We start from the raw sequence: 113,872 nt of genomic DNA on the forward strand, positions 1-113,872 counted from the left end.
CGCTGTTGAGTTCTCAAGAATCGGACACACCCCACCTCCACACCACAAAGATGCTTCACAACGAGAGTGATCGAATAGTATTGCCGCTTGCGTCATACGCATTATCCCGGTTAGACTAGGAGAAGATTTTCTCCCTGTCGCCGTGGCAACTTGTATAAGCTAGCACATCCGCAGGCCGTGTCAAATTCGGCAACTTCGCGATGTCATCGCGCTCGTAGGCGCTCCGACGTTGCTCGATTCATGACGTGAGTCCTGAGTCGAGCGGCGAAGTGGCTGAATCCGAAGGATCCTGCGAAGGTTTTACATCCGTGTGGCCGACCCGCCTCGAGAGGCTGTCTTGCCGAGTGGATGGTCCCGATTGAGGCCGGGACGTAGGAGCTGCTGCTCTTTCCGTTTCCCTGCGGCCTTTGTGGCGACTCGGGATAATTTACGCAGCGACAACCGGACTGTCAAACCGCGGCCCGAAAGCCTGAATCCCGGGCGTGTCGCGCCTGGCCCCGGCTGCGCAGGGCTGCGCGCACGCTCCTCGAGCGCTATTAGTCAGTAAGCTGACTAATCTCTCGTCCCCGCGCTCGGAAGTGACCCATGACTCCTCTCGCCCGCCTCGTCCGCTCACGCCGGAGCGCGTGGCTCACGGTGATCGCCGCCGCCCTCGCGATCGGCGCGCTCTTCGCCTTCCTCCCCCAGGGCTCGGACTCCGGCTTCCCCGCCTCCGGTCTTCCCGACTCCGCGGAGTCGGCGCGGGTGGCAGCGCTCCTCGACCAGTTTCCCTCCGCCGATACGACGGCGGGCATCGTCCTGTGGGAACGTCCGGACGGGCTCACCGGGGAGGACCGAGAGGCCATCGCGCAGCGGGCGACAGCGCTCGCCGCGCGCTCGACGACTCCGCAGGCCGTGCACCCGCAGTTCAGCGACGACGGCCGAGCGGCGCTCGTCGCAGTGCCGCTCTCGCGCTCGGAGGTGGAGGCAGACGTCCAGACCGCGGCGAGTGAGCTGCGCAGCACCGCCTCCGCCGACCTACCGGCCGGACTCTCGAGCTACCTGACCGGTGCCGTCGGCTTCCAGGCCGACATCTCGAACGCCTTCGCGGGCGCCGACCTCCGCCTCCTCCTGGTCACGGTGCTCGTCGTCGCCGTCCTGCTCATCGCGACCTACCGCAGTCCGGTGCTCTGGATCGTCCCCCTGGTCGTGGTCGGGGCAGCCGACGGACTCGCGCGCGTCGTGGCCACCGCGCTCGCCGATGCGGCCGGTATCACCGTGGACGCCTCCGTCAGCGGGATCCTCTCTGTCCTGGTCTTCGGCGCGGGGACGAACTATGCGCTGCTGCTGGTCGCGCGATACCGCGAGGAGCTGCTCCACGAGCCGGACCGACACCGCGCCATGACCACCGCAGTGCGCAGCGCGGGACCCGCGATCGCGGCGAGCGGAGGCACGGTCGCACTGAGTCTGCTCACCCTCCTTCTCGCCGAACTCGCCGGCAACCGCGCCCTCGGCTTCGCCTGCGCGATCGGAGTCGCCATCGCGATCGCCTTCGCCCTGGCCGTACTCCCCTCCGCCCTCGTGCTCTGCGGTCGAGGGCTGTTCTGGCCGTTCATTCCACGGCCGGACGCCGATGGACACCTGCATCGGGAGGGGCGCCCCGGCCCGTGGACTCGGCTCGGCCGGGGAGTCGCCCGTCACCCCGCGCGCATCGCCGTCATCGCCACGCTCGGAGTCGGGTTGCTCTCGCTCGGCCTGGTCGGCGCACGCGTCGGCCTCTCGCAGACGGATCAGCTGCTCGGAGACCCGGAGTCGGTGCGGGCGCAGCTCGTGATCGACGACTCCTTCGGGGCGGGCCTCACCGCCCAGACCACGGTGCTCGCTCCCGACGACGCCGTCGGCGAGGCGACCACTCTCGCGGAGGCGACGCCCGGTGTCGCCGCCGTGCGTCCGGGCGAGAGCGCGAACGGGAGGACCGCGCTCGACGTGACCCTCGCCTCCGAGCCGGAGAGCACCGCGAGCTTCGCGACGATCACCGCGCTCCGCAAGGCCTACTCGGACGCCGAGGGTCCAGCACAGGCGAGCCTGGTGGGCGGCAGCGATGCGACCGCGCTCGACACCCGTACCGCCTCCGAGCACGATCAGGCACTGATCATCCCGATCATCCTCGGGATCGTGTTCCTCATCCTGACGCTGCTCCTGCGCTCACTCGTCGCACCGGTGCTGCTGATCGCGAGCGTGCTCGCGACCTTCTTCGCCAGCCTGGGCGCCGCCACCGTGCTGTTCCGCACCGTGCTCGGCTTTCCTGCCTTCGACGCCAACGTCGTGCTGTTCGCGTTCCTGTTCCTGGTGGCGCTCGGGGTGGACTACAACATCTTCCTCGTCACCCGGGCGAAGGAGGAACGGGCGCGGCACGGCACCCGCGAGGGGATGGTGCGAGCACTCGCCTCGACGGGCGGAGTCATCACGAGCGCCGGGATCCTGCTCGCCGCGGTCTTCGCCGTGCTCGGAGTGCTGCCCGTGGTCGCGCTCACGCAGATCGGTGTGATCGTCTGCGTCGGCGTGCTCCTCGACACCCTCGTGGTGCGCACGGTGCTCGTGCCCGCCCTGGTGTTCCTGACGGGAGACGCGTTCTGGCGGCCGGGGGTGCGCCGCCCGATCGGCTGAGCGGGCGCGCCGGCCTCTGACGAGCGCGCGGCACCGAGAAGATCCGGGCCGCGCGCTCTCGTCGAGGGCTACGCCCCGATGCCGACCTCCTCGGGGGAGACGTCGGCTCCGGGAGCGGACGGCTCGAGCGCCTCCGCGACCCGCTGCGCGAGCGAGGAGTCGACGTTCGCCCAGTACTGGAGAACCCGCGCCCGCAACTCGGGCCGGGTCACCTTGGAGACATGGCCGGCGATGTTCCCGACGAGGCGCGCCTGGGCGGCGGCGTCGAGGACGTCACGATAGAGAGTCCCGGCCTGGCCGAAGTCGTCGTCCTCCGGGTGGAGGGTCGCCGCGGCGCGCGTCAACTCGCCGTCGGTCTCCCAACCGCCCGACTCCGCGGCCCGCGCGGGATCGGCGTGCGCGCCTCCCTGGCTATTGGGCGCGTAGACCGGGACCTCGGACTTCTGGAAGTCGAAGCGCATCGGCCCGTCCTTCGAGTACGAATGCACGGGCGACTTCGGAGCGTTGACCGGCAGCTGCGCGTGATTGGTGCCGACACGGTAGCGGTGGGCATCGGCGTAGCTGAAGATGCGCGCGAGGAGCATCTTGTCGGGGCTTGCCGCGATGCCCGGCACGAAGTTCGAGGGGGCGAAGGCCGCCTGCTCGATCTGCGCGAAATAGTTCTCGGGGTTGCGGTCGAGGGTCATCGTGCCGACCTCGATCAGTGGGTAGTCCGAGTGCGGCCAGACCTTGGTGAGGTCGAACGGGTTGAAGCGGTAGCTCTTCGCGTCCTCGTACGGCATCACCTGCACCGACAGGGTCCAGGAGGGGAAGTCGCCGCGATCGATCGCCGACGACAGGTCGCGGAGGTGGAAGTCGGCGTCCTCTCCGGCGATCTGGTCGGCCTGCTCCTGGCTGAGGATCTCGATGCCCTGATCGGTCTTGAAGTGGTACTTGACCCAGAAGCGCTCGCCGGCCGCGTTGATCCACTGATAGGTGTGCGAGCCGAAGCCGTCCATGTGCCGCCACGAGGCGGGCAGGCCGCGATCGCCCATCAGCCACGTGACCTGGTGCGCCGATTCGGGCGAGAGGGTCCAGAAGTCCCACTGCATGTCGTGGTCGCGCAGGTGGCTGCCCGGCAGGCGCTTCTGCGAGCGGATGAAGTCGGGGAACTTCATGCCGTCGCGAAGGAAGAACACCGGGGTGTTGTTGCCCACGAGGTCGTAGTTGCCCTCGCTGGTGTAGAACTTCAGCGCGAAGCCACGCGGGTCGCGCCAGGTGTCGGGCGAGCCCTGCTCGCCGGCGACGGTCGAGAAGCGTGCCAGCATCTCCGTCTCGACGCCGGGCTGGAAGAGCGCGGCGCGGGTGTAGGCGCTGACATCGGCGGTCGTCACGAAGCGGCCGAAGGCGCCTCCGCCCTTGGCGTGGACCACCCGCTCGGGGATGCGCTCGCGGTTGAACTGTGCGAGCTTCTCGACGAGGTAGTGGTCGTGCAGCGCGAGGGGCCCGTCGGCTCCGACGCTCAGCGAGTGCTCGTCGCTGGCGACCGGCGCCCCGGAAGTGGTCGTGGTGAATCGTTCCTCGGTCATGGTCCTCCTGTCGTGCGAGCGGATGCTCGCGTTCGGCGGTCTCGGTCGGGTACCGGTCAGCGCTCTGCTGCCGCGAGGCAGTCGGGGCAGGTGCCCCAGAACGTGACGTCGGCGGTGTCGACGGCGAAGCCGCTCGACATGGACGGATGCAGGCAGGGCGCCTCGCCGACGAGACAGTCGACGTCGGCGACGATGCCGCACCGGCGGCAGACGACGTGGTGGTGGTTGTCTCCCACACGCAGCTCGAACCGGCGAGGATGCCCCTCCGGCTCGATGCGGCGGACGAGGCCCGACTCGGTGAACGCCGAGAGGACCCCGTAGACCGCCTGCGAGGACGCCTCCGGGAGAGCGGTGCGCACGCGGGCGAGGATCGCGTCGACCCCCGCGTGCGGCTGCTCCTCGAGGGCGCCGAGGACGGCTCGCCGGGTGGCGGTGACCTTGAGCCCGGAGGCTCGCAGTCGTTCGTCCGGTGTCGTCATGGTGGCGAGACTACTGCAGTTGTCTTGACTGAGTCAGAACAAAGGGTGACGACTGCGTGCGAGTGCGCCGGAGCCTACGACTGCCGCGCCGCCTCGAGGGTCGGCACCTCGCCCGGGCGGGCGTCAGGAGACGGGCCCGTCAGCGAGGGTGACGGTGGCCGAGTGGGAGGCACCCTCCGCGTCGGTCCAGGTCAGAGAGACGGACTCGCCCGGCTCGCGCTTCGCGAGGGCGGCCGAGAGCTGATCGCTCGAGCTGACGGCGGCGCCGTCGAGGGAGGTGACCGTGTCTCCGGCGACGAGCCCCGCCTCCGCCGCGGGTGTGCCCTCGATCACGCCGCCGATCGCGGCGCCGCCGGAGGCCGACGGGGTTCCCCTGCCGGGCAACGCATCGGCGTGTGCCGACAGGGCGACCCCGAGGAAGGCGGGGTAGCCGATCTCGACGGTCGCGGTGTCGGCCCCAGCTTCGATCGTCGCGACGATGTCCAGGGCGGTCGAGATCGGGATGGCGAACCCGGCGACATCGGCCGAACCGCTCGAGGCGGCCGTGTCGATCCCGACGACCCGACCGTCGGAGTCGAGAAGCGGTCCGCCGGAGTCCCCCGGGACGATGTCGGCGTCGACCTGGATCAGGCCGACGAGGGATTCGGACGAGATGCCCGACTCCGGCTGTGTCGTGATCTGCTGCCGGAGCGCGGTGATGGTCCCCGGCGCGGACACGAGGTCGCCGGTCCCCTCCGCGTTGCCGACGGCGGTGACCGCGTCACCGACCGAGGTGCCGTCGGTGTCGAGGGAGGCGGGCGTGAGGCCGGAGGCGTTCTCGAGCTGGAGGACGGCGATGTCCTGCGTCTTGTCGGTGCCGACGACGCGCGCGGTGAAGCTGCGGCCGGTCGACTCGACGGTGACCGAGATGCTCGTGGCTCCCTCGACGACGTGGTTGTTGGTGAGGATCATGCCGTCGGACGTGAGGACGATGCCCGTGCCTGCAGAGCGGGCGTCCTGATAGGTGAGGTCGGAGGTGATCGTGACCACTCCCGAGATCTGGGCGGTGGTGGCGGGCGTCGCCGTAGTCGCCTGAGAGGCGGATCCGGAGCCGCGGGGCGCAGGCATGCCTCCGCCCGCGAACGGAGAGACGGCGGTGCCGCCTCCGAACCCTCCGCGGGATCCGCCGGGGAACACGGTCGTGGTGGCGCTCGTCGAGGCGGGCTCGATGCTCCCGGCGTAGGCGACGCCTCCGGCCGTGACGCCGATGAGAACGGCGAGACCGACGCCTCCGGCGAGGAGGGCGCGACGACGACGGTGGCGGTCGTCGATGCGCAACGCGACGCGCTCGTCGGCGCCGTGTTCTGCGGAGGGAGAGGCGGGGGCGCTCTCGCGCTTGGCGCCCTCGGAGTCGTATCGCTCGTTCATGGTGTCGTCCTCGTGGCTGCGGGCCGCCCGTGCGGCGACCGGACTCCATTCGACGACCGCGCGCCCCGTGCCGACTGGACGCGGACTATGGACTTCCTATGAGCGCACCCGGGAATTAGTTGTGGCTACAACGGAGTTGACAGAAGTGTGACCGCGACGAACCCCTCCTCCGCCGACCTGCTCTCCCCCCACACTGCGATGGGAGCGGTGACCCTCCGCGTCGCCGACCTCGACGGGATGATCGCCTACTACCGTGATGCCGTCACGCTCGACCTCCTCTCGCACGACGGCCCCGTCGCCGTGCTGGGTCGGCGAGACGTCCCCGCCGTGATCCTCCAGCACGCGCCGGAGCTGCGGCACGCGTCGCCGCGAAGCGCCGGACTGTTCCACACGGCGATCCTCTTCGAGACGGAGGCGGCGCTCGCGGCCGCCGTCTACAACGTCGCCACCCAGCACCCCGGCTCCTTCACCGGGAGCAGCGATCACCTGGTCAGCAAGGCCTTCTACTTCGACGACCCCGAGCACAACGGCGTCGAGCTCTACTGGGACCGCGACCGCACGCAGTGGTCGTGGACGCACGGGCACATCGAGATGTCGACGCTGTACCTCGACCCGAACGCGTTCCTCCGGGAGCACCTGACCGCGGAGGCGATCGCGCAGCCGCGACTGGGCGGCGCCTCCGTGGGGCACGTGCACCTGAGCGTGGGCGATGTGGCCACCGCAAAGGAGTTCTACGTCGACCGACTCGGCTTCGAGACGACGATCGCCTACGGCGGGCAGGCACTGTTCGTGTCGGCGGGCGGCTACCACCACCACATGGCGATGAACACCTGGAACTCGGCCGGCTCGGGGCGGAGGCAGCTGGCGCTGGGACTCGGCCAGGTCGAGATCTCGGTGCCGGAACGCGACGACCTCGGGGCGCTCGAGGAGCGCCTTCGGCACGGCGGCGTCTCGGTCGTCAACGACGGTCACGCGCTCTCCTTCGAGGACCCCTGGTCGAACGCGATCCGCGTGACGGCGGGCTGAGGGTCGCCCGTCACTCGGCGGCCTCCAGGGCCTCGGGGGGGGAGGCGGCGCCGAGAAGGAGTCTCCTCCGCTCGAGGCCCCTTCCCCCGAGGGGGAGGGGAGCGGGGTCGGCGGGTACGATGAGCGCGCGGAAGACCGCACTCCCCCGAGACTCCGGAGAACACGGTGCCCACGATCGTCGTTGAAGTCATGCCCAAGGCCGAGCTGCTCGACCCGCAGGGGAAGGCCGTCGCCGGCGCCCTCGCCCGACTGGGCCACTCAGAGCTGCACGGCGTGCGAGTGGGCAAGCGCTTCGAGATCACGGTCGACGAGGTGACCGACGAGGTCCGCGCTTCGGTGCAGCGCATCGCCGACGAGATGCTCTCGAACTCGGTCATCGAGGACGTCGTCGGCATCCACTACCCTGCCGCGGAGACGAGCCGATGAGGATCGGCGTCATCACCTTCCCGGGCTCTCTCGACGACCGCGACGCCCAGCGCGCCGTCCGCTTCGCGGGTGCTGAGCCGGTCGCGCTCTGGCACGGCGACCACGACCTCGACGGCGTCGACGCGATCGTGCTGCCCGGCGGCTTCTCGTATGGCGACTACCTGCGCTGCGGCGCCATCGCCTCCCACTCGCCCATCATGCGCGAGGTGATCGACGCGGCGAACGCAGGGACTCCGGTCCTGGGCATCTGCAACGGCTTCCAGATGCTGACCGAGGCGCACCTGCTGCCCGGCGGCCTCATCGCGAACGACATCGGCTCCTTCGTGTGCCGCGACCAGCGCCTGCTCGTCGCGAGCACCACCACCGCCTGGACGAACGGCTTCGAGCCCGGCCAGGAGATCACCATCCCGCTGAAGAACGGCGAGGGCGGCTACATCGCCTCGGCCGAGACGCTGCTCGAGCTGGAGGCGGAGGGACGGGTCGTCGTCCGTTACCTCGGCCACAACCCGAACGGCTCAATGAACGACATCGCCGGCATCAGCAACAGGCGCGGCAACGTGGTGGGGCTCATGCCGCACCCGGAGCACGCGGTCGAAGAGGGCTTCGGGCCGGACACCGCCGCAGCGATGCGGTCGGGAGTGGACGGGCTGACATTCTTCACCTCCGCGCTGCGCTCGCTGCTCGCCTCCGCCTAAAGGGCCTCTCGCGACGGGTCGCGAGAGCAAGGGCGCGCGAGGAGCTCGCGCGCCTGAGCGTGCAGGGCCAGGACGGACGCGGCGTGGGCCGCGGGGGCGAAGGGCGCGAAGGCGACGAGAGCGGCGGCGGCCGCGTCTCGGACGGGGGCGCGGTCGCCGCACAGCCGTTCGAGGAAGGCGGAGAAACCGGCGGGGTCTACCGGTGCGAGCAGGCCCGGACCATCGAGCCCCTCCTCGAGGTTCGGATCGACGTAGAGGATCCCGCGCCCCTCCCGCAGGGCCTCGACGATGACCATCGGCTGGTTGTCGAACCCGAAGGAGGTGAGGACGACGAGATCCGACTCCCGGATCGCGTCGCCGATGCGAGCGTTCTCGATGACGCCGCGGAAGGCGATGGCCGCCGACCCCGCCGCGAGACGGACGGCCTGCGCGAGCGAGGGACCCGTACCGATGACCTCGACTCGGATCGCCTCGGGGTTCCGCTGGAGGACGAGGAGACACGACTCGATGAAGGGGAGGAGGCGTTTCTCGCGAGCGCACCGCCCGATCCACAGGAGGCGCAAAGGGCCTCCGCTCTCGGCGTCCGTCCCTGCACTGCCCCCACTCCGCTCGCCGCCGACGGCGGGCGAGACGCGAGGCAGAACGGAGCTCGTCAGAACCGGGCTCGGCAGCACCGTATTGGGTAGCACTTCGACCCGGGGTACGCCTGCCCGCCGCAATGCCTCTGCTTGATGACGGGACGGCGAGACCACGAGATCGGCGCGAGCGGCGGTGCTCCGGGTGACATCCCGCAGAAGGTTGCCGAGACTGTCTCGGCTACCCCCGCCCCGCCGCGGCCGGCGACCCGTCACGACCCCGAAGTAGTGCGCTGCGAGCGGCGTCAGCAGGTCGCCGACGAGGCCGGGCACACCGCGCCAGAAGAAGGTGTGCACGGTGGCGATCGAGGGGATCGACAGGCGTGCGGCGACCTCGATCGCCGCCACGGCGAGGCCGAAGTCGGAGTGCACATGGACCGCGCTGACGCCCTCCTCGCGGAAGATCGCCTCCAGCCGGGCGCGCGTGCGCGTGCTGTTGCGGATCACTGGCAGGGCGACGACAGGGATCCTCGGCGCCGGCAGCCGACGCACGTCGATGCCGTCGAGCGGCAGCGTTGTCGGGGAGTCCGGGACGACGAGCACGACCGGGACCCCCGCTTGCACGAGGCTCCGACACTCGGAGACCATCGCCGTCTGCGCGCCTCCGGTGTAGTCGAGCGCATAGTCGCTGACAACCGCCACGACGCCCCGCGAGCCAGACCTCTGGTCAGCCACGGATGGCCTGACGGGAGTCCCCCGGGTCGAGCTGCGGATTGCTCACGAACATTGCGCCGACGCTAGCAGCGGGCTCGATCGCCGATCTCGGGGAGGCGCGTCATCCGCACGAGAGGCACGGAATCGCCGCACCGTCGGCGGGCGGCCGCGCCCCTCGCGCTCAGACGGGCCTTACGGACCGGTCAGCACCTCGGGCTCCGGGCTCATCGAGATGGTGGGCATCGAGGCCGTGATGACGGTGCCGTCGGAGCGACGGGTGCCCTCGATGTCCGACGTGGTGGGCGCGCCGTGCAGGCGACGGCCCTGGTGCGTGAGGGTGACCCGCACCGGGTTGCCCGCCTCGACGTGCACACGCTCGTCGCGCACGGTGATCGCCGCGGAGCCGCCGCTCTCGACCGTGAGCAGCACCGCCTCCTGCGTGACCTCGACGCGCACCCGGGTACCATGCAGGGTGATGCGGAAGGTCAGGCGCTGCCAGTCGTCGGGGAGGCGCGGGTCGAGCGTGATGCGCCCGCCGTGGTCGCGCATGCCGCCGAAGCCATAGACGAGGGCACTCCAGACGCCTCCCGTGGAGGCGACGTGGATGCCGTCGGCCGTGTTGCGGTGCAGATCGGCGAGGTCGACGAAGAGCGCCGAGAGGAAGTAGTGGCGAGCGAGCTCGCTGTACCCCACCTCGGCGGCGATGATCGACTGCACGACCGCCGACAGGGTGGAGTCTCCCGTGGTCAGCGCGTCGTAGTACTCGAAGTCGGCGCGCTTCTGCTCGGCCGTGAACTCGTTGCCCTGCAGCAGGAGCGCGAGCACGACGTCCGCCTGCTTGAGCACCTGGAAGCGGTAGATCACCAGCGGGTGGAAGTGCAGCAGCAACGGACGCTTGCTCGCCGGCGTGTTCTCGAGGTCCCACAGCTCCTTCTCGAGGAAGGCGGCGTCCTGGGGGTGGATGCCCGCGCGGGCATCGAAGGGGATGTGCATCTTCTCGGCCGCGCGGGCCCATTCGAGCACCTCGCCCTCCTCGAGCGCGAGACGATCGGCCATCCGCTCGAAGGCGGCGGGCTCCACGGCTTTCAAGAGCTCGACTGCGCGCGCCGCGGAGCGCAGGTTCGCCCGGGCCATCACGTTCGTGTACAGGTTGTCGTTGACGACGGTCGTGTACTCGTCCGGGCCTGTCACCCCGTGGATGTGGAAGTGATCGTCGCCGTTGCTGCGCCAGAAGCCCAGGTCGGCCCACATGCGAGCGGTCTCGACGAGGATGTCGATCGCTCCCCTCGCGAGGAAGTCGTCGTCTCCGGTCGCGCCCACGTACTGCATGAGCGCATACGAGATGTCGGCGTCGATGTGGTACTGCGCGGTGCCGGCGGCGTAGTAGGCCGACGACTCCTCGCCGTTGATGGTGCGCCAGGGGAAGAGAGCGCCCCGCTGGTTGAGCTCTGCCGCGCGCGAGCGGGCCGCCTCGAGCATGTTCTGACGGAAGCGCAGCGCGTTGCGGGCCACGAGCGGAGCGGTGTAGCTGAGGAAGGGCAGGACGTAGACCTCGGTGTCCCAGAAGTAGTGGCCGCCGTAGCCCGAGCCCGACACGCCCTTCGCGGCGACGCCTCCGCCGTCGGTGCGCGCCGTCGACTGCGCGAGCTGGAAGAGGTTCCAGCGGGTTGCTTGCTGGATCGCGGACTGGCCGTCGAGCTGCACGTCCGAGCGGGCCCAGAAGTCGTCGAGCCACTCGCGCTGCTTGACGAACTGCTCCTCGACCGGATTCTCCCGGGCACGGTCGAGCGTGCGGTCGCAACGGTCGGCGAGCTCGCGCACGGGCACGCCGCGGGAGGTGTGGTAGGTGAGCGTCTTGACGAGGCGCACCGGCTGTCCGGCCTTCGCCTTCACCCGGTAGACGTGCTTGGCGAGGTCGTCGTCGATCTGCGACGTCTGATCCCACTCGTTCTCGGTCTCGAGGACGTGCTCGGCCCCGCAGGCGATCGTCATCTGCGAGTTGGTCGTGCGATAGCCCAGGAGGTAGCGCGTGCCGGTGACGCGCTTGAGGCGCGGCTGGAGGACCCGGTCCTCGAACGACTCCGCCTTGCGCGGGTCGAAGCCCGCGCCCTCACTACCCGAGGGCGCGTGGTACTCGTCGATGCCGTCCTGACGGTTGAGGATCTGGCTCGAGATGAGCACCGACGCATCGTGGTCGACCATCTCGACCTCGTACTCGAGGATCGCGAGGTGGCGGTCGGTGAAGGAGACCAGACGGCGCGAGCGGATGAGGACGCGCTTGCCGGACGGCGTGCGCCATTCGAGCTCACGGGTCAGCACGCCGTTGGCGAAGTCGAGACGACGCGAGTAGGCGAGGATGTCGGCCTCGCTCACCACGAAAGGCTCGTCATCGACGTAGAGACGGATGATCTTCGCGTCGGGCACGTTGACGATGGTCTGGCCGACGCGGGCGAAGCCGAACGCCTCCTCCGCGTGACGGATGGGCCAGGTCTCATGGAACCCGTTGATGAAGGTGCCGTACGCGTAGCCGTCGCGACCCTCCTCCACGTTGCCGCGCAAGCCGAGGTAGCCGTTGCCGGTCGCGAAGAGCGTCTCGGTGCGGCCCTGCAGCTCGGAGGCGAACTCGGTCTCGACGAGGGCCCACTCGTCGACCGGGAAGCGATTGCGGTCGAGCGGATCGGAGGTGATGGGATTCATGCGGCGTCCTCGGGGGCGGGGGCGGAGGGGAGGAAGGGGAGGAGCTCGGCGAGGTCGTCGACGACGATATCGGCGCCATGCTCGAGCAGGGTCTCTGCGCCAACTCCGCGATCGACCCCGACCACGAGCCCGAAGCCGCCCGCACGGCCGGCGGCGACTCCGGAGTGGGCGTCCTCGACGACGGCGCAGGCGGAGGCCTCGAGGCCGAGCAGCTGGGCGGCGAAGAGATAGGTGTCGGGCGCGGGCTTGCCGGCGATGGCGCGCTCGGCCGCAAGGAGGCCGTCGACGACGACCTCGAAGCGGTCGCTCAGGCCCGCGGCCTCGAGCACCGGGACGCCGTTGCGGGAGGAGGTGACGACCGCCACCAGCACGCCCGCGGCGATCGCGGCGTCGACGAAGCGGAGCGAGCCCGGGTACGGGGCCACGCCGTTCTCGGCGAGTGTGCGGTTGAAGGCGTCGTTCTTGCGATTGCCCAACCCGCAGACCGTCTCGAGCGAGGGGGCATCGTCGGGAGTGCCCTCGGGCAGGGTGATGCCTCGGGAGGCGAGCAGCGCGCGGACACCGTCGTAGCGCGGGCGGCCGTCGATGTAGCGGAAGTAGTCGGCGTCGGTGTAGCCCTCGGTGACGCCGCGCGCGGCGAGGTACTCGGTGAACAGTCGCGACCAGGCCTGCATGTGCACGTCGGCGGTGGGAGTGAGCACCCCGTCGAGGTCGAACAGGATCGCGCGGAGCTCCCGGAGGGCGGAGGCGTCGGGGCGCGTCGGGGATGCAGTCACAGCGGGAGGACCTCGTGATCGGGGGCAGGCGTTCGGCGGTTCGCCGAAGACGGTCGCCCGCCGCGGACTGGACGTATCGTATACGCCCGCCGGGCACCGTCTGGAACCGTTTACACGTCCGTCATCTGCGCGCCGCCCGTGGCGCCTTTCCGCGTCGCGTCGGAGCGATGCAGACCGCGCGGAAGGCTCGGGCGGACGGCTCGACCCTCAGGCGGAGGCGAGCTTCTCGACGGTGCGCAGATTGCGGGTCGTCGTGCTGGAGCGGTAGGCGGCGCGCGCCAACACCTTCGACACCGGAGTGTCCGTCGAGGAACCGCGTGGGCAGCGCCAATAGAGGACGCCCTGACCACGAGCGACGAGCTCGACGGCCGGGTCGGGCTCGCCGATGGCCGCCTCCGCCGCGTCGAGCGCCTCCTCGTCGGAGCCGAAGACGATGTACGGGTGCGCCTCGTCGTCGATGCGCGGGAACGGGTACGCGGCGGCGGCCGCGGCGAGCGCCTCCTGCGTGAGGAGCACGATCCAGGCGTCATAGCCGAACCGCTCCTCCAACGCCGCCTCGAGAGCGGGCTTGAGCTCGGCGGCCGGGCGGTCGGAGTCGAAGGCGACGTTGCCGCTCGCCAGGACAGTCTTCACGCGCTCCACGCCCACCGCCGCGACAGTCTCGGCGAGCTCGGCACTGCGGACCGTGCGGCCGTTGACGTTCACACCGCGGAGGAGGGCGAGGAATCTGGTCATGCAGCTGACGGTAGCGTGGCCGCATGGCGCGCGGGATCCGACGACGAGGACAGGGCGGCCCGAGCCTCGAAGACCAGATCGCGCGCGAGAGCGAGCGCCGGCCGGGGGCGCGGACGCGCGCGGAGGTGACGCCTCCCTCCGGCCGCCACCCCGCGCTGCCGACGACATCGGCCACGGTGCTGGCCGTCGACCTCGACGCCCTGGTGACGCTCGCCTCCCGCGAGCAGCTGGTGATCGCGCTCGAGCGTCGCGTCGGCTCGTTCGCGATCGCCGCGACTCCGCTGCTCTCCTGGTGGTCGGCGACGGAGGCGGTGCCGAGCGAAGAAGAGGAGCGGCGGCTCGACGAGGCTGCGCTGCGGGCGGTCACCCTCGGGCCGGGCCCGGCGGGGGACGTTGACTCACGGCTGCGGGCGCTCGCGCGCGACGGGACGCTCGACGCGCTCGCCTCAGCGCTCGCCCTTCTGGCGCGACTGCCGGATCCTCCGGCGGCGTTCCACGACGCGGCCGGCTTCCTCCGCGTGATCGTGCCGGAGTCGCCGTTCGAGCGGCGGCTAGAGGTGCTCGCGGAGGTCGCAGACCTCGCCCGGGCGCTGGAGCTGTTGCGGGACTGCGCCTACACCGCGACACTGCCGCGACGCCGCGCGGCAATCGCGTCGATGGCGGCGAGAGTGCTCGCGACCGGCGGCAGTGCTCCGGAGGCGCGGCGGGAGGCGCTCGCGGAGGCGGTGGACGCGGCGCTCGAGAAACGGTGGACGGTGCTGTGACGTGAGAGAACGGCGCCCCGACGGCGCGGGTACGTAGGCTGGAGCGATGTCCCTCCCCGGTCTCGAACTCCGTCGCTTCCCCGCCACTCTGACCGCCGACGGCGAGCCGGAGCCTGCGACCGCCGCGTGGGGCGCAGCGATGAGCGCCGGTTTCCACGAGAAGGAATTCAGCCCCGCCGGCCTGCGCGACTGGGGCGAGCACATGGTCGCCGACCGGCGCACGCTCACCGCGGTGCACGACTCCGCCTCGCCCGAGGGACTCGACGGGGCGGGCCTGCCCGTGGCCACCTACGCCTCCTTCCCCGGCGCGCTGCAGCTCGGCCGCGGCCGCGAGCTGCCGGCCCACCTGATCTCGCAGGTCACCGTGCGGGCGACCCACCGCCGCCGCGGGATCCTCCGCGCGATGATCACGGAGGACCTCCGCCTTGCCCGGGCGACGGGCACGCCGGTCGCGGCGCTCACGGCGAGCGAAGCCTCCATCTACCGTCGCTTCGGCTTCGGCCGCGCGGCCCTCACCCACTCGATCCGGGTCGACACCGGCCCGCGCTTCCTGCTCCACGTCGAGCCAGCCGGGCGCGTCGAGGTCGTCTCGGCCGCCTGGCTGCAGCCGCGCATCCCGGAGGTGTTCGCCGCGTTCCACGCCTCGACCCCCGGCTCGATCACGCGCCAGTCGCGCGCGCAGGACCGCTCGGTCGATGCTCCACTGGGCGAGCGGACGCCGGGCCGCGACGTACGGGCGGCCGTGCACCTCGACGAGGCGGGAGCGCTCGACGGCTTCGTGACCTACCGAGCCGTCGGGCCGGAGGGCGACCACACCCTCGAGATCATCGACCTGGTCGCGCCCGGCGCCGACGCGTCCCTCGGGCTCTGGGGCTTCCTGGCGTCCGTGGACCTCGCCTCGGCGATCACCTGGGACATGGCGCCGGTCGACGACCCGCTGATCTGGGCGCTGCGTGACTCCCGCGTCGTGCAGGTGCAGAGCGTCGGCGACCTGATCTGGCTGCGGATACTCGACGTCGCCGCGGCCTTCTCGGCGCGCCCGTGGACGGCGGACGACGCCCTCGTCGTCGCGGTGTCCGACGAGCTCGGGCTGGCCGACGGCCGGTACCGCATCACGACGGCGGGAGGCACAGGGCGCGTCGAGCGCACCGACGCCGCCGCAGACGTCGACCTCGACGTGGCCGACCTGGGCTCCCTGCTTCTGGGCTCGGTGCGTCCGTCGGTCCTCGCCCGCGCGAGCCTCGCGCGGCTGGCGGTCGACCCAGAGCGGGCCGACCGCTTCTTCGCGCCGATCGCGACCCCGTACTGCATCTCGTACTTCTGACGGCCCACGCCTGGAGGCCGCGGAGTGGCCGCCGCGCCGCGCCGGCAGCGATACCTCGCCCTCCGAGCATCCCCCCAAGCATCGTCCGTCATGCTGGAGCACCCGCCTCGCGCACCCCCGCCCCGTCCGACACCCGAGGAGCCAGCTTGAACGCCTCCGTCATCGTCGATGTGATCGTCGTGCTGAGCCTGGTCGCCGCGCTCGCCAACGGCCTGCGCCGCGGCCTCCTCCGCACCATCGGCGGACTCGCCGGCATCGTCGCAGGCGCGATAGGCGCCTCCTTCGCCGTACCCGCCGTCTCGGTATGGGCCGCGGGAAACCCGTGGCGGCTGCTCGCCGTGATCGGCACCGCGATCCTGCTGCTCGGCATCGGCTATGCGATCGGAGCGAGGATCGGCGCGATCATCGGCCGCGGCGCAGACAAGGTCAAGCTCGGCCTTCTCGACCGGCTGGCCGGAGGCGTCGCCGGCGTCGCCATCACCGGCCTCGTCTGGATCGCGATCACCTCCGCCGTCTCGCTGCTGGGCGTGCCGCTCGTCACCACCTCGATCGCCGGCTCGACGGTCATCCGATCGATCGACGACCTCACCCCCGATCCGGTGCGCGCGTTCCTCGCGCAACTGCAGTCGACCGTGGTCGACAAGGGCACCTCGTGGGTCGTCGAGGCGCTCGACGCGCCCACTGCCGCGCCCCGCATCCCCGACGTCGCGACGGACGACCCCGAGGTCGCCACCGCCTCCCGCTCGGTGGTGCGCGTCTCGGGCACGGCCTGGGCGTGCGACGTCGGAATCACGGGCAGCGGCTTCGTCGCCTCCGACGACCGCGTCATCACCAACGCACACGTGGTCGCCGGAGTCTCCGAGCCGGTGGTCGAAGCCCCCGGGGAGGCGCCGCGCACCGGCCGCGTGGTCTACCTCGACCCGACCGCCGACGTGGCCGTGATCGCCGTCGACGGGCTGGACGCCCCGCCGCTCGCCCTCGACGATTCCGTCTCCGTCGGTGACGACGCCGTCGTGGCGGGCTACCCCTTCGGCGGCCCGTTGACGCTCGGAGCGGCACAGATCTCCTCGGACGCGACCGTCGCGCTCATGGTCGACGGATCCCCGACCTCGCGCGAAGTCCTCACCCTGGCGGCCGTGGTCAACCAGGGCAACTCCGGCGGACCGCTGCTCTCGCTCGACGGCACCGTCTCGGGGCTCGTCTTCGGCAAGGCCGCCTCCGTCGACAACGTCGGCTACGCGATCCCCCTCTCGATACTCGGTCCCGTCGTCGCCGACGCGCCGTCGCTCACCGCATCCGTCGACTCCGGAGCGTGCCGCTCGGCCTGATCGCGGGCTCGCGCACGCCGGTAGGATCGACGCGCATCCCGTTCCCCTCCCCTGGAGCCCCCGCATGGCAGACAGCCGCATCGCCGTTCCCGACACCACAGCGAACGCGGAGGCGACGCCCGAGCGGGAGCAGCCGTACGCCGCTCTGGGCCTCAAGCCCGACGAGTACGCCCAGATCCGCGAGATCCTCGGCCGGCGCCCCACGAGCGGCGAGCTCGCGATGTACTCGGTGATGTGGAGCGAGCACTGCTCGTACAAGTCGTCGAAGATCTATCTCCGCCAGTTCGGGCAGAAGGTCTCGCCCGCCATGAAGAAGAACCTCATGGTCGGCATGGGCGAGAACGCCGGAGTCGTCGACGTCGGCGAGGGCTGGGCCGTCACCTTCAAGATCGAGAGCCACAACCACCCGAGCTACATCGAGCCGTTCCAAGGGGCGGCGACCGGAGTCGGCGGCATCGTCCGCGACATCATCTCGATGGGCGCCCGACCCGTCGCAGTCATGGACGCGCTGCGCTTCGGCGCGATCGACGACCCCGACACGGCCCGTGTCGTGCACGGCGTCGTCGCCGGCATCTCCTTCTACGGAAACTGCCTCGGGCTGCCGAATATCGGCGGCGAGACGTATTTCGACTCTGTCTATCAGGGCAACCCGCTCGTCAACGCGCTCGCGGTCGGGGTCCTCCGCCACGAGGACCTGCACCTCGCGAACGCCCGCGGGGTCGGCAACAAGGTCGTCCTCTTCGGCGCGCGCACGGGAGGCGACGGCATCGGCGGCGCGTCGATCCTCGCCTCCGACACCTTCGCCGACGGCGGACCCACCAAGCGCCCCGCCGTGCAGGTCGGCGACCCTTTCGCCGAGAAGGTGCTCATCGAGTGCTGTCTCGAGCTGTTTCGCAAGGACCTGGTCGAGGGCATCCAGGACCTGGGGGCCGCGGGCATCTCGTGCGCCACGTCCGAGCTCGCCTCGAACGGCGACGGCGGCATGTTCATCGAGCTCGACTCGGTGCTGCTGCGCGACCCCTCGCTCACGGCCGAGGAGATCCTCATGTCGGAGTCGCAGGAGCGGATGATGGCCGTCGTGCGTCCCGAGAAGCTCGACGCCTTCCTCGAGATCGTCGGCAAGTGGGACGTCGAGACCAGCGTGCTCGGGGAGGTGACCGACTCCGGCCGCCTCATCATCAACTGGCACGGCGAGGAGATCGTCAACGTCGACCCGCGCACCGTCGCCGTCGACGGTCCCGTCTACGAACGCCCCATCGCCTACCCCACCTGGCTCGACGCGCTGCAGGCCGACTCCTCCTCGCGCCTGCCCCGCTCGACCGACGGAGACTCCCTCCGCGCCGAGACCCTCGCGTTGCTCGGCTCGGCGAACCTCGCCGACAAGAGCTGGATCACCTCGCAGTACGACCGCTACGTGCTCGGCAACACGGCACTGAGCTTCCCCGACGACGGAGGCATGGTCCGCGTCGACGAGGAGTCGGGACTCGGCTTCGCGGTCGCCACCGATGCCAACGGACGCTGGTGCCAGCTCGACCCGGCGCAGGGCGCCCGCCTCGCGCTGGCGGAGGCGTTCCGCAACGTCGCGGTGACCGGGGCGACCCCGGTCGCCGTCTCGGACTGCCTCAACTTCGGCAGCCCCGAGAACCCCGAGGTGATGTGGCAGTTCCGGGAGGCGGTCGGCGCGCTCGCCGACGCGTGCCTCGAACTCGAGATCCCCGTCACGGGCGGCAACGTCTCGTTCTACAACCAGACCGGCGACGTGCCGATCTTCCCGACCCCCGTCGTCGGCGTGCTCGGCGTCATCGACGACGTCGCACGCCGCATCCCCTCGGGGTGGCAGGACGAGGGCGACAACCTCTACCTCCTCGGCACGACCCGCGACGAACTCGACGGCTCCGCCTGGGCCGGGACCGTGCACGACCACCTCGGCGGACTGCCGCCACAGCTCGACCTCGCCGCCGAGAAGGACCTCGCCCAGCTGCTCTCGGCGGGTGCGAAGGAGTCGCTGATCGCCTCCGCCCACGACCTCGCCGACGGCGGCCTCGCGGTCGCGTTGGCAGAAGGCGCGATGCGCTTCGGTGTCGGTGCACGCATCTGGCTCGACGAGCTGCAGGAGCGCGACGGCGTCGATGCGACGGCCGCGCTCTTCTCGGAGTCGACCGGCCGCGTGCTCGTATCGGTGCCGCGCGAGGACGATGTGAAGTTCCGGGGGCTCTGCGAGGGACGCGGCTATTCGGTGTTGCGCATCGGCGTGACCGACGCGGCGACTCCCGCGATCGAAGTGCAGGGGCTGTTCGTGGTGCCTCTCGACGAGCTGCGCGCAGTGCACGCGGCCGTGCTGCCGCGCCACTTCGGCTGAGCCCCCGGAGTCTGCACGGTGCGGTCTGGGAGCGCGGTCAGCGGCCCTGGGCCGGCAGGTCGTCGGGCTCGGTGTTGTCGAGCACTCGCCCGTTCTGATCACCGACGCTGACGACGGTCGAGGGCCTCAAGTTGAGGGTGTCGCCGGCGAAGAGGCTGTCGAGGCTCACGCCGTCACGTCGCACCGAGTTGAGGGCGTCCAGGTAGTCGGGACTGAGGCAGAACCGCTCGGCGATCGGCTCCGGACTGTCGCCTGAGACGACGCGGTAGGAGGCGGGCGTGCCATCGGACGCGTTCGTGACCGTTCCGTTCGCGCCGGTCCGCGGGCCCCGATCGCGCACGACCTCGAGATCGACGCCGTCGAGAGTCCCGGTGCCGAGCGTCTGGACCGTGCATTCGGTCGAGACGGGGATCGGCGTGGTCGACACGCTCGGGAGGGGACGAGGCGTCGCCGCGACTCCGGTCGCAGCGGATTCCGGTGCCGCAGAGTCCGGTGTCGCCGAACTGGCCGCGCTCGTCTCACCGCTTCCCGCCGGCACATCGGCCGCCGACGTGCACCCCGCGAGCAGGAGCGTCGAGGAGAGGGCGATCACGATACGCAGTGTCGTCTGGCGGGCCACCACGCGACTCTAACCCGCCGTGCGCCCCGAGCGGGGAGGCCGTCCGTCGAGCGCCGCGCTCCCGCACCGCCTCTCCGGTTCACAATTCAGGATGAGACCGAGTCAGCGCCCGCAATTACGCGAGTCGGCGTGGCCTCGGAGCCATTCCATCCTGAGTTGTGAACGCCATCCGGGCTTCGGGCATGCCCTCGACCCCTGCCGTCGGGCCCGGTTCGGGCGAGGGGGGCCGAAATCGCCAGCACGAGCGCGATGAGCGTGGTCCGCAGGCGTTCCAGCGCTTCCTCGTCCGACTCCCCCGCGAGGATCGAGCGCTTCACCGCATCGTCGTATCCCGCCATGAGCAGCCGGACCGCGGTCGTCGAATCGAGCGAGAAGGTCCTGCCCACCTGGTGCAGCGCCCCCTCCACGATCTGCACGAGCGAGGCGTCGAACCCGGCGCGGAAGTCGCGGTACTGCGACGCGATCCGGGTGTCGCGCAACGCGAGGAGCTCGAACTCCGACTCCACCAGGCACCAGCGGCGGTTGTCGCCGGCCGGGCCTTGCAGGAAGTCGAGGATGATCACCGCGAGAGTCTCGGCGGTGAACGGCCCGTCGACGACCTTGGGGATGGTGCGCCCCATCTGCTCGACCAGCGCGCTGATCCGGGCGCCGTTCTCGCGCTCCATCAGCGCGAAGAACAGTTCCTCCTTGGTCGAGAAGTTCGAGTAGAAGGCGCCGCGCGAGAAGCCGGCGCGTTCGCAGATCTGCTCGACGGAGGCGGTGTGCACCCCGGTCTCGGCGAAGACGTCGTAGGCGGCTTCGAGCAGACGTTCCCGCGTGCGTCCGCGACGAGAGGTCTCGGGGACAGCGTGGTCGACCGTGGTCACCCTGCACCTCCGAACTGGATACTCTCGTCGCTCTTCACTGTACGCGATGCATTCACGTATCCCATACGCTCCTGTATCCGATACGCTCGTGTATCAGAGCGCGAGTGCACGCTCTGGGTACAGAGCCGTATCGCCCGTCCTCACCACTGTCAGGAGACCGCGTGTCGTCGCTGCTCTACCGCCTCGGTCGTCGCGTCTATCGCGGCCACCGTCTCGTCGCCGCCCTCTGGCTGCTCATCGTCCTCGCCGGAGGAGGAGGCGCGCTGCTGCTCAACCAGGGCACCGACAACACCTTCGCCATCCCGGGCACGCAGTCGCAGACCGCGCTCGACCAGCTCGAGCGCACCTTCCCGCAAGTGAGCGGCACCTCCGCCCGCTACGTGGTAGTCGCGCCCGACGGAGGCAGCGTCCAGGACGCCGCCATCAAAGGCCCCGTCAGCGAGGCGGTCACCGCCCTCGGCACGGTCGAGGAGGTCGCCGCCGTCACCGACCCCTACTCCAGCACCGTCTCGGGCACCATCTCCGAGAAGGAGAACGCCCTCGTCCTCACCGCTCAGATGGACGGCTCCGCGACCACGACCAGCGTCGCCAGTCGCGACGCGCTGAAGGCGGAGGCGACGACGCTCCAGGAGGCGCTGCCCGCCGGCTCCGTCGTCTCGCTCGGCGGCGACCTCTTCGCCCAGAACCTGCCCGCGGTCTCGGCGACGGAGGCGATCGGCCTCGTCGTGGCGCTCGTCGTCCTCGTGCTCACCTTCGGCTCGTTCCTCGCGGCGGGCATGCCACTGGTGACGGCGCTCCTGGGGGTCGCCCTTTCGATGTCGGCGATCTTCATCGCCACCCGCTTCGCCACGATCTCATCGACGACTCCCTTGCTGGCGCTCATGTTGGGCCTCGCCGTCGGCATCGACTACGCCCTCTTCATCATCAGTCGCCACCAAGACCAACTGCGGCAGGGCATGGACCCGGAGGAGTCGACCGCGCGCGCGACAGCGACAGCCGGCTCCGCGGTGGTGTTCGCCGGCCTGACCGTCATCATCGCCCTGGCCGGGCTCTCGGTCGCGGGCATCCCGTTCCTCACCACGATGGGCATCGCGGCGGCGGGCGGAGTCGCGATCGCTGTGGTCATCGCGCTCACGCTCACTCCCGCGCTGCTGGGCTTCGCGGGCGAGCGCTTGCGACCGAAGGAGCGGCGCGCGAAGCGCAAGGCCGCCGCGAGTGCCCACGCCGATCCGACGGCCGCCGAGGAGGTGTCTGCGTCCGGCAGCCATCCGCACGCCGAGGTGCCGCGCGGCTTCTTCCGCGGCTGGGTCCGGGTGGTCACCCGGTTCCCCCTCGTGACGATCATCGCGGTCGTCGGGGTCCTCGGAGTCGCCAGCATCCCGGCGCTGAGCCTTCGGCTGGCGCTCCCCGACGCCGGTTCGCAGAGCGTCGGCTCGCCGGCCCGCACGACGTACGACCTGCTCGCCGAGAACTTCGGCCCGGGTTACAACGGTCCGCTCATCGTCACCGGCACGATCATCGGCTCGACCGACCCGCTCGGCCTGATGGGCGACCTCAAGGGAGAGATCGAGAAGCTCGACGGCGTCGCCTCCGTGCCCCTGGCCACCCCGAACCAGACCGCGGACACCGGCATCATCCAGGTGATCCCGAGCGGCGGTCCCGATTCAGAGTCGACCAAGGCGCTGGTCTCCGAGATCCGCGACAAGCACGACTACTTCCAGCAGAAATATGGTGTCGACCTGGCGGTGACCGGTCAGACGGCTGTCGGCATCGATATCTCGGACACGCTCGCGAGGGCGCTCCTGCCGTTCGGCTTGCTCGTCGTCGGCCTCTCGCTGGTGCTGCTCACGATGGTGTTCCGCTCTCTGTGGGTGCCGCTCAAGGCGACCCTCGGCTATCTGCTCTCGGTCGGCGCCTCCTTCGGAGCGGTGTCGGCGGTGTTCGAGTGGGGATGGTTCGCGGACGCCGTCCACGTGGATAAGACCGGGCCGATCATCAGCTTCATGCCGATCATCTTGATGGGCGTGCTGTTCGGCCTCGCGATGGACTACGAGGTGTTCCTCGTCTCGCGGATGCGCGAGGACTACGTGCACGGGCGTCCGGCGCGGGCAGCGGTCGAGTCGGGCTTCGTCGGCTCGGCGAAGGTCGTCACCGCGGCCGCGATCATCATGTTCTCGGTCTTCGCCGCGTTCGTGCCGGAGGGGGACATCAACATCAAGCCGATCGCGCTCGGTCTCGCGGTAGGCGTGTTCGTCGATGCGTTCATCGTCCGCATGACGCTGGTGCCGGCCGTGCTGCACCTGCTCGGCGATCGCGCCTGGCACATGCCGGCGTGGCTCGACCGCCTCCTGCCCTCGTTCGACGTCGAGGGCGAGGGGCTCACCAAGGAGCTCGCGCTCGCCGACTGGCCCGAACCCGGGTCGGCCGACGCGATCGCGGCCGAGGGCCTCTGCCTCGACGGCCCAGACGGCCCGGTCTACCGCGACGTCGCGGTGCGCGTGCCGGCCGGCGCCTCCCTCGTCGTGCACGGGCCGCACCGCTCGGGCCGCACCGCGCTGCTGCTCACGCTCGCGGGGCGCATGGCACCCGACTCCGGTCGCCTCAAGGTCGACGGCCTCGTCGTCCCCATCCGGTCCGCCGCGGTGCGCGGGCGGGTCGGTCTCGTGCGGCTCGCGGGAGCCGCCGATCCCGTCGCCGACGTGCGCGCGGCGCTCGAGACGGCGCCTCCGATCGTGGTGATCGACGACCTCGACACGGTGACCGATCCGCTCCTGCGCGAGGGCATCCGCGCCGAGCTCGAGTCGGCGCGCAGCCGGTCCGAGCAGGCCGGGCACGCCTTCACCGTGGTCGCCTCCTCCGTCGACGCCGAGGCGCTCGACGACATCCTCCCCGACCGCGACGAGCTCGCGGTCTCCCCCGTGGCCGAGCGCCGCGCGATCGCAAAGGTCCTCTGACAGATGGCTCTCTTCTCGCTCGAACGCCCCCGCGGCGTCAAGAAGGTGTCCTGGGTGACGCTTCTCGGGATCGTCCTGGTCCCCCTCGTCATCGGCGGCCTCCTGGTGTGGGCGCTCTGGAACCCCACCGAGCGCCTCAACTCGATCACGGCCGCGGTCGTGAACGAGGACACACCGGTGCAGATCAACGGCCAGACCGTGCCGCTGGGCCGACAGCTCGCGGCGGGCCTCGTCACCGGAGGCGCGGCGAGTTCCGATCCGACGGCTACCGCGACCCCGTCGGCGAGCCCGACCCCTGTGCCCGACGTGTCGGGGTCGACCTCGACCACCAACTTCACGTGGGTCCTCACCGACAAGGACGATGCAGCGAAGGGCCTCGCCGACGGCAGCTACGCCACCGTGGTGACCATCCCCTCCACCTTCTCGGCCGCGGCCACCTCCTATGCCGGAGACGCCGCGAAGGCAACCAAGGCCACGATCGACATCGCGACGAGCGAGAAGGCCAAGCTCGTCGACGACGCCATCTCGGCGACGGTCACGAGCACCGCGACCTCCCTGCTCAACACGCAGCTGACAACCACCTACCTCCAGAACCTCTATGTGGGCTTCAACACCCTCCACGACCAGATCGGCAAGGCCGCCGACGGCGCGGGATCGCTCGCGGACGGTGCTCAGCAGCTCGGCACAGGCGCGTCGTCGCTCGCCGACGGCACGAGCAGCCTCGCGAACGGCATCGGCGATCTCGCCACGGGCGCGTCCTCGCTCTCGGGAGGCGTCGCGCAGCTCGGCACGGGCGCCTCCGCCCTCGCCGACGGCATCGGGCAGCTGGGCTCGGGCGCCACGTCGCTCTCGGGAGGCGTCTCGCAGCTCGCGACGGGTGCACGCGCCTCCGCGACGGGCGCCACGTCGTTGCAGGGCGGCGCCTCAGGCCTCGCCGACGGCCTCGACACCCTCGCGGGCGGAGTGGCGAAGCTGGGCGATTCCGCGACGACCGCGTCCCAGGCGGCCTCGCAGTCTGCGGTGACCACTGGCACTGCGCTCGGGACGATCGCGGAACTCGCGAAGTCGTGCTCGAAGGAGACCCCGGCGTGTGCGCTCATCCTCGCCGAGGCGGGCAAGCAGCTCGACACGGGAAACACGGACGGCGCGCTCCACCAGGCGGGCGTGACCGCGGCGTACTCGGCCGGCATCGCCGCGGGCATCACGCAGGGTGCCGACGGCACCCCCTCCCTCGTCGCGGGCACGCAGCAGTCCGCCGCTGGCGCGCGGTCGCTCGCGGGAAGCATCGGCCAACTCGCCGACGGGCTGACGCAGCTCGCCGCGGGGGCCGACGGCGCAGCGGGAGGCGCCGCACAGCTCGCGACCGGCGCGGGGGCGAGCGCCGACGGCGCCCGTCAGCTCGCGGGCGGAGCCACTTCGGCAGCGGGCGGCGCCGCGGCGCTCGCCACGGGCGCCTCCTCCGCCGCGGACGGAGCCAAGCAGCTCGCCGAGGGCGCGGGCGGCGTCTCGGACGGCGCCGTGCAGCTCGCCGACGGGACCCGCTCGCTCGCGACCGGTCTCGGCTCGGCCGTGGCCCAGCTGCCGAGCTACACCGACTCCGAGTCGAAGAACCTCGCCGACGTCGTGTCGGACCCGGTGACGAACTCGAGCGACACGAGCGACCTGTTCGGCGCCTCGAGCGTTCCCTTCTTCGCCACGATCGCGCTGTGGCTCGGCGCTCTCGCGACCTTCCTGGTCCTTGCGGCGTTCTCGCATCGGGCGCTGTCGTCGACCCGTTCCTCGGCCGCGCTGGCGCTGTCGTCCTACGTTCCGGCCCTCGTGATCGGCCTCGTGCAGGGACTGGTCGTCGCGATCGTGATGAGCAACGTGGCGGGCCTCGCCCCCGGACGCTGGATCGGCTTCGCGCTGCTCTCGATGCTGGCGGGCGCCTCCTTCGCCGCAGTGAACCAGGGCCTGGTGGCACTGCTCGGAGGCGTCGGCAGGTTCATCTCGATGGTCGCCGCGGTGATCGGCCTCGGCGCCGGCATCATCTCGACGGCGCCAGGGGTCTTCGACACGGCGCTGGACGTCCTACCGCTCTCGGCCGCGCAGAACGCGCTGGCGGGAGTCGTCGAGGGCACCGGCGGGACGGGTGGCGCGGTGGTCGGCCTCGTGCTCTGGCTGCTGTTCGGGCTGCTGCTCACGGTCGTCGCGATAGCGCGCCGGCGGGTCACCTCTCTCCGTGCCCTGGTGCGCACCGCGGAGGCGTAGGCGCACGGCCGGGGAGACGCGCGCCTCCCCGGCCTCTGCCCGCTCGGCGGGACTGCCGCGCTGTACGTGCCATTCGAGCTCCCTCTGGGCGCGCACATGTTCACGGAGGTCAGCCACCCCAGACCTGGGGTGACCGTGCCGGAGACCGTGCTGCAGCCGGATCACGTAGCGTCTTCCCGAGGCTTCGGCCGTTAGGCTGGCGCGGTGGAGTCGGAGCCGACGAATGCTCAGGCGACGAGGGTCTATGGCCCGTCGGTCGCCTTGCGGTTGCGCGCGCTGCTCAACCGCCTCCTCGCGACCCTCTCGGCGGCGGTGCTCGTTCCGTTCACGATCCTCGCGGATCGCCGCGGAGTGATCGACGAGACGGTCCTCTCGCTCGTGTTCGCCGGAATCGCCATCCTCATCTGCGCGGTGTCGGCCATCTCGCTCTTTGTCACCCCCACGCGCATCGTGACCACGCCCTCGTCGGTGGTGCTGCTGCGCGGCCGGAGGCGCCGCGAGCAGTGGCCGCGCCGCTGGGTCCGCTTCATGGAGATCGAGCGGGGCGGGGGATTCCTCGCATGGAGCTCGGGTGACGGCGTCGAGGTCCGCTGCCCCTACCTCCGACCTCACGAGCGGGAGGCGCTCCTCGCCGACCTCGGCGCGACCGCCCGACTGCGCGACGCGCTCCCGGCAGCGGAAGCCTCCGCGCGGCGTCCCGTGCTCTTCCGCCCGCAGCGCTCCGCCCTGCGGTGGCGGGCGCTCGTGCTGCTCCTCGTCGCGACGGAGGCCTTGGCCGCCGGAGTGCTCGCCGTGGCGCTCGCGGAGGATCCTGCGGGCGATCGGACGCAGATCGCGCTGGGCGCCGGCGTCCTCGCCCTCTCGCTGCCGCTCGGCCTCACCGCCCTGCGACTGGCGCTACGCCCCGGGCTCCCCGACGCGATCGTCGTCTCCGATTCGGCCATCCAGGTCGACGGAGTCGTGTTTCCGCTCGAATCGCTGCGGACCGTCGTGGCGAGCGCACCCACCGCCCAGCGTCACCTCCGGCTAGTGCTCGTCGAGATGAGCGGCAGGGTGACGGAGGTGCCGCTGGGCCGGAGCTTTCCGACGCTCCGCGCCGATCGACTGTTTCCCGACTACGCGCTGCTGCTCAGCACGCTGCGCGAACGCACGGCGCCGCGCCCCGGCCTGTTGCGCATCGAGGGTTGAACGCTCAGTCCTCGATGCCGTTCGCGATGCGCTCGTGATGGTGGATGACCTCGGCAACGATGAAACCCAGGAACTTCTCCGCGAACGCGGGATCGAGGTGCGCCTCCACCGCCAGCGCGCGCAGCCGCGCGATCTGACGCGCCTCGCGCTCAAGGTCGGCCGGTGGCAGGCCGTGGGTCGCCTTCAGCCACCCCACCTTCTGCGTGAACTTGAAACGCTCGGCGAGGAGATGGATCAGAGCCGCATCGATGTTGTCGATGCTCTGGCGGATCTGCTCCAGCTCGGCCCGGGCCGCGGCTAGCTCACGCGACTGATCCTCGATCATGCGTTCGACCCTAACGGACTGCCTGTGCCACGGCGCGGAACGAGGAGCGGCCCCCACCCGGCGAGAGAGGGAGCCTCTCGTCGAGGCGAGCAGAGTTCAGTCGACAATGTTGATCTGCACCGGGATGTTGCCGCGCGTGGCGTTCGAGTAGGGGCACAGTGTGTGCGCCTTGTCGGCGACGGACCGTGCGTCCTCGGCACTCGCCTTCGGGACGTACACGTCGAGCTCGACCGAGAGACCGAAGCCGTCGGAGTCGTTCTTGCCGATCGAGACGCTCGCCGAGACGGCCGCGTCGCCCGTGTCGATCTTCAGGGCGCGACCCGCGCCGTGCAGCGCGCTCAGGAAGCACGCGGAATACCCCGCGGCGAACAGCTGCTCCGGGTTCGTGCCGTCTCCGGAGCCGCCGAGCTCCCGCGGTGCACGGGTGTCGAGGTCGAGGCGGTCGTCCTCGGTGCGGACGTGCCCATCGCGTCCTCCACCGGAGGCGTGGGCGATAGCGGTGTAAAGAGCATCCATTGCTCCATCTCACCACTGCCCACCCGAAAGCAAGGTGGACGTCTCTGAACGGCGAACAGGTCGCCTGACGAACCGGGAATCCGCCGGGCGTGCCGGCTCAGGGCCGTCAAGCCCCTGCCGACCCGCCACGGCGGGGTGTGCGGTGGAGGAAGAGACCCGGCGCGAGCCGGGAGAAACGGAGAGAAGCATGCGAGCACTCACCTGGCAGGGCGTCGAGAAGGTCTCGGTCGAGACCGTGCCCGATCCCCGCATCCAGCAGCCCACCGACGCGATCGTGCGGATCACCTCGACGGCGATCTGCGGCTCCGACCTGCACCTGTACCGCCTCCTCGGCCCCTACCTCGACAAGGGCGATGTGCTCGGGCACGAGCCGATGGGCATCGTCGAGGAGGTGGGCTCCGCGGTGACTTCCCTGCGGGTCGGCGACCGCGTCGTCGTCCCCTTCACCATCTCCTGTGGCGAGTGCTTCATGTGCCGCCGCGGACTGCAGTCGCAGTGCGAGACGACGCAGGTGACCGAGTACGGTTCCGGAGCGTCGCTCTTCGGCTACACGAAGATGTACGGCCAGGTCCCGGGTGGTCAGGCCGAGCTGCTGCGCGTACCGCTGGCCGACTACAACACGGTCGTCGTCGGCTCCGAGCTGCCCGACGAGCGCTACCTGTTCCTCAGCGACATCGTGCCCACCGCGTGGCAGGCGGTCGACTACGCCCAGGTGCCCGAGGGAGGCTCCCTGGTCGTCTTCGGGCTCGGCCCGGTCGGACAGTTCGCGAGCCGCATCGGCCTGCACCACGGCTTCCGCGTGCTCGCAGTCGACCCCGTCGCCGAGCGGCGTGCGATGGCGGCGCGTCACGGAGTCGAGGTCTTCGACCTCAGCGACGACGTGACGCAGCAGCTGCGCGAGCTGACCGACGGGCGCGGACCCGACTCGGTGATCGATGCGGTGGGCATGGAGGCGCACGGCTCGCCCGTCGGCTCCTTCGCGCAGTCGATGGCCAACCTGCTGCCCGACCCGCTCGCACGCGCGGCGATGGACACCGTCGGCGTCGACCGGCTCGCCGCGGTGACGGCCTCCCTCGACCTGGTGCGCCGCGGAGGCACCGTCTCGCTGAGCGGCGTCTACGGCGGCGAGGCCGACCCGCTGCCGCTCAAGTCGATGTTCGACAAGCAGGTCACGATGCGAATGGGCCAGTGCAACGTGAAGCGGTGGATCGACGAGCTGCTGCCGCTCGTCGAGGACCCCTCCGACCCGCTCGGCGTGATGGACCTGGTGACGCACCGGGCCCCGCTCGAGGACGCTCCGGGCCTGTACGAGACCTTCCAGAAGAAGGAGGACGGCTGCATCAAGGTGGTGCTGAAGCCCTAGGAGGCCCGCGAACGACGAAGGCGGCGCCCCCGAAGGGAGCGCCGCCTTCGTCGTCGTCCGGTCTACTTGAAGACGTCCTTGACGTCCTCGCCGACCTTCTTGGCAGAGGCCGCGGTCTGGTCTTTCTGACCCTCGGCCTTCAGGTCCTCGTCATTGCGGTGGTCGCCGACGGCTTCCTTCACCTTGCCGGCGATGTCCTGTGCGGCGTTCTTGATCTTGTCATCGAGCCCCATGGTGGTGCCTCCTTCGCTGATCGTTGGCAAGACGGTAAAGCCGGATTCTCCCCGTCCCCTGAGTGCAGAGAGGGGCTTGCTCGCCGACTCGCGGAATGCCACTATTCGCGTCACGCTCACCTCATCGGAGTCGCGGTGCACTTACTTCTTCGCCACGGCGTCCTTGACGGCGCCGACCGCCTTCTCGACGATGTTCGGTTTCGGGGTGGTGCCGTAGAAGCGCTCGTCCGGGGTGGCTGGCGGCGGCATCGTGACTCCGCCGCCCTGCTCCGCGACGCGGTAGCTGAACTCGCCCTTGCCGTCGGGGGTCGGTTCGGAGGCGTTTGCCGTGAAGTCGGCCAGCAGGGTGCCGCTCGCCGCGATGTACGGGACCTGCCACGGGTTTCCCCTGCTGTCGACCGGTCGGGCGCCCGCCCCGGCGACGATCGCCGCCTGGGAAGAACATGCTGGTCGCCTTTCCGATTGCTGCGGCAGATCCGCGTCCTCAGCCGCGCAGTGCCGGCGACCCCGCGACAGTCGAGCGGTCCGTGAGTCCCGCGACCCAGTCGCGCAGCGCCTCCTCCGCGGTCCTGGCGGGCTCGAAGCCGAGCACCGTCCGCGCTTTCTCGGTCGACATGACGGGCACGTTCGTCGCGACGTCGAGCCAGCCCGCGTCGGTGCGCTGCACGCGCAGGCGCCAGGTCGCGGTGATCACGCTCCGGAGCACGCCCGTGGGCACCCTGACCCAGCGCGCGCCGAACGCGGAGGCGATCCGCTGCGGCGTGAGCACCGGCTCCGCAGCGATGTTGAAAGCGCCGCCCGCGCGCCGGTCGAGCGCCCTCCAGAACGCCTCCGCCACGTCGTCGGAGTGAACACCCTGGACGATCATCGTCGAGGGCAGCGGCATGATCGGCGGGCGGACCAGTCGCAGCAGGCGGGTCGGATACCGCGGCCCCGCGAAGAGGCCCACGATCTCCGTGGCGGCTCCGCGTTGGAAGACGAGGCGGGAGTGAGTCGGTCGGGCCGGTCTCCTGGACGGCGAGCGTCCTCCACAGGCCGGATCGGGCGGGAGATCGTCCGGCTTCTGGCGCAACCCCGTCCACGCGAGCATCCCCCTCCCTAGCCTGAGGAGATGCGACGAACATCGAACCGGCCCGCGCCCCTGGTGCGTCACGAGGCCGACGGGGTCGAGCTGCACTCCGTCGCCACGGGGCCGACGAACGCCGCACAGACTCTCGTCGTCCCGCGCGGGATCGGCATGTCGCATCGCACCTTCTCGCCGCTCACCGCGGCCATGGGTCAGCGGGGGCGCGACGATCCGATCGCGACACGCGACTGGTGCGAGCGGCTCCTCCGCTCGACGCACAAGGGGACGCCGGTCGGGTTCGCGCGGTCGCGCCACGTGGTCCCCCGCACCGAACCGGAGGCGCTCGCGTGCGAGGCGATGCGGTTCACGGCGGCCCTGCACGTCGCCGTCCCGACGTCGGAGTCGGCGGCATGAGGCGGCTTCTGCGCGAGGCTCGCTGGTGGATCCTGGACTACGCCTACGCGCTCGCCTGGCAGCTCCGCGGTGCCGTGTCGCGTCGTGCGCCCGACGACTACCTCGACGGCGATCTGCGACCCCTCGTCGTCCTGCCCGGCATCTGGGAGCCCTGGTCCTTCCTCCGTCCGATCATCGACCCGCTGCACGCTCGCGGGCATCCGGTGCACGTTCTGACGAGTCTCCGCCGCAACGGACGGCCCGTCGTCCGCACCGCCGAGGACGTCGCTGCCTACCTCGCCGAGAACGACCTGCGCGACGTCGTCATGATCGCTCACAGCAAGGGCGGCCTCGTGGGCAAGTACGTGATGAGCGAGCTGGATCCCGACGGCAGGGTCGACCGCATGGTCGCCGTGGCGGCGCCGTTCGGGGGCTCGCGCTACGCGCCGTACCTCGTGCTGACGAGCCTCCGCTCCTTCTCGCCGCGCGATGCCACAACCCTCTTGCTGGCCAGCCGAACCGGGCCGAACGCCCGCATCACCTCGGTCTTCGCAGCCTTCGATCCGCACATCCCCGAGGGCAGCGTGCTCGCGGGCGCCGTGAACGTGCGGATCGAGACGGGAGGACACTTCCGCATCCTCGGCGATCCCGAGACGTTGGCCGCCGCGGTCACGGCAGTGTCGGCGGACGAGCGGGCCGACGCGGGCGGCGAACCCGCAGGAGGGTCGGGGGTGACGGCCGCCGAGCGCGATCCGGTCACTCCTGTGCGGGAGGCGGAGTGATCACCGTCGCGTCGGCCGGGCAGTCGATCTGCTCCACGCCGCCGTCCTCGGCTCCCGCGGCGGGCCCGGAGCCGGCGAACGGCACGAGGAAGCAGTACGCGGCGGGGAGGTCCGTCACATCGGGGAACGAGGAGGCATCGACCGCGACCCGGAACGACAACGAACCGAAGGCGTCTCCCGGCTCGGCAGGTGACGACTCGACGCCGATCAGCTCGACACCCTCGGCGGCGGCAGCAGTGGCCTCGCGCGCAAAACCGAAGGAGTCCTCCTGCGGCGCGAGCGAGGCGACCAGCGTCGCCACCCGGTCGCGCGCCTCCGCTCGAGCCCCGGCGTCGGAGGGGGTGGGAGCCGCCTCGGGCGCCGTACACCCGGCCAGCGCGAACACCGCCAGAAGACCCGCCCCCATCATCGCTCTCGTCTGCTTCACGGACCCGACCCTAGCGAGCGGCGGGCCCAGGTGGGCCCGTGGGTGGCGGCGTGGGGCGCGCTCCTGCACACGGAGGCGGACACCCGCCTCGCGCAACACCCCGGCCGGCTACCTCGCGAGCGAGGTCCCACGCGAGTTCCTCGCGATCCTCGCGGGGTGCCTCCCTCAGAGCGCGACGTCGGCGACCGACAACGCGACTCCCGGAGTGATCAGGATCGACGTGGCACGCGGCTCGCCCTCGCCCTGGTTGACCGTGAGCCAGCACGATGAGGAGCCTCCTAGCGCCCGCTCGACATCGGCCCGCACCTCGGCGGCCGTCGTCTCGGTGAGGCTGTACGGCGTGCCGCCGTAGATGATCTCGACGCGCTTCACAGCATGCCCTCCTCGGTATGGCGAACGCCGCCGTGCGGCTCCTCGCTGATGCGGAGCCCGTGGGCTGTATGCGAGTCGGCGAGGAGCTGACGGATCCAGTCGGGGTTGATGTTCGGCGCGCGGCCGCCGTGATACTTGAAGCGCAACGGGATCGCCGGGTGCAGCCAGATGGACGTGCGGCCATCGCCGACGGCCTGAGAGTCCTTCCACGAGAAATAGAAGGACTCGTTGCGGGAGAGCTTCGAGCCGATGACGATCTGCAAGTGGGCCAGCAGCCGATCGTCGAAGTCGGCCTCCAGCGTGGAATCGTAGATCAGTCTTCCCATCAGGCTTTTCTCCCTTCGGGCGATCGCACGTCCCAGAGGGACGAAGTGAGCACGTGGGTATCGATTCTAACCGCGCCGGCGGGGGCGACCCCGCTGATCACCAGGTCTCGCCCTCGCCCGATGCCGGGAGCTCGCCATGCTCCTGGCGGGGTGGCGCGACACCCGCCTCGGCCACGGTGTGCGAGACGCCCCGTCAGCCGGCCTCACCGGCATCTCGACCGCGGCCGAGCCGTCGCTCAGCGCCAGCGCCTCCGCATAGCGCAGCAGCGCTCGCGCGATCGCTGTCCCCGTCAACACCGAGCTGCCCGCGGAGAGGATGCGTTCCATGCCTCCTTCTTACTCGCCGAGACGCGGCCTGGTCAGCGCTTGCGCGAGCGGCGGCTCGGACGCTACGGCGAGAGCCGCATCGATGCGCCGGTCGAGCCCCTCCCGCACCGCCGGCCACTCCTCCGCGAGGATCGAATGCACCGCGGTGTCCCGCCAGCTGCCGTCGGCCCGACGCTGGTCGCGGCGCAGCACCCCTTCGAAGACGGCGCCGAGCCGGAGGATCGCCGCACGCGAGCGGGCGTTCGCCGCATCCGCCTGGAGCTTCACCCGCGAGAAACCGCTGTCGAAAGCGCGGCCCAAGAGGAGGCGCTTCGCGTCGGGATTGACCGCGGTGCCCCACACCTCGGGGGCGTAGGCCGTCCAGCCGATGTGCGCCGCCTCCCGCTTCTCGTCGAAGTCGGCAAGCGAGCTGGTGCCCACGACGCGACCGTCGAGCAGCACGGCGTACGGCGTGCCCGTCGTCCACGGGTAGTAACGGGCGGCGAAGGCGCGAAACCCCTCCGCCGAGTCGTCGAGCCCGGCCGGACCGCCGCCGTAGCCGCTCGCGAACACCTCCGGGCGGCCGATGGCCGAGCGAAGCGGTTCGAGATGCTCCTCCGCGAGAGGCTCGAGGACGACGATGCGACCGACCAGCGTCACGGGAAACGGGCGGAGAGGGCTGCTCATCCCCTCATCCTGCTGGGGACGCGCGCCCGCGAGAAGACCAGTTCCCCTGCGAGCATGTGGTCCATGGACTCCGCCACGATGTTCGACGCCTGCGCCGCCGCCTTCCTCCGCCTACTCGCTCGGATCGGCGCCGAGCAGTGGGGGCTACCAGGCCTCGGCGTGTGGGACGTGCGCGGGCTGGCGGGCCATACCGCGCGGGCGATCCTCACGGTCGAGACGTATCTCCTCGCCGACGAGCCGGAGGAGCGCACCATCGCCGACGCGCTCGACTACTACGCGGCGCTCGCGGGCGGCGTGGCCGATCCCTCCGCTGTCGCTCTGCGGGGCGAGAAGGCGGGGCGCGCCCTGGGCGAGCGGCCCGCCGAGGCCGTGGCGGACGCGGTCGGGCGGGCGAGCGCTCTCATCGCCCGACAGCGCCCCGGCCGGCTGGTCGCGGTCGGCGGCCAGGCGAGCCTCGCGATCGAGCTGGGCGACTACCTCCGCACCCGAGTGCTCGAGCTCGTCGTGCACACCCTCGACCTCTCGCGGGCGACCGGCATCCCCGCCGAGCTGCCTCCCGCGGCGATCGAGTCATGCTGCGCGCTCGTCGGCGGGCTGGCCGCACGCGCCGGGCGCGGCGAGGAGCTGCTGCTCGCGCTCACGGGGCGCACGCAGCTCGCGGAGGCGTTCTCGGTCGTCTGATCGCTTGTGGGTGCGCCCCGCCCTGAGGACATCCGCGAGACGTCTCAGTCGCCCAAGGCGGCGAGCGCGCACGTCGCCGGGCGCGGAGGCGCCGTCAGCGCGGGCGGAGGCCGGCGCGGCGCAGGGTGAGCGCGGCCAGGGCGGAGGTGGCGGCGGGGTCGCCGCGACGCCACCCGGGCACCGCCTCCGGGTGGGCGGAGAGGATCTCGCGGGGCGACGCCTGCATCAGCGCACGCAATGCGAGCAACTCGACGCCGGGCACGCTCGAGCCAGCAGCCCTCAGCTCCGCAGCGCGCCGAGCGAAGCGCAGCCGCGGTCGCACCCACAGCACGGCGAGCAGCAGCAGCGGAAGCCCGCCCACCACGAGCCCGGCGACGACCGCCAACGCGCTGGTGAGCTGCTGCTGATCGCGACCGGCTGCCGCCAGCACAGCCCCCGCGCCGCTCGCCTGGTCGAAGGGCGCGCGCACCGCATCTCCGAGCAGCGGGATGCCACCGAGCGTCGTGCCCGCGTCGCTCATGGTCGACCCGAAACCACTGCCCGCGCTCTCCAGCCGCCGCCCGACCTCCGCGAGGCCGGCGATGAGCGAGCCGACCGCGATCCCAAAAGCGATCGCCACGACAGCGACTCCCAAGGCGAGCGCGTCGGCGACGATCTGCCGTGCACGGACGGCCGGAAGGTCAGCGTAGATCTGCATGTCGCGATTATGCGGCCGCCGAGCACGTCCTTCCGTTCGCAATTCAGGATGAACGCTCCTGGACCGACCCGAGATCCGCGGAAATGCGTCGACCTTGAGGCATTCATCCTGAATTACGAACAGCATCACGGCCTGCGGGACCCCGCTCGGCCCTCCACAGGCACCGAACCCGGCGTAATCGTCGAAGATCGCCGTCGAGCGCGCCTGGCCCCCCGGGCCGGCGGCCACCCTCGCAGCATGGACCTCCGAATCGAACTGGACCGCCGCGGCGGCATCGCCTCTCGCGCCGCGCTCATCCGGGCCGGCGTCACCGCCCGCCAGTTGACCGCAGCGGTCGCGGCAGGAGACGTGGTGCGAGGCCTCCGTGGCCGGTACGCGTCCGCCGCCCTGCCACCGGCGCTACTCGCGGCCTTCAGGCTCGGCGGCCGGCTCGCGGCGACGGACGCCGCCCGTTCGCACGGCCTCTGGGTCCTGCAGTCTCCGCTCCTGCACATCTGGGTGTCGCCGAACGCCTCCCGGCTCCGGCCGCCCCGCGGCATCCGCCTCCATTGGGACGCGCCGCACTCCGGCGACGAGCCCCTGCGAGTCTCGCCCGTGCATGCGCTGGTGCAGCTCGGCCGCGTGGGGGACGAGGACCTGCTCGTCGCCCTCGAGTCGGCGCTCGAGAAGCGGGTACTCGGGCCGGAGGATCTCGCCGAGCTGCGTGCCGGCTCCCCCGTGCGTCTGTACTCCCTGCTCGACTTCGCCCGGGACGACGCTCAGTCCGGTGTGGAGACGCTAGCCCGATGGCGCCTACACCTGGCGGGCATCGAGACGCGCGCTCAAGTGCACGTGCCGGGCGTCGGCAGAGTCGACCTCTTGGTCGGCCGGAGCCTCATCATCGAGATCGACGGGCGTTCGACCCACGAGTTCGAGCACGACCGTCGCCGCGACCTCGTCGCGTCGGCCAACGGCTACGTCACCCTGCGATTCTCGGCGCGCCAAGTGCTCATCGCGTGGCCAGAGGTGGAAAGGGCGATCCGGTCCGCGATGGAGCGCGGCCTGCACATCCTCTGAGCCGGTGTCTCAGATCAGGTCGTGGAGCACGACGACCTGCTCGCGCTCAGGGCCGACCCCGATGGCCGAGAATCGCGCACCGCTCATCGCCTCGAGCGCGCGGACGTAGTCTTGCGCGGCCTGCGGCAGGTCGGAGAACTCACGACAGCCCGAGATGTCCTCCTGCCAGCCGGGGAACTCCTCGTAGATCGGCTTGGCGTGGTGGAAGTCGCTCTGCGATACCGGGACCTCGTCGTGGCGCACGCCGTCGACCTCGTAGGCGACGCAGACCGGGATGGTGTCAAGCCCGGACAGCACGTCGAGCTTGGTGAGCACGAAGTCGGTGACCCCGTTGATCCGTGCGGAGTATCGGGCGATGGGGGCGTCGTACCAGCCGCAGCGACGGGGACGGCCCGTGGTCGTGCCGAATTCGAACCCCTGCTTGCGCAAGTACTCGCCCCACTCGTCGAAGAGCTCGGTCGGGAACGGTCCGGCGCCGACGCGGGTCGTGTACGCCTTGATGACGGCGATGACGCGCTCGATGCGGTTGGGGGCGACTCCGGAGCCGGTGGCGGCGCCTCCGGAGGTCGCGTTCGAGGAGGTGACGAAGGGGTAGGTGCCGTGGTCGACGTCGAGCATGGTGGCCTGGCCGGCTTCGAACAGCACGGTCTTGCCGGCGTCGAGGGCCTGAGCGAGCACGAGAGAGGTGTCGGCGACCATCGGGCGGAGGCGCTCGGTGTATTGGAGGAGGTCGTCAACCACCTGCTCGACCAGGATCGCGCGGCGGTTGTAGACCTTCACCAGCAGGTGGTTCTTCTGGTCGAGCGCGCCCTCGACCTTCTGGCGGAGGATGTTCTCGTCGAACAGGTCCTGGATACGGATTCCGACGCGGTTGATCTTGTCGGCGTAGGCGGGGCCGATGCCCCGGCCGGTCGTGCCGATTTGGCGCTTGCCGAGGAAGCGCTCGGTCACCTTGTCGAGGGTGCGGTGGTAGCTGGTGATGACGTGCGCGTTGGCGCTGACGAGCAGCTTCGAGACGTCGACGCCGCGAGCGCTCAACGCCTCGAGTTCGTGGAACAGCACCTCGATGTCGACGACCACGCCGTTCGCGATCACGGGGACGACACCCGGGGTGAGGATGCCTGAGGGAAGGAGGTGCAGCGCGTACTTCTCGTCGCCGACGACGACCGTGTGGCCGGCGTTGTTGCCCCCGTTGAATTTGACGACGTAGTCGACGCGGCTGCCGAGGAGGTCGGTCGCGCGTCCCTTGCCCTCGTCGCCCCACTGGGCGCCGGTGATGACGATTGCTGGCATGGGGTGTCCTTCGCTGGGCGAATCGGCAGTGCTCGGCGTTGCCGGGCCGTGGGCCGGTCGGGCGACGGAGGCGTCGCGACGGGAGGACCAGCCGAGCCAGTTTACTCGGTCGCGACGCGGAGGCATTCTTGTCCTCACTGCCGCTTCGACACCGGACCGCAGGAAAATGTCACCCCGTAAGTGAAGTTTCCTCCAGTCGTGGCGGCACCAACAGTAAAGTCTTTTTTCTACGATCGCCGTGGCAGCTCCAACAGTAAAATCTCCGCTCTAAGGTCCCTTGCGCCAATCGCTTGGGTCGCACAGAATGAGCACCGGCAGCGACCCCGCATCCAGCGGGGAACGCACCTCGCGGTTAGTCATCGGCGTAAACCAGCGTCACGGTGGCCCCGCGAGGAAAAGCCTTCCCCCTCCGGGGATGATCCAAGCAACATCTCATCTCTGGGCATGGGACCAGGTGTGCTCCCCGCGCGAGCGGGGATAGCAGCGATGACGAATGCCTGCCAGGTGAAGCCGTAGAGTGCTCCTCGCGCGAGCGGGGATAGCAGAGGCCTCTTGCCGAGTGTCTTCCGCTGCTGCCAGAGTCTCCGGAGGGGGCAACGCATGGACGCGAGTGGGTTGAGCGACGCTGCGTGGTCGGTGTGGGCGAAGTACGACCGCGAGAGCGAGCTGTCCGTGCCGCTGCACCGGCATATGGGCGACTCCGCCGCGATCGCGGAGCTGCTGTGGGACCACTGGTTGCCGCGGCAGACGAGAGACAGGATCGCCACGGGTCTCGGCGACGAGACGGCAAGAACGCTTGCCGTGTGGGCCGCGTGCACTCACGACATCGGTAAGGCGAGCCCCGAGTTCGCGCGGCAGGCGCCCCTTCTGGCGGGCCGGATGCGCGACCGCGGCCTTGCCTTTCCGGGTGAGAGCGGGGCCGCCCCGAAGGTGCAGCACTCGGTGATCGGCTTCGTCGTCCTCCGCGACTGGCTCGTCGAGTCGTACGGTTTCACGGCACGTGCAGCCGAGAGCATCGCGGTGATCGCCGGCGGGCATCACGGCGTCCCCCCGACGAAGGAGGATGTGCGCCCCCTCCGCATCACGCGCTCCCTGGTGGTGGGGGCGGCTCCCGCCTGGGCGATGGTGCGGGAGGAGCTCCTGACGTTCGCCACGCAGTACTGCTCGGCCGAAGACGCGCTTCGGAGCCTCAGCGGTCACGCGATCGACGTCCAGGCTCAAGCTCTCCTGACGTCCTTCGTGATCGTCGCCGATTGGCTCGCGAGCAATGCCGACTTCTTCGCCTACGACGATCCGCGGGACAGCAGAGAACGCGCCGCAGACGCGTGGGAGCGCGTCGGGCTCAGCCCACCGTGGCGAGCCGAATCGAGCACGGCGAGCGCCGAGACCTTGCTCCACAGCCGCTTCGCGCTCGGCGCCGATGCCCATGCCCGTCCAGTCCAGGTCGCCGCCCTCGACGCCGCACGGCGCATCGGGCACGGTCTCGTCATCATCGAAGCGCCGATGGGCGAGGGCAAGACGGAGGCGGCTCTCCTCGCGGCGGAATCGATGGCGTCGTCGACGGGTGCGGGTGGCTGCTTCGTCGCCCTCCCGACCATGGCCACCAGCGACGCGCTTTTCTCTCGGGTGCTCTCCTGGGCGGAGCGCCTGCCGGAGTCGGAAGGACGAACCCTGCCGCAGTCGGTGTTCCTCGCGCACTCGAAGGCCGATCTCAACCCGGACATCCACCGACTCCGCGGCGTGCGGAACGTCTACGACGAGCAGAGGGTCGGGATGGCGATCCTCGAACTCCATCAGTGGTTCGTCGGCCGGAAGAAGGGCGTCCTGGCGAACTTCGTCGTCGGGACGATCGACCAGGTCTTGTTCGGCGCCTTGAAGACCAAGCACGTCGCGCTGCGGCATCTCGGTCTGGCGAACAAGGTCGTGATCATCGACGAAGTGCACGCGGCCGACGCATACATGTCCGTCTACCTCGAGCGTGCGCTGGCGTGGCTCGGAGCGTACGGCGTACCGGTGATCCTCCTGTCGGCGACGCTCGCGCCGTCGATCCGCGCGCGCCTCGCGTCGGCCTACCATCCGTCGAGCCGCGAGGATCAGGCGTTGCTCGAGGGCAGCACGGGATATCCCCTCCTCACGACCGTCGCCGCGGCAGACGGGCGCGTGACGGCCGCAGTGATCCCGGCGTCGCCGCGGTCGACACAGGTCCATCTCGAGTACCTCGACGACGAGCCGGAGGCACTGGTCGCGCGCCTTCGCCCCGCGATCCGTGACGGTGCCGCCATCGCCGTGATTCGGAACACCGTCGCTCGTGCTCAACAGACGGCGCGGGAGCTGCGCGAGGTCTTCGGCGCGGAGCGGGTGCTGCTGGTGCATTCCCGCTTCATCGCCACGGACAGGGGGGAGCGCGAGGCGATGCTGCGGGAACGGCTCGGCCCCACCTCCGCATCACGCGGACCCCTCATCGTCGTCGGCACGCAGGTGCTCGAGCAAAGCCTGGACGTCGACTTCGACGTGATGGTCACGGACATCGCCCCGATCGATCTGCTCCTGCAGCGCGCAGGGCGCCTCCACCGTCACGCCAGGCCGACGCGTCCGCGGGGATGTGAGCGTGCCCAGTTGATCCTCACGGGCGTTCTGCCCGGCGTCTCGCCGAGCTTCGAGGGCGGTGCTGTGGCCGTCTACGGGCGCCACCTCCTCCTCCGCACGTCCGCCGCGCTCGACACCCACAGCGAGGAGCACGGCGCGATCGGCGTTCCCGACCATGTGAGCGGCCTCGTCCGGACGGTCTACGACGGCCCCCTCGCGGCGCCTCACGGCGCGGAGGCCGAATGGGAGGACGCCGCGAGGGACTGGCGCACGCTCCTCGACGAGAAGGCTCGGAACGCCAGCGTGTTCGCTCTGGCCCGACCCGATGCGATCCGTGACTCGCTGGTCGGTTGGCTGAAGGGGCTCTCGCCCCTCGGCGGGGAGGACTCCCCTGACGGACAGAAGCAGGTGCGTGACTCCGAGGACAGCATCGAGGTGCTTGTCGCCCAGACGCGGGGCGAATCCGTGCATCTGCTCGACTGGCTTCCCGGCTCCGAGGAGGCGCTGCCCACCCGATCCCAGCCGTCCGAGAGCGCGGCGCGCGCGCTGGCCACGTCGAGCGTGCGCCTGCCACCCCAGCTCTGTCGGGGGTATGTCGTAGACCAGACCATAGGCGCCCTCGAATCCCATGGTTTCGAGGGCTGGCAACAGTCGTATCTCCTGAAAGGACAGCTCGTGTTGATGCTCGATGAGCGGCAGGAGGCTCGAATCGGGCACTTCCTGTTGCGGTACGACAGGGCCGATGGGCTCGAGATCCAGCGGATCGACGAGCGATGAACGGATTCGACGTCCGGGACCGGCCGTGGATCCTCGCGCGCTCGCTGGAGGGGACTACGCAGGAGTACTCGATCCTCGAGATCCTCCGTCGGGCTCACCTTCTCGAGGCGATCGTCGGTGACGTGCCGACGCAGACGTTCGCGATCACCCGCCTTCTCCTCGCGGTGATGCACGCCTCCCTCGCTCACGACCTGGCCGACGACGACACGGCGCGGGCGCTGTGGCAAGACCTGTGGGAGGCCGAGACCCTGCCCGCCGAGACGATCGAGCGCTATCTGCGCGAGCCGAACCGTGCTTCTCGGTTCGATCTGTTCGACGAGGAGGCGCCGTTCCTCCAGGTCGCGGGCCTTCGGACGGCGAAGGACGATGTCGCCGGGCTCGAGAGGATCATCGCCGACATCCCGAACGGCGTGCCCTATCTGACGATGCGGCGGGGTCGAGGGGTCGCCTCGATCTCGATGGCCGAGGCGGCACGGTGGCTGGTGCACGTGCACGCCTACGACACCTCGGGCATCAAGTCGGGGGCCGTCGGCGACGTTCGGGTGAAGGGAGGCCGTGGCTATCCGCTCGGCACGGGCTGGTGCGGCGAGATCGGCGGCCTCCTCGCGTCGGGACAGTCTCTGAAAGAGACGCTCCTCCTCAATTTCGTGCTCATCCACGACGACCGGCCGGTTGCGGCGGGGCTTCCGGTCTGGGACAGGCAGGCGCTCGGTCCCGGGGTCGAGCTCCGACCGCAGCAGCCGGGCGGCGGCGAGACCGAGCCTTCCCGCCCGCAGGGTCTCGCGGATCTGTACACGTGGCCCGGTCGTCGGGTGCGGCTCGTGCGGTCAGGCGATGCGGTGACGGGCGTCGTCCTCGGCTACGGCGACCCCTTGCGCCCTCAGAACGCGCACGTCTTCGAGCCGCTGAGCCCCTGGCGGTACAGCGAGCCGCAGTCCAAGAAGCTCGGCCGGAGCGTCTACATGCCGGCCACGCATCAACCAGACCGGCGTCTGTGGCAAGGCCTCTCATCGCTTCTGCCGAACGCCCAGCAGACGACACCCTCTGCATGGCTCGTGGAGTGGATCGGTCTCCTCGCCGACGAGGGCATCCTTCCCGACTCGGCCCTGTTCGATCTGAGGGCCGTCGGAGCGAGCTACGGGACCCAGAGTTCGGTGATCGACGAGATCATCGACGATTCGCTCGGGATCCGGGCGCTCCTCGTCAGCGAGCGGGGCGCCGAGCACGCTCTTCGGGCCGTCAGCGCGGTCTCGGCGACGGAGGCCGCCGTCCTCGCTCTCGCACGTCTGGCGGGCGATCTCGAGATCGCGCGAGGAGGAGACTCCGACGGTGCGCGGTCACGCTCCCGAGAGGACGCCTACTTCGCACTCGACGGCCCGTTCCGCTCCTGGCTCGCCGATCTCGGCTCCGAGACGAGCACGATCCCCCTCGTGCGATGGCAGCAGACGGCTCGCCGCGTGCTCGACGAGATCGCGGACTCGTACCTCAGCGCGGCCGGCCCCAGCGCGTGGGTCGGTCGCGACCGTCGCACGACCGGTCACGCGAGCTCGTCGGAGGCGCGCGAGTGGTTCCGACGGTCGCTGCGGGCGTCCCTGCCCAGCGCATACGACCCTCCGATCTTCCTCACCACCGAAGGAGTCTCCGAGAATGTCTGACACCGCACCCACGCCGCCGCCACGATCTCCTCGACGAGGATGGCCGTCGTCCCTTGCCGTCTTCGTCGGCGAACGTGTCGCAGATCTTCAGCGCGCCTCCTTGGCGACGCACGGCGGTCTCGGCCGGGCCGCGGCGACCGCCTCCCTCGCCCGTCTTCGCCGCGCAGCCACGGGCGCCCCCGGCGCCGATCCTCTGGTATGGGGCGAGACCCTCGACGGCCTTCCCGTCGAGTACCACGGCGTCGACGGAGGCGTCACCTCCGCCGAACGTGCCGCTCACGCTGCGATCACCCTCTACGCCGTTCACCAGCAGTCGAAGCAGATCCCGATGCATCGGCCCGGCGTCTCGCTGGGTCGCGCGGTCGCGCGCCTGGCGGCGGTCAACGCTCCGCCAGGCTCAGAGGAGCGCCCGGGAGAGGCGGCAGTCGTGCGCCGATTCCTCGCCCTCGGCACCGCGGCCACCTTCGACGAGACGGTGCGTCACGCCCGGGGGCTGATCACGCAGTTCCGCGCCGACAACATCCCCCTCGACTACGGACTCCTCGCCTACCACCTCGCGCGACTCCAGGTCCCGCGATACGCCGACGGTGTGCGGCTCGACTGGGGCCGCGACTTCTATTTCCGCACCCCGGTGGGCGACGCCGACGCGACATCGCCGAACGCCGACGCCCCCGCATCCGAACCCACCGAGACCTGAGACCGGAGAAACCACCATGTACGTCGACATCGACATCCTGCAGACAGTCCCGCCGTCGAACCTCAACCGCGACGACACCGGCAGCCCCAAGACCGCCATCTACGGCGGCGAACGCCGCGCGCGGGTCTCGAGCCAGGCATGGAAGAAGGCAACCCGAGACGCCTTCCGCGGGCTCCTCGACCCGGCAGCCCTCGGCGTGCGCACCAAGAGGGCCGTCGATCTGATCGCCGGGCGCATCCGCTCCGCCGCGCCGGAGTTCGAGGAGACCGCCGAGGCTCTCGCTGCCGGCGTCCTCGAACGCGCCGGTATCGCGGCCTCGACGCCGCGAGGCAAGAAGGAGGGCGTGGCAGAGACGGGCTATCTCATCTTCTTCAGCTCGCTCCAGCTCGATCACCTCGCGACGCTCGCCGTGGAGGCGGAGCGCACAGGCGTCCCCGTGACGAAGGCCGCTGCGAAGCTCGCCGCGGACTCCGCTCGGAGTGTGGACCTCGCGCTGTTCGGGCGCATGGTCGCCGAGGCTCCCGACCTGAACGTCGACGCGAGCGCCCAGGTCGCGCATGCGCTGAGCGTCCACGCCGTCGACAACGAGTTCGACTACTTCACTGCCGTCGACGACCACAATCCGACGGACTCGGCCGGTGCGGGCATGATCGGCACCGTCGAGTTCAACTCCTCAACCCTCTATCGATATGCGACCGTCAATGTCTCGGGCCTCGCCGCGTCGCTGGGGTCACCGGAGGCGACGGTCGCGGCGGTGCAGGCGTTCCTGAGGGCCTTCGTGGCGAGCATGCCCACCGGCAAGCAGAACACCTTCGCGAACCGGACGCTCCCCGATGCCGTTGTCGTCTCCCTCCGTGAGGGCCAGCCGATCAACCTGTCGGGCGCGTTCGAGAACGCCGTGCGCGCGACCGACTCCGCGAGCCGCCTCCAGGTCGCGGCCGAGCGGCTCGCCTCCCACAAGCTCGCGTGCGAGCGGGCTTTCGACCAGACTCCCCTCGTCTCGTTCGTCGTGCGCGTCGGCGATGCGACCGTCGCCCTCGACGATGTCGCCACGAACGTCGGATTCGGCGAGCTGATCGAACGCATCGGGGTGCTCCTGTCGGATCGACTCGGTGCGGCCTCGTGAGCGTTCTCGCGCTGCGTCTGGCCGGCCCCTTGCAGTCGTGGGGCACGTCGAGCCGGTACGCGCGACGTGATGCGGGGCGCGAGCCCTCCAAGAGCGGCCTCGTGGGTTTGATCGCGGCGGCCCAGGGACGCCGTCGGAGCGATCCCGTCGAGGATCTCGTGGCGTTGCGACTCGGAGTGCGCAGCGATCAGCCGGGACGCCTCGTCCGCGACTATCAGACCGCGCGGCACCCCTCCTGGTCGAATGCGGCCCTGTCCACGCGGTACTACCTCGGCGACGCCGTGTTCTTGGCCGTCGTCGAGGCCGAGCGGTCATTGCTGGAGGGGATCGACGAGGCCATCAGGAGTCCGCGGTTCCCGCTCTACCTGGGGCGTCGGTCTTGTCCGCCGAGCGGTCCGGTCTCGCTCGGCGTGCGCGACACGATGCTTCGCGAGGCGCTCACAGAAGAGCCGTGGCTGGCCTCGGAGTGGTGGCAACGCAAGACGCGGACCTCCTCGGTACGGCTGCTCGCGTCGATGGACAGCTCAGAACCAGGCGATTCCGCAGAATCGCGAGCCAGCGTCAGGGACGTGCCGGTGAGCTTCGATCAGGAACGCCGCGAGTACACCTGGCGGACGGTGACGCGATGCGAGATCGACGTCATCAACGAGTTCGCTCCCGCCGGTGCCCAGCCGAACCGGTTCGGCGATCTCGACCCGTGGTCGGCAGTGGAGGCATAGATGTTCATCAGCCGAGTCCCGCTCAATCCGCGGCGTCGTCAGGCGAGGTTCCTCCTCAGCTCTCCGCACGCGATGCACGCGGCGGTCCTGTCGTCTTTCCCCCCGGGCACTGTCCTCGACAGCGATGCCGGTCGGGTGTTGTGGCGGGTCGACCAGGCACGCGACGGCGGAGTCTGGCTCATCGTGGTGAGTCCGAGCGAGCCGGAGCTGCTCCACGTCGCCGAGCAGGCCGGCTGGCCGACGCAACACTTGGGCGAGAGCAAGCCCTACGGCGACTTCGTCGCCCGCATCGGGATCGGCCAGGAGTGGGCGTTCACGATCACCGCGAATCCGGTGCACACGGTGACCGATGATGAGGGCCGGAAGAAGAAGCTCGGACATGTCACCGCGGCGCAGCAGATCTCGTGGTTCCTCGCGAAGGCGGAAGCGCACGGCTTCGAGGTCGCGACGACGGCAGAGGGCGAACCCGAGCTTGAGCTGAGCGATCGCGCCACCCGGACCTTCTCGCGGGAGGGTCGTCCCGTGACGCTGAACGTCGCGACGTTCGTCGGTCGGCTCCGCGTCACCGACCAGCTGCGCTGTCAGGAGGCTCTTCGCCACGGGATCGGGCGCGCGAAGGGCTACGGCTGTGGCCTCCTCCTGCTTTCGCGGTTGCACCGCTGATGGCCAACCGGCCGGGCTCGCCGAAGCCGGACCTCCCGGAACTGCTCCGGGCCGAGGACCGGCTGTCGTTCCTCTATGTGGAGCGGTCCGTCATCCATCGCGATCAGAACGCGATCACCGCCACCGACGATCGGGGGACGGTGCACATCCCGGCCGCCACGCTCGGCGTCCTCCTCCTGGGGCCGGGGACGCGTGTCAGCCACCAGGCGATGATGCTCCTCGCGGACAGCGGGTCGACGGCCGTATGGGTGGGCGAGCAGGGCGTTCGCTACTACGCGCACGGGCGGAGCCTTGCCCGGTCGAGTCGTCTCATCGAGGCGCAGGCGCGGGCGGTCTCGAACCAGTCGTCCCGCCTCCGGGTCGCTCGGGCGATGTACTCGATGCGCTTCGCCGGCGAAGACGTCTCGCGATCGACGATGGAGCAGCTCCGGGGTCGCGAGGGGCAGCGAGTGCGCCGTAGCTATCGGGAGAACGCCGAGCGCACGGGGATCGAGTGGAAGAGCCGCAGCTACACGGTCGATGACTCCGGTGCGGGCGATGCCGTCAATCAGGCGCTGACCGCCGCGAACCAGTGCCTGTACGGGGTCGTGCACGCGGTGATCGTCGCCCTGGGCTGTTCACCCGCGCTGGGATTCGTCCATACCGGACATGCGCGATCGTTCGTCTTCGACATCGCCGACCTCTACAAGGCGGAGCTCACCATTCCGACCGCCTTCGACATCGTCGCGTCACAACCGGTCGACATCGAGGCAGAGACGCGCCATGCGTTCCGTGACCGCGTGTCGGACGGGCACCTCCTCGGTCGGTGCGCGCGCGACATCAAGAAGCTGCTGATGCCCGACGACTCGACCGACCCTGCATCGGCGGCGGCCTTGGACTCCTCCGATGTGGTGGAACTGTGGGACGGCGCGAGCCGGACCGTCGAGTCTGGTCGCGCCTACGGCTCCTCGCCCTCAGAGAGCGAGGAGGACCTGTTGTGATGGTGCTCGTCCTCTCGGCGTGCCCGTCGGGGCTTCGCGGTCACCTCACGCGGTGGCTGCTTGAGATCAGCCCCGGAGTGTTCGTCGGCCATGTTCCTGCGCGCGTACGCGATCTGCTGTGGGAGCGTGTCCTCGAGCTGGCGAAGGATGGACGGGCAATCCTGGTCCACTCCACCAAAGGCGAGCAGCGGCTCGCCTTCAAGGTGCACCGCCACGACTGGCGACCTACCGATTTCGACGGGGTCCAACTCATGTTGCGCCCGTCGAAGGAGAACGCCGAGGAGAGCGCCCCAGCTCTGCGAAAGGGCTGGAGCAACGCGAGCAAATACCGTGCAGGCGCCCGACGAAATCGCAGCACGTGACCGAGGCAAAGTACGCTCGGAACAGCACCCGCCGCAGGAAACTGCCTGGTCAGCAAGTGTGCTCCCCGCGCAAGCGGGGATGATCCCAGGTGCCCGTGGATCGCGCGTAGATGCGCCCCGTGCTCCCCGCGCAAGCGGGGATGATCCCAACCTGTTGCTGATCTTCGGTCAGTGCCCCGAGTGCTCCCCGCGCAAGCGGGGATGATCCCGCCCCGCTGCGGAGCCACAGGGCCGACCGCATCGTGCTCCCCGCGCAAGCGGGGATGATCCCCCTACGTGGTGGTGGAACCCGCTCAGCTACGTGTGCTCCCCGCGCAAGCGGGGATGATCCCGGAAGACTCTCGCCGAGCGCATGGGGTTCTCGGTGCTCCCCGCGCAAGCGGGGATGATCCCGTGAGGAACGCGGACGCCCACAGGATCGCCATGTGCTCCCCGCGCAAGCGGGGATGATCCCCTTGGCCGACACGTCGGCCTCAATCAAAGCGCGGTGCTCCCCGCGCAAGCGGGGATGATCCCGAAAACATTGAGAAGCGTGTGGCCGCGATGGAGTGCTCCCCGCGCAAGCGGGGATGATCCCAAGCGCCGAGGCAACCGCGTGCTGAACGGGTAGTGCTCCCCGCGCAAGCGGGGATGATCCCTCGTCGGGTTGAGGACGTCGAAGCCGGCCGCGGTGCTCCCCGCGCAAGCGGGGATGATCCCTTGGTCGCCTGCCGGACGGTGGGCATGCGGGTGGTGCTCCCCGCGCAAGCGGGGATGATCCCCCCTCCCCCTTCGACTTCACCAACCAGGCGATGTGCTCCCCGCGCAAGCGGGGATGATCCCACGTCGAGCGCGCTCATGATGCGACCTTGACGGTGCTCCCCGCGCAAGCGGGGATGATCCCAGGACCCTTCGGTATCCGGATACGCAAAGCTCGTGCTCCCCGCGCAAGCGGGGATGATCCCGGCAACGCCCGGGTCTCCGGCAACGCCTGGGTGTGCTCCCCGCGCAAGCGGGGATGATCCCTCGATCGCGAGTCTCGGCGGCAGCGCGCGGGCGTGCTCCCCGCGCAAGCGGGGATGATCCCGACGCGGCGGATGCGGCGAGCCCGTCGACGACGTGCTCCCCGCGCAAGCGGGGATGATCCCCTGAGGCCGGCGTGCGACGTGTGCAACAAGCGGTGCTCCCCGCGCAAGCGGGGATGATCCCGTGATCACGGGGTTACTCCTTGGTGGGGTGGTGTGCTCCCCGCGCAAGCGGGGATGATCCCTACAGGCAGCGGCATGATGCTCCTTCGAGTGCGTGCTCCCCGCGCAAGCGGGGATGATCCCCCCCGCTCCGCCGTGATCGCCGCAGCGCCCGGGTGCTCCCCGCGCAAGCGGGGATGATCCACTACGTCCGCGTCCGCCTCGGCACCGGCCCGCTGTGCTCCCCGCGCAAGCGGGGATGATCCCGCCGGCATCGCGGACATTCCCGACGCGCTCGGGTGCTCCCCGCGCAAGCGGGGATGATCCCGCGTCGGCGGTCGGCGATGAGTGCACCTCGACGTGCTCCCCGCGCAAGCGGGGATGATCCCTCTTCGGTCGGAATCGGGCTGATTTCTGGTTGGTGCTCCCCGCGCAAGCGGGGATGATCCCTTCTCGCGGAACCTCTACGGCGGCTTCGGGCTGTGCTCCCCGCGCAAGCGGGGATGATCCCCGCCAGGTGGCCGCGTGGGTGAACCCGCAGGGGTGCTCCCCGCGCAAGCGGGGATGATCCCGAATTTGTCGGCCCTACGGTGTATGTCCAGATGTGCTCCCCGCGCAAGCGGGGATGATCCCACCGCGGCCGTCACGAATGCCTCGATGATGCCGTGCTCCCCGCGCAAGCGGGGATGATCCACGGTCGGCACGGGCCTGATGTTCGTTGCGCTGCTGGTGCTCCCCGCGCAAGCGGGGATGATCCCGGCGCCACTCGCTCGGCCGGAACGTTCGCCCAGTGCTCCCCGCGCAAGCGGGGATGATCCCAAGATCAGCGTCATCGACCACCTGCGCGAGTGGTGCTCCCCGCGCAAGCGGGGATGATCCTGAGGGGCGGATGGTCACCCAATCGCCGACCGTGTGCTCCCCGCGCAAGCGGGGATGATCCCGGCGCCACTCGCTCGGCCGGAACGTTCGCCCAGTGCTCCCCGCGCAAGCGGGGATGATCCCGTGATGATCTTCGGTCACGACAAGGTCTGGGTGTGCTCCCCGCGCAAGCGGGGGATGATCCCAGGCCGATCGAGTCAGCGACCGACCCATCCGGGTGCTCCCCGCGCAAGCGGGGATGATCCCTTCCGCACGCCCTTTCGCGCCCAGGGACCCTTGTGCTCCCCGCGCAAGCCGGGATGATCTCGTGACCACGAAGCTGCGGCGTGCGATCATCCGGTGCTCCGCGCGCAAGCGGGGATGATCCCGAGGCCGCGAACGTGTGCCGGTGGCGTGAGCTGTGCTCCTCGCGCAAGCGGGGATGACCCCAAGCGGGACGTGCTCGATGCGACCCACGAGCTGTGCTCCCTCGCGCAAGCGGGGATGGTCTGGCGTGCCCAAGAACGATGGCGCGTGCGTGCGAGCGCTATCCCCGCAAGTACCGCGGGTGCACACCCGGGCACGGGGACTCCGCGGCCTCCTGCAAGCGAGCACGCGCCTCCGCCTCGCCCGCGACCACAACCGGCCGCGACGGCGAAAGCGAGCAGCCGCTCCGCGGTCGCACTCGAAGGAGGCGTCCCTCCGCGCGCCGACACCGCGGGCCGCACGCCAACCGCCGCCGAATCGTGGCCGCAGAGGCAGCCACCCTGCGGCGCCCGCCACACGCCGTTCACCCCTACCGAATACATTCGAGAGCGTTCACCTTTCACTCATCACGCGAACAGGACAACGATGCGCAGACTCCGCGCCGCCAGCCTCCTCGCCGTCGTCACGCTCGGAACGGCCACCGCCGCTCCCGTGGCGACTGCGGCCGCCCTCGACGACGCCGTCGAGCTGACCCTTGTCTCGACGACCGACACGCACGGGCATGTCTACGACTGGGACTACTTCGCAAACGCCCCCTACCCCGCCGACGGGACGCTGGGACTGACCCGCGTCGCGACCGAGGTCGACCGCCTCCGAGCCGAGAAGGGCGACGACTCCGTCCTCGTCGTCGACAACGGCGACGCGATCCAGGGCACTCCCCTCACCTACTACTACGGCTTGGGCGACGGCGCCGCAGGGGTCCTGTCCGGCGAGACGACGCATCCGATGGCCGCCGCATTCAACACCATCGGCTACGACGCGCAGGTCGTCGGCAACCACGAGTACAACTACGGGCTCGACATGCTCCGCAGCTACGAGGGGCAGCTGAACGCGCCGCTGCTGGGCGCGAACGTCATCGACGTCGCGACCGGCGAGCCCTACCACGACCCGTACACGCTGATCGAGCGAAAGATCGACGGCAGAGATGTGACGGTCGGGGTCCTCGGCCTGGTCACTCCGGGTGTGCGCGTGTGGGACAAGCAGTACGTCGAGGGAGTGCTCCGCTTCGAGGACATGGTCGCGACCGCGAAGAAGTGGGTGCCGATCGTGGAGGAGAAGGCCGACGTGGTGGTCGTGCTCGCGCACACCGGCCAGGGAACGGTCGCCGACGTGGACTACGACCCCGCCGACCTCAACGAGGACGTCGTCAACAACATCGCGACGCAGGTCCCGGGCATCGACGTCATCGTCGCCGGTCACAGCCACAAGGACCTCCCCCAGACGCTCTTCACGAACATCGCGGGCGAGCAGGTGCTCGTCACGCAGCCCGATTTCTGGGCGCAGGGGCTCACGGAGGTGACGCTCAACCTGGTGCCCGACGCGGCAGGCGGCCTCGAGGTCGACTGGTCGGCGGGGGAGGCTCCGGTCGCGAAGCCCGTGTACGCGAAAGACATCGCGGAGGAGTCGCCCGCCCTGGTCGCCGCCGTCGCCGAACAGCACGCGACGACGATCGACTACGTCAACACACCGGTCGCTCAGTCGACGGAGGAGCTCTCGGCCGCGACCTCGCGCTACGAGGACACCCCGATCATCGACTTCATCAACGCCGTTCAGGCTGAGACCGTCGAGACCGCGCTCGAGGGCACGGAGTGGGCGGATCTGCCGGTGATCTCGCAGGCGTCGCCGTTCTCGCGGACGGCCGTGTTCCCGAAAGGGCAGGTCACGATCCGTGACATCGCCGGCCTCTACATCTACGAGAACACCCTCCGCGGAGCCGTGATGACCGGCGCGGAGGTGCGTCAGTACCTGGAGTTCTCGGCGCGATACTTCACCCAGGTCGAGCCAGGAGCGGCCTTCGACCCCGAGACGGGGACGAACGCGAAGACCACCGACCGCCCCGACGGCGTGCCTGACTACAACTACGACGTGCTCTCTGGCCTGGACTACGTGATCGACGTCTCGCACCCTGCCGGCTCGCGCATCCGTGATCTCGCCCACGCCGACGGCAGCCCTGTCGCCGACGACGAGAGCTTCGTGATGGCCGTCAACAACTACCGGCAGAGCGGCGGAGGCGCCTATCCGGCGATAGCGCAGGCTCCGCTGGTCTACGACGACCGCCTCGAGATCCGTCAGCTGCTCATCGACTGGGCGACGGAGCGCGGCGTCATCGACCCGGCCGACTTCTTCGACCCGAACTGGTCGCTGACGTCGGTGGCGGCGGGGCCGAGCGCACCGCCACCGGCCGGGCCCGAGCCGAGCGAGTCGGCCACTCCGACGCCACCCGCCCCGTCCCCGTCCGTCCTTCCCGTCGCCGGAGGCGGCCACTCCGGCCCGCTCGCCACCACGGGAGTCGACGCGGCCGGGTTCCTCGGAGGCGCCGCGCTGCTCCTGCTCGCGGGCGCAGCGCTGGTGCTCGTGCGCCGCAAGCGCTCCGCGTAGCGCACCCGTACGGCGACGACGGCCGGCCGGGGAGCCCCGGCCGGCCGATCGTCGTCCCGCCGCACGCTCCACAGAGCCCGTATCCTCGATACGGCGCTATCGCGCCTCACCGACCGCAGACCGTGAAACGAGATCCATGAGCACCCTGCCCCGCCTGATGGCCTTCGACCTCGATGACACTCTCGCCGCCTCGAAGTCCCCCGTCGACCCGGCGATGGCCGACCTCTTCGTCCGTCTGCTCAAGGCCACCGAGGTCTGCATCATCTCGGGCGGCCAGATCGGGCAGTTCCGCATGCAGGTCCTCGATCGCCTGCAGGGCGCCGACCCGGAGGTGCTCGCCAAGCTGCACCTGATGCCCACGTGCGGCACGCAGTACTACCGCTACGAGGACGGCGACTGGAAGCAGGTGTACGCCGAGAACCTCACCGACGACGAGAAGTCGCGCGCCCTCGCCGCCGTCGAAGAGAAGGCGAAGGAGCTCGGCTACTGGGAGTCCGAGACCTGGGGGCCGATCCTCGAGGACCGCGACTCGCAGGTCACCTTCTCGGCCCTCGGCCAGTCGGCACCGGTCGAGGCCAAGCAGGCGTGGGACCCGGACGGCGAGAAGAAGAACACCCTCCGCGAGGCCGTGCAAGCCGTCCTCCCCGACCTTGAGGTCCGCTCGGGCGGCTCCACCTCGGTCGACATCACCCGCAAGGGCATCGACAAGGCGTATGGGATGCACAAGCTCACCGAGCTGACCTCGATCCCTCTCGACGACATGATCTTCGTCGGCGACCGCCTCGACCCGGACGGCAACGACTACCCCGTCAAGGCGATGGGCGTCGAGTGCTTCGCCGTCGAGGGCTGGCGGGACACCGCCGCGTACCTCGAGTCGTACGGACTCTGAACCGGCCCTCGCGCGAGGGGTCAGCGGTCCTCCGAGAGGGAGCCCGAGGCGGTCCCGTCGAGGGTGAGGCGGAGGCGGCGCGGCAGCTTCGTGACGACGATCGCGTGCGACTCGGCCACCAGCTCGAGCACGAGCTCCTCGTCGACGAGCCCGCCGGTGTCGACCGTCACCCAGTGCTTCTTGTTGAGGTGGTAGCCGGGCTCGATCCCCTCGACGCCCGCGACCAAGTGCACCACGTTCTCGGGCAGCGCCTTGACGCTCACCACCGGGCGACCGTTCCGCTCCGACTCGAGCGCAAAAACCTTCCCCTCGACCTTCCACACCCGGACCCCCTCCCCGAAGGGAAAGCTGTCTCCTGCCCCCGGTAACCCCCGCAGGAACTCCTCCACCACAGCACCGTCCATCCCCCCATCCTGCCCCGACGACACCGCCGCGAGTGGGCGACGCTCAATCGGCGCCCAGGATGACGATGGAGGCGGTGGGAGGCAACGCGTCCTCGTGGTATCGCTCGATCTCGTCGATGGCGACCGGGTCGGCTTGCTGAAGGAACTGGGTGAGGCGGGCGACTTCGTCGTTCTCGCCGATGGAGTCGGCAGCGCGTCGGAGCGCGTAGAGGGCGAGGAGGAATCCGCGGTTGGGCCCGTGGCGCCACGGGATGGACCCTTGGCCGCGCCAGCCCGCGGCGCGGAGGAGGTCGAGGCCGCGGTGGTAGCCGACGCGGGCGTAGGCGTAGGAGGGGAGGGCTGCGTCGATCCCCCAGACGCTGTCGGCGAGGAGCGCCCAGGCGAGCGGGGAGCGCGGATGGGCGGCGGCGAGGGCGGCGAACTCGACCGCTCCCGGGCTCGCGTGCTTCGCGAGGGCCGCGGTCACCGCGGGCTCGTCCGGGAGGAGGGTCGGTTCGGGGCCCAGCAGGTTCTCGCCACTCATTCCTCCAGGCTAGCCCGGTCCTGCCGTGGCGGGGCCGTGTGCGTGGGAGGAGGCGCACGGAAGAGGCTCGGCCGAGCCTCCTCCACAGGGGCTCAGGAGGCGCGGATCGTCGCGGTCAGACCGGAGCGGCCGCGCCTCGCGCGAGCCCCGCCGATAGCATCGACCCATGGCGACAAACCGCAATGACGTCGAGGCCTGGCTCACCGACATGGACGGTGTGCTGGTGCACGAGAACCAGGCGCTCCCGGGCGCACCGGAGTTGATCCGGCAGTGGACCGACGCGGGCACGCCGTTCCTGGTGCTCACGAACAACTCGATCTTCACGCCGCGCGATCTGGCGGCACGACTGCGCACCTCCGGTCTGCACGTGCCAGAGGAGCGTATCTGGACGAGCGCGTTGGCCACCGCCGACTTCTGCGCCTCGCAGATGCCGGGAGGCAGCGCGTTCGTCATCGGTGAGGCGGGCATCACGACGGCCCTGCACGAGGCGGGCTTCATCATGACCGAGACCTCGCCCGACTACGTGGTGGTCGGCGAGACCCGCAACTACAGCTTCGAGGCGATCACCAAGGCGATCCGTCTGATCGTGGGCGGCGCCCGTTTCATCGTCACCAACCCGGATGCGACGGGTCCGAGCGCCGAGGGTGTCATGCCCGCGACAGGGGCGATCGCGGCGCTCATCACGAAGGCGACCGGCAAAGATCCCTACGTCGTCGGCAAGCCCAACCCGATGATGTTCCGCTCGGCGATGAACAAGATCGGCGCCCACAGCGAGAACACGGGGATGATCGGCGACCGGATGGACACCGACATCGTGGCGGGCATCGAGGCGGGACTCCACACGATCCTCGTGATGACGGGCATCAGCGATGCGGCCGAGATCGAGCGTTACCCGTTCCGCCCCGACGAGATCCTGAGCGGCGTCCACGAGCTACTCGCATCGGACCCGATCGAGTCGGAGTTCCCGACCGACATCTGAGTCTCGGCGGCGACTCGGGGAGCTCGGGAGTGGCACCGAGGTGCCGCGGATCGACGGCATCCGGCGCCGACTTCCCACCGCTGACGCGGGTCTCCTGTCAGAACCGCACGTGCTGGAGCACCCACGCGTGCATCGCGACGGCAGCGGCAGCGGAGGCGTTGATCGAGCGAGTCGAGCCGAACTGCGAGATTTCGAGCACGACCTCGGAGGCGGCGAGCGCCTCCGCCGACAGCCCAGGCCCCTCCTGCCCGAACAGCAGGACGCACCGCTCGGGCAGCGCGAAGGTCTCGAGGGGCACACAGCCGGGTACGTTGTCGATCGCGAGGATCGGCACGTCCTCCTCCACCGCCCACCGAGCGAACTCCGCGATCGTCTCGTGGTGACGCACGTGCTGATAGCGGTCGGTCACCATCGCGCCACGCTTGTTCCAGCGGCGACGTCCGACGATGTGCACGCCCTCTGCCCCGAACGCGTTGGCGCTGCGCACGATCGAACCGATGTTCATGTCGTGCTGCCAGTTCTCGATGGCGACGTGGAAAGGATGGCGGGTCCGGTCGAGCTCGGCGACGATCGCCTCCATGCGCCAATAGCGGAAACGATCGATCACGTTGCGGGCATCCCCGCGCTCGAGGAGCTCGGGGTCGAGGCGTTCGTCGTCGGGCCATTCGCCCGGCCAGGGGCCCACACCGTTCGTCGTCTGCTCGACGGAGGCCGAGGGCCCCGCGACCGCGCCGGGCGTCTCGTTCTCGTCCACGATCGGCAACCCTACAAGCCGCGCGCGCGGCTCAGACGGCAGGGGTACCGGCGAGCGAACCCGTGAGCGCCCCGCCCCCCGCGCGGTTCACGAAGCAGTAGTAGCTGCGCTCACCGGCATCCCACTGCTCCTGGGTGACGGGGAAGGTCCCCGCCACCTGGACGTCGCCGACGGCCGTGGCGGCCTCGACGTCGATGACTCCTTGCGCCTGGCACAGGGACGCGACCGACACGGCGAGGGCTTGCTGACCGGGATAGCTCGCGTCCGTGAGCGAGCCCGTAGCCACGAGCTGGCCTGCGTGGGCCGTGTCGCACGACACGACCGTGAACTCTTCGGCCCAGGCAGAGGAGAAGGGCTGGAGGCATTCGCCGCCGCGTAGGGCGTTCCACGCCCAGGTACCCGCGGAGAGGGGACCGGACGTCGATGCGGGAGTGCTGGCCGAAGGGGTGGAACTGGGTGCCTCCGAGTCGCTCGACGCGGGCGGCGGGGCGGCGGCCTCCGGGCTGCGCGACGCGGAGACGAAGCCGATCGCGACGAGGGCGGCGAGAACGACGAGGATTCCGAGCACGATCAAGCCGATGAGGAGGCGGCGCCGGCTGGCCGCGCGCCCCTCGGAGGCGGAGGGGCGGGGCGCGGGGCTCTCGGAAGTGCCTCGGCCTCTCAGGAGCCGTGGTGCCGGGCCCCGCGGTGTCCGCGGCTCGGCGGCGTTCACGTGGGCAGAGGCAGGGGCCGTCGTGAACGGGGCGGGGGCGGCCGGCGCGGGCTCCGGCTCGGAGGGCGGGGCGGTGGGCTCGAGGTTCCAGGCGTAAGCGCTGGCGGTGTCGCGCCAGAGCTCCTCGTCGCCACCGTCGTCGTCGGGGTCGTCGTGCGAGGGCACGACCTCCTCCCACACGGGAGGCGCGTCCCAGTCGCCGCGCGGGTCCGGCCACTGGTAGACGGCGTCGGGGTCGACCGCACCACCCGGGGCGCGGGGGGTCGGCGTCGTCGCGCCCTCGGGACGACCGGGGGGCGCCTCGACGTCCTCCTGGGAGGCGTCGGCCCGGGTGTCGAGCGGCGCGTCGGCAGTGCTGTCGACCTCCGAGGAGGAGGCGGTCGCGGGAGCGTCCGGTGAGGAGGCGCTCTCCACGGTGCGGGCGGTCGCGGGCGCATCCACCTGCCCGGAGGCTGTCTCCTCGGGGGAGACGAGGCGCGGCGCGGGGTCGCCCGGACCGAAGAAGCTCGTCACGACCTCGTCACGAGAGAGCGCATCGCCCTCGCGCGGAGGCGCGTCACGCCCGGCCTCGCCGTCCGCCCCACGGTCTGCCTCCGAGAGCGGGGCGACCGGCTCCCGCTCCGAGCGTCGCCGGCGGAACGGGACGCCCGCGCCGGCCGACTCGACGACATCGACGTCGGACCCAGCATCGGGCTGTTCGGCGGCGGATTGCTCGGCACCGGACCGTTCCTCGCTGGCCTCCATGTGCTGGTCCCGCTCGGATCCGCCCGACTCCGCTTCGTCGTTCACGGAGACGTTCTGCACGGAGACGTTCTGTACGGGCTCGCCCGGCCAGGTGCCGACGGGAGTCGTGCGCGCGGCGGCGGCCGTGTCGGAGGCGGACCGCCCCTCGCCGGGCAGGCCAGCGCGCGGAGGCTCGTCGTCGCCTTCGGACGCGACGGGGGCCTCCGAGACCGTCGCCGGGCCGTCGGCGTCCTCCGTCGGGGCGGGATCCGTCGGCGGCGCGGGAGCAGGGGGCGCAGGTTGCCGCGGCGCATCGAAGATGCTCTTCAGCCGCCCGTTGCTGAGCTGCTGCAAGAGCCACTCGCTGCCCCCGACCGGGCGCTCCGGCTCCGGGCGCTCCTCACCTCCGGAGTGCTCGCCGCGCTTGCGGCCGCCGTCGTCGACCATCAGCTCAGGCCGAGGTCGGCCAGACCGATCGCCGCGAAGTAGGGGTAGCCTGCACCCTCGATGATCTCGCGGGCGCCGGTGGCACGGTCGACGACGACCGCGACTCCCGCGATCTCGGCACCGACCTTGACGAGCGCCTCGATGGCGGCGAGCGGCGAGCCGCCGGTCGTGGAGGTGTCCTCGACCACGACGACACGCTTGCCTTCGAGATCGGGGCCCTCGACCTGGCGTCCACGGCCGTGGTCCTTCGGCTCCTTGCGCACGACGAAGGCATCGTACGACAGGCCGCGCGCGGCTCCCTGGTGCAGGATCGCCGCCGCGATCGGATCGGCACCCATGGTGAGGCCGCCGACGGCCGCGACGTTCTCGATCGGAGCGATGAGGTCGAGCATCACCTCGCCGATCAGGGGAGCGACGCGGTGGTCGAGGCTGACCCGCCGCAGGTCGACGTAGTAGCTCGCCTTCTTGCCACTCGTCAGGGTGAAATCCCCGTGGAAGACGGCGTCGGAGCCGATGTACTCGATGAGCTGCTGGCGTGCGTCGGTCACGCGCCTACTCTACGGGGCGGTCCCCCCGGCGCCTGGAAGCCGGGCCGCGGTGACGCGTTCCTCGGCCTCGCCGCCGCCTCCGCGGAACTGCGTCATGTAGAGCTCGTAGTAGGCACCTCTGCGCGCGAGGAGGTCGGTGTGCGCCCCCTGCTCGACGATGCGTCCCGCCTCCATCACGAGGATCGTGTCGGCATCGCGGATCGTGGAGAGACGGTGCGCGATGACGAACGAGGTGCGGTCGGTGCGCAGCGCGTTCATGGCGTGCTGGACCAAGAGCTCGGTGCGGGTGTCGACCGAGGAGGTCGCCTCGTCGAGGATGAGCAGCGACGGGTTCGCGAGGAACGCGCGCGCGATCGTGATGAGCTGCCGCTCGCCCGCCGAGACGCTGCCTCCCTCGGAGTCGAGGACCGTGTCGTATCCGTCGGGGAGCTGCCGGACGAAACGATCGACCATCGTCGCGCGGGCGGCCTCGACGATCTCGTCGTCGCTCGCGTCGAGACGCCCGTAGCGGATGTTCTCGCGGATCGTGCCCTCGAAGAGCCACGCGTCCTGCAGGACCATTCCGACGCGGGAACGCAGCTCACCCCGGGCCAGTCGAGTGATGTCGACGCCGTCGAGGAGGATGCGGCCGCCGGTGAGCTCATAGAACCGCATGACGAGGTTCACCAGGGTGGTCTTGCCGGCTCCCGTCGGACCGACGATGGCGACGGTCTGACCGGGCTGCGCCGAGAAGCTGAGCCCCTCGATCAGCGGCTGCTCGGGGTCGTACGAGAAGGAGACGTCCTCGAACTCGACGTGCCCGTCTGTGCGCTGCGGGAGGGACTCGGTGGCCGTCTCGGGGTCTTGCTCCTCGGCGTCGAGGAGCTCGAAGGTGCGCTCGGCCGACGCGACTCCCGACTGCAGCATGTTCGCCATGCTCGCGAGCTGCGTCACCGGCTGGGTGAACTCTCGCGAGTACTGGATGAAGGCCGTCGCGTCACCGAGGGTGAGCTGACCGGAGGCGACGCGCAGGCCTCCGACCACCGCGATGAGCACGTAGGACAGGTAGGACACGAAAGTCATCGCGGGCATGATCATCCCCGACACGAACTGCGCGCCGAACGACGCGCGGAACAGCTTGTCGTTGCGCCGGTCGAACTCCTCGAGCATCTCGCGGTCGCGGCCGAAAGCGCGGACGATCTCGAGACCCGAGAACGTCTCCTCGATGTGTCCGTTGAGCGATCCGGTGTTCTTCCACTGCGCCGCGAAGAGCTTCTGCGAGCGGGCGCCGATGACGCCCGCGATGACGCCGGAGAGCGGGAGCGAGATGAGGGCGATGAGGGCGAGCTGCCACGAGACGATGAACATCATCGCGGTGATGCCGATGATCGTGAGCACCGACTGCACGAGCTGCGAGAAGGCCTGCTGAAGAGCCGTCTGGATGTTGTCGACGTCGTTGGTCACCCGCGACATCACATCGCCGCGCTGGCGCGTGTCGAAGTAGCGCAGCGGGAGGCGGTTGATCTTGGCCTCGATGTCCTGCCGGAGGCCGTAGACGACCCGCATGACGAGCCCGTTGAGGAGATAGCCCTGCGCCCACATGAGGACGGAGGCGACCACATACATCATCAGCACGATGATGATCAGGCGCCCGAGCACCACGAAGTCGATGCCCTGGCCGGGAACGATCGCGGTCTTGGCGAGCATGTCGGCGAACGTGCCGTTGCCGGACGCGCGCTGCTGCTCGATGATCTGCTCGAGCGGCACTCCTGCCGGGAGCTGCGAGCCGATCACGCCGTTGAAGATCGTGTCCATCGCTTGGCCGAGGATCTTCGGCGCGATGACGGTGAGGACGACCGATGCCGAGACCAGCGCGACGACCACGATCATGCGGACCCGCTCGGGCCCGAGCAGGCTGAAGAGCCGCTTCGCCGAAGGCCAGAAGTTCTGCGCCTTGCGGGCGGGCGGGCCATCGCCGAACATGCCTCCGTCGGCTTCGCCGGGCTCGAACTCTGGCTCGAGCGAGGGGGCCTCGCTCGGCTGCTCGGCCGTCGTGTCGCGTGCACGCGCCATCTCAGGACACCCCTTCCACGCTCAGCTGGGACTCGACGATCTCGCGGTAGGTCTCGTTCGACTCGAGGAGCTCGTCGTGCGTGCCACGGCCGACGACGCGGCCCGCGTCGAGCACGACGATCTGGTCGGCGTGCCGGATGGTCGAGACGCGCTGGGCCACGATGATCACGGTCGCGTCGGTCGTCGCCGCGGCCAGCGACTCCCGAAGGCGGGCATCGGTCGCGACGTCGAGGGCCGAGAACGAGTCGTCGAAGAGGTAGACCCGCGGGCGTGCGACGAGGGCGCGCGCGATGCAGAGCCGCTGACGCTGGCCGCCGGACACGTTGGTGCCTCCCTGGGCCACGGGCTCGTCGAGCCCGTGCTCCTTGCCCCGCACGAAGTCCTCACCCTGGGCGATGCGCAGCGCCTCCCACAGCTCCTCGTCGGTCGCGTCGGGGCGACCGAAGCGCAGGTTCGAGCCGATGGTGCCCGAGAAGAGGTAGGGGCGCTGCGGCACCAGGCCGACGACCCGAGCGAGCTGCGTGCGATCGAGCGAGGAGACGGGCACCCCGTCGATCGACACCGAGCCCTCCTGTGGATCGAACAGTCGCGGCACGAGGCCGAGGAGCGTCGTCTTGCCTGCGCCGGTCGAGCCGACGATCGCGGTCGTGCGACCGGGCTCGGCGACGATGTCGATCCCTGCGAGCACGGGGCGCTCCGCCCCCGGATAGCCGAACACGACCCCCGAGAACTCGACGCGACCGCCGCTCGGAGCGGCGACTCCCCCCGCGGGAGTGGTGAGGCTCGTGCGGGTATCGAGGACCTCCTGGATGCGCTCGGCACAGATGACGGCACGCGGCACCATCATCACCATGAACACGCCCATCATCACGGCGGTGAGGATCTGGAGGAGGTACTGGAGGAACGCCGTGAGCGAGCCGACCTGCATCTGGCCGGCGTCGACGCGATGGCCGCCGAACCAGAGGACGGCGGCGGTGGCCAGGTGGAGGATCATCATGATCGCCGGGAACATCAGCACGAAGATGTTGCCCACCTTGATCGAGACCTCGGTGATCGCGGCATTCGACAGGCGATAGCGCTCGGACTCGAACGGCTCGCGGACGAAGGCGCGGACGACTCGGATGCCCGTGATCTGCTCGCGCAGCACACCGTTGATGCCATCGATGCGCTCCTGCATGAGGCGGAACAGCGGCAGGAGCAGGAACACGAGGACGCCCACCACGATGAAGAGGACGGGCACCGACACCCACACGAGCCACGAGAGGCCGGCGTCCTCGCGCAGGGCGAAGATGATGCCTCCGACGCACATGATCGGCGTCGAGACCATGAAGTTCAGGGTCATCAGGACGAGCATCTGGACCTGCTGCACGTCGTTGGTGCCGCGGGTGATGAGGGTCGCGGTGCCGAAACGGCCGACCTCGAGGCCGCTCAGCGAGTCGACACGGCGGTAGACGTCGCGACGCAGGTCGCGACCGACGGCCATCGCGGTGCGGGCGCCGAAGTAGACGCCTCCGATCGCCGCGACCACCTGCACGAGGCAGACGCCGAGCATGGTCATGCCCGTCGACCAGATGAAGTCGGTGTCGCCCGTGCCGACTCCCTTGTCGATGATCTCGGCATTGAGGCTCGGCAGGTAGAGCGCCGCGAGGGTCGCGACGAGCTGCAGGACGACGACGGCGACGACCCATCGCAGGTAGGGCTTCGCGTACGAGGACGCGAGGCGGAGCAGGATCATCGGTCCTCCGAGGACAGGAGACGCCAGAGCACGGCGATCGACGCCGGCGATGGAGCGGATGTACGGGCAGTGGGTTGTGGGGGAACAGCGCGACGACGGCGCTCGAGGAGCGGCAGAGGGCGCCGATCGGGGACAGCGCAAGACAACCATCGACCACCGACACCGGTTCCGCAAGAGCCCGGCCGGACGGTCGGCGGCCGCCCGCGATCGGCGTCCCCGGTCGACGTCGCGCCGCGGAGTTGTCGGAGCCGCCTCCTACACTTCGAGGATGCGCATCGCCACCTGGAACGTGAACTCCATCCGGGCCCGCAGCGGCCGCACCATCGACTGGCTCGTGCGCGAGGACATCGATGTGCTGGCCATGCAGGAGCTGAAGTGCAAGCCCGAGCAGTTCCCGCACGAGGCCTTCGCCGAGGCCGGCTACCACGTCGACATGGTCGGCTATAGCCAGTGGAACGGCGTCGGCATCGCCTCCCGCCTGCCGTTGGAGGATGTCGCGATCGGCTTCCCCGGGATGCCCGGCTTCGCCAAGGCGCCCCTCGAGGACGGCTCGTTCCCGCCCGAGGCGCGCGCGATCGGCGCGACCGTCGACGGCGTCCGCGTCTGGAGCCTCTACGTCCCCAACGGCCGGGCCGTCGGCGATCCGCACTACGACTACAAGCTCGAGTGGCTCGCGGCCCTCGAGGCGAGCACCCGCCAGTGGCTCGCGGCCGAGCCCGACCTTCCGCTCGCGCTGATGGGCGACTGGAACGTGGCTCCGCTCGACAGCGACGTGGGCGACCCCTCGCTCGGGCCGGGATCCACGCACGTCTCAGCTCCGGAGCGCGCGGCCTTCGCGGCGTTCGTCGACGCCGGCATGCGGGACGTGGTGCGTCCCCTCGTACCCGAGGGCTACACCTACTGGGACTACAAGCAGCTGCGGTTTCCGCGCAACGAGGGCCTGCGGATCGACTTCGTGCTCGGCTCCCCCGCGTTCGGCGAGCTCGTCACCGGAGCGTCCATCCACCGCGACGAGCGCAAGGGCGACGCCCCGAGCGACCACGTTCCCGTCGTGGTCGACCTCGACCTCGACACGACGCTCGACGACGACCGACCGATGATCTTCTGACCGTGGCCTCCTCCGCAAAGAACCGCACGCCCCGCCAGCAGCCGCCGCCGCGTGCTCCCGTGCGCCCCACCGCCCACGACGAGCTGCGCGCGGAGGCGTACCGCTCGGTCCGAGAGAGGATCGCCGCCGGCCGCCCCCTCCGCCGCCGCTGGGACCTCGCGCTCTCGGTGCTCGGCTGCCTGGCGCTCGGCCTGCTCTGCGTCGTGCTCGGCTATCTCGCGGCCATCCTCGCCGTGTTCCCGGCGCAGTGCGAAGGACAGAACTTCGCCTGCGACTTCGACCGCATCGACTGGGGAGTCACGATCGCGCTCCTCCTGCCCCCGAGCGTGGCGCTGATCGCCGTCGGCGTGACGATCGTGCGCTACCTCGTCGGCCGCCGCGCCTTCTGGATCCCGGCCGTCGGCATCGTGCTGTGCATCGGAGCGGCCTACCTCGCGTCCTGGCTCGTCACGAGCTCGATCCCCGGCTCCGCGCTCGCCTGACGCGGGCGGGGCCGGCCGGGCCGTGCGGCCCGATCGGCATCAGCCCGCACAGTTCGCCTCGTCCTCGAGCTTCACGTCGGTCTTGTTGATCATCGGTGTGACGCGGACAGCCTGCTCACCGAAGCCGTTCGAATCGCCTGCCGTGAAAGTGACCGTGGCGGTGTCGGACTGACCGGGGCTCAGCTGCAGCGAGAGCTTCATCACGGGTCGGCCGAGATCGTCGGTCGTCGACTCCACCCCCCCGAGGCCGCCGGCCCAGCTCGCGTCGGAGGTCGACGCGGTCGTGCCGGGAGGGCCGTAGACGTAGACGAGCGTGATGAAGTTGCCGAGCGGGATCGGCCCGCGCCCGCCTGCTGCGGCCACGTATGGCGGCAGCGTCTTGGCGATCGTGTCCGTGACGGTACTCGTGAGCTTCACCGTGGTCATGAAGGTCGCTCCGGAGGCGGCGCACCGGTTGGCGCTCGACTGCGTCACCGCGGTGTCGAGGTAGTAGTCCATCTTCGAGCCGATCGAGGCGTCCTGGAAGAACACGCCCGTGGTCGTGCTGTCGGCGTTCGTGGTCGGCAGCACCCCCGCGATGGGCGTCGGCGCAAGAAGGGCCTGCTCGTCACTGTTGGTGCTGTAGGCCAGGATCCGGCTCTCGCCGACCGCCTTCACGATGGCGGGCAGCATCTTGGTCGGCTCCATGTCGCCGCCGAGGATCTTGCTGAGGATCGTCGCGCTCGCCTCGGCGAAGAACGCGTCGGTCTGCTTGGCGACCGTCGACTCCGGGTAGCGGAAGTAGATCTGGTTGAGCAGCGTCGAGACGGCGTTCTTGCTCGTCAGCTCCGTGCCGTCGGTCAAGGTGACCGGTCCGGTCGACGCGAGGAGGTAGGAGAGGGCGACCGGGTCGATCGCGAGGACGCCGTCGATCTTCTGCTCCGGGAACTTCTGCGCCCAGAACTGCGTCGCGATCGAGGCGGCCGTCGGGAAGTCGGGGCGGCTCGTCGACACGTTGAAGGTCGTCGCGAGGTTGGTGCCGAAGGTGTCGAGCGCGCTCTGGTCGACCGTCACGGGTTTCAGACCCCTGAAGTCGCTGCTCGACAGCTGCTCTCCGATCGAGATCGCGCCCCCGTCGACGTTCAGCTGCATGACCGAGGAGGCGCCGCCTCCGAGCGCCTGCGCCTCGGCCAGGTTCTGGAACATCACGAGGTAGTGCCGCGGGCCGCTCGCCCCGAGCGCATCGGGGAGGATCGTCGTGAGCGGCTCCACCTGGTCCATCGTCTTCGTGGCGGTCTCGAGCTGAGGCGCGAAGGCATCGAGAGCCGAGGCGACCTGCGGCACGAGCGCGCTGCGGTCGATCTGCGCGACCCGCGACTGGGCGCCGTCCACGACTCCCTTGGCCGTCGTGATCTTCTGCGAGAGCTCGGTGATGGCCGAGATGTCGATCTTGCCGTCGACTGGTTTGAGCACGTCGAGCGAGGTCGACGAGAGCGGGCCGACGATCTTGTCCGAGACGTCGTCGGCGATCTCGGTCGCCGCCCGCACCGCAGAGAGGTTGGGGCCGAGGAAGGGCACGACCTCCATCACCCGCCACACCGGGTCGTCGGTCTGGTCGCGCGCCTCCTGCGTGAGCGTCGCGATCTGGCCGGCCGTCGCCTCCGCGCCGGCCGTGTCGAAACCGGTGAGCTGGTCGGCGACCTGCGAGACGAGGGGGATGGCCGAGGTGAGCTTGGCCCGCACCGTCATCGCCTTGTCATAGGTCTGCACGGCGAGGACGGCGGCCACCACGGCGGCGACGATCAGCACCAGGAGGATGCTGAGCGCGATCCAGAGGCCGCGACGCCGGCGACGGGGGCGACGGGAGGCGCGGCGAGAGGAGGTCGTCGTGGTGCTCATTCGAGAGAGCCTAGGCGACGGGCGCGCCCAGCGGTCGGAGAGCGCGCCACGGCCGTCACCCCAGCAGGAGAGACACCACGACGAGCACCGGCACGGCCGCGACGGTCGTCACGAGGGCCGTGTCGCGAGCCACGGCGATGCCTCGGTCGTAGCGCGACGCGAAAGTGAAAATGTTCTGCGCCGTGGGCAGGGCGGCCGTCACCGTGACGGCGAAGAGGTGCTGGGCGTCGAGGGCGAAGACGAAGCGGCCCATCAGGTACGCGATCGCGGGCATGACCACCGCCTTGAGCGTGGACGCAACCGCGACCTCGACGCGCGCCGACCCTGCCTCCAGAGGCCGTTGCCCGCGCAACGACATGCCGAAGGCCATCAGGACGAGAGGGATCGACGCGTTCCCGATGATCGAGAACGGCGCGAGCACCGGGGCCGGCAGCGTCACTCCGGAGACCGCGACGACGAGGCCCAGCGCGGACGCGACGATCATCGGGTTCCGCAGCGGCTGGGTCAGGATCGCGCCCACCGAGGTGCGACCGCTGGTCGAGATGTCGAGCAGCGTCAGCACCGTCGGCGCCAGCACGATCAGCTGGAGGAGGAGGGTCGGCGCGACCCATTGCGGATCGCCGAGCACGTAGATCGCGACGGGGAGCCCGATGTTGTTGGCGTTGACGTAGACCGAGGCGGCCGTGCCGATGACTGTCTCCGGCAGAGGGCGACGGAAGAACAGCCGCGACGCGAGCAGAGAGATCAGCGCGACGACGGCCACCGTGGCGAGCGACACAAGAAGGAAGGAGGAGAACAGCACCGTCACGTCGGCCTTCGCGAGCACCGTGAACAGCAGCGCGGGAGTGGTCACGAAGAACGCGATGCGCGAGAGCACCCCCCGCGCCTCCGGGGGCACGAGACCCCACCGCGCGGTCAGGTAGCCGACGCCGATGACGACCCCGATGATCGAGAAGCCGGTGAGCACTCCCTCCAGAGCGATCCTCCCTCGTCGTCGCGGCCGAGGGGCCACGGTGTGGTGCGCGAGCGCGCGGGTTCTCCCAGCCTAGGAGGCGCGCTCGCGACCCTCACGCGGGCGTCAGGCGACCGCCGCCAGATCGAACGCCCAGTCGGCGTAGACGCCGACGGGATCGCCCTGCTCGATCACGTCGACGCGGTCGAAGCCCGCCGCGAAGCACGTCGCGTTGACGTCCGCGTCGTCGGCGGGGACGTAGGCGTGGACGAAGCGCGGCATGGGGTATTCCGCTGCCTGCTCGAGCAAGAGCCGGACGGAGCGGGTCGCGATGCCGTGTGCCTCCGGGGCGATGCTCCAGGCGGCCTCGTAGGCGATCACGCCTCTCGACTGGCCGTACCAATAGCCGATGATGCCGACGCAGTGACCGTCGAGCTCGATCGCATAGAAGAACGCTGTCTCGTCCGACCACGCGCGCAGGTAGCGCTCGTGGAGGGCGAGGAGGTCGCCTTCTGTCTTGAGTCCCCGCTCGACGGCGGCGCTGCGGAGCGCTGCAAGCTCCACCTGCGGCCACGGCACGAGGCGGGGGGACTCTGACTGCTGATCGATGCTGACTGCTCTGTGGTCGCTTCGGGGTTCGGGTCCCGTCACGCGTACCGATCCTCTCTCTCGGGATGGGCCGATCGTCGGACCACCCCGCCAGGGTTCGGAGCGTTCCACGGATCGAAGGGTCGCACTGGAGAGGCGACCGCGATCTCGCCCCATCATCGACCCATTCCGGGGGTCAGGCGCACCGCGTCGAGATTGTTGACCCAAAAGGGGGGCATGAGTCTCTACAAGGCCTGATCGAATGCTGACCCACTCGTGCGCGAGCAGGGCGGGACAGACGTGCGCTCGCACCCGAGATCGCGCGCGAAGGTCGACTCCCGACGCACGAAAACCGCGTGGAGATATCCCTACGCTCGAAGAAGGGCCGCATCCGGCCCGTTCTACCCATTCCTACGAGCGTGAGGAGGATCACCATGTCGCCAGTCGTGCAGCGCACCGTCGTCGGAGAGCCCGAGGTCGTCGAAGACCGCATCGAATCCTCCGCCGCCTGGCTCGACCTCAAGGCCGCCGCGACCGAGCTGCAGACGCTCCAAGCGCAAGACGGCTCTCTCGCCGCGACCGAGAGCCGTGAGGAGGCGCGCGGCGCGCTCGCGCGGATCGTCGCCTCCGTCGCCGCCCTCGCCCCCGCCTTCCCCCACGACCGAAGCTACCTCGACGCCCTCGTGGTCGACCTCGAGCGGTGGAGTGCCGAGGGTCTGGGAGTGCCCGACTTCCTCGACTCCCTCACCGCTTTCCAGCCCCAGCTCGATCGGGTGGACGGGCTGCGCCACCTCGTCGTGTTCCCGATGTACACGCAGAACGGGAGCCGCGACCGCCACATCGAAGCGGTGCTCGTCGAGGTGGTGTGGCCGCGCTTCGTCGCCGAGCTCGAGGCGGGCGACTACTCCAACGCGCTGTTCGTCCCAGTGCGCTTCATCGACTTCACCTCGGGTTACGACACCGACAGCGCCGTGCTCTTCCCCGAGACGGTCGCGATGCGGGCGGTTCCCTCGTTCACCTGGGGCGCGATCTTCGCCGACCGTGAGGCGGCCCGATTCCGGCGTGTGGTGTCGGCTGCCGCCGCGGTCACCCGCCTCGAGCTCCCCGAGGAGGCGAGTCGTCTCCTGGCCGACCAGCGCCTCGCCGAGGAGTCCTTCGTCATGTGGGACCTCATCCACGACCGCACCCACATGCGCGGCGACCTGCCCTTCGACCCGTTCATGATCAAGCAGCGGATGCCGTTCTTCCTCTACTCGCTCGAGGAGCTGCGCTGCGACCTGACCGCGTTCCGGGAGGCGGTCGCCATCGAGCGCCGGCTCGCGACGATCGAGGAGCGCAGCACCGAGGAGGAGGCCCTCGCCGAGCGCTCGCGCTTCGTCCAGTACGCGATCCTCTTCGACCGGCTCTTCCGCTTCCCGCTCACCGGTTCGCGCGTGCGCAACTACGACGGTCTGGGCGGCCAGCTGCTCTTCGCGTGGCTGCATCAGCGGGGGGTGCTGCACTGGACCGACACGCGACTCGCGATCGAGTGGGAGAACGTGGCCGATGTGGTCGTGGCGCTCTCGGATGCGATCGACGAGCTCTACTGGCGCTCCATCGATCGGCCGAAGACCGCGCACTGGCTGGCAGCGCACGCTCTGATCGCCGCCGTGGTCACCCCACACCCCGCCTCCGCGTGGGCACGGGGACTGCCAGACGAGGTGCTGCTCGGGGCGCCGCGCGGGCTCACCGACGCGGTGCTGGACGACGAGTTCCCGCTCTCGATGTTCTACGAGGCACTCGGCAAGAAGATGGGCGACGTGATCGGCTCGACCCGGGGAATCACCGGGCGCGACTGAGCGGACCGCCTCCCCGGAGCCGGCCGCGTCGCCCCGCGTCGGCTGTCCGCTGCACGTCGATTAGCGTGGGCGCATGTCCTCCGTCTCCGACCCGCTCGCCGCGGGCTGGGCGCGACGAGCGCCCGCGCGGGCGGGCGCGCTCCACGACGCGGTCATCGCGGGAGTGCTGCTGGTGGCGACACTCGCCTCGGTCGCGCTGTACACCTCGGCGGGGTTCCCCGGTGCTGCGCACCCGACGATCAGCGCCGCCTGGGCGATCGCGCTGACGCTGCCGCTCGCGCTGCGGCGACGGTACCCGGCGACCGTCGCCGTGACGGTCGCCGTGATCTACGTGCTCGGACTCGTCCTGCACGTCCCCGAGTCGCTGTTCAACCAGATCTGCCTGTTCCTTGCGATCTACACGGTCGGCGCGTGGGGCCGCGACCGGAGGGTCGCCCTCCTCGTGCGCGTGGTGATCGCCGTCGCGATGCTCGGGTGGCTCCTCACCTCGCTCGTGTCGGGTGACTGGCTCGGCCACCCCGTCCCCTCTGCGGAGTCGTCGGGAGGGATGTCGCCCTACCTGGCCGAATCGGCGCTGGCCGTGCTGGTCAATCTGCTGTTCTTCGGCAGCGCCTTCTTCTTCGGCGAGGGCTCGTGGCAGTCGGCCCGTCGCCTCGAGGCGTTGGAGGCGCGCACGGCCGAGCTCGACGACGAGCGCGAGCGCTCCTCGCGTCAGGCGGTGTCGTCGGAGCGGCTGCGCATCGCCCGCGAGCTGCACGACGTCGTCGCCCACCATGTGAGCGTGATGGGCGTGCAGGCCGGAGCCGCGCGGCGCGTGCTCGCGCGAGACCCCGAGAAAGCGGCGGCCTCGCTGAGCGCGATCGAGAACGACGCTCGCTCGGCCATCGAGGAGCTGCACCGTATCCTCGTGGCGCTGCGCACCGAGGACGCACGACCCAACCCGCTCCACGACTCCGCCTCGACCCGCGGGGTCGCGCAGCTCGAAGAGCTCGTCGCCGCCTCCACCGGGTCGGGGTTACCCACCGAGTTCCGCACCCTCGGCGACCCTCGCGAGATCCCGGCAACGGTGGGGCTCAGCCTCTACCGCATCGCGCAGGAGTCGCTCACGAACGTGCGCAAGCACGCAGGGCGAGGCGCGCGGGTCGAGGTTCGTGTCCGCTACCTCGACGACGCCGTCGAGCTCGATGTGGCCGACGACGGAGGCGAGGCGTCGCACCCGACGCCGGTGGCCTCCTGCGGCCTCGGCCAGACCGGCATGGCCGAGCGTGCAGCGGCCGTCGGCGGCTGGATCGAAGCAGGTCCGCGCGGGGACGGCTACCTCGTGCACGCCCATGTCCCCCTGGCCCCCGTTCGAGACCGGGGAGGGTCGAGCGCTCCCGACCCGGTAGCGTCGTCGGAGGTGTCGAGGGGACACCGTGACCGAGCGAGCGGGGGCCGCCCATGACCGAGCATGTGCGCGTGCTGCTCGTCGACGATCAAGAGCTCGTCCGAGCCGGCTTCCGGATCATCCTCGAGTCCGAGCCCGGCATCGAGATCGTCGGGGAGGCGCGCACCGGCTGGGAGGCGATCCAGCGAGCCTCGGAGCTGTGCCCCGACGTCATCTGCATGGACGTGCAGATGCCCGGGCTCGACGGCCTGGCCGCTACCCGGGAGATCGTCCGCGACCCGCGCCTGTGCTCGAGCGTCCTGATCCTCACGACCTTCGATCGCGACGACTACCTCTTCGAGGCGCTCTCGGCGGGCGCCAGCGGCTTCCTGCTCAAGAACGCGTCGCCCGAGGAGCTCGTCGAGGCCGTGCAGGTGGTCGCTCGCGGCGACGCGATGCTCGCTCCCGATGTGACCCGCCGGGTGATCGAGCGCTTCGCGGCCGAGCCGGAGCGTCCCTCCGCCTCCGAGCACCCGGGCGTCGCCGAGCTGACCGACCGCGAACGCGAGGTGCTGGTGTATCTGGCCCGCGGCTGGTCGAACGCCGAGATCGCCGCCGAACTCTTCGTCGGCGAGGCCACCGTGAAGACCCACGTCTCGAAGATCCTCATGAAGCTGCGGGTGCGCGATCGGATCCAGGCGGTCGTCTTCGCGTATGAGCACGGGATCGCGGTGCCGGGACGCTCCTGACCGGACCGGGAGCAGGGCCGCGGTCGTCTACCGACATCCGACCCGCCCCAGGCTCACGAGGAGCGGCGACGAGGCGAGTTCAGGAGGCGGGGCGCCCTGGCACGCGGCGCACGAACTCCATGCGGACCTCCGGCGCGATCTTCCGATCGAGCACGACCGTCATATACCTGCCGTCGACGCGGGCACCGATCGCCACCACGTCCGGGTCGGTGTCGACGCGATAGCCGCGCATCGCCTCCCCGTCGACGATCACAGGAACGCCGCGCACGACATCCTCGTCGCGCAGCGCCGCAGCCACCACCGGCATGCCTCCACGACGGGTACGCACGCGGCCCGGAAACGTGTTGCGGAGCACGTCGCCCATGTGCGCGGCGAGCCGCGACTCGAGCGGGCGACTGCGTTCCGCGGGAATGGGCACCGAGGTGCGCACCGCCTCCCACAGCACGGGGTAGCGCATGCGGGTCACCTGGTCGACCATCCACGGCGGGAGGCTGTCATTCTCGGCCCGATCGATGGCCCGCTTCTGCTCGGGAGTGAGCGGGACCTGGTTGACGGGATCCGCGTGATTGCGCGGATTCTTGAAGAACGAGTACGAGAGAGAGATCTCGACGAATCTCCCGAGAGCCATGGTCTGGGCGGCCGCGAACTCGTCGAGACGGGGTTGCGGCGCGAACGCCAGGACGGGGTCACCGAAGCGAGCCGCGATCTCGTCCACCCCGGGAGGGGCGGGCATGTCGCGGACTGTCCCCGAAGAGTCCCTGCGCATGAGACAAGAGTGGCCCTCCTCCCTGCCGATACCAACTTCTTGACGACGATCCGGTCCTCTGTCCTGCCACTTCCCTCAATCAGGGGGCACGGCGAGCCTCGGTCTCTGCGGACGACAGCTCAGGATCGGCGCGCGCGAGGCTGCGAAGATGGGGGGATGAGCGCTCTGCACCATCCCGACGTCCGTGGCTTCGCCTCCGACAACTACTCCGGAGTGCACGACGAGGTGCTGGCGGCGATCGCGTCCGCCAACGGCGCCCACCAGGTCGCCTACGGCGAGGACGTGTACACCGCGGCGCTCCAGGACGCGTTCCGCCGCGAGCTCGGCGAGCAGGCGGAGGCGTTCCCCGTCTTCAACGGAACCGGCGCCAACGTCACCGGCCTCCAGTCGATGCTCCCGCGCTGGGGAGCGGTCGTCTCGGCGGCCACCGCCCACATCACCTCCGACGAGGGCGGCGCCCCCGAGAAGGTCGCTGGGATCAAGATCCTCACCGTCGGCACCCCCGACGGCAAGCTCACTCCCGCGCTCGTCGACGAGGAGGCCTGGGGGTTCGGCGACGAGCACCGCGCGCAACCCCTCGTCGTCTCAATCACCCAGTCGACCGAGCTGGGCACCGTCTACACCCCCGAGGAGGTGCGCGCGCTGGCCGACCACGCGCACGCCAAGGGCATGCGGCTCCACATGGACGGCGCGCGGATCGCGAACGCCGCCGCCTCCCTCGGGTTGCCTTTGCGCTCGTTCACGAGCGACGCGGGAGTCGACGTGCTCTCGTTCGGCGGGACGAAGAACGGGCTCCTGCTCGGCGAAGCGATCGTCGTCCTCGACCCGGACGCGTCGAGCGGGCTCCACTACCTCCGCAAGACCAACATGCAGCTGTCGTCGAAGATGCGCTTCGTCTCGGCCCAGCTGCTCGCCCTGCTCGGCGACGGCGGCAACGAGGAGCCGCTGTGGCTGCGCTCGGCGCGGCACGCGAATGCGATGGCGTCTCGCCTCCGCTCGCGCCTCGACGAGGGTGTGGAGGCCGGACGACTGACCGGGCTGGCCTTCACCCAGCCGACGCAGGCGAACGCCGTGTTCGCGACGCTGCCCGCGGGAGTGGCCGACCGCCTCCGAGCCGCCTACCGCTTCTACGACTGGAACCCTGCGACGGGGGAGGTGCGCTGGGTGTGCTCATTCGACACGACCGAGGACGACATCGACGCCTTCGCGGCGGCGATCGAGCGCGAGCTGGCCGCATGAGGGCGCGTACGACGGTCGCGGGCCTCGCGCTGCTCGTCGCCCTCGCGGGGTGCACGCCCGACGGGCCCATCGCTCAAGAGACGAGCGCGACTCCCACGGCAAGCGCCACACCGACTCCGACCCCGACGATCACGACGACGCCGCGCACCCGCCTCGACTGCGATTCCCTCCTCCCGGCGTCGCGAGCCGCCACGGTGCTCGGTCTCGAGCGGAACGTGCTCGTAGGCTCGCGCGCGCAGCCCTTCCGCAGCTCCGCCGAGCTGATCCGAGAGTCGGCCGAGCACAACGGCGGCCTGCTGACCTGTTCCTGGTACGAGCAGAAGGGACTGGCCTCGATCACCGCCTCCGCCGCCGGCGATGCGGCCGAGGCCTTCGCCGGCCGCACCGGCACCAGGCTCGCCTCCGAGGTCGAGGCTTACGGTTCGTGCGCCGACGGCACCTGCGACGTCGAGCTGCTCGCCGGCACGACCTGGGTGTCCCTCCAGCTGACCGGTGCCCCGGCCGACATCGACCTCGCCGCGCTCGCGACCAGCACGGCCGCTTCGGCGATCGGCTCGTTCGACGAGCCCGAGACGGCGACCGCCCCGGTGTGCGCGACGCTGCTCACGCCCGAGCAGCTCAGCACGACCGCGGGACTCGTCCAGGCGACTCCCGGCAGCGGCACCGAAGGAACGACCCCTGCGACGGCCGTAGCCGCCGCCGCGGCCCGCGCCGGCTACGCCTCCTGTAGTTGGAGCGACGCCTCGAACAGCGCCTTCTCTGGGCTTACCGTGGACGCGCTGCCGAACGGCGAGGACGGCTGGCGCAACCTCTCCCTCACCTCCGGGCTCTCGATCGTGCTCGAGCCGCTCGACGGCATCGGCGACAAGGCTCTCGCCGGATGCAGTGCCGGCTCGTGCGAGATCGACGTGCTCGACGACGAACTGTGGTGGCGGGTGGTCGTGACGGGCGATGAGGAGCGTGCCGAGGCCGTCACGCGCGCGGTGCTCGCCGCCTCCTGAACCTCAGCCACGGCGCCAGGGCTCGTACCACGAGGATTCGCCGCCGCCGAGGGAGGCGTAGAGACTCGGTGCGCCGATGTTGCCGGAGCACCTGCAACCAGAAACGCTCGATCCCGCGCTCGGCCGCCGCGGCCAGCAGCACGGCGATCACGGCGGAGGCGTGCCCGCGGCGACGCGCATCGGGCCGCGTCGCCAGGGCGAACAGTCCGCACCACTGCTCGCCTGTTGGGGTGGGAAGCCCTCGCTTCTCGTGGCGCGTGTCGTAGATATCTAAAAGGTTGCGGCGTTGGGACAAGGGGTTGTGCCGAATCGTCCTGCTGGTGCCGGTACATTTCGCACCACGAGTACGATCGCACTGTTTGCGCAACTCGCGCCAAAAATGCAATTCGTGCTGTGAGCACCCCCTGGCGCCAGGCGACGCGTAACGAGATAGTGCGTCTAGCGCCACTCGTGCGATATTCACTGTCGGCGTTGTGGTTTCCCGCAAGAGGGGAGGTATCGGATCGCGATAACGCGTTGAGCGCGCCGAAAATGAAGGAATTCGGCGCGCCCATCGCGTTGGCGCTCGCGGCCGATGCAGGCACGGTGATCGTCGGCAGCAGGAGCAGGCCGGACGAGTCGATCAGGCCGGTGTAGCTCGTCTGATTGTTCGGGAACAGGTAGCCATTGGCGAGAGTCACAGTGACCTGCTCATTCGCCGCGGGTGCAGTTCCGTCACTCGTCTTTCGCACCGTCACGCCCGTGATGGCTCCGCAGGCGGTGCCCGTGTAACTGTTCTGCGTGAAGGCGAGGGTCGGTGTTGTGCTCTCGGCGCATCGCCTCGATTCGGTCGACCAGATCGCCCGACGTTGCGCTGGGTTGACGGCGTGGTGCCGAGGCCCTCTGGGGTCAGCGGCGCGTTGCGGTGGGCGCGCGTCATGACCGGAACCGATCACCCCACTCGTCGAGAGCGTCCAGCATGAATGCGCTGTCCAACGAATAGATCCGCTCCCGCCCCTGCAAGCCGACGGTGATGAGTCCTGCTTCCTCGAGCTGGCGGAGATGGCGGCTCGTCGTCTGCCAGCTGTTGTCCATCCGGCCAGCGATCTTTCCAGAGGTCTGAGAGCCACCGTTTGCCAGCAGCGTCACCAAGATTGCGCGCCGCGTCCGGTGCGACAGCGCTGCAAACAGGGCATCCAATCGATCCAGGTCGGCAAGACCCGGGATGGGGTCAGGCGACGACATTCAGCACAACCGGCACGAACTCATCGAACACCAGCCCCCGGTCCACAACGGCAGGAGTGTGCGGCTCGACGAGGTTCGTAAGCCGGGTCCAGATCGGGATCAGGTCGGGGTGCTCGTGCGCGGGACCCATCACCCCGGGGACCCACTTGGCAAGCTCGATGTACCGCAGCGGTTCGGACACCGAACGGAACAGCAGCGGCGCCTCTTCCGCGATGAAGCCCAGACGACGCAAGGCCGCCCAGCTCTCTGGCAGCACACGCTCAAACTCCTCGGCAGAACCCGCCCGAACGTAGTACGTGCCGAACGTCACTTCTTCCTCAACTCTTTTATCAGCCATACTGCTTACTGTAAGCGAAATGGCTTAGCGAATCAAGAGTCAGGGTGCGCGTCAACAACCTCATGGCCAGCACCAAGAGCAGCAGCCGTACTACGTGCGACCGTCCGCGGTCGCCGCGGCATGCCACACGGCGTCCTCTTCCTGCGTGAGACGCACAGCGACGTTCTTCGTCCGCTCGCCGCGCGGACCCGGAGCCGGCTCCTCTGGAGCGGGGAGCGTCCGGGTGCGTGAGGAGGAAACGCAGAAGGTCCCCGGCGCGGACGACGAGGACCTTCTGACGAGGAGCGCGAACCCTACATGTTGATCATGTGCCCCTTGAGACCGTGGAAGGCCTCCTGCAGCGCCTCCGACAGCGTCGGGTGGGTGTGCACGTTGCGGGCGAGCTCGGTGGCGGTGAGGTCCCACTTCTGCGCGAGCGTCAGCTCGGGGAGGAGCTCGGAGACGTCCGGTCCGATCATGTGCGCACCGAGCAGCTCGCCGTGCTTCTTGCTCGCGATGAGCTTGACGAAGCCGGTCGGCTCGCCGAGTCCGTGCGCCTTGCCATTGGCCATGAAGGGGAAGGTCGAGACCGTGATCTCGTGGCCCTCGTCGGTCGCCTGCTTCTCGGTGAGGCCGAAGGAGGCGATCTGCGGCTGGCAGAAGGTCGCCCGCGGCATCATGCGGTAGTCGCCCAGGGTCTGGGTCTCGGCGCCCGCGAGGGTCTCGGCGGCGACGACGCCCTGCGCCTCCGCGACGTGCGCGAGCTGGAGCTTCGCGGTGACGTCACCGATCGCGTAGATGTGCGGGACGTTGGTGCGCATGTGGTCGTCGATCGCGATCGCCCCGCGCTCGGTGAGCTCGACGCCCGTGTTCTCGAGGCCGAAGCCCTCGGTGCGCGGCACCCAACCGATCGACATGAGCACCTTGTCGACTTCGAGGCTCGACTGCGTGCCGTCCTTCGCCGTGTAGGTGACGGTGACGTAGCCGTCCTTGTCGACGACCGACTCGACCTTGGTCGACGTGAGGATCTCGACGCCGAGCTTCTTGTACTGCTTCTGGATCTCCTTCGAGACGTCCGGGTCCTCGTTGGGGAGGGCGCGGTCCATGAACTCGATGATCGTCACGTCGACGCCGTAGTTCTTGAGGACGTAGGCGAACTCCATGCCGATAGCGCCCGCTCCCACGATGGCCATCGTGTCGGGCAGCTCGCGGGTCATGATCTGGGTCTCGTAGGTGACGACGTTCTCCGACAGCTCGACGCCCGGGAGGAGGCGCACGCTCGCGCCGGTCGCGATGATCGCGTCGTCGAAGGTGAGCGACTCCGTGCCACCGGCGCTGAGCTGGACGTCGAGGCCCTGGGGGCCGGTGAAGGAACCGACGCCGTCGAACTCGGCGATCTTGTTCTTCTTCATCAGGAAGTGCACGCCCTTGGTGCGGCCGTCCGCGACCGAGCGGCTGCGGTCGAAGGCCGCACCGAAGTCGAACGAGACGTCACCCGAGATGCCGAACTGCTTCGCCTGGGTGTGGAAGAGGTGGGCGAGCTCAGCATTGCGCAGAAGCGCCTTCGACGGGATACAGCCGACATTGAGGCAGACGCCGCCCCAGTACTGCTTCTCGACGACCGCGACCGACTTGCCGAGCTGTGCGGCACGGATCGCAGCCACGTAACCGCCGGGGCCCGCCCCCAGGACGACGACGTCGAAGTGCTGGGACATGGATGATCCTCCATCAGATTCGTGATCGTTGGGTGCGCGGGGTGACCACGCCGCCTCCCACCGTACCGTTCCCAGGCTCGGAGGCGCCCCGGTCCTCCGCTTGTGGCGAACGCAGTCCGGCCCGAGAGCCGGAGCGTCCAGGGCGGCACGCAGTGGCGGGACAGCGCGCCAAAGCACGGCCCCAGCACCGCTCTTCCACGAGGGCCCGCTTCTCAGACCGGGTCCTCGTCACGGCTCACAGGAGAGGACGCCGCAGGAATGCCCGTATGGAGCGCGCGGTTGGATTCTCACGGGCAACGGCGCCCCTCCCCGGTTCCCGCCAGACGCTCGAAGGATGCCCCCGATGACCCTCACCCTCCCCCGCACCGCAGAGACCAGCGCTCCGATCCTCGAAGTGCTCGCGGAACGCTGGAGCCCGCGCTCCTACCAGGCCGACGCCTCCGTCTCGGACGAGACGCTCGTCTCGCTGCTCGAGGCCGCCCGCTGGTCGCCCTCGGCCAACAACTCGCAGCCGTGGCGCTTCATCGTGGCGCGACGCGGCACGGAGGCGTTCGACGCGATCGCCGCGACGCTGATGGGGTTCAACGCGGAATGGGCGGGCTCCGCCTCCGTGCTGCTCGTCGCCCTCGCCGAGACGGTCAACACCGAGGGCGCCGCGCGTCCGTGGGCCCTTTACGACCTGGGGCAGTCCGTCGCCCACCTCAGCATCCAGGCGCACCACGAGGGACTGCACGTGCACCAGATGGCCGGCTTCGGCAAGGAGGGGATCCGCCGCGCGTTCGACGTCGATTCCCGTTTCGAGCCGGTGACGGTCGCCACGATCGGCGTCGTCGCCGAGCCGGAGGCGCTCTCGAGCGATGCGCTGCGCGAGCGCGAGGTCGCGCCCCGCACGCGACTCCCGCTCGACGAGATCGTGCTCGTCCAGGCGTAGCCCCGATCGTCCGAGGCCCCGGTCCGCTCTGACGGGCCGGGGCCTCTCTGTGTTACTCCCCATGTCGTCGCCCTCCGGCGGGTGTGCCGTGAGCTGCCTACGATCGGACGATCCGTCTGCCCGCCCCGCCGCCCCGGAGCATCATGCCCGCCACCCCCGCCCGCACGAGCCTGGCCTTCGACGCCAAGCTCGGCCAGTCGGCGTTCCCGCTGCGGTTCGAGGGAGTCGGCCGCACCTTCGCGCCCGGCGCACCGGTGCTCGCCGACGTGACGCTCGAGGTGACCGCTGGCGAGGTCATCGCGATCCTCGGGCCGAGCGGATGCGGCAAGTCGACCCTCTTGCGCATCGCCGCCGGGCTGGACTCGGCCAGCGAGGGCTCGGTGCTCATCGACGGGGCGCCCGTGTCGGGCATCGACCCGCGCTGCGCGGTGGCCTTCCAGGAGCCGCGGCTGCTGCCCTGGCGCACGATCGCCGACAACGTGGCGCTCGGGCTGCCGCGGGGCACCTCGCGCAGCGCCTCCCGCACCGCCGTCGACGAGCTGCTCTCGCTCGTAGGCCTCAGCGCGCACGCGAGCGCCCGTCCGCGCGAGGTGTCGGGAGGCATGGCCCAGCGCGCCTCCCTCGCCCGCGCCCTGGCACGGAACCCCGGCGTACTGCTGCTCGACGAGCCGTTCGGCGCCCTCGACGCGCTGACCCGTCTGCGGATGCAGGACCTGCTGCTCGATGTGCATGCCGCGGCGCCGGCGACGATCCTGCTCGTGACCCACGATGTCGACGAGGCGCTCCAGCTGGCCGACCGCATCGTCCTGCTCGGTCGCGACGAGCCGGGAGGTGTCTCTCGCATCCAGCGCGTCATGACGGTTCCCGGGGCACGGCCTCGAGACCGCGGCTCGGCCGAGCTCGCCGAGCGGCGGGTCGAGCTGCTCGAAGGTCTCGGGATCGAACGGCACTGAGCCGGGTCCCTCCCCAGGTCCGATTCGCCGCGGTTCTCCACAGATCCACCCGCTCTCCTCCTCCCCACCCTCCCCTGCACACACACTCGTTCCTGACCGGAACCGCATCCCGAAGCCGAGGCACCATGTCGTTCACCAGCTCCCCCCTCACGCGCCGCACTGCGCTCGCCGGACTGTTCACCGCCGCCGCCGTCCCGCTGCTCGCGGGCTGCGTCCAAGGCGAGGGCGGCGCGGGCACCGCCGCGGCACCCGCGGGCACCGGCTCGACCACCCAGGGCGGCACGCTCACCCTCGACTTCGCGACTTACAACCCACTGAGCCTCGTCATCAAAGAGAAGGGCTGGCTCGAGGCTGCCCTCGCGAAGCAGCAGGTCACCGTGGCGTGGGTGCAATCGGCCGGCTCCAACAAGGCCAACGAGGCCCTGCGCGCCGGCGCGATCGACGTCGGGTCGACCGCCGGCTCCGCCGCGCTGCTCGCGCGGTCCAACGGCTCCCCGATCAAGACGATCGACATCTTCTCGCAGCCGGAGTGGTCGGCCCTCGTCGTCCCCGCGGGCTCACCCCTCACGTCGGTCGAGCAGCTCAAGGGCAAGCAGATCGCGGCCACCAAAGGCACCGACCCCTACTTCTTCCTGGTACAGGCGCTCGAAGCGGCGGGCCTCGGCATCGACGACGTCACCGTGCAGAACCTCCAGCACGCCGACGGCTGGGCCGCGCTGCAGAACGGCTCGGTCGACGCGTGGGCCGGGCTCGACCCGATCATGGCCGGCGCCCAGGCCGCCGGTGCGACGCTCCTCTACCGCAACGTCGACTTCAACTCCTACGGGCTGCTCAACGCCACCGAGAGTTTCCTCTCGACCAAGCCCGACCTGGCGCAGACCGTCGTCAACGCCTACGAGCACGCTCGCGCCTGGGCGCTCGCGAACCAGGAAGAGACGGCGAGCATCCTCGCCTCCGTCGCGGGCCTCGACGTCGCGGTCGCCACGACGGTGATCACGCAGCGCAGCAACCTGGGAGTCGACAACGTACCCGGCTCGGCGCAGACCGACGTGCTCTCGGCGATCGGCCCGATCTTCGTGGCGAACGGCGACGTCGCCTCGCAGCAGAACGTCGACGCGGCACTCGGCTCGCTGCTCGAGCCCACGTATGCAAAGGCGGCCGATCCGAACGCGATCGGCGCCTGACTGAGCGGAGGCCGCTAGGCCCCCGACTCCCGCCACCTGCCCCGAGACCGAGGAGACGACGATGACGATCCGCGACGACGACACGGCGACCGCCGACCCCGTACGCGGGAGCGCGTTTCCCCGCGTCGACGGGCTCGCCGTCGCCGGCGCCTCGCTCGGCGCCTCGCGACGAGGGGCCGACGCCTCCCACCCGCGGACCTCGCGGCGCTGGTTCGTCGTCGGGGGCGGCGCGGTCCTCCCGGCGCTGCTGCTCGCGGCCTGGCAGATCGCGACGGCCACCGGAGCGGTCTCCCTCGCGGTGTTCCCCTCCCCCGCCATGGTGTGGGCGGCGGGCGTCGACCTCGCACAGCGCGGTGCGCTGGGTCAAGACGTCGCCATCTCGACCCAGCGCGTCCTCATCGGCTTCGCGCTCGGCTCGGCGCTGGGGCTCGTGATCGGCGCTCTCTTCGGGCTCTCACGGTTCTGGGAGGTCGTGCTCGCGCCGACGCTCGGAGCAATCCGAGCCGTGCCCTCGCTGGCCTGGGTTCCCCTGCTGCTGCTCTGGATGGGAATCGGCGAGGAGTCGAAGATCACGCTCATCACCATCGGCGCGTTCTTCCCGGTGTTCACGACCGTCGCGACCGCCCTCGGGCACGTCGACCGCCACCTCGTGGAGGCGGGGCGGGCGTTCGGGCTCTCGGGCATCCGACTGTTCACCACGGTCCAGCTCCCCGCGGTGATCCCGTCCGTGATCTCCGGGCTGCGGCTCGCCCTCGCGCAGTCATGGTTGTTCCTCGTGGCCTCCGAGTTGATCGCCTCGTCGATGGGGCTGGGCTTCCGCCTCATCGACAGCCAGAACAACGGGCGGATCGATCGTGTGTTCCTCGCGATCATCCTGCTCGCCGTGCTGGGCACACTGACCGACTCCGTGGTCGGGCTGTTCCAGCGCTATGCCGTGAGGAAGTGGGCATGAGCGCCCAGGAAGGCACACAGAGCGTGACGATCGCGAACCTGCTCGAAGAGCACCGGCGGTTCCCGCCTCCCGCCGCCTTCGCCGAGGCCGCCCACGTGGGCCCTGAGGAATACGCGCGCGCCGCCGCCGATCCGATCGCCTTCTGGGAAGAGGCGGCCCGCCGCTTGGACTGGGCCGAGCCGTGGCACACGGCCCACACCTGGGAGCCGGCCACCGCTCGCGCCGACGGCACGCTCTCGATACCGCGCGCGACCTGGTTCGAGGGCGGACGCCTCAACGTCGCCGTGAACTGCGTCGACCGGCACGTCGACGCCGGACGTGGCGACAAGGTCGCGCTGCACTTCGAGGGCGAGCGCGGCGACCGGCGCTCGATCACCTACGCCGAGCTCCAGCGCGACGTCGCGAAAGCAGCGAACGCCCTCACCTCCCTCGGCATCGGCCGCGGCGACCGCGTCGTGGTGTACCTGCCGGTGATCCCCGAGACGGTCGTCATCACCCTCGCCATCGCCCGCATCGGAGCGATCCACTCGCTCGTCTTCGGCGGCTTCTCCGCGGAGGCTGTGCGGTTCCGCGTCGAGGACACCGGCGCCAAGCTCCTGGTCACGACCGACGGGCAGTTCCGTCGCGGAGCGGCCGTGCCCGTCAAGGCCAACGCCGACCACGCGGTCGAGGGCGTCGAAACGGTCGAGCACGTCCTCGTCGTGCGCCGCACCGGCGACGAGACGCCCGACCTCCCCTGGACCCCCGGCCGTGACGTCTGGTGGCACGACGTGGTCGACGCGCAGAGCGACGAGCACGAGGCTGAGGCCTTCGACTCCGAGACGCCGCTGTTCATCATCTACACCTCTGGCACCACCGGAAAGCCGAAAGGGCTCGTGCACACGAGCGGCGGCTACCTCACCCAGGCATCCTGGACCCACTGGGCCGTGTTCGACGCGAAGCCCGACGACGTGCACTGGTGCACCGCCGATCTCGCCTGGGTCACGGCGCACACCTACGAGATCTACGGCCCGCTCTCGAACGGGCTCACCCAGGTGATCTACGAAGGCACCCCCCACACGCCTCACACTGCGCGACACTTCGAGATCATCGAGCGCTACGGAGTGACCGTCTACTACACGGCACCGACCCTCATCCGCACGCTGATGACCTGGTTCCCCGAGGGCGTGCCGAGCCACTACGACCTGTCAAGCCTGCGGCTGCTCGGCACGGTCGGCGAGTCGATCAATCCGGAGGCGTGGGTCTGGTTCCACGAACGCATCGGCGGCGGACGCTGCCCCATCGTCGACACGTGGTGGCAGTCCGAGACCGGAGCCGCCGTCATGTGCCCGCTCCCCGGCGTCTCGACACTCAAACCCGGCTCCTCGCTCGGCGCGCTGCCCGGCCTCTCGACGCTCGTCGTCGACGACGACGGGCAGCGTGTGCCGAACGGCTCGGGAGGCTACCTCGTGGTCGACCGCACCGGTCCGGCGCTCGCGCGCACGGTCTGGGGCGATCCGGAACGGTACCGCGACTCCTACTGGGCGCGCTTCGCCGCGCAGGGCTACTTCTTCTCGGGAGACGGCGCGAAGTACGACGCGGACGGCGACATCTGGGTGCTCGGCCGCGTCGACGACGTCATCAACGTCTCCGGCCACCGGCTGTCGACGATCGAGATCGAGTCGGCGCTCGTCGCGCACCCGGCGGTCGGCGAAGCGGGAGTCGTCGGAGTCGCCGATGCCATGACCGGGCAGGCCATCGCGGCGTTCGTGATCCCCTCCGACGAGACGGTCGACCGGGCAGCCGCCGACCCGGAGTACTGGGTCGCGCTCGGAGACACGCTCTCGTCGGTGCTGCGCGACCACGTGGCCACGGCCATCGGGCCGATCGCCAAACCCCGCGACGTCGTGGTGGTGCCCGACCTGCCCAAGACCCGCTCGGGCAAGATCATGCGGCGGCTGCTCGGCGACATCCGCGACGGTCGCGCGCTGGGAGACGTGACGAGCCTCCAGGACGACACCGTGCCGGCGCGGATCGCGCGCATCGTCGCAGCACGCGGCTGACGCTCGATCCACCGCCTCCCTGCTCGAGACACCGCTCAGCCGGCGCGGGGGCGGTGTGGAGAGGCCAGCGGCGAGCGCGCAGACATCCGGAGTAGCGTGAGGGCGTGCGCGACGTCCAACAGCAGATCATCTCCGAGCTCCACGTCTCCCCCACCGTCGACCCGGCCGCCGAGGTCGAACGACGCAGCGGCTTCCTCGCCGACTACCTCCGACACACCGGCGCGAAAGGCCTCCTCCTCGGCATCAGCGGCGGCCAGGATTCGAGCCTGGCCGGGCGACTGTGCCAGCTCGCGGTCGAGCAGGTACGCGCGAGCGGAGGCGACGCCTCCTTCATCGCCGTGCGCCTCCCCTACCGGATCCAGGCGGACGAGGAGGATGCGCAGCTCGCACTGACGTTCATCCGCCCCGATCGGCAGATGACCTTCGACATCCAACAGGGCGTCGACGGCATCGCCGCCGCCTTCAACGCGGCGGCCGGCGAACCGATCTCGGACTTCGTCAAGGGCAACGTCAAGGCACGCGCCCGGATGGTCGCACAGTACGCGATCGCCGGACAGGCGGGCATGCTCGTCGTCGGCACCGACCATGCAGCAGAGGCAGTCACGGGCTTCTTCACCAAGTTCGGCGACGGCGGCGCCGACGTCCTCCCGCTCACGGGCCTCACCAAACGGCAGGGCCGCTCGCTGCTCGAGCACCTCAACGCGCCGGCCCGCCTCTACGAGAAGGCGCCGACGGCCGACCTGCTCGACGAGAACCCCGGCCAGACCGACGAGTCGAACCTGGGGCTCGTCTACGCCGACCTCGACACCTACCTCGAGGGCGGCGAGGTCCAACCGGCCGTCGCCGAGGCGATCGAGACGCGGTACGCGGCGACCGAGCACAAGCGACAGGTGCCTCTCTCGATGTTCGACGACTGGTGGCACGCCTCCGCGACGTACACACCCGGTCACGACTGACGCCTCTCCCGCCCGCGGGATCGCCGTCGCGAGAGCGAGCGGGGTCAGTCGGAGGCGGCGCGCGCGTTGTAGACGAGCGACCCGCCCGCGTCGACGGAGGCGCGGTAGGCCCGAAACACGTCCAGCGCCTCGGCACGGAGGACTCCGTCGACGACCTCGATGTGGCGGGCCTCGAACGCGGCGGCCCAGTCGTCGCGCATCGGGCCCTCATCGAAGGTGGTGATCTCCTCGAGCTCGGGTCCTGAGCCGGCGACGACGAGGCGCCGTACGCCCGACCAGAGCGTGGCTCCGTAGCACTGCACGCACGGACGCCAGTTGACGACGAGTTCGTGTGCCGGGAGACCGTCGCCTCCGAGGTCCCAGGCACCGAGTGCAGTCTGCGCGAGACCGAGCGCGGTGACTTCCGCGTGGCCGGAGGATATCCCGCTCGCAAGCACGACGTTCACACCCACCGCCACAAGACGGCCGGAGTCGCGCTCGACGACGATCGCCGCGAACGGGCCGCCGTTGCCCTCGCGGAAATTGCGGTCGGCGAGCGCGTGCACGAGCGCCATCCGCTCCTCCAGCGTCGGCAGGACCTCGGGGATGTCGCGCACGGCGTCGCCGATCCACTCGGGCAGCGTGATCTCGAAGCGGGTGGCGAGCCGGTCGATGTTCACGGGGACTCCTGGTGAGCGTAATGAGCGGACGGAAGGGCGCTGCTCCGCGACCTCCCGCGTTCACTGTGCAGGACGGATCGTCCGCTCGTCACCACGGCACGCCGATCGGCGGACCGCATCGAGGATCCGTCCTGCAGAGTGAACGAGCAGGCTACGGCCGCACGAGCGTCTTGATCGCGCGGCGCTCGTCCATCGCGGCGTACGCCTCCGCGATCTCGTCGAGCGGCAGCTCGAGGTCGAAGACGAGTCCCGGCTCGATGGCACCGCTCAGCACATCGGGGAGCAGCTCCGCCATGTAACCGCGGACGGGCGCGACACCGCCGTTGACGCCGACGTTGGAGCCGAACATCTGGCGCACGGGCAGCTCGGGGCCGCCGTTGGGCACGCCGACGTAGCCGACCATCCCGCCGGGCCGGGCCGAGTCCAATGCCTGCTGCATCGACTCCTTCGTGCCGACGCACTCCAGGACGCAGTCGGCGCCGATCCCGTCGGTCAGCTCGCGCACGCGAGCGACCCCCTCGTCGCCGCGGGCCTCGACGATGTGCGTCGCGCCGAAGCGACGCGCGAGGTTCTGTCGCGACTCGTGCCGTGACATCGCGATGATCGTGGTGGCGCCCAAACGCTTGGCCGCGAGGACGGCGCAGAGGCCGACCGCGCCGTCGCCCACGACCGCGACGGTCGAACCCGAGCCGACCCCGGCCGACACGGCGGCGTGGTGACCGGTGCCCATCACGTCGGCGAGGGTCAGCAAGCTCGGGATCAGCTCAGGGGCGGGGTCGGCGCCCACGCGAAAGAGCGTGCCGTCAGCCAGCGGCACGCGGACCTTCTCACCCTGTGCGCCGTCGGCGAAGCCCTCCTCGCGCACGTCCGAGCCCCACCAGCCGCCGTTCAGGCACGAGGTCGAGACTCCGTTCGCACAGTGGGCGCAGGTGCCGTCGCACACGTAGAACGGAGCGATCACGAAGTCGCCCACCGCGATGTCGCGCACCTCCTCGCCGACGGCCTCGACCACTCCCACGAACTCGTGGCCGATGCGGTGCGCCTCCTTCGTGGGCGTCACGCCGCGATAGGGCCACAGGTCGGAGCCGCAGACGCAGGCGGCGGTCACGCGGACGATGGCGTCACGGCCGGTAGACAGTTGCGGTTCGGGGACCTCCTCGACTCGGATGTCGCGCTCGCCGTGGATGAGTGTTGCTCGCATGATGCTCCTGCTCGGGAGAGAGGTGATGACCCGACCACGCTACGCCCGAGCGTCGTGCTCGCCCCCGGGAGAGCGGGGGCTTGCACGAACGCGCACTCGCGACTCCGACGGTGGAGCAGTGCGTCAGGGAGGCGCCTCCGCCCCCTCGGCGAGCGCCCGGGTGGCCGCGCGGTCGGAGGGGAGGATCGCCGCCGCGCCCGGATGGTTGTGCGCGAGACCGATGCCGCTCGCGCCTCGGCCGAGCACCTCGGCGAGGACCGCTGAGACGGGCACCTCGGCGTGCCCGGGACTGCCATCGGCGAGGGTGAGCACGTCGCGAACCGCGCCCGAGTCGGCGAGCGCCACGGCGAGCACCGTCTCGACAGGACGGGCAGCGAGCAGGGGAGTGACGAGCGCCGCGAGTTCGGCCGCGCTCGTGATGCGCGCCGCCCGCGAGGCGCGGTTCATGCGACGACGCAGCTCGAAGGAGGCGACGATCCGGCATGCGGCGACCTCGCCCACTCCGCGCTGGCGCACCAGGTCGGTGACTCCGGCGCGCGCCACCGCGTCGATGCCGCCGAAGCGAGCAAGGAGGCGCTGCGCCACGACGGTCGCGTTGGCGCCGCGTATCCCCGCGCCGATGAGCACGGCCAGCGTCTCGGCGTCGGTCAGTGCCTCGGGCCCACGGGCTTGCAAGCGCTCGCGGGGCCTCTGCTCGGGAGCGAGGTCGGCCATGCGAGGGGCGGGGGTTCCGAACGACATGCGGCGACGCTACGCAGGCGGCGACCCGCGCCGGTGCTCGGACGCCTCGATTGTGGACGACTGGCGGGTCAGCGGCCCTGTGGAGGAGCCTCCAGCCGCTGCCTTATGCGTCGCGCATCCCCGCCGTCACCACGAGGCTTTCGCCGTCCTCGGCCACGTCGACCAGCACAACGTCACCGTCGCGGATCGCGCCGCTCAACAGCGCCGTGGCGAGCTGATCGTCGATCGTGCGCTGCATGAGTCGCCGCAGCGGTCGCGCCCCGTAGTTCGGGTCGTAGCCGCGCTCGGCCAGCCAGCCGCGGGCCGCGGGCGTGACCGCCAGATCGAGCCGACGCTCCGCCAGCCGCCTCGAGAGCCGGTCGACGTAGAGCGACACGATCTCGCCCAGCTCGGTGCGGTCGAGCGCCTCGAAGATCACGATGTCGTCGAGCCTGTTCACGAACTCGGGCTTGAAGGCCTGCCGCACCAGCTGCTGCACCGCCTCCTCCTTCTGAGCCCGCGAGAGCGTCTGATCGACGAGGAACTGCGAGCCCAGGTTGGAGGTCAGGATGAGGATCGTGTTGCGGAAGTCGACCGTGCGACCCTGGCCGTCGGTGAGCCGGCCGTCGTCGAGAACCTGCAACAGCACGTCGAACACCTCGGGGTGCGCCTTCTCGATCTCGTCGAGAAGCACCACCGAGTAGGGGCGACGTCGCACCGCCTCGGTCAACTGGCCGCCCTGCTCGTAGCCGATGTACCCGGGAGGCGCGCCCACCAGCCGCGAGACGGCGAACTTCTCGCCGTACTCCGACATGTCGATGCGGACCATCGCCTTCTCGTCGTCGAAGAGGTGGTCGGCGAGCGCCTTCGCCAGCTCCGTCTTGCCGACTCCGGTGGGGCCGAGGAACAAGAACGAGCCGGTGGGCCGGTCGGGATCCGAGATCCCCGCCCGCGTGCGGCGGACGGCATCGGACACGGCCGAGACCGCCTCGTCCTGCCCGATCAGGCGACGGTGCAGCTCGGTCTCGAGGTGGAGGAGCTTCTCGGTCTCACCCTGCAGGAGGCGGCCGACCGGGATGCCGGTCCACGCGGCGATCACGGCCGCGATGTCGTCGGCGGTGACCTGCTCGTTGACCATGCGACCCTCGGCGGGATCCTCCTCCGCCTCGGCCGCGGCGAGCTCCCGCTCAATCACGGGGATGTCGCCGTAGAGCAGCTTCGACGCGCGCTCGAGCTTGCCCTCGCGCTGGGCCCGTTCGGCGGCGATGCGCAGCGCGTCGAGCCTGTTCTTCAGATCGCCCACGCGGTTGAGGGAGGCGCGCTCCCGCTCCCAGCGCTGCTGCAGCTCATCGAGCTGGGCGCCTCGGCGAGCGAGGTCCTCGCGCAGCTTCTCGAGCCGCGCCTTCGAGGCCTCGTCCTTCTCCTTCTTCAGCGCCAGCTCCTCGAGCTTCAGCCGGTCGACGGAGCGGCGGAGCTCGTCGATCTCGACGGGCGCGGAGTCGATCTCCATCCGGAGGCGCGAGGCAGCCTCGTCGATCAGGTCGATGGCCTTATCGGGCAGTTGGCGTGCGGTGATGTAGCGGTTCGAGAGGGAGGCGGCGGCGACCAATGCGGAGTCGGCGATGGCGACCTTGTGGTGCGCCTCGTACCGCTCCTTCAGACCGCGGAGGATCGCGACGGTGTCCTCCACGCTGGGCTCGCCGACGAACACCTGCTGGAACCGTCGCTCGAGCGCGGCGTCCTTCTCGATGTACTGGCGGTATTCGTCGAGTGTCGTGGCACCGATCATCCGGAGCTCGCCGCGGGCCAGCATGGGCTTGAGCATGTTCGCCGCGGCGACCGAACCCTCGCCGCCGCCCGCACCCATGAGGGTGTGCAGCTCGTCGATGAAGGTGATGATGCGCCCCTCGGACTCCTCGATTTCGTGGAGGACGGCCTTGAGGCGCTCCTCGAACTCGCCGCGGTACTTCGCGCCGGCGATGAGGGCCGAGAGGTCGAGGCTGACGAGCTGCTTGCCCTTGAGGCTCTCGGCGACGTCGCCCGCGACGATCCTCTGGGCGAGGCCTTCGACGACGGCGGTCTTGCCGACGCCGGGCTCGCCGATGAGGACGGGGTTGTTCTTGGTTCGGCGGGTCAGCACCTGGCTGACACGTCGGATCTCGGCGTCGCGTCCGATCACCGGGTCGAGCTTGCCGCTCGCGGCGATAGCGGTGAGGTTGACGCCGTACTGCTCGAGGGCGGACTTCTCATCCTGCTGGGGTGTCCGACCGGCCTGCATGGTGGTCTCCTCTGTGGTCAAAAGTTGAGTACGACTGACTCAACTTTACCCCTCGGGCGGCTATTCCCGGAGGAGATGCTCCCGGTCCGAGCCGGCCAGCGCGAGCATCACAGTCGTGGCCAGCGGGCCCGGGCGAAGCAGAACAGCCCATAGGCGATGAGGCCGACCGCCACGAACGTCAGCAGCACGACTCCCGCCGGCAGCCCGACCAGCGACGTCAACGCCTCGTCGAGGCCGCCCGCCTGCCCGGGATCGTGCTGCACCGCAGCCACGATGAGCAGCACCCCGAACACGCCGAGCACGATGCCCTTCGCGATGTACCCGGCGATGCCGAGGCCCGTGACGACCCGGCCCGCAGTCCCTCCGGGTTGAGCGACGTTCTCGAGGAACGTCCGACTCCCTCCTCGGTAGACGAAGACGACGCCGACCGCGAAGACGGCGAGACCCACGACGACGAGCACCGCGACTCCGCCCGGCGCCGCCAGGACCTGGGCGCTCGCGCTCTCGGACGATTGCGACGAATTCGAGCTCCCCCCGGAGGCGAAGGTCAGCGCCGTCACGCCCAGCGCCGCGTAGACCACGGCCTTCGCCGCCTCCTTGAGCCTGGCGCCCCACGTCGCCATCGCGCTCGTGCGGCGAGGCACGAGGAACGCCTCCAGGAGCCCCCAGACGGCGAGCCCGAAGAGCCCCGCCGTGCACGTCCAGAGCACTGCGGCACCGCCGGGCTGCGCGGCAAGCGAGCCGAGGGCACCGCTCTGATCGGCCTCGCCTCCGCCGCCCCCCGCGACACCCAGCGCGATGAGGCCGATGACGACGTGGACGAGGCCGTTGGCGGCATAGCCGAATCGCGCGAGCGTGCGCACCGCGGTCGAGTCCTGGACATCATCGGCCGTGCGTTTCGCTCGGCTGCTGGTCGGAGTGTTCACAGGGCGGACCGTACGCGTTTCCACAGGGCTGCGCAGCCCCTTGCCGACGACATCGGTGCAGTGGAGGCGTTCGCTCGCGCGGACGACTCACGTCACTCGCGGTTGTGCACCGGTTATCCCCCGTTGTCCACAGAGTTGTCCACAGCTGTGGAGTGGCTAGAGCGCCTAGACGTCGATGGCGCGGACGAGCCCGTCCTGGATCCCGCCGAGCCAGTCGTAGACGCTCCGGATGGCCGCGCCCGCGTCGTCCGTCGGCTCGACGTCGTCGCTGTGCTCGATGCCGAGTCGCGCGGCCAGCGCCAAGCGCATGTCGGTCAACGCGCGGAGCCACGCGAGCGCCTGCGGAGGGTCGAGACGCACCGCTACCTCGCCCAGGCCCGCGAAGACGCCGCTGTGACCCGATCCGTCGCCGGAGTCGAGGGCGGCGGCGACAGCGCGGGCATCGTCCATCTTGCGCCCGGCGAGGTCCGGCGCCGTGAATCGGCGGAACTCGGCGGCAGCCTCGGGGTCGTCTCGGTACGCGTCGGGCAGGAGGCGCGCGAGCGCAGGATCCGCGAGCGCCTCCTCCGAGGACCCCCCGCGGTCGAGGAGCTCGAGCATCTCCCCCGCGAGGTGCCGGAGGATCCCCGCCTCCTCGCGATCGAAGCGGGCGACGGCGGCGCCCGACGAGTCACGCCGGAAGGCCCGCATCAGAGTCCGCCTCCGGAGACGGCCGCGCTCACGCGTCCGCCTTCTGCAGGGTCGCCCACAGGCCGTAGCCGTGCATCGCCTCCACGTGCCTCTCCATCTCTTCGCGATTGCCGGTCGCGACCACGGCGCGCCCCTCCGTGTGCACCTGCAACATGAGGCGCTCGGACTCGGCACGGCTGAAGCCGAAGTAGCTGCGGAACACGAAGGACACGTACGACATCAGGTTGACGGGGTCGTCCCAGACGAGCACGATCCACGGCATGTCGGCCGCCGAGCGGGTCACCAGCCGTTCGTCCGCACGTTCGATCGTGTCCGCCACTCCTCCAGCCTAGGTCGGCGGCGCGGTGTCGTGGCGTCGGAGGCGGAGGGCCGCCCGGGTCAGCCGGCCAACGGGGACAGCACCTCGCGGGCGAAGAAGTCGAGGTGATCGAGGTCGTGCAGATCCAGGAACTGGAGGTAGACGCGCTCGACGCCCGCGTCGCGGAGGGAGCCGAGGCGGTCCACCGTCTCCTGTACTCCGCCTGCGATGCCGTGTTCGCGGAGCTCGGCCGGCTCGCGCCCGACGGCCGAGGCGCGGCGCGTGAACTCGGCCTCGTCGTGTCCGCCGACCGCGACGAGCGCCACGGAGTGCACGAGCGAGGAGGGCTCGCGGCCGATGGCCCGGCAGGCGTCATCGACACGGTCGAATGCCGCGGGAATCGCGTCGAACTCGGGGAAGGGAAGGTTGAACTCGCTCGCGAAGCGGGCGGCGAGAGCGGGCGTCCGCTTCGGGCCGCCTCCACCCACGATGATCGGCAGGGGGAGGCGCGCCGGCTTGGGCAGGGCAGGCGAGTCGGTGAGCGTGTAGTGCTCGCCCGCGAACGAGTAGCGCTCGCCGACCGGGGTCGACCAGAGGCCGGTGACGATCTCGAGCTGCTCCTCGAGCAGATCGAAACGCCGCGGCGGGAACGGGATGCCGGCGGCCGCGTGCTCCTGCTCGAACCAGCCGGTGCCGAGGCCCAGCTCCGCACGGCCGCCGGACATCGCGTCGACTTGCGCGACCTGGATCGCGAGGATTCCCGGCTGGCGGTAGGTGACGGAGGAGACGAGGGTGCCGAGCGCGATCCGCGTGGTCTCGCGCGCGAGGCCCGCGAGGCTCGTCCACGCGTCGGAGGGCCCGACTCCGGGATCGCCCTCGCCCATGCGGAGGTAGTGATCGGAGCGGAAGAACCCGTCGTAGCCGAGAGATTCGGTGGCCTGGGCGACGGCGAGGAGATCGTCGTAGCTCGCGCCCTGTTGGGGTTCGGTGAAGACTCTGAACTGCACCCGACCAGCCTCGCGCACACGCTGGGCTCGCGCGAGCCCCCGGGTGCGGAGCGGGCTCAGCTGGGCGAGGGGACGACCGGATGCTCCGGCGGGTCCTGCTCATCGCCGAGGCGAGCGTCGGCGCCCTCGTCCAGGGCCTCGTCGAGTGCCTCCGGGTCGTCGACCTCAGCCGGATCCTCTGGCGGCACAGGCAGAGAGTCGACGTCGGGTCGCGTGGTGTCGGTGACGTTCTCGGGGGCGTCGAAGCCGAAGCTGCTCATGGTTGCCTCTCCGCGGCGCGCCGGGGAGGCGGCGCCGCTGGGGGCAGCCTAGGTCGCGCTGTCGGAGCAGTCACGGCCTTGACGCATGAGCGAACGCACACGGGAGAAGAGGCGACCGGCAGTCTCCGGAGGCGCCGGCGTCCTAGAGTGTGCGACGACGGGGAGGGGCCGGGATGGCGATCAAGCCCGAGGGCGACTACGGCATCGATGCACCGTGGGTGCCGTGGATGTGGGTCGGCTACACCGTCCTCTACGCCGCGCTCACCGCGGCGGCGGCGACCCTCTGGAACGACGAGTGGTGGGTGGTCGCGCTCTTCGCCCTGCTCACCGTCGTGTTCGCAGCGGCGGCGGCGCTCTACTGGTATGTCTCCCTCCGCGGCAAGTTCGTCCTCTGGGATCGACTCCTGTCCACTGTCGCGCTGCCCTCCGGGGCCAGAGTGCTCGACCTCGGATGCGGACACGGGATGGTCTCGATCATGACGGCGCTGCGCTCACCCGAGAGCACCGTCACCGGCATCGATCTCTGGCGGTCCATCGACCAGTCCGGCAACACACCGGATGCCGCCCGCAGCAATGCCGAACTGAACGGCGTGGGCGATCGCGTGCGCTTCGACACCGGCGACATGACAAAGCTGCCGTACCCCGACGGCTCCTTCGACCTCGTCACCGCGAGCGTCTCGATCCACAACATCCGCAGCAGGGAGGGGCGACGCACCGCGATCGCCGAGGCGGCCCGCGTGCTCGCCCCCGGAGGCCGCATCGTCGCCGCCGACATCCGGCGGACCACGGAGTACGCCGACGACCTCCGCTCGGCGGGATTCGCCGTCACGACCCTCCCGCTCGGCTGGCGCGGCTGGTGGAGCGGACCGTGGATGAGCACGACCGCCGTCAGCGCAGCGATGCCGAGCCGCCCGGCCTGAGGTCACGCCCCCGTCGGTCGGCGGGAGGCGCTCAGTGCACGTACTCGAGGAGGTCGACGCCGAGGGTGCGCATGCCCTCGAGGACCGAGAGGCGGTAGCGGAGACTCGCGTCGTCGAACTGGGTGAGCAACGCGTACGAGACGCTCGCGCGGGGGCCGCGCAGCACCCCCGCCTCCGCTCGGATGCCCACGTCGACGCCGACCGTGTTGACGACGAGCACCCCGTGGTCGGGCGCGCGGTGGGCCAACGGGTCGAGGCCGAAGGCGGAGGCGACCATCGACTGATCGGTGTTGAGCGACAGCCAGCCGATCACACGAGAACTCACCGCGGAGTCGACGATCTCGCCATTGGCGAGCGTCGCCAGCAGCCAGGTCAGTTCACGCGCCGAGCCGATCGAGAGCTGCGGCGCATCGTCGGGGCCGCGCTCGTCGCGGACGACGTCGAGCAGGGCGGTGCGGGAGAGGCCGAGCGCCTCCGCCCGCTCGCGCACGGCGTCGAGGCCGACGCGACGGAGGAGGACGTTGGTGGCCAGAGAGTCGCTCGTCGCGCCGACCAGTGCCGCGAGGTCGGCGATGGGCATCGACGGCACCTGGAGGTGTTGCCAGAGCCCGGAGCCGCTCACCGCGTCCGCGGCGGTGCGGTCGACGAGGCGCAGGTTCTCTTGAGGTTCGGCTGCGAGCCGTGCGGCGACCTCGATGAGCAGGACGATCGTGCCGATCGACGCGGTCGGCATCGAGACGGAGTCGTCGACGGCGAACAGGATGCGACCGGTCGCGAGGTCGACGGCGCGGGCCGAGACCACGACTCCGTCGAGAGCCAGCCGGCCGAGAGCGTCGAAGCCGCGCTGGAAGTTGTCGTGCTCGTTCGCTCCCTTGTGGCGCCCCCGGCGGGCACGTCGGTTCTCACGGCGGGTCGTGTGGGTGGGGATCACTGCGATTGCGGCCCCTCTACGGGTGATGGAACGGTTGTGCTGGGGGGACCGAGGTCCCTCGACGCGCCGGAGGGACGCGCGATGAGCGAACGAACCCGAGGCGACGGTCGGCTCTCGCTGCCCGGGGGAACTCGTCCGCGGTGCGGTGAGCAGTGTCGACGGCGACTACCAGATGACGACGCGATCGCTCGGCGGGAGCCAGAGGGAGTCGCCTTCGGTGACGTCAAAAGTAGCGTAGAACGCGTCGATGTTGCGGACGATCTGGTTGCAGCGGAACTCAGCCGGAGCGTGCGGATCGATCGCGAGCAGACGGATCGTCTCTTCGTCGCGGGACGTCTGCTGCCACGCCTGTGCCCACGAGAGGAAGAAGCGCTGCGCGCCGGTCAGCCCGTCGATCACGGCCGGCTCGCGACCCTCGAGCGAGAGGAGGTAGGCCTTCCACGCGATGCCGAGACCGCCGAGATCGCCGATGTTCTCGCCGATCGTGAGCGCGCCGTTGACGTGGTGGCCGGGCGTCGTGGCCGGGGCGAGTGCGTCGTACTGCGCGATGAGCGCCTTAGTGCGCTCCTCGAAGGCGGCACGGTCGTCTGCGGTCCACCAGTCGGTGAGGCGGCCGTCGCCGTCGAAGCGCGAGCCCTGGTCGTCGAAGCCGTGGCCGATCTCGTGGCCGATCACCGCGCCGATGGCGCCGTAGTTGGCGGCATCGTCGCGGTTCTCGTCGAAGAAGGGGTACTGCAGGATCGCCGCGGGGAACACGATCTCGTTGAAACCGGGGTTGTAGTACGCGTTGATGGTCTGCGGAGTCATGAACCACTCGTCGCGGTCGAGCGGACGCCCGATCTTGCCGAGCTCGCGGTCGAACTCGAACGCGGCCACGCGACGGGAGTTGCCCACCAGATCGGTCGGGTCGATCGACAGGGCGGAGTAGTCGCGCCAGCGGACGGGATAGCCGATCTTGGGCGTGAACATGGCGAGCTTCTCGAGAGCGCGCTCACGGGTCGCCGCCCCCATCCACTCGAGGTCGACGATCGAGCGGCGATAGGCCTCGATGAGGTTGGCCACCAGAACATCCATCGCCGATTTGGCACTCTCGGGGAAGTGCCGGGCCACATAGGTGCGGCCCACCGCCTCGCCGAGCGAGCCCTCGACGAGCGAGACGCCGCGCTTCCAGCGCTCGCGCTTCTGCGGGGTGCCGGTGAGGGTGCGGCCGTAGAAGTCGAAGTTGGCGTCGACGAACTCGCTCGAGAGATAGGCGGCGGACCCTCGGACGACCTGCCACGCGAGCCAGTCGCGCCAGGCCGGGAGGCGCTCGTCGGTCAGCAGCCCCGCGAGACCCTCGATGAAGCTCGGCTGGCGCACGACGACCTCGGCGAGCGCCCCCTCCGGAGCACCCATCGCCGTGAGCCAGACGCCCAGATCGATGCCCGCGGCGAGCTCCTCGACCTCGGCCCACGTGCGCAGGTTGTAGGTGGCCTGGCTGTCGCGACTGCGGACCTTGTCCCAGTGCGCCGCCGCGATCTCGGTCTCGAGGGCCATGACGCGTTCGGCTCGCGCCTCGGCGGAGTCGAGGCCCGCGAGGCCGAGCATGCGTGCGACGAAGGGCGTGTAGGCCTCGCGCACCGAGGCGAACTCCTCCTCGCGGTAGTAGCTCTCGTCGGGCAGACCCAAGCCGCCCTGGTTGACGAAGACGAGGTAGCGCTCGGGGCTGCCCGGGTCGTTGTCGACGAAGAGGCCGACGAGCCCGGGCACGCCCGAGCGCTCGAACTCGCCGACCGCCCGCAGCAGGCCCGGGATGGAGTCGACGCGGTGCACCGCGGCGAGGTCGTCGGCGATCGGCGCGGCACCGAGTTCCTCGGCACGCGCCTCGTCCATGAAGGAGGCGTAGAGGTCGCCGAACAGACGCCCCTCGGTGCCATCCTCGGCCGTCTGCGCCTCGACGATGATGTCGCGCACGGCCTTCTCGGCCTCCTCCTGGAGGACATGGAAGGAGCCATAGCGCGCCTTGTCGGCGGGGATCTCGGTGCGATCGATCCACAGGCCGTTGACGTGGCGGTAGAGATCGTCCTGCGGGCGCGTCGCGGGGTCGAGTTCGGAGAGGTCGATACCGGAGCGAGGCGTCGTCGAGGTCATGGCGGACAGCCTACGACCGGGCACCGACACGGAGCCTCCGACGAGGGAAGGATGTCGCCGCGCACGCCCGGATCACGGAAGGGGGCGTGCGCGACGAGCCTCGGCTCAGCGTCCGAGCTGTTCCTCGACGAAGCGGCGGATCGGCGTGGTCGAGTGCCCGATCAAGCGCGCGAGCGAGCCATCGGTCTCGCCGAGCAGGCCCTCGGCGATGTTGGTGTCGAGGCCGACGACGAAGCCGACCGCGCCCTCCGGGACGCCCGCCTCGGCGAGGAGGCGCGCATGCTCCTCCGCGGACACGTGCGTGATGGCGGTCTCGCGCCCCGCGACCTCGCCGACCAGCGCGGCGAGCTCGTCGACGCTCCATGCCGCGTCGCCCGAGAGCTCGTGCACCGTGCCCACGAGGGAGGCGTCGGCCAGGGCGATCGCGGCGGCCTCGGCGTAGTCGGCGCGCGCTGCACTCGACACGCGACCCTCACCGGCGCTAGAGAGCGTGGTGCCGGTGGCGGCGAGCTCAGCGACCGTCTGCGCGTAGTTCTCGTTGTACCAGCCGTTGCGGAGGATCGTGGCGGGGACGCCCGCGGCGGCGATCGCCTCCTCCGTGGCCTTGTGGTCGGGGGCCAGCAGCAACGGGCTGGTCGTCGCCTTCGGGGCGCTGGTGTAGACCAGGCGGGCGCCGGCACGAGCGATCGCCTCGATCACGGCCGTGTGCTGAGCGACGCGCTTGCCCACCTCCGACCCCGAGACCAAGAGGACCGCCTCGGCGCCGGCGAAGGCCGCGTCGAGCGAGGCCGGGTCGTCGAAGTCGGCGACTGCGGTGTGGACTCCGAGCTCGGCGAGCCCGGCGAGCTTCGCGGCGTCGCGACCGGTGGCGACGAGGTCGGAGGCGGAGATGCCGCGGGAGAGCAGGTGGTCGAGGGCGAGGCGGCCGAGGTGGCCGGTGGCTCCGGTGACGACGAGGGTCATGAGGGTCCTTCCGTGCAGGTGCGGCGGGCTCTGCGCCGCCGTGGGGTGCAACCGAGGCGTGCCGGGGATGCTTCCCTCGCGAGGGCCCGAAAGCCGACGCACGGGCTTCGACGCCGCCCGTCCGGCGAGTTCACTGCATCCTCGTCCGCGGCGTCCAGGAAGGCGTACAGTCCGACTATGAGTGCACAGACCAGAACGACACCGGTCATCGCCGGCGGGCACGTCGCACCACAACTCCCTCTTGTCCTCTCCCCGACGACGACCGCGAACGGGCGCGATAGCGGCCCTCTCGCGGCGAAGGAGGCGCGTCGCTTCGTCCAGTTCTGGAAGTCCTACGACGCGGACCCCGTCTCACGCACCGCGTGGGCGGATGCCGCCCACCGGGCGTGGCTGGACCCGGGGATTGGTCGCCGTGACGTACCGGACGTCGATCGGTGGAACGACGAGGGCGGCGCGGACCCGGAGTGACGCCTGCGACCGGAGGCGTGGCGTCGTCACGATGTCGGATGACGGTCGAGGAAGTCGGTCGTGTGTGAGACCGAGAAGGCGCTCAGCGCGCTCTGCGCCAGCGCGAGTTCCTCTTCGTCCAGCCGCTGCCTCGCGGAGGCGGACGGCATGTATTTGCCGAGGAACATCGCCCGCAGCGAGGTGAGCCTCACGCGCCATCGCCAGCCCGACACCGCGCTCACTAGGACGACTCCCGATCGGCTCAATTCCTTGTTCCGGTGCAGGGGGCTCGTCCGGTAGTAGGTGCAGGCTCCCGCGCCCAGTCGTCGCACGCGCATTCCCCACCGATAGCCGAGTTTCGCGGACCTCAGCAAGATGAACGGATCGAGGCGCGCGGCGAGCTCGATGACACGAGGATGCGTCTGGCCGTGCAGGTCTCGCTCCCTCACCGCACCCTGATCGATGAGAGCCGCGATGTCATTGAGCCGGTTGACCAACTGGATCGCGCTGCTCACTCCCTCGTCCGTCATGCTGTGCCCCTCGTCGAGGAAGTCGTTCAACCGCCCCGTGCACGTCGTGGATCGCGGAATAGGGAAAGCGGCGTAGACCTCCCGGGCGAGCGCCCGGAAGTCCGGGTCGCGGAGCTCCTCGATCACGCGGAGCAACGACTCGCTCCGCCGCTGCAGGACGACTCGACGCAGGCTGAGGACCGCGACGGGGACGGTGACGATGACGCTCGCGGAGCTGAGGATCCCCAAGACCTGGGCGATGGTCGTCAACGTCGGGTCCGCCTCGACGGCCGAGACCACCGACGTGAGTATCTGCTGGTGCATGGCCCCCCAAGCTGGAGCGACGGATCGCCGGACGACGATCGACCTCACCGCCGGGTGTCGCGACACCAGATCCTGGCATCCGCGGCGTGGCGGCGCCAGTCCCGTCAGCCAGGTCACCCTCGCCTTCGTGTGAAAACGTTCACATTCCGTTTAGGGGGACGTCTCCGGCGAGTGACATCTCGGTCCCCTCCGCCTGTTTTCCTCGGTCGCACCCTCTGCCTGCGACCGAAGGACTCCCATGTCAGACACCGCCCGTCGTCCGCTCCTCCTCCCCATGGCGGGGCACGTGCGCGGCAAGCGCAGCCCCGTCACCTGCGCCCTCAAGTGCGCGAACGCGTGCTCGACCGCGACCTGCAACACCTCGCACAACGGCTACTTCCGCGACATCGTCTCGTCGCAGCTCTCGCGCCGCAGCGCGCTCGGCCTGGGCCTCGCCGGCGCGGTCACCGTCGCCGTGGCGTCGGCGGGAGGCGCGCCCACGGCGGAGGCGGCCGTCGCGGGAGCCGCGCCCGGCGCCTCCCCGCTCGCCTTCACCCCGATCGCCCCGGTCCCCTACACGGTCGACGAGTTCACCGTCCCGCAGGGCTTCGCCTGGCGCCCGATCATCCGTTGGGGCGACCCCCTCTTCGCCGACAGCCCCTCCTTCGACATCGAGAACCAGACAGAGGCGGCGCAGGCCGCGCAATTCGGCTACAACAACGACTACACCGACATCGTCGAGATCCCCGGCTCGAAGCGCCTGCGTGCGCTGCTCGTGGTCAACCACGAGTACACCAACGAGAACATCATGTTTCCGGCGGCGCAGCTGGAGTCGGAGCCGGAGCGAGTCCGGGCCGTCGCCCGCGCCGCCCACGGACTCAGCGTGGTCGAGCTCGTCCGCACCGCCGTCGACCGCCCCTGGTCGTACGTGCGCGGCGGCCAGCACAACCGGCGCTACCTCATCGACACGCCCTACGAGATCACGGGTGCTGCGGCGGGATCCGAGCTGGTGAAGACCGTGGCCGACCCCGAGGGTCGGACCGTCCTCGGCACGCTCGGCAACTGCTCCGGAGGCACCACCCCGTGGGGCACGATCCTCTCGGGCGAGGAGAACTTCAACGGCTACTTCCGCGCCACTGCGACCAGCGCGGCGGAGAAGCGCTACGGACTCGCCGACGCCGCCACCTCCCGCGAGTGGGAGCTCGACGACCCCCGTTTCGACGCCCGCACCGCGGGCTACGAGAACGAGCCCAACCGCTTCGGCTGGATCGTCGAGTTCGATCCCTTCGACCCCACGTCGACTCCCAAGAAGCACACCGCCCTCGGCCGCCTCAAGCACGAGGGCGCCAACGTCATCATCGCTCCGGACGGCCGCGTGGTCGCCTACCAGGGCGACGACGAGCGCTTCGACTACCTCTACAAGTTCGTCTCGAAGAAGCGCTACATCGAGGGCGACCGTGCGCACAACAAGACACTGCTCGAGGAGGGTGACCTCTACGTCGCGGCGTTCACCGGCGACTCCCCCGTCGCCGAGATCACCGGGACCGGCGCGGTCCCCTCCGACGGCGGCTTCGACGGCATCGGCGAATGGCTGCCGCTCGTCGTGGGCGGCGTCTCGGCCATCGCCGGGATGAGCGTCGCGGAGGTGCTCGTGCACACCCGCATGGCGGCCGACATCGCCGGCGCGACCAAGATGGACCGCTGCGAAGACGTGCAGCCGAGCCTCGTCAGCGGACGGATCTACGTAGCCTGCACCAACAACTCCAGCCGCGGCACCGCGGGCAAGGAGGGGCCGACCGAGATCAACCCGCGTACCGAGAACCGCGACGGGCACATCGTCGAGATCATCGAGGACGGAGGCGACCAGACGGGCCGGACCTTCACCTGGAACCTGGTCATGCTCTGCGGCGACCAGGCACAGGGTGACGCGGTCTACTTCTCGGGATTCCCGGCCGACAAGGTCTCGCCGATCTCGTGCCCGGACAACCTGGCCTTCGACTCCGTCGGCAACCTCTGGATCTCGACCGACGGTGCGCCCAGCGGCATCGGCTACAACGATGGCCTGTTCAAGGTGACTCTGGACGGCCCCGATCGCGGCAACGTCCAGCAGTTCCTCTCCGTACCCCGCGACGCCGAGACGTGCGGCCCGATCGTCCACGACCTCGACCAGCACGTCTTCGTCGCCGTGCAGCACCCGGGCGAGGAGGGCACCTTCGAGGAGCCGCACTCGTACTTCCCCGACTTCGCGGCCTCGGGAGCGATCGCGGCCGGAACGGTGGCGGCACCGCGTCCGGCGATCGTGCAGATCCTGCCGGCGTCGCAGCTCGTCGAGCCCACCCCCACCCCGACGGTCGGCCCGACGACGACGCCGACCGCCACTCCGACGGCGACGCCGACCGCCTCGCCCACCGCAGGTCCGACGGCGACGCCGACCGGCACTCCGACGGCTGCGCCCACGTCGACTCCGACGGGCACCGCCGTACCCCTGCCGACCGGTGGGAGCGGCGGCCCGCTGGCGTCGACGGGCGTCGAGACGGTGGGCGTCGTGGCGGGAGCGGCAGCCTTGCTCGCCGCCGGCGCGAGCGCCCTCGGCTTCGGTGCGCGCCGACGTGCGGCCGACAAGCGCTCGGAGGCCGAGCCCGAGGCCTGATGCGGCCGGGCGGCGGAGCGGACCCTCCGTCGCCCCTCCGGTCGTGCGCTAGGTTGATCGCGATGTCGACCCTCAGGAGCCGCGAGTCGGCGCTCATCGTCGGCGTGCAGCGCGCGCCGCTGACGCGCCCTCTCCTCCCCGTGGCCCGTGGGCTGAGCCTCTTCGGCGAGCACGCCGCGGGCTGGCTGCTCCTCGGGGTGATCGGGGCCCTCGTCGATCCGTCGCGGTGTGGGGCGTGGGCGCTCTGCGACGTCGCGATCGTGGTGGCGCACGGGCTGTCGATCGTGGTCAAGCGTCTCGTGCGCCGTCCCCGCCCCGCCGGCGAGGGGGTGGAGGTGCGCGGCACGGCCCCGAGCAAGCTCAGCTTCCCGAGTTCGCACGCCTCGTCGACCACCGCCGCCGCGATCGTGTTCGCGGTGATGCTGCCGATGCTGTGGCCCGTCGCGGTGATCGTCGTGGTGGTGATGCTGCTCTCGCGGCTCGCGCTCGGCATGCACTTCCCGACAGATGTGCTCGCCGGCGCGGTGCTCGGCGCCCTGTCGGCGGTGGCGGTTCTGCCGCTGCTGCCGCTCGTGTCGTCCTAGAGCGTGTTGCTAAACACATTTCGGTGGTTCGCGGGTGTGTCGCGTGATGTGATTTCCGATGAGGCCTGGGCTGTGATCGGTCCGTTGTTCCCGGGGGTGAATTCGACCGGTCGGCCGCCGGTGGATCGTTGCTCGGTCGTTGAGGCGACGGCGTGGCGGTTTCGCACGGGAGCGTCGTGGCGTGATGTGCCGGAGCAGTTCGGGAACTGGAACACGATCTACAAGAACGTCAACCGCTGGGCCGACCAGGGCGTCTGGGCGCAGGTGCTGGAGAGAGTGCAGTCTCCTGCGCAGCAGTCCGGCGACCTGGACGGGGTCGCATCGATCGATTCCACGATTGTGCGCGTGCATCAGCACGGCGCGACCCTCCCGTGGGTCACGGGGGGCTCTGCAGAATGACAAGAAATTCGGTGACGAGCCACCCGATCATACGATCGGCCGTTCCCGTGGCGGGTTGACGACGACTTCGGTCACGACCAACGCGACCGTTACCGCGGTCGTCACGTCGTCGAGCGATGTTTCAACACGCTCAAGCAATGGCGCGGCATCGCGATGAGATCAGACAAACTCGCCCGCAACTACCACGTGGGTCTTTGCCGTGCCGCGACCCTGCACTGGCGTATCAGCAGTCCCAGGGCCCCTGCTATCCCCGCTCAATCAACGTGACCCGAGCGGGGCCGTCACGGAAAGGCGGGCTCGTCGCATCGGCTTCAACCATGTGCGCCGTTACCTCGTGGGCCGAGAGCGCGTCGTGCGATGACCACCACTCGAGGATGACGAAGCGATCCTTATCGCCAACGACAGGATGCAGCTCGTAGCTCAAGCAACCGGCCTCGGCTCGCACAAGAGGAGCAATCCGATTGAAAAGCTTAACCTGTTCGTTCGCGAGGCCCGCCTGCACCCGGACCGAGACGATGACACCAACTGACTTGTCCACACTGAAATCCTCAGGGCCATCTGGTTCGCGTTGGAGCCTTCACCCACCAGGATACGTAAGGCGGTTTAGCAACACGCCCTAGTGGAGGTGCTTCGTCAGCGGACGCCACACGCGCCGACTGCAGCAACCGGTACGACAGCGCCGCAGGGCTCAGAGTGTTCGCGGTCAGATTGAAGGGCTACACCAGCCCCACGCAGATCGTGGTGCGGATGCACGCCGACGTTGATGAGGCCCGTCCCGCGCGCGAAGCGCTCACGGCGCATTCGAGGCCGAGTCGCGGCAAGGGTGATGCGCCGTCATCCAGGGCCGTACAGGGGACCGCGGCAATTGCAGCCGGGACCGCGAAGGCCGAGGCCGGGGAGGGGCCGATACGGCAGCATCCCATTAAAAATGCAATCCGATTGTAGAAGGAGCCGATGACTTAGTGGCTTCCGCCCGATATCCTTGAGTTCCGGTTTTCACATCCGGGCCCGGGATGCCGTCGGGGTCAGGCGGAAATTGGGACGTCTGTTTTGGAGTTAGGTGCATGAGACGAAGAAGAGAAAGGAACTTTTGCCAACAGGCTTTGACCAGGCGCATTACCACCTCGCTTTCTCGTGGAGAATTATAAATCCACGCTACCCTGCTGAAGATTTCAGGTGAATGGAGTTGGGTAATCTCTTCCATGCGGCCGCCTCAGAGCAAGCGCCGCACCGAGGCCCAGGCGGTGAGCTCGTAGCGCGACGAGAGCTGGAGCTTGCGGAGCACCGCGGACACGTGGGACTCGACGGTCTTGACCGAGATGAAGAGCTCGGCAGCAGCCTCCTTGTAGGCGTAGCCGCGCGCGATGAGCCTCATCACCTCCCGCTCGCGGGCCGAAAGGCGGTCGAGTTCGTCGACCGACTCCGCTTGTTCGCCCGAGAGGGCACCGAACGCGTCGAGGACGAAGCCGGCCAGACGGGGCGAGAAGACAGCGTCGCCTCCGGCTACCGCGAGCACCGCACGGCTGACCTCGGCGCCCGAACTGGCCTTGGTGATGTAGCCACGGGCGCCGGCACGGATCACACCGACGACGTCCTCGGCGGCGTCGGAGACGCTGAGCGCCAGGAAGCGCACCGCGTCGAGGAGCGCAGCGCTGCGCCGGAGCACCTCGGCACCGCCTCCGCCTGCGCCGCCCGGCAGGTGCACGTCGAGCAGCACGACGTCAGGTCTCAGGGCGACGACGAGCTCGACAGCCGCGTCGACATCGGCCGCCTCACCCACGACGTCGAGCTCGGGGGAGAGATCGGTGCGGAGCCCCGAGCGGAAGATCGAATGGTCGTCGACCAGCACGACGCGGATCACCTCTGCGCCTCTGCCGGAAGCCGCACGTGCACCTCGGTACCCGAGCCGCCCGCCCCTGGCCTGACCGTCGCGCTGCCACCCGCGCGGGCCATCCGCCCGATGATCGACTCCCGGATGCCGAGACGCTCGCCGGGCACCGCACCCAGATCGACGCCGGGGCCGCGGTCGTGGACGAAGACGTCGACCCCGGCGGCGGAGGACTCCAGATAGACCGACACCTCGCCTCCCGCGTGTCGCGCGGCGTTGAGCATCGCCTCCCGGGTCGCGGCGAGCACGGAGGCGGCACCCGGCACCGACGCGCCCACCGCGACCACGTCGAGCTGCGCCGGGTAGTCGAGCTCGATCGCCGCGGCGATGGCGCGGACCTCGGCCGCCAGGTCGTTCGCAACGGGCACGTCGCGCTCGAAGAGCCAGTCACGCAGCTCCCGTTCTTGAGCGCGTGCGATGCGGGCGACCTCGCTCGAGGCTCCCGCGCGGTTCTGGATGAGCGCGAGCGTCTGCAGCACCGAGTCGTGAAGATGGGCGGCGATCTCGGCGCGCTGCTCCTCGCGCACGCGTGCGGCACGTTCGCCCATCAACTCGGTCCACAGCGTCAGGATGCGGGGCGCGGCGAGCACGCCCGCGGCGATCAGCAGCACCCCGACGGCGAGGACGGCATTGATCGCGCTCGGCCGCGCCGCCAGCACAGCGGCTCCGGCGACGACGAGTGCCGCGCAGGAGGCGAGACGCACGAAGGAGGAGGAGCGCGCGGACCGCGACGGATCCCCGCGATCGGGACCGAGACTCCAGGCAACGGCTCCGCCGGAGAACAGCGCGGCGGCCGCGAGCGCGCGGGTGACGTCTCCGTCGTCGCCACGACGCAAGGCCAGGGCGACCGCGATCGCCGCGCCTCCCGCGGCGACGGCGAGGAGGGCGGCGACGGGGACTCGTCGGCGCACGCCCGGCTCCTCGTGGACGTCACGGAGAGGGACGAAGGCCCAGAGCCACAGGTAGAGGAGCGCCCCGCCGCCACCCAGAGCGGTCGCGACCACCGCGAAGAAGCGGATCGACCCCGGGGCGCGACCCAGATGCTCGGCGAGCGCCGCACACACGCCACCGAGGACGACCCTGCGGGGTCGACGCAGCGGCGGACGGACCGCTGTGCTCGAGAGGGAGGGAGTGCTCACTGCAGCATCCAAACAGGTCGCCGGGGTCGCCGGGGTGTGAGTCAGGGTCGGATCAGGGGTTCCCCCGATGGTCGACGGCGGTGGAGGAGCGGGACACTCTCACCATGACAGCAACGAGCACGCCCGAGGCAGCCGACCCAGGGCCTTCGACACCGGACCCGAGCGACACCGGCCCCGCCGACCCCAACCGGGCCGCCGCGCCCGAGAACCGCTTCCTGCTCTGGCTCCGGTCGCTCGACCTGTCGCGCCGGCCCGGGTGGATCGGTGGCGTCTGCGCAGGCGTCGCCGAGCGTCTGGGCATCGATCCGCTCATCGTCCGCGGCGTCTTCGTGGTGGTCGCTGTGCTCGGCGGCCCGGCGTTCCTCTTCTACGCCGCCGCATGGCTGCTGCTGCCCGACGACGAGGGCATCCTTCCGATCGAACAACTCCTCAGGAGGCGCCTGGACCGCGTGCACGCCGGCATCGGCGTGCTGGTGCTCGCGTCGATGCTTCCCGTCGCGCAGGGGTTCTGGTCGCTCGGTGGCGCCTTCACCGGGGCGGCGCCCTGGGTCCCCGCCACTGGCCGGGCCCTGTGGACGGCGGTCGTGCTGGGCCTCATCGTCGTGTTCGTGGTCTGGATCGCCCGCCGAGCGGGTCGGGCCGAGCGCACTCCTCCGCCCGGCCAGAGCCCCGCGACCGATGCCGCCTCGGGCGGAACGCCGTCGAGCGCAGCGCCCCTCCTCCCCCCGCAGCGCCCGACCGAGTTGCGGCCGACCTCCCCCGAAGAGCTCACCGTGTGGCGGGAGCGTCAGGAGACATGGAAGGCCGAGCGGGAGGCGTTCCGCGCCCAGGAGATCGCTACCGCACGCGCGACAGCGCAGGCGCGAGCTGAGGAGGCGCGTGCGCGGGCCCACGCGATCACTGCGGCCCGTCTCGAGCGCCGGCGCCTCCGCCGCGAGGCGAACCCTCGGCTCCGAGCGGGCGCGACCCTACTCGCGCTGGGGGCCTCCGCTCTCGCCGGTGCCCTTGTCTCGCTCACCGCCTCGGGATCGACCTCGGTCGTCGTCGGTTTCAGCGTTGCGACACTCGTGCTCGCCGTCGCGATCGTCGCCGCCGGGGTCCTCCGCCGACGCGCGATCCTGCTCATCGCGGTCTCGGTGGTGACGGTGCTGACAGCATCGACCGCTTCGCTGCTGCCGCCCGACCGTCAGCTGCTGCCCCCGGGCGGCTCGTCGACGCTCTCGAGCGCCTCCCCCGGCAACTACGCGATGCTCGCGGGCACTCTGCAGATCACGGTCAATCCGAAGCAGGGCGGTTCCCTCGACGTCTGGCAGGGAGGGGGCCACATCACCATCACGGCGCAAAAGGGTGCCGCCGTTCGCGTCGAGTCGACGATGGCGAACGGCTCTATCTGGGTCATCAGGCACACACCGAACGGCGATGTCGCGGAGGAGCCGCAGGGCGTTGTCTACAGTCGCGACTCCACGAGCTGGTCTCAGACTTTCGGCACTCCCGATGCCGAGCCCTTCGTGGTGCGGGTCGCTCAGGGACACGGGTCGATCGGCGTCTACGACACCAGCGGAGCCGACACGACGACCGACTCCACCCCGCGGGGCGCGGACGTCCGCACGACGCGCTCCACCGCCGAGACGCCGATCAGCACGGAGGCAGGACGATGACCACACCGACCACGACTACAGAACGTCCCCGGGTCCGCTGGGGCGCCATCATCTGGGGGCTGGTCCAGGTCGCCGTCGCGATCCTCCTGCTGCTGATCGCCACCGACCCGGGGCTTCGGCGCATCGTCGTCGATGGCGCGCTCTCGCTCCAGCCCGCGGGGTTCGCCGCGATCGCGATCGCCGCCCTCGGCACCGTCGCCCTGCTGATCGGGCTGGTCAGGGTGCTCCACCGCAGGTGACGCGCGATACCGGCCGAGGGGGCCTGTCAGCGACCATGTCGCAGGACAGGGCCCCTCGGCGCGCTGGCTCACGACGGAGCCGGCTCAGCCCGTCGTCCGCGTCAGGATCGCGACGATGAACAGCGCCGCCCACAGACCGCCGCACACCAGAAGTCGCACGTTCCCGAGCACGATGTCCTCGGGAGTCGACGCCCGCCCCCGCTCGATGTCGAGCGCATACAGGAACAGCGCAGCGCCGAACGGCAGCACCGAGGCCATCGACAGCAGCGAGTTCTCGCCGTTGATGAACAGCGCCCACAGCGCATAGGAGATCATCGTCAGCGACGCCGCGACGGACCAGACGAAGCGCAGGTATCCCGGCGTATACACCGCGAGAGTCGTCCGGGTGTGGCTGTCCTCGCGCCCCTCGCTCTCCAGCTTCTCGGAGTAGCGCTTGCCGGCCACCATGAACAGCGAGCCCGACGAGACGGCGAGCAGGAACCACTGCGTCAGCGGGATGTCCGCGACCGCCGCGCCGGAGATCGCGCGCAGCACGAATCCGCCGGCCACGATCAGGATGTCGAGCACCGGCTCGTGCTTGAGCCAGATGCAGTACGAGACCTGCATCACGAGGTACGCGGCGAGCGTGAGCGCGAACCACGTGTATCCGGCGAGGAAGGTCACGAGCATCGGCACGACCATCAGCACGAGGGAGGCGACCCACGCGACGCGCAGGGGCAGGTCGCCCGAGGCGATGGCCCGGAAGCGCTTCGTCGGGTGCAGGCGATCGGACTCGATGTCGAGGAGGTCGTTGAGCAGGTATCCACCCGAGGAGGCGAGGCTGAACGCGACCACCGCGAGGAGGCTGGCGAGGAGAATCGGCGGTTCGACGATGCGGGCCGAGGCAACGGGAGCGGCGAGCACGAGGACGTTCTTCAGCCACTGTCGGGGACGCATGGCGGCGATCAGCGCGCGAGCGGTATTCACGGCGTCTCCCCCTTTGGAGAACAGGGCCGGCGGGGCGGCCGATCGGTTAGGTCACGGTGTCGCGGGGCCAACCTACAATCAGGGGGAACGTGCCGGATCCGCGCCGTTCCAGCGATCGACACCCTGGGGGAGGCTCGGATGCGAACCGCCTCCCTGTACGTTTTCTTCGCGATCCTTGCAACGGCGGTCAACCTGGGCACCCAGATGCTCGCCGAACTCGTGCTGAGCGGCGGCTGGGCGACCCCGATCGCCGTGCTCTGCGGCACCCTGACGGGGGTGATCACGAAGTACGTCCTCGACAAGCGCTACATCTTCCGGCACGAGACGATGAATGCAGCACACGGCATCAAGACCTTCGTCCTCTACGGCGTGATGAGCGGCGTGACGACCCTCGTCTTCTGGGGCTTCGAGTTCGGTTTCGAGGCCCTGTTCGGCACCGACCTCGCCCGCTACACGGGGGCGGTGATCGGCTTGGCCATCGGCTACGCCGCCAAGTACTTCCTCGACAAGAACATCACCTTCCAAGGCCCCCGAGAGGAGCCCGCATGACCGTCGCCGTCTCGTCGTGGGGGCTGCTCTCGCATGATCGGCACCGGGTCGTCGCCATCACGAGCGCCGAGCAGGCGCAGACCGAGCTGGCCCGCGGCGAGGGAGGCGTGGCCCGCGGCGCGGGCCGCAGTTACGGGGATGTCGCGCTCAACGGCGGCGGGGCGCTCTGGGACTTCAGCGGATTCGACCGGCTGCTGGGGTTCGAGGAGGAGACAGGGGTACTCCGCGCCGAGCCGGGCGTCCTCCTCAAGGACATCCAGGCCGTCTTCGCCCCCCGCGGCTGGATGCTGCCCGTCACCCCGGGCACCAAGAACGTGACGCTCGCCGGCGCGATCGCAAACGACGTGCACGGCAAGAACCACTCCTCCGCGGGCACGTTCGGACGGCATCTGGTGTCGTTCACGCTCATGCGCAGCGACGGCTCGTCGTCGCGCTGCACACCGACCGAGAACGTCGCGCTGTTCGAGGCGACGGTCGGCGGCCTCGGACTCACCGGCCTGATCGTCGAGGTCGAGCTGGCGCTCGCGCGTGTTCCCGGGCCGTGGCTCGTGACCGAGGACGTGCCCTTCGCGTCGCTCGAGCAGTACCTCGCGCTCGTCGACGAGTCGAGGGACGTCTTCGAGCACACGGTCGCGTGGATCGACGTGACCACGGGAGGCGGCCGGCGCGGCGTGTACTCGCGCGGCGACTCGACCGCCGCTCCCGAGCTGCACGTGACCCGCGGGCGCAGCGTACGCGTGCCGTTCGAGTTCCCGCTCTCGGTGGTCAACCGGGCGACGCTGCCGCTGCTCAACCGCGCGTACTACCGGCTGAAGGCGAGCCGCGCCGGCCGCTCGGTGCAGCACTACGAGCAGTTCTACTACCCGCTCGACGCGATCGAGGGCTGGAACGGCATGTACGGCCCGCGCGGCTTCTACCAGTACCAGAGCACGGTGCCGTGGGAGGGGGCGCTCGAGGTCACGCGTTCGATGCTCGCGACGATCGCCGCCTCGGGCACCGGCTCGTTCCTCGGGGTACTCAAGTCCTTCGGCGAGCTGGAGTCTCCGGGACTGTTGAGCTTCCCCGCGCCGGGCGTGTGCTTCGCGCTCGACTTCCCCCGCACCTCCGCCGCGCTCCCACTGTTCGAGCGCCTCGACGAGCTCGTGCTCGCCGTCGGCGGTCGTCTCTACCCCGCCAAGGACGCGCGCATGTCGCGCGAGATGTTCGAGGCCGGCTACCCGCGCCTCGCCGATTTCACCGCCCAGCGCGACCCGGGAATCTCCTCCGGCTTCTCGCGCCGAGTACTCGGGAGCTGACATGACCACTGGAACCCCCTCGAAGATCGTCGTGGTCGGAGCGACCTCGGCCATCGCCGAGCGCACGTTGCGGCTCTGGCTCGGCACCGGAGCCCGCTCCGCGCTGCTGGTCGGGCGCGACTCCGCCCGGCTTGAGGCGCTCGCGACCGACCTGCGGGTGCGCTACCCCGCCGCCGATCTCGCCATCGAGGCCGTCGACCTCACCGATCCGGCCGCGATCGCCTCCGTGGTCGCCTCCTCGCTGACGGGCGGGGCACCCGACACCGTGCTGATCGCGCACGGCGCGATGACGAGCCAGGAGGAGGCGTCCGCCGACCTCGCCGTCGCCCGCGACGTGCTCGTGGTCACCGGAGTCTCGGTGGCGCTGTGGATGGAGGCGTACGCGAACGCGCTCGTCTCGGGCACCATCGGCGTGATCGGCTCGGTCGCCGGCGACCGCGGCCGCAAGACCAACTACGTCTACGGCTCCGCGAAGGGGCTCGTCGAGCGTTTCGCGCAGGGGCTCCAGCACCGCCTCGCCGGCTCTCGGCTCTCGGTCGTGCTGATCAAGCCGGGACCGACCGACACTCCGATGACCGCCCACCTCAAGCAGTCCGGCGCCTCACTCGCGTCGGTGGAGTCGGTGGCGAAGGACGTCGCTGCGGCCCTCTCGAGCGGCAGGCCCGTCGCCTACACCCCCGCGAAGTGGCGCGTCATCATGACGGTGATCACGCTGCTCCCAGCGCCTGTCTTCAACCGCCTCAACATCTGAGACGCTGGCTGCGCGCCCCGCGGAGCGCCCGGCACCGAAGAGTGCGAAGAGCGATGCTCTTCATCGGATCCAGATAAAGCGGCATTGACCTTGTCACAATGCTCCAATGGCGAAGGAGCAGGACGAGTCAGGAATCGGGACCCGCGGAGGTGAGCACCTCGCTGTCGATGAAGTCCAACAGCTCCCGCGATCCCTTCACCGGCCCGGGCTTGAGTTCTTGAGTCGGACCGCTGTCGAGCAGTTCCGCGCGCAAGAAGTACTCGACGCCGCGGGGCGGCGCTATGAGCCAACACCGCCACGCCACGCCGTCCTCGTCGGCAGCCGGTGACTTGTTGTCGCACGTCGCGGAGAAGTCGCCCTCAGTCATCGGGAGGGGGACGCGAATGTGGGTCGTCGCATCGTACGCGGTGACCGCCAGCGAATAGGACCGGTCCTCGAATCCGTAGAGCTTGGCGTGGACGATGACGACGAGTCCGCGCTCCGGTGGGTTCGATTTCTCCTCGTCGGCCGCAGGGACGATCCCTTGCACGCCCTCGTATTCCCCGTAGTGCACGCCTTGAGCGATCGCGATGCGATCGAGTTCGGCGCCGAGCTTCTCGCGCGGAGCAAGCTGTGGCGCCACGATGAAAAGGGCGGCAGCGACGGCTGTTATCGCGCCGGCCAACGCGACGACGGCTCCCAGAAGGGCCTTGCCGATTGTGCGAACACGGCTCAACACGGTCACGTCCGAGGCACTCTCGCGCCGAGTGGGCCGCCGGCCGGTCCATCGCTCCGCGCTGGAGGCGCGCAGTCGTCGAGGTGAAGTCGGTCGTTCATGGGCCACGGGGAGAGCGTGCCATCCGCGAGCCCGCTTCGGGAACCCCTCCGCGACACCGGATGAACGACCTGCCGGAGCCCGCGATCAGCCGGAGGTGCCGAGCTTGCAGGTCTGAATGGTCCAGCCGACGAAGGCGATGTAGTTCGGGTCGGTGGCCGCCTCCTGGGCGACGGAGGCGAACCGCGGGTCGCTCCCGACCTCGGCGACGGCGCTGTCCGACGGGAACTGCTGGAGCACCTCGACCGTCGCGTCGGCGCTGTCGGCGAACGCCTCCGCACCCGCCGCCACCTCGCTGGGGGCTCCGGACAGCGGGAGAAGCGCGCGGGTCGCAGCGGCCTGCGCCTGCGTCGCGGTGATGTCGTCGGCGACCGAGCCGCTCTTCGCGGCGGCAGACGCGCGAGTGGCATCACAGTACGCGTCGTAGCCGGCCGCCCCTGCGGAGGCGCTGGGCGCCTCGGACGCGGTGGGAGCGGTCGAGGCGGTGGTCGCCCCCGGAGCGCTCGACCCGCTGCCGGAGTCGTCGCCCGCCGATGTGCAGCCGGCGAGGCCCACGCAGAGCAGCGAGGCTGCTCCGATCATCACGAATCGCGGTCCCCGCGTTCCTCGCACTTGTCCCTCCAGCGCACGCTCGACAATCATCCGACTCCCCCTCCACGGCTCACGTCGCCGCCCGGCGACCCCATAAGTGCCTTCCACTGTACTCAGGGAGCTCTCCGCGATCTCCTCGCCCATCCAGTGCGCGTCGTCGAAGAACTGCGTCGGACTGCAGACGCCGGCCGACGATCGCAGAGACCCACCCGACGTCGGGAGTCACGATGGCGCGGCTGGGTGCTTTGGTCGACGCGTCGACCGGGTCATCGCCGCCGAGCGCGGTACGCCGACAAGGAGGTGCGACGCGCCACAGCGCGCCCTTTATGCGGGCGCGCCGATCGTGGACTCGTACTCCTCGGTGAGCCCGTGCGGCGTCTTCTCCCATTTGTGCGGGCTGAAGACGATCTGCCAGGCCGCGCGCCATGCCGCGATCGAGTGCAGCACCCAGTACACCGGGTTCAGGAGCGCGAAGGCGGCGATGCGCCAGTTGTAGCGCTTCCACGCCGCGATTCCCGACACCACGATCATCAGGGCATTCGAGAACAGCATGTTCGTGGTGCCCGCGATGATGAGCCACTCCGGGATGTCGAGCCCGATGAATTGCACCCCGATGTAGGTGACGATCGTGAAGCCCAGCACGAGCGGGTAGAGGAGGAACGCCACCGGCGTGCCCATGATGAGCGCCACGAGGCTCAGCGAACCCAGGATCCCGTTGACCCGGAACCAGCGGATCGGGTGCCGCGTGTTCACCCCCGCGGTCATCATGTAGCCCTTGATCCAGCGGGTGCGCTGACGGATCCACGCGGGAACCTCCGCGCACGCCTCCTCCCAGGTGTTCGAGTTGACGACGCCGACGCGGTAGCCGTGAGCGGCGACCCGCAGGCCCAGATCGGCGTCCTCGGTGACGTTGTACGGGTCCCACGCGCCCAGCTCCCGCAACACCCTCGTGTCGAAGTGGTTCGAGGTGCCGCCGAGCGGGATGGGGAGGTGCGACTGGTCGAGGCCAGGCAGCATCGCGCCGAACCAGTGCGCGTACTCGACCGCGAACATCCGGGTGAGCACGTTGTAGTCGGCGTTGAAGTAGCTCAGCGCGCCCTGGAGGCAGACGAGCTGCTTCTGCGACGGATCCACGTGCTCGCGCTCGAAGGCGTCGGCGCGGAACAGCCGCACGCACATGCGGAGCTGGTCGGGGTCGGGGCGGTCCTCGGCGTCGTAGATCACCACGAATTCGCCGCGGGCGAAGCTGAGGCCGTAATTGCACGCACGAGGCTTGGTCTGCGGGCCGCCGGGCGGCACGATGACCATGCGCACATACTCGGGCGGGTTCATCCTCCGCACCGCCGAGATGGTCTCGTCGTCGTCCGCCTCGAGCAGCACGAGCACCTCGAGCTTGGCCTGCGGATAGTCGAGGGCGCCGATGTTCACCAGCAGCTTGCTGATGATGTTCGCCTCTTTGTAGGCGGGGATGAGGATCGTGTAGACGGGCAGCTCCTCGTCGCCCATGCGGGGAGGCACCACGGGCAGGCCGCGCCGGCCGCGCTCGATCGACACCTCCTCCTCCCACGCACGCACCGAGCTCTGGTTGAGTGGGGCACGCAGCCCGGCGAGCGCCTTGAAGGCGATGTTCATCAAGAACAGGAGGTTCGCGGCAGCGAGCACGATCACGAACGTGATGCTGGGGGCGAGCACGGCCCCCACGATCACGATCGCCGCCACGACGAGCGG

The 113,872-nt window shown here is 70.2% G+C and carries 104 protein-coding genes, 1 pseudogene and 1 CRISPR repeat array (1 of these 106 cut by a window edge); of the genes and pseudogenes, 50 read left to right on the forward strand and 55 right to left on the reverse strand.

The genetic code is table 11. The annotated features are described in order from the left end of the window. Positions 1–585 precede the first annotated feature (585 nt). The gene (locus tag ITJ45_RS00005) at positions 586–2,646 is read left to right on the forward strand and encodes an MMPL family transporter (RefSeq protein WP_194606806.1); all 2,061 of its coding nucleotides are present in this window, start codon (positions 586–588) and stop codon (positions 2,644–2,646) included. Between the two features lie 68 nt (positions 2,647–2,714). Here the strand turns inward: ITJ45_RS00005 and ITJ45_RS00010 are convergent, their stop codons facing one another. From ITJ45_RS00010 to ITJ45_RS00020, 3 genes are all read right to left on the reverse strand, one after another. Beyond that, positions 2,715–4,214, reverse strand: coding sequence for a catalase (locus ITJ45_RS00010; protein WP_194606807.1), 1,500 nt, complete (start codon positions 4,212–4,214; stop codon positions 2,715–2,717). Positions 4,215–4,270: 56 nt separating this feature from the next. Beyond that, the gene (locus tag ITJ45_RS00015; protein WP_194606808.1) at positions 4,271–4,693 is read right to left on the reverse strand and encodes a Fur family transcriptional regulator; all 423 of its coding nucleotides are present in this window, start codon (positions 4,691–4,693) and stop codon (positions 4,271–4,273) included. Positions 4,694–4,816: 123 nt separating this feature from the next. Continuing rightward, positions 4,817–6,100, reverse strand: coding sequence for a S1C family serine protease (locus ITJ45_RS00020; RefSeq protein WP_228493389.1), 1,284 nt, complete (start codon positions 6,098–6,100; stop codon positions 4,817–4,819). 198 nt (positions 6,101–6,298) lie between these two features. On the opposite strand from ITJ45_RS00020, the gene ITJ45_RS00025 reads away from it, so the two are divergent. The 3 genes from ITJ45_RS00025 to purQ all read left to right on the forward strand — a co-directional run bounded on the left by ITJ45_RS00025 (position 6,299) and on the right by purQ (position 8,247). Then, positions 6,299–7,126 (forward strand): VOC family protein, encoded by an 828-nt coding sequence (locus ITJ45_RS00025; RefSeq protein WP_194607671.1) that lies wholly within the window; start codon positions 6,299–6,301, stop codon positions 7,124–7,126. A gap of 165 nt (positions 7,127–7,291) precedes the next feature. Beyond that, on the forward strand, positions 7,292–7,552 hold the full coding sequence (gene purS, locus ITJ45_RS00030; RefSeq protein ID WP_194606809.1) for a phosphoribosylformylglycinamidine synthase subunit PurS: 261 nt from the start codon (positions 7,292–7,294) through the stop codon (positions 7,550–7,552). Continuing rightward, positions 7,549–8,247, forward strand: a complete 699-nt coding sequence (gene purQ, locus ITJ45_RS00035) for a phosphoribosylformylglycinamidine synthase subunit PurQ (protein WP_194606810.1) — start codon at positions 7,549–7,551, stop codon at positions 8,245–8,247. The genes purS and purQ overlap by 4 nt, the downstream gene beginning before the upstream one ends. Here the strand turns inward: purQ and ITJ45_RS00040 are convergent. From ITJ45_RS00040 to ITJ45_RS00055, 4 genes are all read right to left on the reverse strand, one after another. Beyond that, entirely contained in the window at positions 8,244–9,557 is a 1,314-nt protein-coding gene (locus ITJ45_RS00040; protein WP_194606811.1) for a glycosyltransferase family 4 protein, read from the reverse strand. The genes purQ and ITJ45_RS00040 overlap by 4 nt on opposite strands. A gap of 171 nt (positions 9,558–9,728) precedes the next feature. After that, on the reverse strand, positions 9,729–12,233 hold the full coding sequence (locus tag ITJ45_RS00045; protein WP_194606812.1) for a glycoside hydrolase family 65 protein: 2,505 nt from the start codon (positions 12,231–12,233) through the stop codon (positions 9,729–9,731). After that, positions 12,230–13,009: an HAD family hydrolase gene (locus ITJ45_RS00050; RefSeq protein ID WP_194606813.1), complete on the reverse strand. Its 780-nt coding sequence runs from the start codon at positions 13,007–13,009 to the stop codon at positions 12,230–12,232. Before ITJ45_RS00050 ends, ITJ45_RS00045 begins: the two co-directional genes overlap by 4 nt. A gap of 207 nt (positions 13,010–13,216) precedes the next feature. Further along, a complete protein-coding gene (locus ITJ45_RS00055) occupies positions 13,217–13,744 on the reverse strand; it encodes a DUF1697 domain-containing protein (RefSeq protein ID WP_194606814.1) in 528 nt (175 codons plus the stop codon). A gap of 23 nt (positions 13,745–13,767) precedes the next feature. On the opposite strand from ITJ45_RS00055, the gene ITJ45_RS00060 reads away from it, so the two are divergent. The 4 genes from ITJ45_RS00060 (at position 13,768) to purL (ending at position 19,519) form a co-directional block, all read left to right on the forward strand. Further along, positions 13,768–14,508, forward strand: a complete 741-nt coding sequence (locus ITJ45_RS00060) for a DUF2254 family protein (protein ID WP_194606815.1) — start codon at positions 13,768–13,770, stop codon at positions 14,506–14,508. 46 nt (positions 14,509–14,554) lie between these two features. Then, complete coding sequence (locus tag ITJ45_RS00065; RefSeq protein WP_194606816.1) at positions 14,555–15,832, forward strand: GNAT family N-acetyltransferase; 1,278 nt, start codon at positions 14,555–14,557, stop codon at positions 15,830–15,832. Positions 15,833–15,978: 146 nt separating this feature from the next. Beyond that, a complete protein-coding gene (locus ITJ45_RS00070; protein ID WP_194606817.1) occupies positions 15,979–17,160 on the forward strand; it encodes a MarP family serine protease in 1,182 nt (393 codons plus the stop codon). A 64-nt stretch (positions 17,161–17,224) separates the two neighbouring features. Beyond that, positions 17,225–19,519: a phosphoribosylformylglycinamidine synthase subunit PurL gene (purL, locus tag ITJ45_RS00075; RefSeq protein ID WP_194606818.1), complete on the forward strand. Its 2,295-nt coding sequence runs from the start codon at positions 17,225–17,227 to the stop codon at positions 19,517–19,519. A gap of 37 nt (positions 19,520–19,556) precedes the next feature. Here purL and ITJ45_RS00080 read toward each other — a convergent pair whose 3' ends face one another. After that, the gene (locus ITJ45_RS00080; protein ID WP_194606819.1) at positions 19,557–20,138 is read right to left on the reverse strand and encodes a hypothetical protein; all 582 of its coding nucleotides are present in this window, start codon (positions 20,136–20,138) and stop codon (positions 19,557–19,559) included. A gap of 86 nt (positions 20,139–20,224) precedes the next feature. Then, complete coding sequence (locus ITJ45_RS00085; protein WP_194606820.1) at positions 20,225–21,004, reverse strand: TetR/AcrR family transcriptional regulator; 780 nt, start codon at positions 21,002–21,004, stop codon at positions 20,225–20,227. A 161-nt stretch (positions 21,005–21,165) separates the two neighbouring features. Between ITJ45_RS00085 and ITJ45_RS00090 the strand changes: the two genes are divergently transcribed. The 3 genes from ITJ45_RS00090 to ITJ45_RS00100 all read left to right on the forward strand — a co-directional run bounded on the left by ITJ45_RS00090 (position 21,166) and on the right by ITJ45_RS00100 (position 27,396). Further along, on the forward strand, positions 21,166–23,958 hold the full coding sequence (locus ITJ45_RS00090; RefSeq protein ID WP_194606821.1) for an MMPL family transporter: 2,793 nt from the start codon (positions 21,166–21,168) through the stop codon (positions 23,956–23,958). 3 nt (positions 23,959–23,961) lie between these two features. After that, a complete protein-coding gene (locus ITJ45_RS00095; RefSeq protein WP_194606822.1) occupies positions 23,962–26,208 on the forward strand; it encodes a YhgE/Pip domain-containing protein in 2,247 nt (748 codons plus the stop codon). Positions 26,209–26,412: 204 nt separating this feature from the next. Further along, the gene (locus ITJ45_RS00100) at positions 26,413–27,396 is read left to right on the forward strand and encodes a hypothetical protein (protein WP_194606823.1); all 984 of its coding nucleotides are present in this window, start codon (positions 26,413–26,415) and stop codon (positions 27,394–27,396) included. Positions 27,397–27,400: 4 nt separating this feature from the next. On the opposite strand, the gene ITJ45_RS00105 is transcribed toward ITJ45_RS00100, so the two are convergent. Continuing rightward, complete coding sequence (locus ITJ45_RS00105; protein ID WP_194606824.1) at positions 27,401–27,721, reverse strand: chorismate mutase; 321 nt, start codon at positions 27,719–27,721, stop codon at positions 27,401–27,403. 96 nt (positions 27,722–27,817) lie between these two features. Beyond that, on the reverse strand, positions 27,818–28,237 hold the full coding sequence (locus ITJ45_RS00110) for an organic hydroperoxide resistance protein (protein WP_194606825.1): 420 nt from the start codon (positions 28,235–28,237) through the stop codon (positions 27,818–27,820). Between the two features lie 187 nt (positions 28,238–28,424). Between ITJ45_RS00110 and ITJ45_RS00115 the strand changes: the two genes are divergently transcribed. Further along, complete coding sequence (locus ITJ45_RS00115; protein ID WP_194606826.1) at positions 28,425–29,600, forward strand: zinc-dependent alcohol dehydrogenase; 1,176 nt, start codon at positions 28,425–28,427, stop codon at positions 29,598–29,600. A gap of 62 nt (positions 29,601–29,662) precedes the next feature. On the opposite strand, the gene ITJ45_RS00120 is transcribed toward ITJ45_RS00115, so the two are convergent. From ITJ45_RS00120 to ITJ45_RS00130, 3 genes and pseudogenes are all read right to left on the reverse strand, one after another. Further along, positions 29,663–29,833, reverse strand: a complete 171-nt coding sequence (locus ITJ45_RS00120) for a CsbD family protein (protein ID WP_194607672.1) — start codon at positions 29,831–29,833, stop codon at positions 29,663–29,665. 141 nt (positions 29,834–29,974) lie between these two features. Next, positions 29,975–30,268: pseudogene (locus ITJ45_RS14370) on the reverse strand (manganese catalase family protein); the annotation flags it as partial. A 49-nt stretch (positions 30,269–30,317) separates the two neighbouring features. Further along, positions 30,318–30,782 carry a hypothetical protein gene (locus tag ITJ45_RS00130; protein WP_194630371.1) on the reverse strand — a complete coding sequence of 155 codons (465 nt, stop codon included), beginning with the start codon at positions 30,780–30,782 and terminating at the stop codon, positions 30,318–30,320. A gap of 162 nt (positions 30,783–30,944) precedes the next feature. Between ITJ45_RS00130 and ITJ45_RS00135 the strand changes: the two genes are divergently transcribed. Together ITJ45_RS00135 and ITJ45_RS00140 are read left to right on the forward strand one after the other, a co-directional pair. Beyond that, positions 30,945–31,313 (forward strand): hypothetical protein, encoded by a 369-nt coding sequence (locus ITJ45_RS00135; protein ID WP_194606828.1) that lies wholly within the window; start codon positions 30,945–30,947, stop codon positions 31,311–31,313. Continuing rightward, entirely contained in the window at positions 31,310–32,074 is a 765-nt protein-coding gene (locus ITJ45_RS00140) for an esterase/lipase family protein (protein ID WP_228493390.1), read from the forward strand. The genes ITJ45_RS00135 and ITJ45_RS00140 overlap by 4 nt, the downstream gene beginning before the upstream one ends. Here the strand turns inward: ITJ45_RS00140 and ITJ45_RS00145 are convergent. The 4 genes from ITJ45_RS00145 to ITJ45_RS00160 all read right to left on the reverse strand — a co-directional run bounded on the left by ITJ45_RS00145 (position 32,049) and on the right by ITJ45_RS00160 (position 34,192). Further along, a complete protein-coding gene (locus tag ITJ45_RS00145) occupies positions 32,049–32,501 on the reverse strand; it encodes a hypothetical protein (RefSeq protein ID WP_194606829.1) in 453 nt (150 codons plus the stop codon). The genes ITJ45_RS00140 and ITJ45_RS00145 overlap by 26 nt on opposite strands. 165 nt (positions 32,502–32,666) lie before the next feature. After that, a complete protein-coding gene (locus ITJ45_RS00150) occupies positions 32,667–32,873 on the reverse strand; it encodes a hypothetical protein (protein WP_194606830.1) in 207 nt (68 codons plus the stop codon). Continuing rightward, positions 32,870–33,199, reverse strand: a complete 330-nt coding sequence (locus ITJ45_RS00155) for an ATP-dependent DNA ligase (protein WP_194606831.1) — start codon at positions 33,197–33,199, stop codon at positions 32,870–32,872. Before ITJ45_RS00155 ends, ITJ45_RS00150 begins: the two co-directional genes overlap by 4 nt. A gap of 336 nt (positions 33,200–33,535) precedes the next feature. Continuing rightward, a complete protein-coding gene (locus ITJ45_RS00160) occupies positions 33,536–34,192 on the reverse strand; it encodes a GNAT family N-acetyltransferase (RefSeq protein ID WP_194606832.1) in 657 nt (218 codons plus the stop codon). 63 nt (positions 34,193–34,255) lie between these two features. Here ITJ45_RS00160 and ITJ45_RS00165 point away from each other — a divergent pair, with 63 nt between their 5' ends. After that, complete coding sequence (locus ITJ45_RS00165) at positions 34,256–34,873, forward strand: maleylpyruvate isomerase N-terminal domain-containing protein (protein WP_194606833.1); 618 nt, start codon at positions 34,256–34,258, stop codon at positions 34,871–34,873. 94 nt (positions 34,874–34,967) lie between these two features. On the opposite strand, the gene ITJ45_RS00170 is transcribed toward ITJ45_RS00165, so the two are convergent. Beyond that, the gene (locus ITJ45_RS00170; protein ID WP_194606834.1) at positions 34,968–35,570 is read right to left on the reverse strand and encodes a hypothetical protein; all 603 of its coding nucleotides are present in this window, start codon (positions 35,568–35,570) and stop codon (positions 34,968–34,970) included. Between the two features lie 237 nt (positions 35,571–35,807). On the opposite strand from ITJ45_RS00170, the gene ITJ45_RS00175 reads away from it, so the two are divergent. Next, complete coding sequence (locus tag ITJ45_RS00175; protein ID WP_194606835.1) at positions 35,808–36,626, forward strand: endonuclease domain-containing protein; 819 nt, start codon at positions 35,808–35,810, stop codon at positions 36,624–36,626. Between the two features lie 9 nt (positions 36,627–36,635). On the opposite strand, the gene ITJ45_RS00180 is transcribed toward ITJ45_RS00175, so the two are convergent. Next, positions 36,636–37,919 (reverse strand): adenylosuccinate synthase, encoded by a 1,284-nt coding sequence (locus tag ITJ45_RS00180; protein ID WP_194606836.1) that lies wholly within the window; start codon positions 37,917–37,919, stop codon positions 36,636–36,638. Positions 37,920–38,519: 600 nt separating this feature from the next. On the opposite strand from ITJ45_RS00180, the gene cas3 reads away from it, so the two are divergent. The 10 genes from cas3 to ITJ45_RS00230 all read left to right on the forward strand — a co-directional run bounded on the left by cas3 (position 38,520) and on the right by ITJ45_RS00230 (position 53,262). Continuing rightward, on the forward strand, positions 38,520–41,282 hold the full coding sequence (gene cas3 / locus ITJ45_RS00185) for a CRISPR-associated helicase Cas3' (protein ID WP_194606837.1): 2,763 nt from the start codon (positions 38,520–38,522) through the stop codon (positions 41,280–41,282). After that, positions 41,279–42,937 (forward strand): type I-E CRISPR-associated protein Cse1/CasA, encoded by a 1,659-nt coding sequence (casA, locus tag ITJ45_RS00190; RefSeq protein WP_194606838.1) that lies wholly within the window; start codon positions 41,279–41,281, stop codon positions 42,935–42,937. Before cas3 ends, casA begins: the two co-directional genes overlap by 4 nt. After that, the gene (gene casB / locus ITJ45_RS00195; protein ID WP_194606839.1) at positions 42,930–43,634 is read left to right on the forward strand and encodes a type I-E CRISPR-associated protein Cse2/CasB; all 705 of its coding nucleotides are present in this window, start codon (positions 42,930–42,932) and stop codon (positions 43,632–43,634) included. The genes casA and casB overlap by 8 nt, the downstream gene beginning before the upstream one ends. A gap of 16 nt (positions 43,635–43,650) precedes the next feature. Further along, positions 43,651–44,760 carry a type I-E CRISPR-associated protein Cas7/Cse4/CasC gene (gene cas7e / locus ITJ45_RS00200; protein WP_194606840.1) on the forward strand — a complete coding sequence of 370 codons (1,110 nt, stop codon included), beginning with the start codon at positions 43,651–43,653 and terminating at the stop codon, positions 44,758–44,760. After that, complete coding sequence (cas5e, locus tag ITJ45_RS00205; protein ID WP_194606841.1) at positions 44,757–45,479, forward strand: type I-E CRISPR-associated protein Cas5/CasD; 723 nt, start codon at positions 44,757–44,759, stop codon at positions 45,477–45,479. Before cas7e ends, cas5e begins: the two co-directional genes overlap by 4 nt. Then, positions 45,480–46,142, forward strand: coding sequence for a type I-E CRISPR-associated protein Cas6/Cse3/CasE (cas6e, locus tag ITJ45_RS00210; RefSeq protein ID WP_194606842.1), 663 nt, complete (start codon positions 45,480–45,482; stop codon positions 46,140–46,142). Then, a complete protein-coding gene (gene cas1e / locus ITJ45_RS00215) occupies positions 46,142–47,122 on the forward strand; it encodes a type I-E CRISPR-associated endonuclease Cas1e (RefSeq protein WP_194606843.1) in 981 nt (326 codons plus the stop codon). The genes cas6e and cas1e overlap by 1 nt, the downstream gene beginning before the upstream one ends. Then, the gene (gene cas2e / locus ITJ45_RS00220; RefSeq protein WP_228493391.1) at positions 47,122–47,484 is read left to right on the forward strand and encodes a type I-E CRISPR-associated endoribonuclease Cas2e; all 363 of its coding nucleotides are present in this window, start codon (positions 47,122–47,124) and stop codon (positions 47,482–47,484) included. Before cas1e ends, cas2e begins: the two co-directional genes overlap by 1 nt. A 58-nt stretch (positions 47,485–47,542) precedes the next feature. Beyond that, positions 47,543–49,653: a CRISPR direct-repeat array (repeat unit 29 nt; unit sequence GTGCTCCCCGCGCAAGCGGGGATGATCCC). Positions 49,654–50,360: 707 nt separating this feature from the next. After that, entirely contained in the window at positions 50,361–52,373 is a 2,013-nt protein-coding gene (locus ITJ45_RS00225; RefSeq protein WP_194606845.1) for a bifunctional metallophosphatase/5'-nucleotidase, read from the forward strand. 136 nt (positions 52,374–52,509) lie between these two features. Next, the gene (locus tag ITJ45_RS00230; RefSeq protein WP_194606846.1) at positions 52,510–53,262 is read left to right on the forward strand and encodes an HAD-IIB family hydrolase; all 753 of its coding nucleotides are present in this window, start codon (positions 52,510–52,512) and stop codon (positions 53,260–53,262) included. Positions 53,263–53,282: 20 nt separating this feature from the next. Here the strand turns inward: ITJ45_RS00230 and ITJ45_RS00235 are convergent, their stop codons facing one another. Together ITJ45_RS00235 and ITJ45_RS00240 are read right to left on the reverse strand one after the other, a co-directional pair. Next, positions 53,283–53,666 carry an MmcQ/YjbR family DNA-binding protein gene (locus ITJ45_RS00235; RefSeq protein WP_194606847.1) on the reverse strand — a complete coding sequence of 128 codons (384 nt, stop codon included), beginning with the start codon at positions 53,664–53,666 and terminating at the stop codon, positions 53,283–53,285. A gap of 43 nt (positions 53,667–53,709) precedes the next feature. After that, positions 53,710–54,189, reverse strand: coding sequence for a DUF3151 domain-containing protein (locus ITJ45_RS00240; RefSeq protein WP_194606848.1), 480 nt, complete (start codon positions 54,187–54,189; stop codon positions 53,710–53,712). A 166-nt stretch (positions 54,190–54,355) separates the two neighbouring features. Here ITJ45_RS00240 and ITJ45_RS00245 point away from each other — a divergent pair, with 166 nt between their 5' ends. After that, on the forward strand, positions 54,356–55,168 hold the full coding sequence (locus tag ITJ45_RS00245) for an HAD-IIA family hydrolase (RefSeq protein ID WP_194606849.1): 813 nt from the start codon (positions 54,356–54,358) through the stop codon (positions 55,166–55,168). 97 nt (positions 55,169–55,265) lie between these two features. On the opposite strand, the gene ITJ45_RS00250 is transcribed toward ITJ45_RS00245, so the two are convergent. The 5 genes from ITJ45_RS00250 to ITJ45_RS00270 are packed head-to-tail and all read right to left on the reverse strand — an operon-like array spanning position 55,266 to position 62,139. Continuing rightward, positions 55,266–55,922: a TrmH family RNA methyltransferase gene (locus ITJ45_RS00250; protein ID WP_194606850.1), complete on the reverse strand. Its 657-nt coding sequence runs from the start codon at positions 55,920–55,922 to the stop codon at positions 55,266–55,268. 31 nt (positions 55,923–55,953) lie between these two features. Continuing rightward, complete coding sequence (locus ITJ45_RS00255) at positions 55,954–57,804, reverse strand: hypothetical protein (protein WP_194606851.1); 1,851 nt, start codon at positions 57,802–57,804, stop codon at positions 55,954–55,956. After that, the gene (pyrE, locus tag ITJ45_RS00260) at positions 57,804–58,352 is read right to left on the reverse strand and encodes an orotate phosphoribosyltransferase (RefSeq protein WP_194606852.1); all 549 of its coding nucleotides are present in this window, start codon (positions 58,350–58,352) and stop codon (positions 57,804–57,806) included. Before pyrE ends, ITJ45_RS00255 begins: the two co-directional genes overlap by 1 nt. A 9-nt stretch (positions 58,353–58,361) precedes the next feature. After that, positions 58,362–60,404, reverse strand: a complete 2,043-nt coding sequence (locus ITJ45_RS00265) for an ABC transporter ATP-binding protein (protein WP_323742795.1) — start codon at positions 60,402–60,404, stop codon at positions 58,362–58,364. Between the two features lies 1 nt (position 60,405). Continuing rightward, entirely contained in the window at positions 60,406–62,139 is a 1,734-nt protein-coding gene (locus ITJ45_RS00270) for an ABC transporter ATP-binding protein (RefSeq protein WP_194606853.1), read from the reverse strand. 268 nt (positions 62,140–62,407) lie between these two features. Here ITJ45_RS00270 and ITJ45_RS00275 point away from each other — a divergent pair, with 268 nt between their 5' ends. Further along, on the forward strand, positions 62,408–63,247 hold the full coding sequence (locus ITJ45_RS00275) for an exodeoxyribonuclease III (RefSeq protein WP_194606854.1): 840 nt from the start codon (positions 62,408–62,410) through the stop codon (positions 63,245–63,247). A 2-nt stretch (positions 63,248–63,249) separates the two neighbouring features. Continuing rightward, positions 63,250–63,729, forward strand: a complete 480-nt coding sequence (locus ITJ45_RS00280) for a hypothetical protein (protein WP_194606855.1) — start codon at positions 63,250–63,252, stop codon at positions 63,727–63,729. 39 nt (positions 63,730–63,768) lie between these two features. Here ITJ45_RS00280 and ITJ45_RS00285 read toward each other — a convergent pair whose 3' ends face one another. From ITJ45_RS00285 to ITJ45_RS00295, 3 genes are all read right to left on the reverse strand, one after another. Beyond that, complete coding sequence (locus ITJ45_RS00285; RefSeq protein ID WP_194606856.1) at positions 63,769–65,607, reverse strand: DUF4012 domain-containing protein; 1,839 nt, start codon at positions 65,605–65,607, stop codon at positions 63,769–63,771. Positions 65,608–65,662: 55 nt separating this feature from the next. Further along, on the reverse strand, positions 65,663–66,583 hold the full coding sequence (locus tag ITJ45_RS00290) for an AEC family transporter (RefSeq protein ID WP_194607675.1): 921 nt from the start codon (positions 66,581–66,583) through the stop codon (positions 65,663–65,665). A gap of 102 nt (positions 66,584–66,685) precedes the next feature. Further along, positions 66,686–67,210, reverse strand: coding sequence for a GNAT family N-acetyltransferase (locus tag ITJ45_RS00295; RefSeq protein ID WP_194606857.1), 525 nt, complete (start codon positions 67,208–67,210; stop codon positions 66,686–66,688). 371 nt (positions 67,211–67,581) lie between these two features. On the opposite strand from ITJ45_RS00295, the gene ITJ45_RS00300 reads away from it, so the two are divergent. From ITJ45_RS00300 to ITJ45_RS00310, 3 genes are all read left to right on the forward strand, one after another. Next, entirely contained in the window at positions 67,582–68,985 is a 1,404-nt protein-coding gene (locus tag ITJ45_RS00300; protein WP_194606858.1) for a DUF6421 family protein, read from the forward strand. 73 nt (positions 68,986–69,058) lie between these two features. Beyond that, positions 69,059–70,429: a sensor histidine kinase gene (locus tag ITJ45_RS00305; RefSeq protein WP_194606859.1), complete on the forward strand. Its 1,371-nt coding sequence runs from the start codon at positions 69,059–69,061 to the stop codon at positions 70,427–70,429. Further along, a complete protein-coding gene (locus tag ITJ45_RS00310; RefSeq protein WP_194606860.1) occupies positions 70,426–71,100 on the forward strand; it encodes a response regulator in 675 nt (224 codons plus the stop codon). The genes ITJ45_RS00305 and ITJ45_RS00310 overlap by 4 nt, the downstream gene beginning before the upstream one ends. 79 nt (positions 71,101–71,179) lie before the next feature. Here the strand turns inward: ITJ45_RS00310 and ITJ45_RS00315 are convergent, their stop codons facing one another. Continuing rightward, positions 71,180–71,833: a hypothetical protein gene (locus tag ITJ45_RS00315; protein ID WP_194606861.1), complete on the reverse strand. Its 654-nt coding sequence runs from the start codon at positions 71,831–71,833 to the stop codon at positions 71,180–71,182. 189 nt (positions 71,834–72,022) lie between these two features. Here ITJ45_RS00315 and ITJ45_RS00320 point away from each other — a divergent pair, with 189 nt between their 5' ends. Next, positions 72,023–73,105, forward strand: a complete 1,083-nt coding sequence (locus tag ITJ45_RS00320; protein ID WP_194606862.1) for a threonine aldolase family protein — start codon at positions 72,023–72,025, stop codon at positions 73,103–73,105. After that, positions 73,102–74,106, forward strand: a complete 1,005-nt coding sequence (locus ITJ45_RS00325) for a hypothetical protein (RefSeq protein WP_194606863.1) — start codon at positions 73,102–73,104, stop codon at positions 74,104–74,106. Before ITJ45_RS00320 ends, ITJ45_RS00325 begins: the two co-directional genes overlap by 4 nt. Here ITJ45_RS00325 and ITJ45_RS14375 read toward each other — a convergent pair. The 4 genes from ITJ45_RS14375 to lpdA form a co-directional block, all read right to left on the reverse strand. Next, complete coding sequence (locus tag ITJ45_RS14375) at positions 74,078–74,569, reverse strand: GNAT family N-acetyltransferase (RefSeq protein WP_416365247.1); 492 nt, start codon at positions 74,567–74,569, stop codon at positions 74,078–74,080. The two genes, ITJ45_RS00325 and ITJ45_RS14375, sit on opposite strands and share 29 nt — an antisense overlap. A gap of 452 nt (positions 74,570–75,021) precedes the next feature. Beyond that, positions 75,022–75,330 (reverse strand): ArsR/SmtB family transcription factor, encoded by a 309-nt coding sequence (locus tag ITJ45_RS00335; RefSeq protein ID WP_194606865.1) that lies wholly within the window; start codon positions 75,328–75,330, stop codon positions 75,022–75,024. Further along, positions 75,317–75,667 carry a hypothetical protein gene (locus ITJ45_RS00340; protein WP_194606866.1) on the reverse strand — a complete coding sequence of 117 codons (351 nt, stop codon included), beginning with the start codon at positions 75,665–75,667 and terminating at the stop codon, positions 75,317–75,319. The genes ITJ45_RS00335 and ITJ45_RS00340 overlap by 14 nt, the downstream gene beginning before the upstream one ends. 293 nt (positions 75,668–75,960) lie before the next feature. Further along, on the reverse strand, positions 75,961–77,361 hold the full coding sequence (lpdA, locus tag ITJ45_RS00345) for a dihydrolipoyl dehydrogenase (protein WP_194606867.1): 1,401 nt from the start codon (positions 77,359–77,361) through the stop codon (positions 75,961–75,963). A 343-nt stretch (positions 77,362–77,704) separates the two neighbouring features. Here lpdA and ITJ45_RS00350 point away from each other — a divergent pair, with 343 nt between their 5' ends. The 6 genes from ITJ45_RS00350 (at position 77,705) to nadE (ending at position 84,379) form a co-directional block, all read left to right on the forward strand. Beyond that, positions 77,705–78,292 (forward strand): nitroreductase family protein, encoded by a 588-nt coding sequence (locus tag ITJ45_RS00350; RefSeq protein ID WP_194606868.1) that lies wholly within the window; start codon positions 77,705–77,707, stop codon positions 78,290–78,292. A gap of 143 nt (positions 78,293–78,435) precedes the next feature. Then, complete coding sequence (locus tag ITJ45_RS00355; RefSeq protein WP_194606869.1) at positions 78,436–79,245, forward strand: ABC transporter ATP-binding protein; 810 nt, start codon at positions 78,436–78,438, stop codon at positions 79,243–79,245. A gap of 125 nt (positions 79,246–79,370) precedes the next feature. After that, a complete protein-coding gene (locus ITJ45_RS00360; RefSeq protein WP_194606870.1) occupies positions 79,371–80,429 on the forward strand; it encodes an aliphatic sulfonate ABC transporter substrate-binding protein in 1,059 nt (352 codons plus the stop codon). 61 nt (positions 80,430–80,490) lie between these two features. Beyond that, complete coding sequence (locus ITJ45_RS00365; protein ID WP_194606871.1) at positions 80,491–81,381, forward strand: ABC transporter permease; 891 nt, start codon at positions 80,491–80,493, stop codon at positions 81,379–81,381. Continuing rightward, complete coding sequence (acs, locus tag ITJ45_RS00370; protein ID WP_194606872.1) at positions 81,378–83,423, forward strand: acetate--CoA ligase; 2,046 nt, start codon at positions 81,378–81,380, stop codon at positions 83,421–83,423. Before ITJ45_RS00365 ends, acs begins: the two co-directional genes overlap by 4 nt. 104 nt (positions 83,424–83,527) lie before the next feature. Next, complete coding sequence (nadE, locus tag ITJ45_RS00375; RefSeq protein WP_194606873.1) at positions 83,528–84,379, forward strand: ammonia-dependent NAD(+) synthetase; 852 nt, start codon at positions 83,528–83,530, stop codon at positions 84,377–84,379. A 44-nt stretch (positions 84,380–84,423) separates the two neighbouring features. On the opposite strand, the gene ITJ45_RS00380 is transcribed toward nadE, so the two are convergent. The 9 genes from ITJ45_RS00380 to ITJ45_RS00420 form a co-directional block, all read right to left on the reverse strand. Further along, on the reverse strand, positions 84,424–85,038 hold the full coding sequence (locus ITJ45_RS00380) for a nucleoside deaminase (RefSeq protein WP_194606874.1): 615 nt from the start codon (positions 85,036–85,038) through the stop codon (positions 84,424–84,426). A gap of 151 nt (positions 85,039–85,189) precedes the next feature. Beyond that, positions 85,190–86,239: a zinc-dependent alcohol dehydrogenase family protein gene (locus tag ITJ45_RS00385; RefSeq protein WP_194606875.1), complete on the reverse strand. Its 1,050-nt coding sequence runs from the start codon at positions 86,237–86,239 to the stop codon at positions 85,190–85,192. 123 nt (positions 86,240–86,362) lie between these two features. Continuing rightward, positions 86,363–86,980 (reverse strand): JAB domain-containing protein, encoded by a 618-nt coding sequence (locus tag ITJ45_RS00390; RefSeq protein WP_194606876.1) that lies wholly within the window; start codon positions 86,978–86,980, stop codon positions 86,363–86,365. Between the two features lie 103 nt (positions 86,981–87,083). Next, positions 87,084–89,237, reverse strand: a complete 2,154-nt coding sequence (locus ITJ45_RS00395; RefSeq protein WP_194606877.1) for an ATP-dependent Clp protease ATP-binding subunit — start codon at positions 89,235–89,237, stop codon at positions 87,084–87,086. A gap of 107 nt (positions 89,238–89,344) precedes the next feature. Further along, positions 89,345–90,163, reverse strand: a complete 819-nt coding sequence (locus ITJ45_RS00400) for a DUF1206 domain-containing protein (protein WP_194606878.1) — start codon at positions 90,161–90,163, stop codon at positions 89,345–89,347. Positions 90,164–90,328: 165 nt separating this feature from the next. Then, complete coding sequence (locus tag ITJ45_RS00405) at positions 90,329–90,853, reverse strand: DUF2017 domain-containing protein (protein WP_194606879.1); 525 nt, start codon at positions 90,851–90,853, stop codon at positions 90,329–90,331. Between the two features lie 28 nt (positions 90,854–90,881). After that, on the reverse strand, positions 90,882–91,115 hold the full coding sequence (clpS, locus tag ITJ45_RS00410) for an ATP-dependent Clp protease adapter ClpS (protein WP_194607676.1): 234 nt from the start codon (positions 91,113–91,115) through the stop codon (positions 90,882–90,884). A 116-nt stretch (positions 91,116–91,231) separates the two neighbouring features. Continuing rightward, positions 91,232–92,158 carry an LLM class F420-dependent oxidoreductase gene (locus ITJ45_RS00415; protein ID WP_194606880.1) on the reverse strand — a complete coding sequence of 309 codons (927 nt, stop codon included), beginning with the start codon at positions 92,156–92,158 and terminating at the stop codon, positions 91,232–91,234. 56 nt (positions 92,159–92,214) lie between these two features. After that, on the reverse strand, positions 92,215–92,418 hold the full coding sequence (locus tag ITJ45_RS00420) for a hypothetical protein (protein WP_194606881.1): 204 nt from the start codon (positions 92,416–92,418) through the stop codon (positions 92,215–92,217). A gap of 173 nt (positions 92,419–92,591) precedes the next feature. On the opposite strand from ITJ45_RS00420, the gene ITJ45_RS00425 reads away from it, so the two are divergent. Further along, positions 92,592–93,338: a class I SAM-dependent methyltransferase gene (locus tag ITJ45_RS00425; protein ID WP_194606882.1), complete on the forward strand. Its 747-nt coding sequence runs from the start codon at positions 92,592–92,594 to the stop codon at positions 93,336–93,338. Between the two features lie 31 nt (positions 93,339–93,369). Here the strand turns inward: ITJ45_RS00425 and ITJ45_RS00430 are convergent, their stop codons facing one another. The 3 genes from ITJ45_RS00430 to ITJ45_RS00440 form a co-directional block, all read right to left on the reverse strand. After that, the gene (locus tag ITJ45_RS00430; RefSeq protein ID WP_194607677.1) at positions 93,370–94,275 is read right to left on the reverse strand and encodes a serine hydrolase; all 906 of its coding nucleotides are present in this window, start codon (positions 94,273–94,275) and stop codon (positions 93,370–93,372) included. A gap of 159 nt (positions 94,276–94,434) precedes the next feature. Next, complete coding sequence (locus ITJ45_RS00435) at positions 94,435–96,399, reverse strand: M13 family metallopeptidase (protein WP_194606883.1); 1,965 nt, start codon at positions 96,397–96,399, stop codon at positions 94,435–94,437. Between the two features lie 105 nt (positions 96,400–96,504). Further along, positions 96,505–97,362 (reverse strand): NmrA family NAD(P)-binding protein, encoded by an 858-nt coding sequence (locus ITJ45_RS00440; protein WP_194606884.1) that lies wholly within the window; start codon positions 97,360–97,362, stop codon positions 96,505–96,507. A gap of 177 nt (positions 97,363–97,539) precedes the next feature. On the opposite strand from ITJ45_RS00440, the gene ITJ45_RS00445 reads away from it, so the two are divergent. After that, positions 97,540–97,830, forward strand: coding sequence for a hypothetical protein (locus ITJ45_RS00445; protein WP_194606885.1), 291 nt, complete (start codon positions 97,540–97,542; stop codon positions 97,828–97,830). Positions 97,831–97,856: 26 nt separating this feature from the next. Here the strand turns inward: ITJ45_RS00445 and ITJ45_RS00450 are convergent, their stop codons facing one another. Beyond that, positions 97,857–98,642, reverse strand: coding sequence for a hypothetical protein (locus tag ITJ45_RS00450; protein WP_194606886.1), 786 nt, complete (start codon positions 98,640–98,642; stop codon positions 97,857–97,859). Between the two features lie 238 nt (positions 98,643–98,880). On the opposite strand from ITJ45_RS00450, the gene ITJ45_RS00455 reads away from it, so the two are divergent. The 3 genes from ITJ45_RS00455 to ITJ45_RS13880 all read left to right on the forward strand — a co-directional run bounded on the left by ITJ45_RS00455 (position 98,881) and on the right by ITJ45_RS13880 (position 102,254). Beyond that, positions 98,881–101,271: a PhoX family protein gene (locus tag ITJ45_RS00455; protein ID WP_194606887.1), complete on the forward strand. Its 2,391-nt coding sequence runs from the start codon at positions 98,881–98,883 to the stop codon at positions 101,269–101,271. Between the two features lie 62 nt (positions 101,272–101,333). Beyond that, positions 101,334–101,855: a phosphatase PAP2 family protein gene (locus ITJ45_RS00460; protein WP_194606888.1), complete on the forward strand. Its 522-nt coding sequence runs from the start codon at positions 101,334–101,336 to the stop codon at positions 101,853–101,855. A 36-nt stretch (positions 101,856–101,891) separates the two neighbouring features. Next, positions 101,892–102,254 carry a transposase gene (locus ITJ45_RS13880; protein WP_323742797.1) on the forward strand — a complete coding sequence of 121 codons (363 nt, stop codon included), beginning with the start codon at positions 101,892–101,894 and terminating at the stop codon, positions 102,252–102,254. 244 nt (positions 102,255–102,498) lie between these two features. Here the strand turns inward: ITJ45_RS13880 and ITJ45_RS00470 are convergent, their stop codons facing one another. From ITJ45_RS00470 to ITJ45_RS00480, 3 genes are all read right to left on the reverse strand, one after another. Continuing rightward, positions 102,499–102,792: a putative quinol monooxygenase gene (locus ITJ45_RS00470; RefSeq protein WP_194606889.1), complete on the reverse strand. Its 294-nt coding sequence runs from the start codon at positions 102,790–102,792 to the stop codon at positions 102,499–102,501. A 675-nt stretch (positions 102,793–103,467) separates the two neighbouring features. Next, positions 103,468–104,115, reverse strand: coding sequence for a LuxR C-terminal-related transcriptional regulator (locus ITJ45_RS00475; RefSeq protein WP_194606890.1), 648 nt, complete (start codon positions 104,113–104,115; stop codon positions 103,468–103,470). Then, positions 104,112–105,281: a PspC domain-containing protein gene (locus ITJ45_RS00480; protein ID WP_194606891.1), complete on the reverse strand. Its 1,170-nt coding sequence runs from the start codon at positions 105,279–105,281 to the stop codon at positions 104,112–104,114. The genes ITJ45_RS00475 and ITJ45_RS00480 overlap by 4 nt, the downstream gene beginning before the upstream one ends. Positions 105,282–105,385: 104 nt before the next feature. Here ITJ45_RS00480 and ITJ45_RS00485 point away from each other — a divergent pair, with 104 nt between their 5' ends. Beyond that, complete coding sequence (locus ITJ45_RS00485; RefSeq protein WP_194606892.1) at positions 105,386–106,939, forward strand: PspC domain-containing protein; 1,554 nt, start codon at positions 105,386–105,388, stop codon at positions 106,937–106,939. Next, positions 106,936–107,178: a hypothetical protein gene (locus tag ITJ45_RS00490; protein WP_194606893.1), complete on the forward strand. Its 243-nt coding sequence runs from the start codon at positions 106,936–106,938 to the stop codon at positions 107,176–107,178. The genes ITJ45_RS00485 and ITJ45_RS00490 overlap by 4 nt, the downstream gene beginning before the upstream one ends. Positions 107,179–107,262: 84 nt before the next feature. Here ITJ45_RS00490 and ITJ45_RS00495 read toward each other — a convergent pair whose 3' ends face one another. Continuing rightward, entirely contained in the window at positions 107,263–108,144 is an 882-nt protein-coding gene (locus ITJ45_RS00495) for a decaprenyl-phosphate phosphoribosyltransferase (RefSeq protein ID WP_194606894.1), read from the reverse strand. Between the two features lie 138 nt (positions 108,145–108,282). Between ITJ45_RS00495 and ITJ45_RS00500 the strand changes: the two genes are divergently transcribed. Genes ITJ45_RS00500 through ITJ45_RS00510 form a run of 3 tightly spaced genes read left to right on the forward strand, consistent with a single transcriptional unit; the run spans position 108,283 to position 110,739 of the window. Continuing rightward, positions 108,283–108,693: a GtrA family protein gene (locus ITJ45_RS00500; protein ID WP_194606895.1), complete on the forward strand. Its 411-nt coding sequence runs from the start codon at positions 108,283–108,285 to the stop codon at positions 108,691–108,693. Further along, positions 108,690–109,988, forward strand: coding sequence for an FAD-binding oxidoreductase (locus tag ITJ45_RS00505; RefSeq protein ID WP_194606896.1), 1,299 nt, complete (start codon positions 108,690–108,692; stop codon positions 109,986–109,988). Before ITJ45_RS00500 ends, ITJ45_RS00505 begins: the two co-directional genes overlap by 4 nt. Before the next feature lies 1 nt (position 109,989). Then, positions 109,990–110,739 carry an SDR family NAD(P)-dependent oxidoreductase gene (locus tag ITJ45_RS00510; protein WP_194606897.1) on the forward strand — a complete coding sequence of 250 codons (750 nt, stop codon included), beginning with the start codon at positions 109,990–109,992 and terminating at the stop codon, positions 110,737–110,739. Positions 110,740–110,866: 127 nt separating this feature from the next. Here the strand turns inward: ITJ45_RS00510 and ITJ45_RS00515 are convergent, their stop codons facing one another. From ITJ45_RS00515 to ITJ45_RS00525, 3 genes are all read right to left on the reverse strand, one after another. Further along, positions 110,867–111,463 carry a hypothetical protein gene (locus ITJ45_RS00515; RefSeq protein WP_194606898.1) on the reverse strand — a complete coding sequence of 199 codons (597 nt, stop codon included), beginning with the start codon at positions 111,461–111,463 and terminating at the stop codon, positions 110,867–110,869. A gap of 177 nt (positions 111,464–111,640) precedes the next feature. Further along, positions 111,641–112,195, reverse strand: a complete 555-nt coding sequence (locus tag ITJ45_RS00520; RefSeq protein WP_194606899.1) for a hypothetical protein — start codon at positions 112,193–112,195, stop codon at positions 111,641–111,643. A gap of 273 nt (positions 112,196–112,468) precedes the next feature. Further along, positions 112,469–113,872: the 3' portion of a glycosyltransferase gene (locus tag ITJ45_RS00525; protein WP_194606900.1), read on the reverse strand. It continues 531 nt past the right edge of the window; 1,404 of the gene's 1,935 nt are visible here — the last part of the coding sequence; its start codon lies off the right edge, out of view; it ends in the stop codon at positions 112,469–112,471.

The sequence above is a fragment of the Rathayibacter sp. VKM Ac-2879 genome (assembly GCF_015351245.1).
Lineage (GTDB): Bacteria > Actinomycetota > Actinomycetes > Actinomycetales > Microbacteriaceae > Rathayibacter.

Bases quoted from the DNA above. Each gene is read 5' to 3' on its own strand.
- ITJ45_RS00005 (WP_194606806.1), top strand. From the start codon at position 586: ATGACTCCTCTCGCCCGCCTCGTCCGCTCACGCCGGAGCGCGTGGCTC.
- ITJ45_RS00010 (WP_194606807.1), bottom strand. From the start codon at position 4,214: ATGACCGAGGAACGATTCACCACGACCACTTCCGGGGCGCCGGTCGCC.
- ITJ45_RS00015 (WP_194606808.1), bottom strand. From the start codon at position 4,693: ATGACGACACCGGACGAACGACTGCGAGCCTCCGGGCTCAAGGTCACC.
- ITJ45_RS00020 (WP_228493389.1), bottom strand. From the start codon at position 6,100: ATGAACGAGCGATACGACTCCGAGGGCGCCAAGCGCGAGAGCGCCCCC.
- ITJ45_RS00025 (WP_194607671.1), top strand. From the start codon at position 6,299: ATGGGAGCGGTGACCCTCCGCGTCGCCGACCTCGACGGGATGATCGCC.
- purQ (WP_194606810.1), top strand. From the start codon at position 7,549: ATGAGGATCGGCGTCATCACCTTCCCGGGCTCTCTCGACGACCGCGAC.
- ITJ45_RS00045 (WP_194606812.1), bottom strand. From the start codon at position 12,233: ATGAATCCCATCACCTCCGATCCGCTCGACCGCAATCGCTTCCCGGTC.
- ITJ45_RS00055 (WP_194606814.1), bottom strand. From the start codon at position 13,744: ATGACCAGATTCCTCGCCCTCCTCCGCGGTGTGAACGTCAACGGCCGC.
- ITJ45_RS00060 (WP_194606815.1), top strand. From the start codon at position 13,768: ATGGCGCGCGGGATCCGACGACGAGGACAGGGCGGCCCGAGCCTCGAA.
- ITJ45_RS00065 (WP_194606816.1), top strand. From the start codon at position 14,555: ATGTCCCTCCCCGGTCTCGAACTCCGTCGCTTCCCCGCCACTCTGACC.
- purL (WP_194606818.1), top strand. From the start codon at position 17,225: ATGGCAGACAGCCGCATCGCCGTTCCCGACACCACAGCGAACGCGGAG.
- ITJ45_RS00095 (WP_194606822.1), top strand. From the start codon at position 23,962: ATGGCTCTCTTCTCGCTCGAACGCCCCCGCGGCGTCAAGAAGGTGTCC.
- ITJ45_RS00105 (WP_194606824.1), bottom strand. From the start codon at position 27,721: ATGATCGAGGATCAGTCGCGTGAGCTAGCCGCGGCCCGGGCCGAGCTG.
- ITJ45_RS00110 (WP_194606825.1), bottom strand. From the start codon at position 28,237: ATGGATGCTCTTTACACCGCTATCGCCCACGCCTCCGGTGGAGGACGC.
- ITJ45_RS00115 (WP_194606826.1), top strand. From the start codon at position 28,425: ATGCGAGCACTCACCTGGCAGGGCGTCGAGAAGGTCTCGGTCGAGACC.
- ITJ45_RS00120 (WP_194607672.1), bottom strand. From the start codon at position 29,833: ATGGGGCTCGATGACAAGATCAAGAACGCCGCACAGGACATCGCCGGC.
- ITJ45_RS00135 (WP_194606828.1), top strand. From the start codon at position 30,945: ATGCGACGAACATCGAACCGGCCCGCGCCCCTGGTGCGTCACGAGGCC.
- ITJ45_RS00140 (WP_228493390.1), top strand. From the start codon at position 31,310: ATGAGGCGGCTTCTGCGCGAGGCTCGCTGGTGGATCCTGGACTACGCC.
- ITJ45_RS00155 (WP_194606831.1), bottom strand. From the start codon at position 33,199: ATGGGAAGACTGATCTACGATTCCACGCTGGAGGCCGACTTCGACGAT.
- ITJ45_RS00160 (WP_194606832.1), bottom strand. From the start codon at position 34,192: ATGAGCAGCCCTCTCCGCCCGTTTCCCGTGACGCTGGTCGGTCGCATC.
- ITJ45_RS00165 (WP_194606833.1), top strand. From the start codon at position 34,256: ATGGACTCCGCCACGATGTTCGACGCCTGCGCCGCCGCCTTCCTCCGC.
- ITJ45_RS00170 (WP_194606834.1), bottom strand. From the start codon at position 35,570: ATGCAGATCTACGCTGACCTTCCGGCCGTCCGTGCACGGCAGATCGTC.
- ITJ45_RS00175 (WP_194606835.1), top strand. From the start codon at position 35,808: ATGGACCTCCGAATCGAACTGGACCGCCGCGGCGGCATCGCCTCTCGC.
- ITJ45_RS00180 (WP_194606836.1), bottom strand. From the start codon at position 37,919: ATGCCAGCAATCGTCATCACCGGCGCCCAGTGGGGCGACGAGGGCAAG.
- cas3 (WP_194606837.1), top strand. From the start codon at position 38,520: ATGGACGCGAGTGGGTTGAGCGACGCTGCGTGGTCGGTGTGGGCGAAG.
- casA (WP_194606838.1), top strand. From the start codon at position 41,279: ATGAACGGATTCGACGTCCGGGACCGGCCGTGGATCCTCGCGCGCTCG.
- casB (WP_194606839.1), top strand. From the start codon at position 42,930: ATGTCTGACACCGCACCCACGCCGCCGCCACGATCTCCTCGACGAGGA.
- cas7e (WP_194606840.1), top strand. From the start codon at position 43,651: ATGTACGTCGACATCGACATCCTGCAGACAGTCCCGCCGTCGAACCTC.
- cas6e (WP_194606842.1), top strand. From the start codon at position 45,480: ATGTTCATCAGCCGAGTCCCGCTCAATCCGCGGCGTCGTCAGGCGAGG.
- cas1e (WP_194606843.1), top strand. From the start codon at position 46,142: ATGGCCAACCGGCCGGGCTCGCCGAAGCCGGACCTCCCGGAACTGCTC.
- cas2e (WP_228493391.1), top strand. From the start codon at position 47,122: ATGGTGCTCGTCCTCTCGGCGTGCCCGTCGGGGCTTCGCGGTCACCTC.
- ITJ45_RS00225 (WP_194606845.1), top strand. From the start codon at position 50,361: ATGCGCAGACTCCGCGCCGCCAGCCTCCTCGCCGTCGTCACGCTCGGA.
- ITJ45_RS00230 (WP_194606846.1), top strand. From the start codon at position 52,510: ATGAGCACCCTGCCCCGCCTGATGGCCTTCGACCTCGATGACACTCTC.
- ITJ45_RS00235 (WP_194606847.1), bottom strand. From the start codon at position 53,666: ATGGACGGTGCTGTGGTGGAGGAGTTCCTGCGGGGGTTACCGGGGGCA.
- ITJ45_RS00240 (WP_194606848.1), bottom strand. From the start codon at position 54,189: ATGAGTGGCGAGAACCTGCTGGGCCCCGAACCGACCCTCCTCCCGGAC.
- ITJ45_RS00245 (WP_194606849.1), top strand. From the start codon at position 54,356: ATGGCGACAAACCGCAATGACGTCGAGGCCTGGCTCACCGACATGGAC.
- ITJ45_RS00255 (WP_194606851.1), bottom strand. From the start codon at position 57,804: ATGGTCGACGACGGCGGCCGCAAGCGCGGCGAGCACTCCGGAGGTGAG.
- ITJ45_RS00265 (WP_323742795.1), bottom strand. From the start codon at position 60,404: ATGGCGCGTGCACGCGACACGACGGCCGAGCAGCCGAGCGAGGCCCCC.
- ITJ45_RS00270 (WP_194606853.1), bottom strand. From the start codon at position 62,139: ATGATCCTGCTCCGCCTCGCGTCCTCGTACGCGAAGCCCTACCTGCGA.
- ITJ45_RS00275 (WP_194606854.1), top strand. From the start codon at position 62,408: ATGCGCATCGCCACCTGGAACGTGAACTCCATCCGGGCCCGCAGCGGC.
- ITJ45_RS00285 (WP_194606856.1), bottom strand. From the start codon at position 65,607: ATGAGCACCACGACGACCTCCTCTCGCCGCGCCTCCCGTCGCCCCCGT.
- ITJ45_RS00300 (WP_194606858.1), top strand. From the start codon at position 67,582: ATGTCGCCAGTCGTGCAGCGCACCGTCGTCGGAGAGCCCGAGGTCGTC.
- ITJ45_RS00305 (WP_194606859.1), top strand. From the start codon at position 69,059: ATGTCCTCCGTCTCCGACCCGCTCGCCGCGGGCTGGGCGCGACGAGCG.
- ITJ45_RS00310 (WP_194606860.1), top strand. From the start codon at position 70,426: ATGACCGAGCATGTGCGCGTGCTGCTCGTCGACGATCAAGAGCTCGTC.
- ITJ45_RS00315 (WP_194606861.1), bottom strand. From the start codon at position 71,833: ATGCCCGCCCCTCCCGGGGTGGACGAGATCGCGGCTCGCTTCGGTGAC.
- ITJ45_RS00320 (WP_194606862.1), top strand. From the start codon at position 72,023: ATGAGCGCTCTGCACCATCCCGACGTCCGTGGCTTCGCCTCCGACAAC.
- ITJ45_RS00325 (WP_194606863.1), top strand. From the start codon at position 73,102: ATGAGGGCGCGTACGACGGTCGCGGGCCTCGCGCTGCTCGTCGCCCTC.
- ITJ45_RS00335 (WP_194606865.1), bottom strand. From the start codon at position 75,330: ATGTCGTCGCCTGACCCCATCCCGGGTCTTGCCGACCTGGATCGATTG.
- ITJ45_RS00340 (WP_194606866.1), bottom strand. From the start codon at position 75,667: ATGGCTGATAAAAGAGTTGAGGAAGAAGTGACGTTCGGCACGTACTAC.
- lpdA (WP_194606867.1), bottom strand. From the start codon at position 77,361: ATGTCCCAGCACTTCGACGTCGTCGTCCTGGGGGCGGGCCCCGGCGGT.
- ITJ45_RS00350 (WP_194606868.1), top strand. From the start codon at position 77,705: ATGACCCTCACCCTCCCCCGCACCGCAGAGACCAGCGCTCCGATCCTC.
- ITJ45_RS00355 (WP_194606869.1), top strand. From the start codon at position 78,436: ATGCCCGCCACCCCCGCCCGCACGAGCCTGGCCTTCGACGCCAAGCTC.
- ITJ45_RS00360 (WP_194606870.1), top strand. From the start codon at position 79,371: ATGTCGTTCACCAGCTCCCCCCTCACGCGCCGCACTGCGCTCGCCGGA.
- ITJ45_RS00365 (WP_194606871.1), top strand. From the start codon at position 80,491: ATGACGATCCGCGACGACGACACGGCGACCGCCGACCCCGTACGCGGG.
- acs (WP_194606872.1), top strand. From the start codon at position 81,378: ATGAGCGCCCAGGAAGGCACACAGAGCGTGACGATCGCGAACCTGCTC.
- ITJ45_RS00385 (WP_194606875.1), bottom strand. From the start codon at position 86,239: ATGCGAGCAACACTCATCCACGGCGAGCGCGACATCCGAGTCGAGGAG.
- ITJ45_RS00390 (WP_194606876.1), bottom strand. From the start codon at position 86,980: ATGTCGTTCGGAACCCCCGCCCCTCGCATGGCCGACCTCGCTCCCGAG.
- ITJ45_RS00395 (WP_194606877.1), bottom strand. From the start codon at position 89,237: ATGCAGGCCGGTCGGACACCCCAGCAGGATGAGAAGTCCGCCCTCGAG.
- ITJ45_RS00405 (WP_194606879.1), bottom strand. From the start codon at position 90,853: ATGCGGGCCTTCCGGCGTGACTCGTCGGGCGCCGCCGTCGCCCGCTTC.
- clpS (WP_194607676.1), bottom strand. From the start codon at position 91,115: ATGCCGTGGATCGTGCTCGTCTGGGACGACCCCGTCAACCTGATGTCG.
- ITJ45_RS00420 (WP_194606881.1), bottom strand. From the start codon at position 92,418: ATGAGCAGCTTCGGCTTCGACGCCCCCGAGAACGTCACCGACACCACG.
- ITJ45_RS00425 (WP_194606882.1), top strand. From the start codon at position 92,592: ATGGCGATCAAGCCCGAGGGCGACTACGGCATCGATGCACCGTGGGTG.
- ITJ45_RS00435 (WP_194606883.1), bottom strand. From the start codon at position 96,399: ATGACCTCGACGACGCCTCGCTCCGGTATCGACCTCTCCGAACTCGAC.
- ITJ45_RS00440 (WP_194606884.1), bottom strand. From the start codon at position 97,362: ATGACCCTCGTCGTCACCGGAGCCACCGGCCACCTCGGCCGCCTCGCC.
- ITJ45_RS00445 (WP_194606885.1), top strand. From the start codon at position 97,540: ATGAGTGCACAGACCAGAACGACACCGGTCATCGCCGGCGGGCACGTC.
- ITJ45_RS00450 (WP_194606886.1), bottom strand. From the start codon at position 98,642: ATGCACCAGCAGATACTCACGTCGGTGGTCTCGGCCGTCGAGGCGGAC.
- ITJ45_RS00455 (WP_194606887.1), top strand. From the start codon at position 98,881: ATGTCAGACACCGCCCGTCGTCCGCTCCTCCTCCCCATGGCGGGGCAC.
- ITJ45_RS00460 (WP_194606888.1), top strand. From the start codon at position 101,334: ATGTCGACCCTCAGGAGCCGCGAGTCGGCGCTCATCGTCGGCGTGCAG.
- ITJ45_RS00485 (WP_194606892.1), top strand. From the start codon at position 105,386: ATGACAGCAACGAGCACGCCCGAGGCAGCCGACCCAGGGCCTTCGACA.
- ITJ45_RS00490 (WP_194606893.1), top strand. From the start codon at position 106,936: ATGACCACACCGACCACGACTACAGAACGTCCCCGGGTCCGCTGGGGC.
- ITJ45_RS00500 (WP_194606895.1), top strand. From the start codon at position 108,283: ATGCGAACCGCCTCCCTGTACGTTTTCTTCGCGATCCTTGCAACGGCG.
- ITJ45_RS00505 (WP_194606896.1), top strand. From the start codon at position 108,690: ATGACCGTCGCCGTCTCGTCGTGGGGGCTGCTCTCGCATGATCGGCAC.
- ITJ45_RS00510 (WP_194606897.1), top strand. From the start codon at position 109,990: ATGACCACTGGAACCCCCTCGAAGATCGTCGTGGTCGGAGCGACCTCG.
- ITJ45_RS00520 (WP_194606899.1), bottom strand. From the start codon at position 112,195: ATGATTGTCGAGCGTGCGCTGGAGGGACAAGTGCGAGGAACGCGGGGA.